104 protein-coding genes and 1 tRNA gene (1 of these 105 running past the window's edge) are annotated in these 115343 nt (G+C 72.0%); 41 read left to right on the plus strand and 64 right to left on the minus strand.

Annotated features, from left to right (window positions below):
- The 5 genes from PKE79_RS03075 to PKE79_RS03095 form a co-directional block, all read right to left on the minus strand.
- Nucleotides 1-248 (minus strand): translation initiation factor IF-2 N-terminal domain-containing protein (locus PKE79_RS03075; RefSeq protein ID WP_271172199.1); only part of this gene is annotated, 248 nt, incomplete at its 3' end.
- A gap of 60 nt (nt 249-308) precedes the next feature.
- Complete coding sequence (locus tag PKE79_RS03080) at nt 309-596, minus strand: YlxR family protein (protein ID WP_309299957.1); 288 nt, start codon at nt 594-596, stop codon at nt 309-311.
- Between the two features lie 49 nt (nt 597-645).
- Nucleotides 646-1635, minus strand: a complete 990-nt coding sequence (nusA, locus tag PKE79_RS03085) for a transcription termination factor NusA (protein WP_271172201.1) — start codon at nt 1633-1635, stop codon at nt 646-648.
- Nucleotides 1636-1741: 106 nt separating this feature from the next.
- Nucleotides 1742-3214 (minus strand): alanine/glycine:cation symporter family protein, encoded by a 1473-nt coding sequence (locus tag PKE79_RS03090; protein ID WP_271172202.1) that lies wholly within the window; start codon nt 3212-3214, stop codon nt 1742-1744.
- A gap of 51 nt (nt 3215-3265) precedes the next feature.
- A complete protein-coding gene (locus PKE79_RS03095; RefSeq protein ID WP_271172203.1) occupies nt 3266-5020 on the minus strand; it encodes a proline--tRNA ligase in 1755 nt (584 codons plus the stop codon).
- A 132-nt stretch (nt 5021-5152) separates the two neighbouring features.
- Here PKE79_RS03095 and PKE79_RS03100 point away from each other — a divergent pair, with 132 nt between their 5' ends.
- From PKE79_RS03100 to PKE79_RS03110, 3 genes are read left to right on the plus strand one after another with little or no spacing between them, the layout of a single operon-like run.
- On the plus strand, nt 5153-5611 hold the full coding sequence (locus PKE79_RS03100) for a carboxymuconolactone decarboxylase family protein (RefSeq protein ID WP_271172204.1): 459 nt from the start codon (nt 5153-5155) through the stop codon (nt 5609-5611).
- 5 nt (nt 5612-5616) lie between these two features.
- Nucleotides 5617-6507, plus strand: a complete 891-nt coding sequence (locus PKE79_RS03105; RefSeq protein ID WP_271172205.1) for a sigma-70 family RNA polymerase sigma factor — start codon at nt 5617-5619, stop codon at nt 6505-6507.
- 35 nt (nt 6508-6542) lie between these two features.
- Nucleotides 6543-7970: an RNB domain-containing ribonuclease gene (locus PKE79_RS03110; protein WP_271172206.1), complete on the plus strand. Its 1428-nt coding sequence runs from the start codon at nt 6543-6545 to the stop codon at nt 7968-7970.
- A gap of 10 nt (nt 7971-7980) precedes the next feature.
- Here the strand turns inward: PKE79_RS03110 and PKE79_RS03115 are convergent, their stop codons facing one another.
- Nucleotides 7981-8568, minus strand: coding sequence for a TetR/AcrR family transcriptional regulator (locus PKE79_RS03115; protein WP_271172207.1), 588 nt, complete (start codon nt 8566-8568; stop codon nt 7981-7983).
- A 66-nt stretch (nt 8569-8634) separates the two neighbouring features.
- Here PKE79_RS03115 and PKE79_RS03120 point away from each other — a divergent pair, with 66 nt between their 5' ends.
- Both PKE79_RS03120 and PKE79_RS03125 read left to right on the plus strand, forming a co-directional pair.
- Nucleotides 8635-9246 carry an NAD(P)H-dependent oxidoreductase gene (locus tag PKE79_RS03120; RefSeq protein ID WP_271172208.1) on the plus strand — a complete coding sequence of 204 codons (612 nt, stop codon included), beginning with the start codon at nt 8635-8637 and terminating at the stop codon, nt 9244-9246.
- 58 nt (nt 9247-9304) lie between these two features.
- A complete protein-coding gene (locus tag PKE79_RS03125) occupies nt 9305-9991 on the plus strand; it encodes an alpha/beta fold hydrolase (protein ID WP_271172209.1) in 687 nt (228 codons plus the stop codon).
- Between the two features lie 6 nt (nt 9992-9997).
- Here PKE79_RS03125 and PKE79_RS03130 read toward each other — a convergent pair whose 3' ends face one another.
- Complete coding sequence (locus PKE79_RS03130; RefSeq protein WP_271172210.1) at nt 9998-10753, minus strand: metallophosphoesterase family protein; 756 nt, start codon at nt 10751-10753, stop codon at nt 9998-10000.
- 22 nt (nt 10754-10775) lie between these two features.
- On the minus strand, nt 10776-11927 hold the full coding sequence (gene ispG / locus PKE79_RS03135; RefSeq protein WP_271172211.1) for a flavodoxin-dependent (E)-4-hydroxy-3-methylbut-2-enyl-diphosphate synthase: 1152 nt from the start codon (nt 11925-11927) through the stop codon (nt 10776-10778).
- A gap of 244 nt (nt 11928-12171) precedes the next feature.
- Here ispG and PKE79_RS03140 point away from each other — a divergent pair, with 244 nt between their 5' ends.
- Complete coding sequence (locus PKE79_RS03140) at nt 12172-14106, plus strand: chorismate-binding protein (protein ID WP_271172212.1); 1935 nt, start codon at nt 12172-12174, stop codon at nt 14104-14106.
- Nucleotides 14107-14123: 17 nt separating this feature from the next.
- Here the strand turns inward: PKE79_RS03140 and PKE79_RS03145 are convergent, their stop codons facing one another.
- The gene (locus PKE79_RS03145) at nt 14124-15458 is read right to left on the minus strand and encodes a M50 family metallopeptidase (protein ID WP_271172213.1); all 1335 of its coding nucleotides are present in this window, start codon (nt 15456-15458) and stop codon (nt 14124-14126) included.
- A gap of 76 nt (nt 15459-15534) precedes the next feature.
- Between PKE79_RS03145 and PKE79_RS03150 the strand changes: the two genes are divergently transcribed.
- From PKE79_RS03150 to PKE79_RS03160, 3 genes are all read left to right on the plus strand, one after another.
- Nucleotides 15535-16137 (plus strand): hypothetical protein, encoded by a 603-nt coding sequence (locus tag PKE79_RS03150; protein WP_271172214.1) that lies wholly within the window; start codon nt 15535-15537, stop codon nt 16135-16137.
- Nucleotides 16138-16291: 154 nt separating this feature from the next.
- Nucleotides 16292-16987 (plus strand): YcnI family protein, encoded by a 696-nt coding sequence (locus PKE79_RS03155; RefSeq protein ID WP_271172215.1) that lies wholly within the window; start codon nt 16292-16294, stop codon nt 16985-16987.
- A 74-nt stretch (nt 16988-17061) separates the two neighbouring features.
- The gene (locus tag PKE79_RS03160; RefSeq protein ID WP_271172216.1) at nt 17062-18672 is read left to right on the plus strand and encodes a Mur ligase family protein; all 1611 of its coding nucleotides are present in this window, start codon (nt 17062-17064) and stop codon (nt 18670-18672) included.
- A gap of 134 nt (nt 18673-18806) precedes the next feature.
- Here the strand turns inward: PKE79_RS03160 and dxr are convergent, their stop codons facing one another.
- Together dxr and PKE79_RS03170 are read right to left on the minus strand one after the other, a co-directional pair.
- Nucleotides 18807-19892 (minus strand): 1-deoxy-D-xylulose-5-phosphate reductoisomerase, encoded by a 1086-nt coding sequence (gene dxr / locus PKE79_RS03165; RefSeq protein WP_271172428.1) that lies wholly within the window; start codon nt 19890-19892, stop codon nt 18807-18809.
- A 5-nt stretch (nt 19893-19897) separates the two neighbouring features.
- Nucleotides 19898-20854 carry an FKBP-type peptidyl-prolyl cis-trans isomerase gene (locus PKE79_RS03170; protein WP_271172217.1) on the minus strand — a complete coding sequence of 319 codons (957 nt, stop codon included), beginning with the start codon at nt 20852-20854 and terminating at the stop codon, nt 19898-19900.
- Nucleotides 20855-21007: 153 nt separating this feature from the next.
- On the opposite strand from PKE79_RS03170, the gene PKE79_RS03175 reads away from it, so the two are divergent.
- On the plus strand, nt 21008-21778 hold the full coding sequence (locus PKE79_RS03175) for a lysophospholipid acyltransferase family protein (protein ID WP_271172218.1): 771 nt from the start codon (nt 21008-21010) through the stop codon (nt 21776-21778).
- 3 nt (nt 21779-21781) lie between these two features.
- Here the strand turns inward: PKE79_RS03175 and PKE79_RS03180 are convergent, their stop codons facing one another.
- Nucleotides 21782-22249: an OsmC family protein gene (locus tag PKE79_RS03180; RefSeq protein ID WP_271172219.1), complete on the minus strand. Its 468-nt coding sequence runs from the start codon at nt 22247-22249 to the stop codon at nt 21782-21784.
- Between the two features lie 62 nt (nt 22250-22311).
- On the opposite strand from PKE79_RS03180, the gene PKE79_RS03185 reads away from it, so the two are divergent.
- Nucleotides 22312-23307, plus strand: coding sequence for an asparaginase (locus PKE79_RS03185; RefSeq protein ID WP_271172220.1), 996 nt, complete (start codon nt 22312-22314; stop codon nt 23305-23307).
- Nucleotides 23308-23334: 27 nt separating this feature from the next.
- Here PKE79_RS03185 and PKE79_RS03190 read toward each other — a convergent pair whose 3' ends face one another.
- The 16 genes from PKE79_RS03190 to prmC all read right to left on the minus strand — a co-directional run bounded on the left by PKE79_RS03190 (nt 23335) and on the right by prmC (nt 39448).
- Nucleotides 23335-26097: an FtsK/SpoIIIE domain-containing protein gene (locus PKE79_RS03190; protein WP_271172221.1), complete on the minus strand. Its 2763-nt coding sequence runs from the start codon at nt 26095-26097 to the stop codon at nt 23335-23337.
- A 311-nt stretch (nt 26098-26408) separates the two neighbouring features.
- A complete protein-coding gene (locus PKE79_RS03195; protein WP_271172222.1) occupies nt 26409-27314 on the minus strand; it encodes a PP2C family protein-serine/threonine phosphatase in 906 nt (301 codons plus the stop codon).
- Nucleotides 27315-27462: 148 nt separating this feature from the next.
- Nucleotides 27463-28218, minus strand: coding sequence for a DUF5684 domain-containing protein (locus tag PKE79_RS03200; protein WP_271172223.1), 756 nt, complete (start codon nt 28216-28218; stop codon nt 27463-27465).
- A 70-nt stretch (nt 28219-28288) separates the two neighbouring features.
- Nucleotides 28289-29047: a YaaA family protein gene (locus tag PKE79_RS03205; protein ID WP_271172224.1), complete on the minus strand. Its 759-nt coding sequence runs from the start codon at nt 29045-29047 to the stop codon at nt 28289-28291.
- 91 nt (nt 29048-29138) lie between these two features.
- Complete coding sequence (locus tag PKE79_RS03210; protein WP_271172225.1) at nt 29139-29399, minus strand: F0F1 ATP synthase subunit epsilon; 261 nt, start codon at nt 29397-29399, stop codon at nt 29139-29141.
- Nucleotides 29400-29401: 2 nt separating this feature from the next.
- The gene (gene atpD / locus PKE79_RS03215) at nt 29402-30850 is read right to left on the minus strand and encodes a F0F1 ATP synthase subunit beta (RefSeq protein WP_271172226.1); all 1449 of its coding nucleotides are present in this window, start codon (nt 30848-30850) and stop codon (nt 29402-29404) included.
- Between the two features lie 31 nt (nt 30851-30881).
- On the minus strand, nt 30882-31772 hold the full coding sequence (locus PKE79_RS03220) for a F0F1 ATP synthase subunit gamma (RefSeq protein ID WP_271172227.1): 891 nt from the start codon (nt 31770-31772) through the stop codon (nt 30882-30884).
- Between the two features lie 22 nt (nt 31773-31794).
- Nucleotides 31795-33438, minus strand: coding sequence for a F0F1 ATP synthase subunit alpha (gene atpA, locus PKE79_RS03225; protein ID WP_271172228.1), 1644 nt, complete (start codon nt 33436-33438; stop codon nt 31795-31797).
- 64 nt (nt 33439-33502) lie between these two features.
- Nucleotides 33503-34285, minus strand: a complete 783-nt coding sequence (locus PKE79_RS03230; protein ID WP_271172229.1) for a F0F1 ATP synthase subunit delta — start codon at nt 34283-34285, stop codon at nt 33503-33505.
- Nucleotides 34285-34836 carry a F0F1 ATP synthase subunit B gene (locus tag PKE79_RS03235; RefSeq protein ID WP_271172230.1) on the minus strand — a complete coding sequence of 184 codons (552 nt, stop codon included), beginning with the start codon at nt 34834-34836 and terminating at the stop codon, nt 34285-34287. Before PKE79_RS03235 ends, PKE79_RS03230 begins: the two co-directional genes overlap by 1 nt.
- Before the next feature lie 28 nt (nt 34837-34864).
- On the minus strand, nt 34865-35104 hold the full coding sequence (gene atpE / locus PKE79_RS03240; RefSeq protein WP_156241867.1) for a F0F1 ATP synthase subunit C: 240 nt from the start codon (nt 35102-35104) through the stop codon (nt 34865-34867).
- A gap of 43 nt (nt 35105-35147) precedes the next feature.
- Nucleotides 35148-35954: a F0F1 ATP synthase subunit A gene (gene atpB, locus PKE79_RS03245; RefSeq protein WP_271172231.1), complete on the minus strand. Its 807-nt coding sequence runs from the start codon at nt 35952-35954 to the stop codon at nt 35148-35150.
- A 176-nt stretch (nt 35955-36130) separates the two neighbouring features.
- Nucleotides 36131-36601 carry a Cg1360 family ATP-synthase-associated protein gene (locus PKE79_RS03250; protein WP_271172232.1) on the minus strand — a complete coding sequence of 157 codons (471 nt, stop codon included), beginning with the start codon at nt 36599-36601 and terminating at the stop codon, nt 36131-36133.
- Nucleotides 36601-37776: an MraY family glycosyltransferase gene (locus PKE79_RS03255; protein WP_271172233.1), complete on the minus strand. Its 1176-nt coding sequence runs from the start codon at nt 37774-37776 to the stop codon at nt 36601-36603. The genes PKE79_RS03250 and PKE79_RS03255 overlap by 1 nt, the downstream gene beginning before the upstream one ends.
- A complete protein-coding gene (locus PKE79_RS03260; protein WP_271172234.1) occupies nt 37773-38480 on the minus strand; it encodes an L-threonylcarbamoyladenylate synthase in 708 nt (235 codons plus the stop codon). The genes PKE79_RS03255 and PKE79_RS03260 overlap by 4 nt, the downstream gene beginning before the upstream one ends.
- A gap of 80 nt (nt 38481-38560) precedes the next feature.
- Nucleotides 38561-39448 (minus strand): peptide chain release factor N(5)-glutamine methyltransferase, encoded by an 888-nt coding sequence (gene prmC, locus PKE79_RS03265; protein WP_271172235.1) that lies wholly within the window; start codon nt 39446-39448, stop codon nt 38561-38563.
- 111 nt (nt 39449-39559) lie between these two features.
- On the opposite strand from prmC, the gene cysK reads away from it, so the two are divergent.
- Nucleotides 39560-40498, plus strand: coding sequence for a cysteine synthase A (cysK, locus tag PKE79_RS03270; protein WP_271172236.1), 939 nt, complete (start codon nt 39560-39562; stop codon nt 40496-40498).
- Nucleotides 40499-40505: 7 nt separating this feature from the next.
- Entirely contained in the window at nt 40506-41075 is a 570-nt protein-coding gene (epsC, locus tag PKE79_RS03275; protein ID WP_271172237.1) for a serine O-acetyltransferase EpsC, read from the plus strand.
- A 76-nt stretch (nt 41076-41151) separates the two neighbouring features.
- Here the strand turns inward: epsC and PKE79_RS03280 are convergent, their stop codons facing one another.
- The 9 genes from PKE79_RS03280 to argS all read right to left on the minus strand — a co-directional run bounded on the left by PKE79_RS03280 (nt 41152) and on the right by argS (nt 53604).
- A complete protein-coding gene (locus PKE79_RS03280) occupies nt 41152-42555 on the minus strand; it encodes an amidase (protein ID WP_271172238.1) in 1404 nt (467 codons plus the stop codon).
- 253 nt (nt 42556-42808) lie between these two features.
- Nucleotides 42809-43882 carry a peptide chain release factor 1 gene (prfA, locus tag PKE79_RS03285; protein WP_271172239.1) on the minus strand — a complete coding sequence of 358 codons (1074 nt, stop codon included), beginning with the start codon at nt 43880-43882 and terminating at the stop codon, nt 42809-42811.
- Between the two features lie 19 nt (nt 43883-43901).
- On the minus strand, nt 43902-46130 hold the full coding sequence (gene rho / locus PKE79_RS03290) for a transcription termination factor Rho (RefSeq protein ID WP_309299962.1): 2229 nt from the start codon (nt 46128-46130) through the stop codon (nt 43902-43904).
- Nucleotides 46131-46292: 162 nt separating this feature from the next.
- A complete protein-coding gene (gene thrB, locus PKE79_RS03295; RefSeq protein ID WP_271172240.1) occupies nt 46293-47225 on the minus strand; it encodes a homoserine kinase in 933 nt (310 codons plus the stop codon).
- Entirely contained in the window at nt 47222-48310 is a 1089-nt protein-coding gene (thrC, locus tag PKE79_RS03300) for a threonine synthase (RefSeq protein ID WP_271172241.1), read from the minus strand. The genes thrB and thrC overlap by 4 nt, the downstream gene beginning before the upstream one ends.
- A gap of 2 nt (nt 48311-48312) precedes the next feature.
- Nucleotides 48313-49617: a homoserine dehydrogenase gene (locus PKE79_RS03305; protein ID WP_271172242.1), complete on the minus strand. Its 1305-nt coding sequence runs from the start codon at nt 49615-49617 to the stop codon at nt 48313-48315.
- Nucleotides 49614-51044, minus strand: coding sequence for a diaminopimelate decarboxylase (gene lysA, locus PKE79_RS03310; RefSeq protein ID WP_271172243.1), 1431 nt, complete (start codon nt 51042-51044; stop codon nt 49614-49616). Before lysA ends, PKE79_RS03305 begins: the two co-directional genes overlap by 4 nt.
- Before the next feature lie 120 nt (nt 51045-51164).
- Complete coding sequence (locus PKE79_RS03315; protein WP_271172244.1) at nt 51165-51935, minus strand: LmeA family phospholipid-binding protein; 771 nt, start codon at nt 51933-51935, stop codon at nt 51165-51167.
- Between the two features lies 1 nt (nt 51936).
- Entirely contained in the window at nt 51937-53604 is a 1668-nt protein-coding gene (gene argS, locus PKE79_RS03320; RefSeq protein WP_271172245.1) for an arginine--tRNA ligase, read from the minus strand.
- A 60-nt stretch (nt 53605-53664) separates the two neighbouring features.
- Here argS and PKE79_RS03325 point away from each other — a divergent pair, with 60 nt between their 5' ends.
- Nucleotides 53665-54513, plus strand: coding sequence for an SGNH/GDSL hydrolase family protein (locus tag PKE79_RS03325; protein WP_271172246.1), 849 nt, complete (start codon nt 53665-53667; stop codon nt 54511-54513).
- 16 nt (nt 54514-54529) lie between these two features.
- A tRNA-Arg gene (locus PKE79_RS03330) sits at nt 54530-54602 on the plus strand.
- Nucleotides 54603-55210: 608 nt separating this feature from the next.
- Here PKE79_RS03330 and PKE79_RS03335 read toward each other — a convergent pair.
- The 6 genes from PKE79_RS03335 to PKE79_RS03360 form a co-directional block, all read right to left on the minus strand.
- Nucleotides 55211-56041, minus strand: coding sequence for an ABC transporter permease (locus tag PKE79_RS03335; RefSeq protein WP_271172247.1), 831 nt, complete (start codon nt 56039-56041; stop codon nt 55211-55213).
- Nucleotides 56038-56985: an ATP-binding cassette domain-containing protein gene (locus PKE79_RS03340; protein WP_271172248.1), complete on the minus strand. Its 948-nt coding sequence runs from the start codon at nt 56983-56985 to the stop codon at nt 56038-56040. The genes PKE79_RS03335 and PKE79_RS03340 overlap by 4 nt, the downstream gene beginning before the upstream one ends.
- Nucleotide 56986: 1 nt before the next feature.
- Nucleotides 56987-57763: a hypothetical protein gene (locus PKE79_RS03345; protein ID WP_271172249.1), complete on the minus strand. Its 777-nt coding sequence runs from the start codon at nt 57761-57763 to the stop codon at nt 56987-56989.
- A 9-nt stretch (nt 57764-57772) separates the two neighbouring features.
- Nucleotides 57773-59095 (minus strand): vWA domain-containing protein, encoded by a 1323-nt coding sequence (locus PKE79_RS03350; protein WP_271172250.1) that lies wholly within the window; start codon nt 59093-59095, stop codon nt 57773-57775.
- A complete protein-coding gene (locus tag PKE79_RS03355) occupies nt 59092-60180 on the minus strand; it encodes an AAA family ATPase (RefSeq protein ID WP_374727725.1) in 1089 nt (362 codons plus the stop codon). Before PKE79_RS03355 ends, PKE79_RS03350 begins: the two co-directional genes overlap by 4 nt.
- A 113-nt stretch (nt 60181-60293) precedes the next feature.
- Nucleotides 60294-60530, minus strand: coding sequence for a hypothetical protein (locus PKE79_RS03360; RefSeq protein WP_024842381.1), 237 nt, complete (start codon nt 60528-60530; stop codon nt 60294-60296).
- Nucleotides 60531-60945: 415 nt separating this feature from the next.
- Here PKE79_RS03360 and PKE79_RS03365 point away from each other — a divergent pair, with 415 nt between their 5' ends.
- On the plus strand, nt 60946-61950 hold the full coding sequence (locus PKE79_RS03365) for an MFS transporter (protein ID WP_271172251.1): 1005 nt from the start codon (nt 60946-60948) through the stop codon (nt 61948-61950).
- A 492-nt stretch (nt 61951-62442) separates the two neighbouring features.
- Nucleotides 62443-63048 carry a dienelactone hydrolase family protein gene (locus PKE79_RS03370; RefSeq protein WP_271172252.1) on the plus strand — a complete coding sequence of 202 codons (606 nt, stop codon included), beginning with the start codon at nt 62443-62445 and terminating at the stop codon, nt 63046-63048.
- 76 nt (nt 63049-63124) lie between these two features.
- Here PKE79_RS03370 and PKE79_RS03375 read toward each other — a convergent pair whose 3' ends face one another.
- Both PKE79_RS03375 and PKE79_RS03380 read right to left on the minus strand, forming a co-directional pair.
- Nucleotides 63125-64027 (minus strand): arginase family protein, encoded by a 903-nt coding sequence (locus tag PKE79_RS03375; RefSeq protein ID WP_271172253.1) that lies wholly within the window; start codon nt 64025-64027, stop codon nt 63125-63127.
- A 226-nt stretch (nt 64028-64253) separates the two neighbouring features.
- Nucleotides 64254-64727 (minus strand): DUF6069 family protein, encoded by a 474-nt coding sequence (locus tag PKE79_RS03380; RefSeq protein WP_271172254.1) that lies wholly within the window; start codon nt 64725-64727, stop codon nt 64254-64256.
- A 146-nt stretch (nt 64728-64873) separates the two neighbouring features.
- Between PKE79_RS03380 and PKE79_RS03385 the strand changes: the two genes are divergently transcribed.
- From PKE79_RS03385 to hrpB, 3 genes are all read left to right on the plus strand, one after another.
- Nucleotides 64874-65860 (plus strand): AraC family transcriptional regulator, encoded by a 987-nt coding sequence (locus tag PKE79_RS03385; protein WP_271172255.1) that lies wholly within the window; start codon nt 64874-64876, stop codon nt 65858-65860.
- A 35-nt stretch (nt 65861-65895) separates the two neighbouring features.
- Entirely contained in the window at nt 65896-66624 is a 729-nt protein-coding gene (locus tag PKE79_RS03390) for an alpha/beta fold hydrolase (RefSeq protein ID WP_271172256.1), read from the plus strand.
- A gap of 982 nt (nt 66625-67606) precedes the next feature.
- Complete coding sequence (gene hrpB, locus PKE79_RS03395) at nt 67607-70195, plus strand: ATP-dependent helicase HrpB (protein ID WP_271172257.1); 2589 nt, start codon at nt 67607-67609, stop codon at nt 70193-70195.
- Between the two features lie 57 nt (nt 70196-70252).
- Here the strand turns inward: hrpB and PKE79_RS03400 are convergent, their stop codons facing one another.
- The 5 genes from PKE79_RS03400 to PKE79_RS03420 form a co-directional block, all read right to left on the minus strand.
- Entirely contained in the window at nt 70253-72346 is a 2094-nt protein-coding gene (locus PKE79_RS03400) for a RecQ family ATP-dependent DNA helicase (protein ID WP_271172258.1), read from the minus strand.
- 197 nt (nt 72347-72543) lie between these two features.
- A complete protein-coding gene (locus PKE79_RS03405) occupies nt 72544-73659 on the minus strand; it encodes an FAD-dependent oxidoreductase (RefSeq protein WP_271172259.1) in 1116 nt (371 codons plus the stop codon).
- A 10-nt stretch (nt 73660-73669) separates the two neighbouring features.
- The gene (locus tag PKE79_RS03410) at nt 73670-74551 is read right to left on the minus strand and encodes a CPBP family intramembrane glutamic endopeptidase (protein WP_271172260.1); all 882 of its coding nucleotides are present in this window, start codon (nt 74549-74551) and stop codon (nt 73670-73672) included.
- A 3-nt stretch (nt 74552-74554) separates the two neighbouring features.
- Nucleotides 74555-75280 carry a tRNA (guanosine(46)-N7)-methyltransferase TrmB gene (trmB, locus tag PKE79_RS03415; RefSeq protein WP_271172261.1) on the minus strand — a complete coding sequence of 242 codons (726 nt, stop codon included), beginning with the start codon at nt 75278-75280 and terminating at the stop codon, nt 74555-74557.
- Nucleotides 75281-75348: 68 nt separating this feature from the next.
- Nucleotides 75349-76182 carry a DUF3097 domain-containing protein gene (locus PKE79_RS03420; protein ID WP_271172262.1) on the minus strand — a complete coding sequence of 278 codons (834 nt, stop codon included), beginning with the start codon at nt 76180-76182 and terminating at the stop codon, nt 75349-75351.
- Between the two features lie 173 nt (nt 76183-76355).
- Between PKE79_RS03420 and PKE79_RS03425 the strand changes: the two genes are divergently transcribed.
- The 3 genes from PKE79_RS03425 (at nt 76356) to PKE79_RS03435 (ending at nt 80100) form a co-directional block, all read left to right on the plus strand.
- Complete coding sequence (locus PKE79_RS03425) at nt 76356-78386, plus strand: TPM domain-containing protein (protein WP_271172263.1); 2031 nt, start codon at nt 76356-76358, stop codon at nt 78384-78386.
- Between the two features lie 62 nt (nt 78387-78448).
- Nucleotides 78449-79186 carry a PspA/IM30 family protein gene (locus PKE79_RS03430; protein ID WP_271172264.1) on the plus strand — a complete coding sequence of 246 codons (738 nt, stop codon included), beginning with the start codon at nt 78449-78451 and terminating at the stop codon, nt 79184-79186.
- A gap of 95 nt (nt 79187-79281) precedes the next feature.
- Nucleotides 79282-80100: an arginase family protein gene (locus PKE79_RS03435; RefSeq protein WP_271172265.1), complete on the plus strand. Its 819-nt coding sequence runs from the start codon at nt 79282-79284 to the stop codon at nt 80098-80100.
- A gap of 7 nt (nt 80101-80107) precedes the next feature.
- Here PKE79_RS03435 and PKE79_RS03440 read toward each other — a convergent pair whose 3' ends face one another.
- Nucleotides 80108-80998, minus strand: coding sequence for an NAD(P)-dependent oxidoreductase (locus tag PKE79_RS03440; RefSeq protein ID WP_271172266.1), 891 nt, complete (start codon nt 80996-80998; stop codon nt 80108-80110).
- Nucleotides 80999-81095: 97 nt separating this feature from the next.
- Between PKE79_RS03440 and PKE79_RS03445 the strand changes: the two genes are divergently transcribed.
- From PKE79_RS03445 to PKE79_RS03465, 5 genes are all read left to right on the plus strand, one after another.
- Nucleotides 81096-82154, plus strand: coding sequence for a D-2-hydroxyacid dehydrogenase (locus PKE79_RS03445; protein WP_271172267.1), 1059 nt, complete (start codon nt 81096-81098; stop codon nt 82152-82154).
- Between the two features lie 37 nt (nt 82155-82191).
- Entirely contained in the window at nt 82192-82980 is a 789-nt protein-coding gene (locus PKE79_RS03450) for an IclR family transcriptional regulator (RefSeq protein WP_271172268.1), read from the plus strand.
- An 86-nt stretch (nt 82981-83066) separates the two neighbouring features.
- On the plus strand, nt 83067-84476 hold the full coding sequence (locus PKE79_RS03455; protein ID WP_271172269.1) for an MFS transporter: 1410 nt from the start codon (nt 83067-83069) through the stop codon (nt 84474-84476).
- Nucleotides 84473-85198 (plus strand): fumarylacetoacetate hydrolase family protein, encoded by a 726-nt coding sequence (locus PKE79_RS03460; RefSeq protein WP_271172270.1) that lies wholly within the window; start codon nt 84473-84475, stop codon nt 85196-85198. The genes PKE79_RS03455 and PKE79_RS03460 overlap by 4 nt, the downstream gene beginning before the upstream one ends.
- A 52-nt stretch (nt 85199-85250) precedes the next feature.
- On the plus strand, nt 85251-85709 hold the full coding sequence (locus PKE79_RS03465) for a Fe-S oxidoreductase (RefSeq protein WP_271172271.1): 459 nt from the start codon (nt 85251-85253) through the stop codon (nt 85707-85709).
- On the opposite strand, the gene PKE79_RS03470 is transcribed toward PKE79_RS03465, so the two are convergent.
- Both PKE79_RS03470 and PKE79_RS03475 read right to left on the minus strand, forming a co-directional pair.
- A complete protein-coding gene (locus PKE79_RS03470) occupies nt 85699-86169 on the minus strand; it encodes an SIP domain-containing protein (RefSeq protein WP_271172272.1) in 471 nt (156 codons plus the stop codon). The two genes, PKE79_RS03465 and PKE79_RS03470, sit on opposite strands and share 11 nt — an antisense overlap.
- Nucleotides 86170-86217: 48 nt before the next feature.
- On the minus strand, nt 86218-86688 hold the full coding sequence (locus PKE79_RS03475; protein WP_271172273.1) for a carboxymuconolactone decarboxylase family protein: 471 nt from the start codon (nt 86686-86688) through the stop codon (nt 86218-86220).
- Between the two features lie 206 nt (nt 86689-86894).
- Between PKE79_RS03475 and PKE79_RS03480 the strand changes: the two genes are divergently transcribed.
- From PKE79_RS03480 to PKE79_RS03510, 7 genes are all read left to right on the plus strand, one after another.
- On the plus strand, nt 86895-87842 hold the full coding sequence (locus PKE79_RS03480; protein WP_271172274.1) for an alpha/beta hydrolase: 948 nt from the start codon (nt 86895-86897) through the stop codon (nt 87840-87842).
- Nucleotides 87839-89356, plus strand: a complete 1518-nt coding sequence (locus PKE79_RS03485; RefSeq protein WP_271172275.1) for an ABC transporter substrate-binding protein — start codon at nt 87839-87841, stop codon at nt 89354-89356. Before PKE79_RS03480 ends, PKE79_RS03485 begins: the two co-directional genes overlap by 4 nt.
- Before the next feature lie 13 nt (nt 89357-89369).
- On the plus strand, nt 89370-90320 hold the full coding sequence (locus PKE79_RS03490) for an ABC transporter permease (protein WP_271172276.1): 951 nt from the start codon (nt 89370-89372) through the stop codon (nt 90318-90320).
- Nucleotides 90317-91195: an ABC transporter permease gene (locus PKE79_RS03495; RefSeq protein ID WP_271172277.1), complete on the plus strand. Its 879-nt coding sequence runs from the start codon at nt 90317-90319 to the stop codon at nt 91193-91195. Before PKE79_RS03490 ends, PKE79_RS03495 begins: the two co-directional genes overlap by 4 nt.
- A complete protein-coding gene (locus PKE79_RS03500; protein WP_271172278.1) occupies nt 91192-92028 on the plus strand; it encodes an ABC transporter ATP-binding protein in 837 nt (278 codons plus the stop codon). Before PKE79_RS03495 ends, PKE79_RS03500 begins: the two co-directional genes overlap by 4 nt.
- The gene (locus PKE79_RS03505; protein WP_271172279.1) at nt 92015-92821 is read left to right on the plus strand and encodes an ATP-binding cassette domain-containing protein; all 807 of its coding nucleotides are present in this window, start codon (nt 92015-92017) and stop codon (nt 92819-92821) included. Before PKE79_RS03500 ends, PKE79_RS03505 begins: the two co-directional genes overlap by 14 nt.
- A gap of 154 nt (nt 92822-92975) precedes the next feature.
- The gene (locus PKE79_RS03510) at nt 92976-94001 is read left to right on the plus strand and encodes an alcohol dehydrogenase catalytic domain-containing protein (protein ID WP_271172280.1); all 1026 of its coding nucleotides are present in this window, start codon (nt 92976-92978) and stop codon (nt 93999-94001) included.
- Nucleotides 94002-94007: 6 nt separating this feature from the next.
- Here the strand turns inward: PKE79_RS03510 and PKE79_RS03515 are convergent, their stop codons facing one another.
- The 4 genes from PKE79_RS03515 to PKE79_RS03530 all read right to left on the minus strand — a co-directional run bounded on the left by PKE79_RS03515 (nt 94008) and on the right by PKE79_RS03530 (nt 96800).
- Nucleotides 94008-94634 carry a GNAT family N-acetyltransferase gene (locus tag PKE79_RS03515; RefSeq protein WP_271172281.1) on the minus strand — a complete coding sequence of 209 codons (627 nt, stop codon included), beginning with the start codon at nt 94632-94634 and terminating at the stop codon, nt 94008-94010.
- A gap of 9 nt (nt 94635-94643) precedes the next feature.
- Nucleotides 94644-95339, minus strand: a complete 696-nt coding sequence (locus PKE79_RS03520; protein WP_271172431.1) for a uracil-DNA glycosylase — start codon at nt 95337-95339, stop codon at nt 94644-94646.
- Between the two features lie 11 nt (nt 95340-95350).
- Nucleotides 95351-95890, minus strand: a complete 540-nt coding sequence (locus PKE79_RS03525; protein ID WP_374727724.1) for a phosphoribosyltransferase — start codon at nt 95888-95890, stop codon at nt 95351-95353.
- A gap of 127 nt (nt 95891-96017) precedes the next feature.
- Nucleotides 96018-96800: an SDR family oxidoreductase gene (locus tag PKE79_RS03530; protein WP_271172283.1), complete on the minus strand. Its 783-nt coding sequence runs from the start codon at nt 96798-96800 to the stop codon at nt 96018-96020.
- Between the two features lie 196 nt (nt 96801-96996).
- Between PKE79_RS03530 and PKE79_RS03535 the strand changes: the two genes are divergently transcribed.
- Nucleotides 96997-98313 (plus strand): bifunctional o-acetylhomoserine/o-acetylserine sulfhydrylase, encoded by a 1317-nt coding sequence (locus tag PKE79_RS03535; RefSeq protein ID WP_374727723.1) that lies wholly within the window; start codon nt 96997-96999, stop codon nt 98311-98313.
- Between the two features lie 106 nt (nt 98314-98419).
- Entirely contained in the window at nt 98420-99625 is a 1206-nt protein-coding gene (gene metX, locus PKE79_RS03540) for a homoserine O-acetyltransferase MetX (protein ID WP_271172284.1), read from the plus strand.
- 6 nt (nt 99626-99631) lie between these two features.
- On the opposite strand, the gene cds1 is transcribed toward metX, so the two are convergent.
- The 5 genes from cds1 to PKE79_RS03565 all read right to left on the minus strand — a co-directional run bounded on the left by cds1 (nt 99632) and on the right by PKE79_RS03565 (nt 105185).
- Nucleotides 99632-100699, minus strand: coding sequence for an L-cysteine desulfhydrase Cds1 (gene cds1, locus PKE79_RS03545; RefSeq protein ID WP_271172285.1), 1068 nt, complete (start codon nt 100697-100699; stop codon nt 99632-99634).
- A 48-nt stretch (nt 100700-100747) separates the two neighbouring features.
- On the minus strand, nt 100748-101980 hold the full coding sequence (locus PKE79_RS03550) for an MFS transporter (protein WP_271172433.1): 1233 nt from the start codon (nt 101978-101980) through the stop codon (nt 100748-100750).
- Between the two features lie 81 nt (nt 101981-102061).
- Nucleotides 102062-102373, minus strand: coding sequence for a thiamine-binding protein (locus PKE79_RS03555; RefSeq protein ID WP_271172286.1), 312 nt, complete (start codon nt 102371-102373; stop codon nt 102062-102064).
- Between the two features lie 23 nt (nt 102374-102396).
- Nucleotides 102397-103614, minus strand: coding sequence for a glycosyltransferase family protein (locus PKE79_RS03560; RefSeq protein WP_271172287.1), 1218 nt, complete (start codon nt 103612-103614; stop codon nt 102397-102399).
- 668 nt (nt 103615-104282) lie between these two features.
- Nucleotides 104283-105185: an ADP-dependent NAD(P)H-hydrate dehydratase gene (locus PKE79_RS03565; protein WP_271172288.1), complete on the minus strand. Its 903-nt coding sequence runs from the start codon at nt 105183-105185 to the stop codon at nt 104283-104285.
- Nucleotides 105186-105243: 58 nt separating this feature from the next.
- Between PKE79_RS03565 and PKE79_RS03570 the strand changes: the two genes are divergently transcribed.
- The 3 genes from PKE79_RS03570 to PKE79_RS03580 all read left to right on the plus strand — a co-directional run bounded on the left by PKE79_RS03570 (nt 105244) and on the right by PKE79_RS03580 (nt 108833).
- Nucleotides 105244-106335: an NADH:flavin oxidoreductase/NADH oxidase gene (locus tag PKE79_RS03570; protein WP_271172289.1), complete on the plus strand. Its 1092-nt coding sequence runs from the start codon at nt 105244-105246 to the stop codon at nt 106333-106335.
- Between the two features lie 114 nt (nt 106336-106449).
- Nucleotides 106450-107775, plus strand: a complete 1326-nt coding sequence (locus PKE79_RS03575) for a hemolysin family protein (RefSeq protein ID WP_271172290.1) — start codon at nt 106450-106452, stop codon at nt 107773-107775.
- On the plus strand, nt 107772-108833 hold the full coding sequence (locus tag PKE79_RS03580; RefSeq protein WP_271172291.1) for a hemolysin family protein: 1062 nt from the start codon (nt 107772-107774) through the stop codon (nt 108831-108833). Before PKE79_RS03575 ends, PKE79_RS03580 begins: the two co-directional genes overlap by 4 nt.
- Before the next feature lie 22 nt (nt 108834-108855).
- On the opposite strand, the gene guaB1 is transcribed toward PKE79_RS03580, so the two are convergent.
- Nucleotides 108856-110322: a GMP reductase gene (gene guaB1 / locus PKE79_RS03585; protein WP_271172292.1), complete on the minus strand. Its 1467-nt coding sequence runs from the start codon at nt 110320-110322 to the stop codon at nt 108856-108858.
- A gap of 229 nt (nt 110323-110551) precedes the next feature.
- Between guaB1 and PKE79_RS03590 the strand changes: the two genes are divergently transcribed.
- Nucleotides 110552-114232 (plus strand): multifunctional oxoglutarate decarboxylase/oxoglutarate dehydrogenase thiamine pyrophosphate-binding subunit/dihydrolipoyllysine-residue succinyltransferase subunit, encoded by a 3681-nt coding sequence (locus PKE79_RS03590; protein WP_271172293.1) that lies wholly within the window; start codon nt 110552-110554, stop codon nt 114230-114232.
- Nucleotides 114233-114305: 73 nt separating this feature from the next.
- Here the strand turns inward: PKE79_RS03590 and PKE79_RS03595 are convergent, their stop codons facing one another.
- Nucleotides 114306-115343: the 3' portion of a GNAT family N-acetyltransferase gene (locus PKE79_RS03595; protein WP_271172294.1), read on the minus strand. The gene runs 264 nt beyond the window's last position; the window shows 1038 of its 1302 coding nt (coding positions 265-1302); its start codon lies beyond the right edge, outside the window; it ends in the stop codon at nt 114306-114308.

Genomic DNA, 115343 nt, shown 5'->3' on the forward strand with positions numbered 1-115343 from the left:
CCGGGGCGCGGCGCGCCGGGGCGCGCGGGTGCGGGCTTGCGGGCCGCGGGCTTCGCGTCGGCGGGGGCGTCCGCGGGCTTCGCGGCGGCCTCCGACTCGAGCGCGGCGCGCAGCTTGCGCGCGACGGGCGGTTCGACCGTCGACGACGGGCTCTTCACGAACTCGCCGAGCTCCTTGAGCTTCGCGAGCGCGACCTTGCTGTCGACGCCCAGCTCCGCGGCGATCTCATGTACGCGTGGTTTTGCCACAATTCTCCTGTCTGGGGCGGCCTGCCCCGGACAGGGCAGACCTCTAAAGGCGGACGGGTCTCATTTCGAGCCGTTCACTTGATTTCCATAGCTGCTCAGCCATTTCTCGAAGGTCTGCGTGTCGAGCGGGCCCGGCACGCGCAGTGCTCGTACGAAGGCGCGGCGTGTGAGTGCGGTTCCGATGCACTCGGGCGTCGGATGGACCCACGCCCCCCGGCCCGGCATGACAGCGCGCTCATCGGGGACGAGCTCGGAATCGATGACGACCACCCTGAGAAGGGCGGCTCGGGGAGCGCGCATGCGACAGGCGACGCACGTCCGTACGGGTTCCATCCTACACCTCGGCATCGCGGATGGCCGTCGCGCGTGTCGCGACGGCCCTTTCGATCGGGCCGGCTCAGCCCTGCTCGAGGATGCTGTCGGGCTGGATGTCGATCTTGGCGCCCGTGAGCTTGGCGGCGAGACGGGCGTTCTGCCCCTCCTTGCCGATCGCGAGCGACAGCTGGTAGTCGGGCACGAGTGCGCGAACGGCCTTCGTCGTCGCGTCGAGCACGAAGCTGCTCGTCACCTTGGCGGGAGACAGCGCGTTCGCGACGAACTTCGGGAGGTCGTCATCGTGGTCGACGATGTCGATCTTCTCCCCGCTGAGCTCCTCGGTGACGGCGCGGACGCGGCGGCCCAGCTCGCCGATGCAGGCGCCCTTCGCGTTGATCGACGGGTCGTTGGCGCGCACGGCGATCTTCGTGCGGTGCCCCGCCTCGCGGGCGAGCGAGGTGATCTCGACGAGTCCGTTCGCGATCTCGGGGACCTCGAGCGCGAAGAGCTTGCGGACGAGACCGGGGTGCGTGCGCGACACGGTGATCTGCGGGCCCTTGAGGCCCTTCGCGACGCTCGTGACGTAGACGCGCAGGCGGGATCCGTGCGAGTACTCCTCGCCGGGCACCTGCTCCTCGGGCGGCAGGATGGCCTCGACCGTGCCGAGGTCGACGTGGATCATGCGCGGGTTGGGCCCCTGCTGCACGACGCCCGCGACGATGTCGCCCTCCTTGCCGCGGAACTCGCCGAGCACGGCGTCGTCGGCCAGGTCGCGCAGGCGCTGGCTGATGACCTGCTTGGCCGCGTAGGCGGCGATGCGGCCGAAGTCCTCGGGAGTCGTCTCCTCCTCGCCGATGACCGCGCCCTCCTCATCCCGCACGGGGACGAGGATCGCGACGTGGCCGGTCTTGCGGTCGAGGTGCGCGCGTGCGCCCTCGGGGATCTCGCCGCTCTGGGAGACGTGCTTGCCGTATGCCGTGAGGACGGCCTGCTCGATGATCCGAACGAGTTCGTCGAACGGGATCTCCTTCTCGCGCTCGACCGTTCGCAGCAATCCGAGATCGATATCCACAGCGTCCTCCGTATTCAGCTCTCATCGGCACACGTCTCGCCGACATCTCCGCAACGATACCGGATCGAGCCGCGCCCACGCTGGGAGCGGCCCGCGGGCGCGGGCCTCAGCGCCTGCGGCCGACCACCCGGATCGGGCCGGTCACGCTCTCCGCGTTCTCCCAGCACTCGATGCCCTGCACGTCGGGCATGAGGTCGCGCGTGAACACCGGATCGGCACCTGCTCGGCGCTGCTGCGAGTAGTCCTTGAGCAGTCGGAAGACGAGACCCGACAGCAGCGCGACCGCGACGAGGTTGATCACGGCCATGACGCCCATGATCGCGTCCGCGAGCGTCCAGACGAAGCTCGCGGCGGCGACCGACCCCGCGAGCACCGCGAGCACGACGAGCGCCCGAAACGTCGTGAGCACCGCGGGCTTCGTCGAGATGAACTCCATGCTCGCCTCGCCGTAGTAGTAGTTCCCGATGATCGAGCTGAACGCGAGCATGAACACGACGACCGCCAGGGCGATCGTGGCCCAGCCCCCGAGCGACGAGGTCAGCGCGTGCTCGGTGAGCTCGATGCCGGACATCCCGCCCTTCTCGATCGGGACCGCGACGAGGACCGTGAACGCGGTGATCGAGCACACGATCATGGTGTCGAAGTAGACGCCGAGCGACTGCACGAAGCCCTGCTTCGCGGGGTGCGTGACGGCGGCGGCGGCGCCCGCGTTGGGCGCCGAGCCGAGGCCGGCCTCGTTCGAGAACATGCCGCGCTTGACGCCCGTGAGGATGATCTGGCCCAGCGTCGCGCCGAGGATCTGGTTGAACCCGAACGCCTGCGTGAAGATCGACGCGAACGCCGCCGGGAGCTGGTCGATGTGCACGATGACGACCGCGAGGCCCAGGAGCAGGTAGGCGAGCGCCATGACGGGGACGAGCCCCTGCGTCACGCTCGCGATCCGGCGCACGCCGCCGAACACGATGACGCCCGTCAGCGCCGCCGTGAGGATCCCGACGACCCAGAGCAGCCAGGTGCCCTCGACCCCGGAGAGCTGCGTGATGGCGGACGACATCGTGAGCGCGATCGTGTTCGCCTGCAGAGCCGAGAAGGCGAACGGGAAGCAGAAGATGAGGATGACCGCGAACGCGACGCCCATCCAGCGGGCGCGCAGTCCCTTTGCCATGTAGTACGCGGGGCCGCCGCGGAAGCCGTCCTTGTCGCGCACCTTGAACAGCTGGGCGAGCGTCGACTCGGCGAAGGCGGAGGCGGCGCCGATCGTCGCCATGAGCCACATCCAGAAGACCGCGCCGGGCCCGCCGACCGCGATCGCGGTCGCGACGCCCGCGATGTTCCCCGTGCCGACGCGCGAGGCCGCCGAGATGGTGAACGCCTGGAACGAGGACACCGACTGCGGGCGGCCGTCGTCGTCGAGCGGGGTCTTGTCCGCAAGGGTCCGGATCATCTCCGGCAGCATGCGGATCTGCACCGCGCCCGAGCGCACCGTGATGTACACGCCGAGGAGCGCCACGATCGGCAGCACGATCCAGGTCCAGAACTGGTCACCGACAGATGCGATGAGCGCTTCGAGGTCTTCCATGCGCGTCAGTATGTCGCCTCGGAGGGCCGCGGCCAAACGCCGCGCGGCGCGTCAGGCCGTCAGGCGCGCCACGGCGTCGGCGAACGGGACCACCTCGCGGTCGCCCGTCCGACGGTCCCACAGCTCGACCATCCCGTCGGCCGCACCGCGCCCGACGACGACGAGCTTCGGCACGCCGATGAGCTCGGCGTCGCCGAACTTGACCCCCGGCGACACCTTCGGGCGGTCATCGTAGAGCACGTCGAGGCGGGCCGACTCCAGGTCGGCGACGAGCCGCTCGGCGAGCGCGAACGCCTCGTCTCCCTTGCCCGTGGCCACGACGTGCACGTCGAACGGCGCGACCGACTCGGGCCAGATGAGGCCCTTCTCGTCGTGCGAGAGCTCGGCGATGATCGCGAGGATGCGCGTGACGCCGATGCCGTACGAGCCCATCGTGACGGTCACGAGCTTGCCGTTCTCGTCGAGCACCTTGAGGCCGAGCGCCTCCGCGTACTTCCGGCCGAGCTGGAAGACGTGGCCGATCTCCATGCCGCGCGCGAGCGTCACGGGGCCCGAGCCATCCGGAGCGGGGTCTCCGTCGCGCACGGTCGCGGCCTCGACGAAGCCGTCGGCCGTGAAGTCGCGCCCGGCGACGAGCCCGTGCACGTGGCGGTCGGCCTGGTTCGCGCCCGTGATCCAGCGCGTGCCGTCGACGACGCGGGGGTCGAGGAGGTAGCGGATGCCCGTGGCCGACTCCTCGCCGAGGATGGGCCCGGTCGCGCTCCAGGGTCCGATGAACCCGCGGACGAGGAGCGGGTTCGCCTCGAAGTCGGCGTCCGTCGCTGGCTCGACCTCGGCGGGCGCGAAGGCGACCTCGACGCGCTTGTCGTCGATGTCGCGGTCGCCGGGGATGCCCACGACGACGAGCTCGCGCGTGCCGTCCAGATGGGTGAGCGCGAGCACGACGTTCTTGAGCGTGTCGGCCGCGGTCCACTCCCCCTCGAGCACGTCGTTCGCGTGCGCGACAAGGGTTTGGATGGTCGTGGTGCCGGGCGAGTCGAAGACGACGGGCTCGGGGAGGCCGTCGAACGGGACGGGCTCGGGCGCCGTCGTCGTGTACGCCTCGACGTTGGCCGCGTAGCCGCCCTCGCTGCGGACGAAGGTGTCCTCGCCGACGGGCGTCGGGTGGAGGAACTCCTCGGAGCGCGACCCGCCCATCGCCCCGGCGTCGGCCTGCACGATCGCGTACTCCAGTCCGAGGCGCTGGAAGATGCGCTCGTACGCGTCGCGCTGCGCCTGGTACGAGCGGTCGAGGCCCTCGTCGGTGTGGTCGAACGAGTACGCGTCCTTCATCGTGAACTCGCGTCCGCGCAGGAGGCCGGCGCGCGGCCGAGCCTCGTCGCGGTACTTGTCCTGGATCTGGTAGATCGTGAGCGGAAGGTCCTTGTACGACGAGTAGAGGTCCTTGACGAGGAGCGTGAACGCCTCCTCGTGCGTCGGCGCGAGGAGGTAGTCGCCGCCCTTGCGGTCCTGCAGACGGAAGAGGAGGTCGCCGTACTCGTCCCAGCGGCCCGTGGCCTGATAGGGCTCACGAGGCATGAGCGCCGGGAAGTGCACCTCCTGCGCACCGGCCGCCGTCATCTCCTCGCGGATGATCTGCTCGATCCGCGCCTTCACCCGCAGGCCGAGCGGGAGCCACGCGAAGATGCCGGCCGCCTGACGGCGGATGTAACCGGCCCTGACGAGCAGGCGGTGGCTCGCGACCTCTGCCTCGGCAGGGTCTTCTCGGAGCGTGCGGACGAAGAGTTGCGACAGACGGGTGACCACGAGCGACAAGTCTAGGCCCGCGCCCTCGCCGCTCCGACACGCCGGCGGCGCCCCCGTCACACTTCGCGCACGCGCTCCGACGGTATGGATGGACGGCCATCCGCCGTCGACACCGACCGGAGGAGGACGCCCATGTCGCGCATCGCGATCGCGAAGACCAACAAGCTCGGCTATGCCGCGGTGATCGGCCTCGAGGGCTATGTGCGCTCGACCGTGGACGCCGAGCTCTACGAGCTCATCAAGCTGCGGGCATCCGTCCTGAACGGATGCGGATTCTGCGTGGACATGCACGCGACCGACGGAGCCCGGCGCGGGATCTCGCAGCGCAGGCTGCACGCGGTCGCCGCGTGGCGTCATGCGCGCTCCCTGTTCGACGAGCGCGAGACGGCGGTGCTCGCCCTCACCGACGCCGTCACCCGCCTCGGGCCCGACGGGGTCGACGACGAGGTCTGGGATGCCGCGGCGCGGCACTTCGACGACGGGCAGCTCGGTGCCATCGTGCTGGCGATCGCGACGATCAACGTGTGGAACCGGATCGCGATCGCGACCGAGATGGAGCCGCCGGTGGACGCCGCCCACCCCGTAGCCTGAGCATCGTGGAGGCCCTGTCGTCGCGCTCGGCGGCCGCTCTCGCCTGGCGCGAGGAGCGCGACCGCCTCGTCGGCATCGCCTATCGGATGCTCGGGGACTTCGGCCACGCGGAGGACGTGGTCTCCGAGGTGGCGCTCGAGGCCGTCCGCGCCGAGCGGGGCGCGTCCGTGCGGTCGTGGCCCGCATGGCTCACCACGACGTGCGTGCGGCGCTCGATCGACCGACTGCGGCAGCTCGCGGCGGAGCGGGAGGAGTACCCCGGCCCGTGGCTCCCCGAGCCGGTCGCGGTCGACCGCCTGCCCGAGGACGTCGTCGCCGATCGCGAGATGCTCTCGCTCACGGTGCTGCACCTCGCCGAGCAGCTCTCGCCCGAGGCGCGCGCGGCCGTCGTGCTCCATCGGGCGTTCGGCATGAGCGCGGTCGAGATCGGACGCGTGCTCGAGCGCTCGCCGGCGGCCGTGCGTCAGCTCATCTCCCGCGGCGAGCGCCGGCTCCAGCTCGACGGAGATCGCGCCGCGTCGCCGCCCCCTCCCTCGCGTGAGGCGCTCGCCCGCGTCGTCGAGGCCATCGAGGGCGGCGACATCGCAGCCGTGGTGGCGTCGCTCGCCGACGACGCCATCCTGTGGGCGGACGGCGGAGGACGCGTCCGCAGCGCTCTCAACCCCGTCTTCGGCCCGCTTCGCATCGCCCGCTTCCTCGCGGGCATCCTCGGCAAGGCGATCGCGGCGGGCGTGCGGCCCCGCGTCGCGCACACGGAGGTCAACGGGGAGCCCGGGCTGTCGCTCGCGATCGGGGCTGAGATCGACGTCATCGCGTTCGAGTTCGACGCGAGCGGCGCCATCCGCGGCATCCGCCGGGTGTCGAACCCCGAGAAGCTCACGCGCGTGCTCGCCTGACTCCCGCGCGGCGGGCGCGCGCCTAGGCTGACGGCATGCCGGCACGTCACACCCGCCTGTCGCCGTCCGCCGTCCAGAGCGCGCTCGGAGAGGCGCTCGCCGAGCTGCGGCGATCCCTCGAGCTGCCCGATTCGTTCCCGCCCGAGGTCGTCGCCGAGGCGGAGGAGGTCGCCGCGAGCGATGCCGCCGTCGACGGCTCGGACGCCGAGCGCGCGGATCTGCGCGACCTCGCGTTCCTGACGATCGATCCCGAGGGATCGCGCGATCTCGATCAGGCGATGCACATCGCCCGCGCGGGTGACGGCTTCGTCGTCCACTACGCGATCGCCGACCTCGCGGCGTTCGTGCGCCCCGGCGGGGCGATCGACGCGGAGGCACGGCGCCGCGGGCAGACCCTCTACGCGCCCGACGGCTCCATCCCACTCCATCCCGAGGCCCTGTCGCACGGGGCCGCGTCGCTCCTGCCCGACGAGGACCGCCGCGCCTATGTGTGGCGCTTCGCGCTCGATGCCGAGGGAGCGCACGGCCCCGAGGACGTGACGCTCGAGCGCGCGTGGGTGCGATCACGGCGCCAGTGGACGTACGAGGAGGCCCAGCGGGCGATCGACGACGGCTCGGCCCCGGAGACGCTCCGGCATCTTGCAGAGGTCGGAGCCCTGCGGATCGCGCAGGAGGCCGCGCGCGGCGGAGCGAGCCTCAACGCCCCCGAGGAGGAGATCGTCGACGGGCCGGACGGCTACACACTGCGGATGCGCAGGCCCCTTCCCGTCGAGGACTGGAACGCGCAGATCTCCCTCATGACGGGGATGGCCGCGGCCGCGATCATGCAGCGGGAGGGCCGCGGCATCCTGCGGACGATGCCCCCGGCCGACGAGGAGTCGCTCGCGGAGTTCCGGCGGCGCGTCGCGCTCCTCGGTCGCCCCTGGGACGACGCCGTGGACTACGGCGAGTACCTGCGCCGGCTCGACCCCGCCGACCCCGCGACGCCCGCGGTCCTGCAGGCCGCGAGCGCGCTCTTCCGCGGTGCGGACTACGCGGCGTTCACGTCTCCCGACGAGATCCCGGCGGATGCCGGCCAGGCCGCGATCGGCGCGCCCTACGCGCATGCGACCGCTCCCCTGCGGCGGCTCGTCGATCGCTTCGTGCTGCTCGCCTGCACGGGGCGTGCCGATGTCGACACCCTGCCGCTGCTGCCCGACATCATGCGCCGGTCGTCGGCCCTCGCGTCTCGTCTCGAGTCCGGCGCCGTCGACCGCGTCGAGGCGGCCGTCCTGCACGCGCGCATCGGCGACATCCTGGACGCGGTCGTCCTCGCCGAGACGAAGGGCGGACGCCGCGTGCAGATCGCCGACCCCTTCGTGACGGCGACGGTGCGGGAGGCGGTCGAGCCGGGCACGCGCATCCGCGTGCACGTCGAGTCGACCGACATCGCGACGGGAGAGGTCGTCCTCTCCGTCGCGTGACGCCTGGCGCTCAGGCGGACGCGCTCGCGAGGGCGATGACGCCGTCGATGCCCGCGTCGACCTGCCCCGCGTCGATGTGCCCCGCGACGACGAGCGTCGCGAGCCCGTGCGCGAGGCCCCAGACACCGGCCACGGCCGCCTCTCGGGTCGGATCGTCGAGCTCGGGCGCGGCCTGTGCGACGACCTCGGCGATCAGCTCCTCGTTCGCGCGGATGAGCGGTGCCATCGCCTCCGACGGATGGCCAGGCACGCACACCTCGGGGTCGAAGACGATGCCGAAGCCGTGCGGATGCTCCCGCGCGTACCCGACGTAGGCCGACGCGATCGCGCGGAGCCGTGCGCGCGCATCGCGCTCCCCCTCCGCCGCGCGGCGCTGCGCGTCCAGGAGGGCGTCCATGTGCCGCTCGGAGAGGCGCTTGAGGAGCGCGAGGCGGTCGGCGAAGTGGTGATACGGCGCGTTGTGGCTCACACCCGCCCGGCGTGCGACCTCACGGAGGCTCAGCGCCGCCGCACCGCGCTCCGCCAGGAGCGCTTCCGCCGCCTCGAGCAGCGCGGGACCGAGGTCGCCATGGTGGTACCTGCTGACGGATGTTGACACGCGCAAGATCCTAGCTATCCTGACAGTGTCCACATTCTGGACAGTGCCCACTTCTCAGGAGGAGGCGTGCCCGCTCTCGTCATCGACGGCCATCCGTCGCCCGATTCCCTCGTGTCCGCCCTCGCCTCCCGCTACGCCGAGGCGTACGGCGACGCCCGGGTCCTCGCCGTGCGCGACCTCGACTTCGATCCCGTCCTGCGCGCGGGCTACCGGGGCGAGCAGCCGCTCGAGCCCGACCTCGAGGACGCGCTCGAGGCGATCTTCGCCGCCGACCACGTCGTCGTCGCGACCCCGGTCTGGTGGGCATCGACGCCGGCCCTCCTCAAGGGCTTCCTGGATCGCGTGCTCCTGCCCCGCGTCGCCTACCGGTATCGGGCGAACGGGTTCCCCGAGGGACTCCTCCGCGGGCGCACGGGCCGGGTCATCATGACGAGCGACTCGCCTCGGTGGTTCCTGCACGGGACCGGGGATCCCGCGATGCGGCAGCTGCGGGGTCAGACCCTGCGCTTCTGCGGCATCCGCCGGGTCCGCGCCTCGCGCTTCACCGACGTGCGCCATGCGGACACGGCGCGGACGAGCGGATGGCTCGAGCGCGTCGCCGAGGACGCGCGGCGCGACGCCGCGCGCGTCTCGCGAGAGGCGCCCAGCGCCCTGATCGCCCGCCCCGTATCCGCCTGAAGCAGAACGCGGCGCCGCCCCTTCCGCCGTGTCGGAGGCTCCCGCTAGCGTCGAGTGCATGGACGTCCTCCTCATTCCCGGTCTCTGGCTCGACGCACGGTCCTGGGGGCCGGTCGTCGACGCGCTCACGGCTGCCGGCCATCGCCCCCGCCCCCTCACCATGCCCGGCGTCGGGGACCCCGATCCCGGCGACATCGGCCTCGCCGACTGGATCGACGCGGTCGTCGCGGAGATCGACACCGCCGCCGAGCCGGTCGTCCTCGTGGGCCACTCGGGCGGCGGCAACGTGGCCTGGGGCGCGGTCGATGCGCGGCCCGATCGCGTGGCACGCGCGGTCTTCGTGGACACGGTGCCGCCTGCGCCCGGCTTCGGCATCTCGGAGTTCCCCGTCGAGGGCGGCGTCGTGCCGTTCCCGGGGTGGGACTTCTTCGACGCGCCCGAGACCGCCGACCTCGACGCGGAGACGCGCGAGCGGACGGCCGCGCTCACCGGAAGCGTGCCGGCCCGGGTCCCGACCGACGAGATCGCGCTCTCGGATCCGCGACGGCACGACGTGCCGGTCACACTCCTGATGGGGTCGATGGACGAGGACGCCCTCCGCGCCGAGCTCGCGCAGTGGGGGCCGTTCGCGGACGAGTTCGGCGCCATCGCCGACGTCGAGATCGTGCGCATCGGCTCGGGGCACTGGCCGCAGTTCACGCAGCCGGAGCGGCTCGCCGAGCTCGTCGTCGCCGCCGTGCGCTGAGGCCGCTCAGGCGGTCTGGCGACCGCGGTAGACGGCGGTGCGCAGCTCGATCTCCCACACGTCCGCCGTGGGCATCGCGCGCTCCCGGGCGACCGCGATCTCGGCTTCGACGTCGTACGGCACGCGCACGAACTGGACGCCGAAGGGGGCGCCGCGCTCCCCATCGAGCTCGCCCTCGAGGATGACGTACGACGGCGTGGGCTCGTCGAGCGGGTTGCCCACGCTGCCGACGTTGAAGAGCGTGCGCCCGTCGGCCGACTCGATGTACGCGTCGTGGATGTCGCCGTAGCCGACGACGTCGGGAGCCGCACCCGGTCCGGTCATCTCGGTGGCGCGGAACATCCCGTCGAACTGCTCGGCCGTGTGGTGGAAGTGCACGCGCACGTGCGGGCTCTCCGCCGACGCGTGGAAGAGGCGGATGCGGCGCCCGCTCAGCGCGAGATCGTGGCAGAGCGGCAGCGTGCGCAGCCAGAGGCGCTGCGCGGCCGCGAGCTCGTCGCGCCACCAGACCATCTCGGCGGGGCCCTCGTCCGGGATGGTGTCGAGGAAGTCGTCCCAGTTGCCCCGCACGTTGACCGCGCAGGCCTCCTGCACGCGCGCCACGGCGGCGCTTCCGCGCGGGCCCTTGCCCGCCGTGTCGCCGAGGTTGACGATGTGCCTGATGCCGCGCGCGGCGATGTCGGCGAGCACGGCCTCGAGCGCCGTGAGATTGCCGTGGACGTCGGAGATCAGGGCGATGCGGTCGAGGGGCACGGACGCCATCCTGGCACGGCGCCGCGCGGCGCTACGCCGTGACGACCTGCGCGGTGCCGAGCGGGGCGTCCGGGCCCATCGCGTCGGCGATGCGGTTCGCCTCCTCGATGAGCGTCTGCACGATCTCGGCCTCCGGCACGGTCTTGATGACCTCGCCCTTGACGAAGATCTGGCCCTTGCCGTTGCCCGATGCGACGCCGAGGTCGGCCTCGCGCGCCTCGCCGGGCCCGTTCACGACGCACCCCATGACCGCCACGCGCAGCGGCACCGTCATGTCCTTGAGCCCCTCGGTGACGCTGTCGGCGAGCGAGTAGACGTCGACCTGGGCGCGTCCGCACGACGGGCAGGACACGATCTCGAGCTTGCGCTCGCGCAGGTTGAGCGACTGCAGGATCTGGTGGCCGACCTTGACCTCCTCGGCGGGCGGCGCCGAGAGCGAGACGCGGATGGTGTCGCCGATGCCCTCCGCGAGGAGGATGCCGAACGCCGTGGCCGACTTGATCGTGCCCTGGAAGGCGGGGCCCGCCTCGGTCACACCGAGGTGCAGCGGCCAGTCGCCGCGCTCGGCGAGCAGACGGTACGCCTTCACCATGACGATCGGGTCGTTGTGCTTGACCGAGATCTTGAAGTCGTGGAAGTCGTGCTCCTCGAACAGGCTCGCCTCCCACACCGCCGACTCGACGAGGGCCTCGGGCGTCGCCTTGCCGTACTTCTCGAGCAGGCGGCGGTCGAGCGAGCCCGCGTTCACGCCGATGCGGAGCGAGACGCCGGCGGCCTGCGCGGCCTTCGCGATCGCGCCGACCTGGTCGTCGAACTTGCGGATGTTGCCGGGGTTGACGCGGACAGCCGCGCAACCGGCGTCGATCGCCTGGAACACGTACTTCGGCTGGAAGTGGATGTCCGCGATGACCGGGATCTGGCTCTTCTTCGCGATGATGTGGAGGACATCCGCATCGTCCTGGCTCGGCACCGCGACGCGGACGATCTCGCAGCCCGACGCCGTGAGCTCGGCGATCTGCTGCAGCGTCGCGTTGATGTCGGTGGTCGGCGTCGTCGTCATGGACTGCACGCTGACGGGGGCGTCGCCGCCGACGAGGACCTTCCCGACCCGGATCTGACGCGACTTGCGGCGCGGGGCGAGGGTCTCGGGCACGCGGGGCATACCGATGTTCACTGCAGGCACGGGTCCAGGTTACGCCGCACGGGTGGAAGCGGGCTGGATGGCGGGCGAGCGGAGCGGCGGGAGCGACGCACCGCGCGGCACGCTCCGCGCGCCTGTGGTAGTTTCAGGCGCATGTTCGCGAACCGCACCTGGTGGCCCGCCCGATAGGCGGTGCTTCGCGAACCTCGAATTCGACCGCCCAGTTCAACCGGATGGGGCGGTCTTTTCTGTCTGAGGGCAGCCTCGCCCAGGAGGAGTTTCACGCATGACCGGGACCGCTGCCCCCGCCACGGCCGACCTCATCGCCCGCCTCGCCGCCGACCCCGCCGCCTCGTTCGCGCTCATCGTCCGAGAGGGCGGCGACGCGGTCGAGGTGCTCGAGGGCGAGGTCGTCGACGTCGAGCTGCTCGCGGACATCCCGCTGACCGGGCCCGACGGCACCCCGCGCGAGGTGCTCGCGCTCGTGCCGTTCCGCCAGGTGCGCGAGCGCGGCTTCGAGGCGCACGACGACGACGCGCCGCTGCGCTGCCTCACCGTCGACGCGCACTCGGCCATCCCGCTCGACGCCGCCGTCGCCGCGCTGCCGGCCGAGCACATCCCGCTCGCGTCCGCGGGCTTCGACCTCGACGACGCGGAGTACGCGGCGATCGTCCGCCGTGTCATCTCCGAGGAGATCGGGCGCGGAGAGGGCGCCAACTTCGTCATCCGCCGCGACTACGTGGCCGGCGTCGACGCCGACCCGCGCGTGGCCGCGCTGACCTGGTTCCGCGCGCTGCTCGAGCACGAGCGCGGCGCGTACTGGACCTTCGCGATCATCACGCCCGGGCACGTGGCCGTCGGGGCGAGCCCCGAGGCGCACGTCAGCGCGCGCGACGGGGTGGTCACGATGAACCCGATCTCGGGCACCTTCCGCCATCCGGCCGGCGGCGCGACGGTCGAGACGCTGACGGAGTTCCTCTCGTCGACGAAGGAGACCGAGGAGCTCTTCATGGTCGTCGACGAGGAGCTCAAGATGATGAGCGCCGTCTGCAGCGACGGCGGCCGGATCACGGGCCCGCATCTCAAGGAGATGTCGCGCCTCACGCACACGGAGTACGTGCTGCGCGGGCGCTCGCGCCTGGACCCGCGCGAGATCCTCCGGGAGACGATGTTCGCCCCGACGGTCACGGGCTCCCCCATGCAGAACGCGTGCGCGGTCATCCGCCGCCACGAGGCGTCGCCGCGCGGGTACTACTCGGGTGTCGCCGCGCTGTTCACGCCGAACGCCGAGGGCGGGCACGATCTCGACGCCCCGATCCTCATCCGCACCGCGTATCTCGAGGACGGGCGCCTCCGCGTGCCGGTCGGCGCGACCCTCGTGCGGCACTCGGATCCGTACGGGGAGGTCAGCGAGACGCACGGCAAGGCGGCCGGCGTGCTCGGCGCGATCGGCGCCATCCCGCGCGCGATCACGATCGTGCCCGACGACGACGAGCCGGCCCCCGCCCGTCGTCTCGCCGACGACCCCGACATCGCGACGCTCCTGGCCTCCCGCAACGCGCGCCTCGCGCCGTTCTGGATGCAGGAGCAGGAGCCGGGTGCCCGGCAGGCCCCGTTCACGGGCCGACGCGCGGTCGTCGTCGACGCCGAGGACCGCTTCACGACGATGCTCGCCCACCAGCTGCGCCACCTGGGCCTCGACGTGGAGATCGTGCACTGGAGCGAGGCCGATCCCGCTCGCCTCGACGCGGCGGAGCTCGTGGTCTCGGGCCCCGGCCCCGGCGATCCGCGCGACGACGAGAGCCCGCGCGTCGCCCGGATGCGCGAGGTCGTCGTGCGCCGACTCGAGCAGCACCGCCCCCTTCTCGCCGTGTGCCTGAGCCACCAGATCCTCGCGGACCGCATCGGCGTCGGCCTCGGGACGCTCGCGAGCCCCCACCAGGGCCTCCAGCTCGACGTCGACCTCTTCGGCGAGCGCGCATCGATCGGCTTCTACAACACCTTCACGGCCCGCGTGACCCCCGGCGTCACGCGGCTCACACCGAGCGAGACGCGGTGCGGCGCGGTCGGCGAGGTCGAGGTCGCGGCCGACCCGTCGTCGGGCGACGTCTACGCCCTCCGCGGTGCGGGCTTCGCGTCGGTGCAGGGGCACCTCGAGTCCATCCTGTCGCGCGACGGCATGCGGACCCTCGAGCGCCTCGTCGCGCACGCGCTCGCCTGAGACCGCCTGGCGCGCGTTCAGCCGCCGAGCAGCTGCACGGGGTTGAAGATGTCGGCCGCGAACAGCAGCGCGCCCATGCCGATGAGGAGCACCACCACGACGAGCGTGAGGGGCACGAGGCGCGTGGCGTCGGTGGGCGCCGGCTCGGGGCGGCCGAGGAGCTTGGCGACCGCCCGGCGCGCGCCGTCCCACAGGGCGACGAGGATGTGACCGCCGTCGAGCGGCAGCAGCGGCACGAGGTTGAAGACGAACAGCGCGACGTTGAGCGACGCCAGGAGGCTCGTCATCACGGCGACGCGGTCGAGGATCGGCGCGTCGGTCGCGGCCACCTCACCCGCGAGACGCCCCACGCCGACGACGCTCATCGGGCCGTCCGCGTCGCGCTCCCCGCCGGTGAGGAGGTCGTAGGCGGTGTCGTACAGCCGAGCGGGAAGGTCGACGACGATCCCCACGACCGCCGCGACGTTGTCTGCTGCCGCCTGCGGACCCGCCCAGATCGGCTCGCACACGCGCTCGACCGACGAGCTGATGCCGGCGTAGCCGACGGTCTCGACCGACGTCGTGCCGTCGTCCGCGGTGACCTCGACCTCGTTCTCGACGGGCGTGAGCGTCAGCGGGACACGGGCGCCGTCGCGCTCCACGACGACGGGGATGGCTGTGCCGGGGTGCGCGCGGATGATCTCGGATGCCTCGGCGAACGTCTCCACGGGGGTTCCGTCGAGCTCGACGAGACGGTCGCCGGGGAGGATGCCGGCCGCGTGCGCCGGCGCCTCGGGATCGTCGGCCGCGCATTCGGTGGCCGTCGAACCGGGAGGAAGGACGCACTCGGACACGGCGGCGACCGTCGTCGTCGCCTGCTGCATGCCGATGCCGCTGAAGAGCACCGCGAACAGGACGACCGCGAGCACGAGGTTCATGATCGGGCCGCCGAGCATGATGACGACGCGCTTCCACACCGGCAGCCGATGGAAGGTGCGCGCGTCGTCGACGCCCTCGAGCGTCTCGGCGTTCGCCGCCTGCGCGTCCTGCACGAGCGTCGCGTAGATGCCGCGGCGACGGGCGGCGCGCGCGGAGGCCGCGGCCGAGTCGACCGCCGCCGTCGGCTCGTCCTTCGCGGGCGGGTACATGCCCGCCATCGAGATGTAGCCGCCGATCGGGAACGCCTTGACGCCGTACTCGGTCTCGCCGCGGCGCGTCGACCACAGCGTCGGGCCCATGCCGATCATGTACTGCCCGACCCGCACGCCGAAGCGCTTGGCGGGCACGAGATGCCCGATCTCGTGCAGCGCGATCGAGACCGCGAGGCCGACCACCATGACCAGCACACCGATCACGAACGCGAGGACATCCACGCCGCCACGCTAGCGGCCACGCCTCGGAGTTCCCCGCACGGCGCGGGCGCAGGCCGCGAGCGCCTATCCTGGGGGCGTGACCGACCGGCAGCTGCGCGCCCTCCGCGGGGCGTCTGCGTCGACGGTCGCGACCGTGCTCGCCGCCGTCTCGCACACGGTCGGCGGCGGAGCCGCTCCCGCTCCGCTCCTCGTCGTCGCGATGGCCGCGGTGCTCGCTCTGCCGGCCATCCTCGTCGTCGGCCCGCGTCCGCGACTGTCCCGCGTGCTCGCCGCCGTCGTCACGACCCAGGCGGCGTTCCACCTCGCGTTCCTCGCGCTCGGGTCGCCGGTCGCGACGCGCATCTCCGAGAGCGCGCACGCGGGGCATCTGCACGCCGAGGCGCACGCTCATCCGGCCCTCGTCGAGACGGCCGTCCTCGCGACGGCGGCCGATGCCCCCATGCTCGCGGCGCACGCGGTCGCCGCGCTCGTCACGACGGCGCTCCTCTGGCGCGGCGAGCAGCTCGTCCGCGCGATCGCCGCGTGGGCGATCGCGCGCCTCGTGCGCGCGGCCGCGCTCCCGCTCGCGCGCATCCGTCGTCGGCTTCCCCTGCGTGCAGACCGCCGCGGCGAGCGGGCGAGCCGGCGCTTCCACGACATCCGCCTGCAGCGCGGACCGCCTTCGGCTTCCTTCGCCTGACATCGCCCATCCCGGGCACCCGTCGCGCCGCGCGATCGCCGCGCGCGACGTCCGGCGCATCCGCGCCATCCGGCACCCCCGCGCGCCCTCCGGCCTGCCCCGCAGCCGGGCCGCGCTGCGCCGGAGCGAATCGAAGACCCCGAAGGAAACAGCCATGACTCCCATCGCCCCTGCCCGTCGTCCCGCCATCCGCCGTCGCGGCATCCGCCTCGCCGCGTCCGGCGCCCTCGCCGCCGCCCTCGTGGCCGCACCGCTCGCGGCGCACGCGCACGTCACCGTGACGCCCGATGCTCCCGTCGCGGGCGGGTACGACGTGCTGACGTTCGCGTTCTCGCACGGATGCGACGACTCCCCCACGACCGCCCTCGTGATCACGCCGCCCGCCGACGGCATCGACTCGGTCGTCCCGACCGTCCAGGCCGGATGGTCGATCGACGTCGAGCGCGACGCGTCGACCGGCCTCGTGCAGTCGATCGCGTACACGGCGGACGAGCCCGTGCCGAACGCGATGCGCGCCGCCGTGGAGCTCTCGGTCGCCTACTCCGCCGACGCTCCCGACACGCTCGCATTCCCCGTCGAGCAGCTGTGCGTCGACGGGTCGACCTCGTGGTCCGAGATCGCCGAGGACGGCGAGGACCCGCACGACCTCGAGGCTCCGGCGCCGGTCGTGACGCTCGCGCCGGCGGCGGAAGACGACGGCCACGCTGCGGACGACGCAACGACGGAGACGGACGCGGCCGAGGCCGACAGCGGCGCGGTGCCGATCGCGCTCGGTGCGGGCGGTCTCGCTGCCGGGATCGCCGCTCTCGTCGTGAGCGTCCTCGCGTATCGCCGCACCGCGCGTCGCTGAGACGATGCGAGGCGCCGACACCCCGTCGGCGCCTCGCATGCTCTCCTCGGATCGCGCGTGAGACGATGGAGAGGATGTCCGCGACACCGTCGAACCTGCCCCCCGTCCTGCGACCGGAGAACCCGCCGCGACGCTCCCTGACCGAGCTCGCCGAGCGCTTCGGCGGCGAGCTGCGCGGGGAGGCGACGGGCGTCGAGCTCACCGGCGTCACGCTCGCGACCGCCGACCTGCGCGCGGGCGAGGCGTTCGTCGCGATCCGCGGCGTCAACCGCCACGGTGCGGAGTTCGCGGCGGCCGCGGCCGAGAAGGGCGCCGTCGCGGTCGTGACGGACACCGAGGGCGCCGAGATCGCGGCGTCGGCCGGCCTGCCGATCGTCGTCGTCTCCGACCCGCGCGCCGTGCTCGGCGATCTGTCGGCGTGGGTCTACGGCACCGACCGCGACCTGCCGCTGCTCCTCGGGACGACCGGCACGAACGGCAAGACCTCGATCACGCACCTTCTCGACGGCATCCTCACCCAGATGGGCGTGGTGACGGGGCTCTCCTCGACCGCCGAGCGCCACATCGCGGGCGAGGTCATCGTGTCGCGTCTGACGACCCCCGAGGCGAGCGAGTTCCACGCGCTGCTCGCCCTCATGCGCGAGCGCGGCGTCGAGGCCGTCGCGGTCGAGGTCAGCGCGCAGGCGCTGACCCGCCATCGCGTCGACGGCCTCGTCTTCGACGTCGCGGCGTTCACGAATCTCACGCACGACCACCTCGACGACTACGCCGACATGCGCGAGTACTTCGAGGCGAAGGCGTCGTTCTTCACGCCCGAGCGCTCGCGCCGCACGGTCATCTCCCTCGACTCGGCTCCCGGTGCCGAGTACGTCGCGCGCGCGACCGTGCCCGTGGTCACCGTCGCCACCCCGTCGATCGCGGCCGACCCCGATGCGGCCGCCCAGGCGGACTGGATCGTCACGATCGACGACGAGCGCCAGGAGGGCACGCGGTTCACGCTGACCGGACCGGATGGCCGCGCGCTCACGTCGGTCGTGCCGGTCATCGGCCCACACATGGCGTCGAACGCCGGCACCGCCATCGTCATGCTGCTCGAGGCCGGCTTCGCGTGGGAGCGCATCGTCGAGGCGCTCGAGCGCGACGGCGGCATCCGCGCGTACCTGCCCGGGCGCACGCAGCTCGTCTCGGGACCGGAGGGCCCGGCGGTCTACGTCGACTTCGGCCACACGCCCGATGCGTTCGAGAAGACGCTGGCGGCCGTCCGCCGCGTGACTCCCGGCAAGGTGCTCATGCTCTTCGGCGCCGACGGAGACCGCGACAAGACGAAGCGCCGCGACATGGGCCGCACGGCCGTCGAGGGAAGCGACATCGTCGTCATCACTGACCACCACCCTCGACACGAGGACCCCGCGGCCATCCGCGCGACCCTCCTCGAGGGCGCACGCGCGACGAACCCGGATCACCCGATCTACGAGTTCTCGCCGCCCGAGACCGCGATCGTCGAGGCGGTCAAGCTCGTCGGACCGGGCGACGCGATCCTCTGGGCGGGCCCGGGTCACCAGGACTACCGCGACATCAAGGGCGTCCGCACGCCGTACTCGGCGCGCGAGCTCGCACGGCGCGCGCTGCGCGACGCCGGCTGGCCCGTGCCGGACCCGGCCTGGCCCGTCCCCTACGAGGACTGAGCCGCCCCCGAGCCCTGGCGCTTGCCCCGAGCCCTGGCGTCTGCCCCCCGAGCCCTGGCGCTTGCCGCCTGCGGCCGGTCAGATCCGCGGATGGCGGCCGCAAGCGGCAAGCACGCCCGCGGGCGGGCGCGCCGTCAGCCGCGTGCGGCGATGAGCTCGTCAGCGCTGCGGCGCGCCCAGGCCTCCGCGTCGGCGAGGGTCTCGAGCGTGAGCTCGGCCGGAGCCTCGTGTCGGTCGAGCACGGCGGCGATCGTGTCGACGATGCCGGGGAACGACAGCCGCCCGTCGTGGAACGCCTCGACCGCCTGCTCGTTGGCGGCGTTGTAGACGGCGGGATGCGTGCCACCGGCCTCACCCGCACGTCGCGCGAGCCGCACCGACGGGAATGCGTCGTCGTCGAGCGGCGAGAACTCCCACGTCTGCGCCGCGGTCCAGTCGATCGGCACGTCGACGTCGACGAGACGCTCGGGCCAGGAGAGGCCGAGCGCGATCGGGACGAGCATGCGCGGCGGTCCGGCCTGCGCGATCGTCGAGCCGTCGTGGAACTCCACCATCGAGTGGATGAGCTGCTGCGGGTGCACGACCACCTCGATCCGGTCGTACGGCACGTCGAACAGCAGGTGCGCCTCGATCACCTCGAGGCCCTTGTTCACGAGCGTCGCCGAGTTCGTCGTGATGACGCGCCCCATCGAGAAGTTCGGGTGCTTGCGCGCCTGGGCGGGCGTGACGTTCTCGAGCGCGGAGCGCGACCATCCGCGGAACGGCCCGCCCGACGCGGTCACGACGAGGCGGCGCACCTCGCCGCGCTCCCCGGCCCGCAGCGCCTGGGCGATCGCGGAGTGCTCCGAGTCGACCGGGACGATCTGCCCCGGGCGGGCGAGCCGCTTGACGAGCTCGCCGCCGACGATGAGCGACTCCTTGTTCGCGAGGGCGAGCGTGCGCCCGGCCTCGAGCGCCGCGAGCGTGGGGCCGAGGCCGACGGAGCCCGTGATGCCGTTGAGCACGATGTCGGCGTCCACGTCCCGCACGAGCTGGGCCGAGCCCTCCGCGCCGAGGGCCATGTGCTCGACGCCGAACTCGGCCGCCTGCGCGCGGAGCAGGTCCGCGTTGGATCCCGTCGAGAGGCCGACCAGCTCGAACCGGTCGCGGTGCGCGCGGATGACCTCGAGCGCCTGCGTGCCGATGGACCCGCTCGACCCCAGGACGATGACGCGGCGCACGCGGGTCACTCCGCCGGAGCCTCTTCTGCGGCGGGCGCCGGGTGCTGGGTCGCGAGGATGTCGACGACGAAGACGAGCGTCTCCTCCTGGAGCTCGTTGCCCTCGCTCGCGCCGTAGCCCTCGGCGGGCGGGATGACCGCGAGCACCTGCGAGCCGACCTTCTGGCCCTCGAGGGCCTTCTTGAAGCCCGTCACCACGCCCGTGGTCTCGAACTGCGCGGGCGTGCCGCGGTCCCAGCTCGAGTCGAACACGGAGCCGTCGGAGAGCTTCACGCCCGTGTACTGGACGAGGACCATGTCGCCCGCCTCGACCGTGGCGCCGTCGCCGGCCTTGAGGGTCGACAGCTCGGTCGTCTCCGGCGCCTCGGCGCCCTCCGGGATCGTGACGGTCGGAGCGCCGTCCTCGGCGAGCTCGACCGTGGGCATGCCCTCGGTCGGCTCCTGCTCCTCGCCCCACGCCGCGGTCGGCGTCACACTGAGGAGGTCGAAGACGTAGATCTGCGCGTTCGTCGCGGTGCCGGCCTGGTCGGTGCCCGACGGAAGCGCGAGCACGAGACGCGAGCCGACGTTCTCGCACCCCGTGAACTGACCGAGCGACTCGGGCGACACGAGCGCGGGGAGCAGCTCGCCCTCGTTGTAGCCGAGCTCCCCGACCTTCTCGCCGCTCACGGCGTCGTAGGCGGTGAGCGCGTAGTTGAGGTAGTCGCCGCTCTGGACCGGCTCGCCGTCGCCCTCCTCGAGGACGAGGCGCTGGGCCTCGGGGACCTCGATCGGCTTCTCGAAGGTGGCCGTCGACGGCTCGCCGAGCTCGCCGTCCACTGTCACCGACTCCACGGCCTCGCCCGTGGGGGCGGCGGCCGCGCAGAGGTCGGCGGGCGTGCCCGTGGGCGACGCCTCCGGCTCCGCCTCTCCCGAGGGCGCGCAGCCCGCGAGGGCGAGAGCCGCGACGACGGCGGTGGACATCAGGCCAAGGGAGCGAGCACGCACGGAAACCTCATTCATCGGGGGATCGCGTCCATCCTCCCCGATTTCCGCTCCGCATGCGCTGAACGCCGCGGTCGCACCGGCGATCCGCAGGATTCCGGCGGCGGCATACGTCGGCAGTACCCTGGAGGGATGACCGACGACGTGCAGAACCGGGCCGAGTCCGACGGCTCACCCGTCCGCCCCAGCTGGGTCTACACGCTGGGGCGCGTCGTCCTCGCTCCTCTCGCCCGCGCCGTCTACCGCCCTCGTGTCGAGGGCAGGGAGAACATCCCCGCCGAGGGGGCGGTCATCCTCGCGAGCAATCACCTGTCGTTCATCGACTCGATCGTCATCCCGATCGCGGCGGCACCGCGCCCTGTCCACTTCCTCGCGAAGTCGGACTACTTCACCGGCACCGGCTTCAAGGGCTGGTTCTCGCGGACGTTCTTCACGGCCGTCGGCGCGATCCCGGTCGACCGCGCCGCCGGGCAGGCCGCGCTCGACGCGCTCGACCGGCAGAAGGACATCCTCGCGACGGGCGCGGCCGTGGCGCTTCACCCGGAGGGCACGCGCTCGCGCGACGGGCGCCTGTACAAGGGCCGGACGGGCGTCGCGTACCTCGCGCTCGAGAGCGGCGCCCCGGTCGTGCCGATCGGGCTCATCGGCACGGACAAGGTGATGCCGGTGGGCGCTCGCATGCCGTCGCTCCGCGACCGGGTGACGGTGCGCTTCGGCGCGCCGATCGATGTGTCCGTGCACGGACCGGCCTCCTCGGGCAAGGCGCGCCGCGCGGCCACGGATCAGATCATGGCGGCCATCCACGAGCTGTCCGGCCAGGAGCTCGCCGGGGTCTACAACGAGCTTCCGGCGAGCAGCACGCTCGAGAAGATCAAGCGCGCCCTGCCCCACGAGCGCCTGTAGCCGTCAGCCGACGGAGACCTCCGCCTCGTGGTGCACGGGGAAGTTCACCGAGTTGGCGATGAAGCACCACTCGTGGGCGTCGTCGTGCGCCGCGCGCGCGTCCTCGACCATCGACGCGTCGGCGACCGTGACCCGCGGGCGCAGCGTCACGCTCTCGTAGCGCCCGCCGTTGCCCTGCTGGCGCATGGTTCCGACCGCGTCATCGACGTACGACGTGACGACGACGCCGCGGACCACGCACGCGTGCAGGTAGGACAGCAGATGGCACTCCGACAGCGCCGCGAGGAGCAGGTCCTCGGGGTTCCAACGCGCGCCGTCTCCGCGGAACGCGACGTCGGCGGATGCGAGCACCTCGGGCTTGCCCTCGATCCTCAGCGACACGGACCTGTCGTAGTCGCGGTATCCGGATGTCCCGGTGCCCCGGTTGCCGGTCCAGGTGGCGGTGAGCGCGTAGTGGTGTTCGCCGAGCATGCCCCCAGTGTCGCACCGCGGACGCCGACGAAGGGCCCGCGGCGCTTCGTTAGGGTTGTGAGGTGACCCCAGAGACCTTCACCGCCCCGGATGCCGTCGAGCTCGCCGTCGTCGATCGAGGAGGGTTCGTGGAGTCCCGCCACGTCGGCGCCGCGCTCGTGCTGTCGCCCGACGGCGAGGTGGTCACGGCGCTCGGCCGCACCGACGCGCTCGTGCTCCCCCGCTCGGCGCTCAAGCCGCTGCAGGCCATCGGATCGGTCACCGCGGGCGCGCCCCTCGAGGGCGAGCGACTCGCGCTCGCCACCGCGAGCCATGCGGGTACCGACCGTCACGCCTCGGTGGTGCGTGACATGCTCGGATCGGTCGGCCTCAGCGAGGACGCCCTCGGATGCCCCGCACAGTGGCCGAGCGACTCGACGACCCGCGACGCGATGGTGCGCGACCACTTCGAGCCGTCCCGCCTCCGGATGAACTGCTCGGGCAAGCACGCCGCGATGCTCATGGCGTGCGTCGCGAGCGGCTGGGACACCGCGACGTATCTCGACCCCGCGCATCCGCTGCAGCTGCGCATCCGCGAGGTCGTCGAGCGACTGTCGGGCGAGCGCGTCGGCGCCACGGTCGTGGACGGCTGCGGCGCGCCCGTGCACGCGATCACGCTCGCCGGGCTCGCGCGCGCCGTGCACCGGGCGGGCAACTCGTCGGAGCGGTCGCCGTTCGCGATGCACCGCGTCGCGGGCGCGCTCGTGCGGGCGGTGCGCGAGCACCCCTGGACGGTCGACGGGCCGGGCCGCCCGGACACGGTCGCGATCGAGACGTTCGGGGTCTACTCGAAGTTCGGCGCGGAGGGCGTGCAGACGATGATCGCTCCCGACGGGACGACCGTGGCGCTCAAGATGCTCGACGGCTCGACGCGCGCGGGGCTCGTCGTGGCGCTCACCCTGCTCGCACGGGCGGGCGCTCTCTCGGCGGAGGCGGTCGACTCCTTCGCGCGCAGCCACCCGCTGCTGTCGATCCGCGGCGGCGGCGTCGAGGTGGGTCGCATCCGCGCGACCGTGTGACGCCGAGCCTGACCGAGGCGCGTCGGATCATGGCAGGACGATCCGTCGCGGCGGGAGACCGTCGGCGCACAGCCACGCCCGCGAGGCGCGCGTGCGCGCGAACGGCGGCAGCTCCCGCTCCCCGGTGAGCGCGCGCAGCTCGGTCGCGCACTCGGCGCCCACGACCAGCGGATGGCCGCCGCGCGCCTCCTGAAGGAGCGCCCACTGGCGCTGCCACGACTCCGGCTCCCCCGCGACGACGACCGGCGCGTCCGCGCCAGCGAGGCTCTCGAGAGATGATCCCGGCGGGAGCTCGTCCAGGGCGAGGATCCGCACGCCGTCGCCCCATCCGTCGGCGAGCGCGGCGCAGCGTCGACGTGCCGCTTTCACGACCAGCGCGGTGACGGGAGCGCCCGGGCGCCAGGCGACGGGCGTGGCCGGCTCAGCCTCGCCGCGAACTGCGCCGGGAGCGAGAGCGAACTGCACCTCTTGCCCGTCGAGGACCCCGCGCCCGGGCGGCCGCCGCGGGTCGAACGTCGTCGCGTCGCCGCCGGCCGCGGCGTGGTCGGCGCGCGACGCGAGCGCCAGGAGCGCCCGCCGCGGAAGGAGATCGATGATCCGCGCGACCGCGCCGGTGACGCGCGCGGTCGTCGCGACGACGGTCATCCGCCTCTCCCCCGCATCGCGCACGACGTTCTCGATGCGCTCGGCGATGGCGTGCGCGTAGTCGTGGGGGAATCGCGCGAGCAGAGCGTCGAGATCGTCGACGAGGAGCAGCCCGTCGACGGCGTGCTCGGCGCACTCGACGGCATCCCAGGCTCCCTCCGCGTCGCGGGGGACGACGATCGCATCGGGGCGCTGCGCACGGACGAGACGCACGACGTTCGAGGTGCCGCTCCCCGATCCGCCGACGACGACGAGCCCGCGCTCGACACCGGGGCGGAGGGTCACCACCGGCTGGCGCTGCCGCTCCGGATCGTCGGCGATGCCGAGCACGACGGCGGAGGCATCCGGCTCGCGGCCGCGCACCGCGGCGAGGGGCAGCTCGGACGGCAGCGGCGGCAGCCACGGGCCCTGTGCGCGCGGCGCCCCCTCGGCGCCGATCGGCGCGAGCTCGCGCGGGGTGGTGAGCGCGATGCGCGTGAGCCGTGGCGCCGCGTCGGCCGCGCGGCGGATGTACGCGAGGCCGCGCCCGTCGGCGCCGCCCGGCAGCGTCGCGGCGAGATCGACGCCGATCACGCCGCGGCTCTCGGACGGCTCGGCGACGCGCAGGGCGATGCGCAGGGGGCAGTTGGCGACCAGGGCATCGCGGAGCACGCCCGTCGAGCGCTGCGTGCCCAGGATGAGATGCATGCCCAGCGCCCGGCCGCGTGCGGCGACGTCGGCGAAGACGGCGTGGAGATCCGGGTGCTCCTGCAGCATGGCCGCGAACTCGTCGACGACGATGACGAGGCGAGGCAGCTCGACGCCGGGCGCGCCGACATCGCGCGCCCCGCACGCAGCGAGCCGTGCCTCGCGCCGGCGCACCTCGGCGCGCAGGCTCTCGACCGCCCGCCGCGATGCCGCCCCATCGAGGTCGGTGATGACCCCGGTCACGTGCGGCAGCTCGGAGAGCGCATCGAACGCGGTTCCGCCTTTGAAGTCCGCGAGGAGGAACACCACGCGGTCGGCGGTGTAGGTCCTCGCAAGCGACGCGACCCACGTGACGAGCAGCTCGCTCTTGCCCGCTCCCGTCGTCCCCACGACGACCGCGTGCGGACCGTCGGCGACGATGTCGATCACGGCCGGCTCGCCGTCCGCCCGCCCCACGACCGCCGGCAGACCCGCGCGATCCCCGGACGCGACGGGCTCGAGCTCGCCGAGGGTCAGCGCGGCATCGGGCCCGCCGCGGCCGCCGCGCTCGGCTCCGCGGCCCGCGAGCCCCTCGGCCACGGCCTGCGCCTGCGCGCGGGAGACGGCCTCGAGGGCGACGTCCTCCTCGTGCGTGCCGCGGATGAGCCGCCCCTGCAGGCCCTCGCCGACGTCGAGGACCGCCCCGCAGGCCTCGGGCGGAGCGGCATCCGGCGCGCGGACCGCGATCACGATGTCCGCGTCCGGTGGCGGTCCCTCGCCGGAGAGCGCCAGACGCCGCGGCGCTGAGGTCTGCCGATGCGGCAGCGCGTCCATCCACTCCTCCCCGGGAGGAGCCGCCGCGACGCCGAGAGCCTCGGGAGCCACCCGCAGGCAGACCTGGAGCGCGAGGGCGCGCGCCACCGCCTGGGCCACGACCGGCGCTCCCCGCACGCACACGCCTTCGCCCGGTGCGATGGAGATCGGGGCATCGGGAAGGACCCCCGCCCGCCGGCGCAGGGCGTCTGCGCGCTCGCCCTCGCCGCCCGACACCCGGACGCGACTCGATGCTTCCCCGCGGCCGACCACGAGTTCGTCGGATGAGGCGCGCCACACCGCGCGCTCGTCGGCGAGCAGCGCGCCGAGATCGACGAGCCGGCGGTTCAGCTCGACCCGCTCGCGATCGTGGCGCTGCTCGATCTCGCGCTCGATGCGCGCACACGCCTCGGCGTAGGCGGCGTCGGCGCGCCGACGCTCCCGTCGGGAGCTGCGTCGCGCGTCGACCGCGGCGGCGACGGCCATGAGCGGGCCGAGGGCGGCGAAGCAGAGAGACAGCAGCGACCCCGTGACGAACCACATGGCGACGCCGCCGACGACGGGCACGAGCGCCGCGAACAGCGGCCAGCGTGCGGGCCGCGGCGGCGGGGCGGGCGACGGCAGAGAGAGCGGCTCGTCGATGCGCGCCGCGAGGGGACTCGTCATGCTCCCATGTCACCGCGGATGACGAGTCGGATGGCCGGCGACTGCTCCCCTGTGGACAGGCGCGCCGGGCGCGCTGGCCTGTGCACGCGGCGCGGGCCGCGCTGTGGTGCCCGGAATCGGATGGCCGGGGCTCCTGTGCGCGTGTCTGTCCCAGGAGTGCTCACCCGCCCCGCCGATCCGAATCCGGTGACGCTCGCGCGCGAGGGCCGATCCGGCCCGGGCCGATCCGGCGACGCTCTCGCGCGTGGGCCGATCCGGCGCGAGGGCCTGTGCCCGCGGCGCGGACCGGCCCGCGCCGACGTCAGGACGTGCTACGCGGCCGGGCCCGCCGTCTCGGACGGGTCCGGGTCCTCATCCGTGCCCGAGGCGCCTGCCGTCTCGGCGGCGTCGACGGTCGGCAGCTGCGCGGTCGCGGCGTCATCGGCGGACGCAGGGGCCGGAGCGCCGGGCTCGGTGACGTCGACGACGATGATCGAGATGTTGTCGCGCCCGCCGTTCTCGAGCGCCGCGGCGAGCATGGCCTCGATGGCCGCGGCAGGGTCGGGGTTCTGCCGGAGGAAATGGAGGATGCCGTAGTCGGTGAGCTCCTTGGTGAGCCCGTCCGAGCAGATCACGAAGCGGTCGCCCGCGCGCACGTCGAGCCGCACGTAGTCGGGGATCACGCTCTCGCTCGGCCCCACGGCGCGCGTGATGACGTTGCCGTACGGGTGGTTCTCGGCCTCCTCGGGGCTGAGCCGACCCGAGGCGACGAGCTCCTGCACGAGCGAGTGGTCGACCGTGATCTGGGCGATCGCGTCATCGCGGTCGAGATAGACGCGCGAGTCGCCGATGTTCAGGACGATCCAGGCGTCCTCCTCGCCGTCCGCGTGGAGGTAGATGCCGGTGACCGTCGTGCCGGTGCCCTCGTCGGTCGTCTCTGGGTGATCGCCGATGTCGCCGACGGCGCGCTGGAGAGCCTCCTCGATCGCCTCGGGCGTGATGTCGCCGTGCTCGACCACGCGCTGCAGCTGCGCGATCGTGCTGGCGCTCGCGATCTCGCCGCCGATGTGGCCGCCCATGCCGTCGGCCACGACGAAGAGCGGGAACTGCGCGAGCACCGCGTCCTGGTTGATCTCGCGCTTGCGACCGCGGTCCGTCACGGCCGCCCACGAGACGGTGACGTCGCCTCCGGATCGTCGCACGATCGTCGACTGCGTCGTCACGGGTGCGTCTGGCACGGATCGGCCTCCGGGTGTCGTGGAGCGCTCGTGCGAGCGAGCGCGGGTCATCACATCTTAGTCGAGCCGTGCGACCCGGCTGCGTCGGCCGCACGGCGGAGGGCCCGCACCGGTGCCGGTGCGGGCCCTCCGCGGGGTCGTCAGCGCGTCACGGCTGCGCGGGAGGCGCGGGCGGGGCCGGCGGACGGTCGTCTCCCGCCGGCGGGGCGGGCGGCGTGGTTCCGCCGGGAGGCGGCGGGCACGCTCCGGGCGCGTCGCCCGCGGGCGGGAAGGCGCCGGTCGCGTCGGCCGGCGGCGGGTATGCACCCGGGGCGGGCGGCGGCGGGTACGCGCCGGGCTGACCGGCCGCGGGCTGGCCGTAGGCCGGGGCGGCCTGGCCGTAGCCGGGCGCGGCAGCGGGCTGGGTCGGCACGCCGTCCCACACGGTGCGGTCGCCGAGGAATCCGTTGCCGGCCCACGTGGCGGGCGCGACGTTGGGGTTCCAACGCGACTTGTCGAAGGCGTTGATGCCGAGCCACACGAGCGACAGGAACACGTAGAGGACGACCCACGCGCCCTCCTTCTGGAGCTTGAGCCCGACGCGGTAGGCCGCCATCGCGGACAGGACCGCGATGGCGAGGCTGAAGACATACCCGATGCCGATCCAGCTCAGCAGCAGCGCGCCGCCGAGGCCGTACAGGACGAGCCAGGGGCTGAGGTCGCCGAGCTTGAAGAACACCATCATGTTGTAGACCGGCACCCAGGCGCGCCAGCGCCCCTGCACGCCCGCCTTGTCGAAGATCTTCATCAGGAACCACGAGCCCAGGACGTAGAAGACAACGCCGATCAGGAGTCCGAAGAAGGCGAAGAGTCCCGCGAGCGCGAGAATCGCGCTGCTGTCGGGACCGTACACGTCGTCATACATGGAAGTTCCCCTCTGTCTGCAGCTGACGTCAGCCGCAGCTCACACGATGCCAGAAGCGCGGTATCCCCCGCTACTCCCGCGCGAAGAGCAGCACCTCGCGCGAGCTCTCCCCCGGCCGCAGGTCCAGACCGGCATCCGCCGCCCACGCGAGGAGCCCATCCGCCGTCCGCCACGTCGGACGCGACTCCGCGAGGGCGCGCACGAACAGGCCCTTCGCCTTCTTGTTGAAGTGGTTGAGGGCGCGCACCGCTCCGTCCGCGCCCTCGGCGACGACGGACACGTAGACCGACGCGACGTCGTCGGGCACCGGGCCGAGGTCGACATACGCCTTCGAGCGCAGGTCGACGACGAGCCCGTCGGCCGCCTCCCGCAGCGCCTCCCCCGTCGGGCCCGCCCAGTGGCGGCGGAGCGCGGGAACGCCCGGCAGCGAGGTGCCCGCGGCCAGCCGATACGCGGGCACGAGGTCGCCCGCGCCGATCGGGCCGAACGGCGCCGTCTGGATGAGCGCGTGCCGTGCGAGCCAGCCGCGCGCGGCAGCCGACAGCGACGCCGCGTCGAGCGCGTCGAACAGCACGCCCGTGTAGCGGTCCATGGCGGGCATCGTGGGCGCCGTCAGCAGCGCGGCGTTGTGCGCGATCTCGCCGCGCTGGCGCTCGCTGAGCTTCAGCACGCGCGCCGCACGGTCGGCGTCGGCCGAGAGCGCGACGAGGGCCTCGGCGACGTCCTCGCGGTGGCGCCGCAGCGAGGGCAGACGCAGGCCCCCGAGGTCGATCGGGGGCCGGTCGCCACCGGGCCGCTTGGTCTCGGACGGGGGAAGGAGGAGGAGCACGGATGGTCCCTTCCGCACGGATGGTGCGCAGACGAAAGCGCCAGGGCGGAGGATCCGAGGATCCTCCGCCCTGGCGGGAAGGTGAGCTGCGTCAGTCGACGAGCTGGGCGTGGCCGGCGACGATGGTGAGCACGTCGCCCTCCATCGACACGAACCCGTCGCGGGCGTCCGCGACGATCTTCGTGCCATCCGCCTGCGTGATGCGGACCTGCCCCTGAGAGAGGATCGACAGCACGGGCTCGTGCCCCTGCATGAAGCCGATCTCACCCTCGGTGGTCTTGGCGACCACGAGGCTCGCCTCGCCCGTCCAGACCTCCGCCTCAGCGGAGACGAGGGTGACGTTGAGCGCCATGATCAGGCGTTCTCCTTCTGGATCTTCGCCCACTGCGCCTCGACGTCGCTGATGCCGCCGACGTTGAAGAACGCCTGCTCAGCGACGTGGTCGAACTCGCCCTTGACGATCGCGTCGAACGACTCGATCGTCTCCTTGAGCGGAACGGTCGAGCCCTCGACACCGGTGAACTTCTTCGCCATGTAGGTGTTCTGCGAGAGGAACTGCTGGATGCGGCGTGCACGCGACACGACGATCTTGTCCTCTTCCGAGAGCTCGTCGACACCGAGGATCGCGATGATCTCCTGCAGCTCCTTGTTCTTCTGGAGGATCTGCTTGACCGACGTCGCGACGCGGTAGTGGTCCGCGCCGAGGTAGCGCGGGTCCATGATGCGGCTCGTCGAGGTCAGCGGGTCGATCGCGGGGTACAGACCCTTCGACGCGATCTCACGCGAGAGCTCGGTCGTCGCGTCGAGGTGCGCGAACGTCGTGGCGGGAGCCGGGTCGGTGTAGTCGTCGGCCGGCACGTAGATCGCCTGCATCGAGGTGATCGAGTGACCGCGCGTCGAGGTGATGCGCTCCTGGAGCACACCCATCTCGTCGGCGAGGTTGGGCTGGTAGCCCACGGCCGAGGGCATGCGGCCCAGAAGGGTCGACACCTCGGAGCCCGCCTGCGTGAAGCGGAAGATGTTGTCGATGAAGAGGAGCACGTCCTGCTTCTGCACGTCGCGGAAGTACTCCGCCATCGTCAGAGCCGACAGGGCGACGCGCAGACGCGTCCCCGGCGGCTCGTCCATCTGGCCGAAGACGAGCGCGGTCTTGTCGAAGACGCCCGCGTCCTCCATCTCGTGGATGAGGTCGTTGCCCTCACGCGTGCGCTCGCCGACGCCCGCGAACACCGACACACCGCCGTGGTCCTGCGCGACGCGCTGGATCATCTCCTGGATGAGGACGGTCTTGCCGACGCCCGCACCGCCGAAGAGGCCGATCTTCCCACCCTGCACGTAGGGGGTGAGGAGGTCGATCGACTTGATGCCGGTCTCGAACATCTGCGTCTTCGACTCGAGCTGGTCGAAGTTCGGCGCCTTGCGGTGGATCGGCCAGCGCTCCGTGACCTCGAACGTCTCGCCCTCGCCGAGGTTGAGGACGTCGCCGGTCACGTTGAAGACCTTGCCCTTGGTGATGTCGCCGACGGGCACCGAGATGGCCTCGCCGGTGTCGCGCACCTCCTGGCCGCGGACCATGCCGTCCGTCGGCTTCAGCGAGATGGCGCGGATCATGTCGTCGCCGAGGTGCTGCGCGACCTCGAGCGTGATCTCGGTCGACTCCTCGCCGATCGTGATCGTCGTCTTCAGCGCGTTGTAGACGTCGGGGATGGCGTCGTGCGGGAACTCGATGTCGACGACGGGGCCCGTGACGCGTGCGACGCGCCCGACCACCGCAGTGGTCTCAGCCGTGGCGTTGGCAGTCATACTTTCGTCTCTTTCCTGGTGGGTCTGCAGCTCAGGACGCCAGCGCGTCGGCGCCGCCGACGATCTCGGCGATCTGCTGAGTGATCTCTGCCTGTCGCGCGTTGTTGCGCAGGCGCGTGTAGTCGGTGATCAGCTTGTCGGCGTTGTCGCTCGCCGACTTCATCGCCTTCTGCGTCGCGGCCTGCTTGGCGGCCGCCGACTGCAGGAGCGCGTTGAAGATGCGGCTCTGGATGTACACCGGCAGCAGGCGGTCGAGCACCTGCGTGGGCTCCGGCTCGAACTCGTAGAGCGGGTAGACGTCGGCCGGGGCCGTGTCATCCGCGTCGACGACCTCGAGCGGGAGCAGGCGCACCGACTCCGGCGTCTGCGTCATCATGCTGACGAAGCGGTTGTACACGACGTGGATCTCGTCCACGCCGCCCTCGCTCGCGTCGAGCTCGTACGCCTCGATGAGTGCCTGGGCGATCTCCTCGGCCGTGTCGAAGTGGGGCGTGTCGGCGTCGCCGACCCACTCCGCCTTCGCCGCGACACGACGGAACTGGAAGTAGCCCACCGCCTTGCGTCCGAAGAGGTAGAAGTCGATCTCCTTGCCCTCGGACTTCAGCAGCTCCGCCAGCTCCAGACCCTCGCGGATCACCTGCGAGTTGAACGCGCCCGCGAGGCCGCGGTCCGCGCTGATGATGACGACCGCCGAACGCCGCACCGTCTCCGGCTCGCGCGTGAGCGGGTGGTCGATCGACGTGTGCGTGGCCACGGCCGAGACCGCTCGCGTCACCGCGCGGGCGAAGGGCGATGACGCGCGCACGCGCGCCATCGCCTTCTGGATGCGCGAAGCCGCGATGAGCTCCATCGCCTTCGTGATCTTCTTGGTCGTCTGAGCAGAAGAGATCTTCTGCTTGTACTCCCTGAGTTGTGCGCCCATGATGCGTCTTCTCCGGAAGGCGTTACGCCTTGCGGCCCTTGACGATCCGCTCCTGGTTCACGTCCTCGGCGGCGGCCGGCGCGAACTCCTCGCGTCCTGCGTCCGTGAGGTGCTTGCCGTCGCCCTGCTTGAACTCGAGCACGAACTTGTCGACCTGCTTCTCGAGCTCGGCCACCGTGTCGTCCTCGAGCTTGCCCGAGTCGCGCAGCGTGTCGAGGATCGACGTGTTGCGGCGGAGGTAGTCGAGCAGCTCGCGCTCGAAGCGGAGGACGTCCTCCACCTCGATCGTGTCGAGCTTGCCGTTCGTTCCGGCCCAGATCGAGACGACCTGCTCCTCGACGGGGTACGGGGTGTACTGCGGCTGCTTGAGCAGCTCGGTCAGACGCGCACCACGCGCGAGCTGACGGCGCGACGCCGCGTCGAGGTCGCTCGCGAACATCGCGAAGGCCTCGAGCGAGCGGTACTGCGCGAGCTCGAGCTTGAGCGTGCCGGAGACCTTCTTGATGTGCTTCAGCTGCGCGTCGCCGCCGACTCGCGAGACCGAGATACCCACGTCGACCGCAGGACGCTGGTTGGCGTTGAAGAGGTCGGACTGGAGGAAGATCTGGCCGTCGGTGATCGAGATCACGTTGGTCGGGATGTACGCCGAGACGTCGTTCGCCTTCGTCTCGATGATCGGCAGACCCGTCATCGAGCCGGCGCCGAGCTCATCGGAGAGCTTCGCGCAGCGCTCGAGCAGACGCGAGTGCAGGTAGAAGACGTCACCGGGGTACGCCTCGCGCCCCGGCGGACGACGCAGCAGGAGCGACACGGCGCGGTAGGCCTCGGCCTGCTTCGACAGGTCGTCGAACACGATGAGGACGTGCTTGCCCTGGTACATCCAGTGCTGGCCGATGGCCGAGCCGGTGTAGGGGGCGAGGTACTTGAAGCCCGCCGGGTCCGAGGCGGGAGCCGCGACGATCGTCGTGTACTCCATGGCGCCGGCGTCCTCGAGGGCGCCCTTCACCGAGGCGATGGTCGAGCCCTTCTGGCCGATCGCGACGTAGATGCAGCGGACCTGCTTGGTCGGGTCGCCCGACTCCCAGTTCGCCTTCTGGTTGATGATCGTGTCGATCGCGATCGCGGTCTTGCCCGTCTGGCGGTCGCCGATGATGAGCTGACGCTGGCCGCGGCCGACGGGGATCATGGCGTCGATGGCCTTGATGCCCGTCTGCATCGGCTCGTGGACGCTCTTGCGCTGCATAACGCCGGCGGCCTGGAGCTCGAGCGCGCGGCGTCCCTCGACGCCGGTGATCTCGCCGAGGCCGTCGATCGGGTTGCCGAGCGGGTCGACGACGCGGCCGAGGTAGCCCTCGCCGACGGGGACCGAGAGGACCTCGCCCGTGCGGGTGACCGTCTGGCCCTCTTCGATGCCGGTGAACTCGCCGAGGACGACGACGCCGATCTCGTGCTCGTCGAGGTTCTGGGCCAGGCCCAGCGTGCCGTCCGCGAAGCGGACGAGCTCGTTCGCCATGACGCCCGGGAGGCCCTCGACGTGGGCGATGCCGTCTGCCGCGTCGGTGACCGTGCCGACCTCGTTCGCCGCGGAACCGGTGGGCTCGTAGGCGGCGACGAAGTCCTTCAGCGCGTCACGGATGACGTCGGGGCTGATGGTGATGTCTGCCATTGTCTTCCTTAGTGTTGTGGGGCCGATGGCGACCCCTGAGCCGTCCGCCGGGGCGGGAGAGCTTTCAGCCTGCGAGCCTCTGCCGGAGATCGGCGAGGCGGGACGAGATGCTGCCGTCGATGACGTCGTCGGCGACCTGGATGCGGATGCCGCCGACGACCGTCGGGTCGATCACCGGGTTCAGCGCGACCGCGCCTCCGTACTGCTTCGACAGCGCGGCGGCAAGGCGCTCGCTCTGCGCGGCCGAGAGCGGCACGGCGGTGTAGACGGTCGCGACCGTGCGGCCGCGCTGCGCGGCGGCGATCTTCATGGCGCGCGAGAGGATCGCGCGCACGCGACGGTTCCGCGGCTGCTGCACGAGCGACGAGACGATGAGCGTCGTGCCCTCGCTGGCGCGTCCCTGGAGGAGGGAGGCGATGAGCTCCCCCTTCTTGGCGTCGTCGCCGAGCCGGCTGCCGAGCGCGAGCTCGAGCTCCGGGTTCGCCGAGACGATGCGGGCGACCTGGAAGAGCTCGGCCTCGACGTCGCTCTGCTCGGCCTTGGCGGCCGCGCGGATGGCGAGCTCCTCGAGACCGAGGACGAGGTCGTCGCCCGACGACCAGCGCTGCGCGACGGTCTGCTGGAGCAGACCCTGGGCGACCGGCGACAGCGACCCGAAGGCCCTGGCGACGAGCGCGCCGCGCGCCTCGGGGGTCGCCGCGCGATCTGCGAGCGCGCCGCTCAGCGCGGACGAGCCGGCGACGGCACGCGACGCGGCGAACAGCTCGCGCGCCGTGTCGAGGTCGACCTGCGTCGCGTCGAGCGCTTCCGCGCCGACCGCGAGCGCCTGAGTGGTCGCGCTGCCCATTACTTCGCCGCCTTCTCGGATGCCTCGAGGTCGGCGAGGAAGCGGTCGACCACGGCCTGGGCCTTCTGGTCCTCCGTGAGGGTCTCGCCGATGACGCCCGAAGCGAGGTCGAGGGCGAGTGTGCCCACCTCGCCGCGGAGCGACACGAGCGCCGCCTGGCGCTCGGCTTCGATCTGCGCGTGCGCGGTTGCCTGGATGCGCTCGGCCTCGGCCACCGCGGTGTCCTTGGCCTCGGCGACGATCTTCTTGCCGTCCTCGCGGGCGGCCTCGCGGATGTCGCCGGCTTCCTTGCGGGCCTCGGCGAGCTGCTTGGTGTACTCCTCGAGGGCGGCCTCGGCCTGCTTCTGGGCCTCGTCCGCCTTCGCGATGTTGCCCTCGATGGCGGCAGAGCGCTCGTCGAGCATCTTCGTCAGGCGCGGGATGGCGACGAAGATCACCACCGCGAGGATGATGATGAAGCACACCGCGGACCAGACGATGTCGTACATCGCCGGGAGGAGCGGGTTGTGCTCGGCTTCCTCGGCGGCGACAGTGACAAGAGCGTTCAGCATCCTGCCTCCTTAAATGTCTGGCGAGGGATCAGTTGTAGCCGAAGATGAAGCCGGTGGCGATGCCGATGAAGGCGAGGGCCTCGGTGAAGGCGATACCGATCCACATCAGCGTCTGGAGGCGGCCGGCGAGCTCGGGCTGGCGGGCAGTCGACTCGATCGTCTTGCCGACGACGATGCCCACGCCGATCGCGGGGCCGATGGCGGCGAGGCCGTAGCCGACCGTCGCGATCGAACCGTTGACCTCGGCCAGAATCGTGGTAGCGTCCACGGGTTTTTCCTTTCGGTAAGGCGGATGACCGTGTGGTCGTCCGTCAGTGCTCTTCCGCAACCGCGAGCTGGATGTAGACCGCGGTGAGGATCGTGAAGACGTAGGCCTGGAGCACGGCGACCAGGACCTCGAACAGGGTGAAGGCGAAGCCGAACGCGAGCGTTCCCACGCTCAGCAGCGACCACCATCCGCCCATCGAGATGAGGAAGAACTGCGTCGCCGAGAAGAACAGCACGAGCATGAGGTGCCCGACGATCATGTTCATCAGAAGTCGCAGCGTCAGCGTGACGGGACGGATGATGAACGTCGAGAGGAACTCGAGCGGCGTGACGATGATGTAGAGGAACGGCGGGACCCCGGGCGGGAAGAGCGCGTTCCGGAAGAACCCGGCCGGGCTCTTCTTGATGCCCGCGTAGATGAAGGCCACGTACGCGACCACCGCGAGCAGCAGCGGGACCGCGATGACGCTCGTGCCGGCGATGTTGATGCCGGGGATGATGCCCGTCAGGTTCATGAACAGGATCATGAAGAACATCGTCATGAGCAGCGGCAGGAAGCGGTCGCCGTCCTTGCGCCCGAGGATGTTGTGCGCGAAGGTGTCGCGCACGAACAGCATGCCCATCTCGACGATGCTCTGGAAGCGGCCGGGGACCACGGTCATCCGGCGCGTGCCGAGCACGAGGATGAGGACGAGGACCGCGGTGGCGAGGAACTGCGCGAGGTTGATGCGCGTGATCTCGAACGGCGTGCCGACGAAGAGCAGCCCCTCGGGGAAGAAGTCCGCGATCGACGGCGGGTGGAATTCCTCGCCGTCAGCGATCTTGGCGATGAGGTTCGCTGCCTGAGTCAACCTGTGGCTCCAGCTTCTCGCGCGGAGCAGTGCCCAGCACGGTGAATTGTCATGAGAGAGCGGGTCTGCGGGGCCTCGTCGCGTTCATCGCGCCGCACACCGGCCGCAGGTGAGTCCAGCCTATCAAAGGTCGAACCCAGGTTTTGACGCTCTGTAGAAATCCGGGCGGGCGCCCGTCAGGGCGCGTCGGCGTCGGGGGCGTCCTCCCCCGGCAGCGCGACGTCGGACACATGCGGGATGCGCATGGTCCGCACGACGATGACGTCGACGACGAGCGACGCGACGACGCTGGCGACGATCGCGACGAAGAACACGACCGGCTCGAGCCACGGCTGCCCGCGCAGGAGGAAGAGCGCGCCGATGAAGACGATGAGCTTGAGGAACCATCCGCCCAGGACGATGCCGAAGAAGATCTGCACGTAGAGGGGGTCGCCGAACCAGCGGTTCGCCACGAGCACGCTCACGCTCGTCAGGATGAGGAACACCGCGGCCACGAGGGCGCCCGCGAGCGCCGACCACAGCCCGTCCGCCCCCGCGACGAGGAAGCCGATCGCTCCTCCGACGATCGCGATGACGAGCGTCGCGATGACGCTCCACCGGATGGCCGCGCGCAGGACGGGCGTGCTCGAGACGGGAGAGGGCGACATCAGGCCTCCTGTGGGGTCGGTGCGCCGGCGGGGGTGTCCGCGCCGTCGCCGCGCGGCGCGCGGCGCGAGGGGGTGAGCGTGACGACGAGGCACGCGATGATGCCGACGCCGCCGAACGCGATGCCGATCCACCAGTCGCCGGGCCATCCGTTCTGCGTCGCGATGTACATGAGCAGCACCGCGAGCGAGCAGATCGACGTCCATGCGTAGAAGATGAGGGTCGAGTCGCGGTCGCTGTGGCCCATGTCGAGCATCCGGTGGTGCAGGTGCTTGCGATCGGGCGAGAACGGCGACTTGCCCGCGCCCATGCGGCGGATGACGGCGAGGCCGAAGTCGGCCAGCGGGAGCGCGACGACGATGATCGGCAGGATGATCGGGATGAACGCTCCGAGCAGCTGCGAGTCGAAGTCCTCGCGCCCGACGATCGACGGAGGCAGCTGACCCGTGATCGCGACCGCGCTCGTGGCCATGAGCAGGCCCAGCACGAGCGCGCCGGAGTCGCCCATGAAGAGCTTCGCGGGGCTCCAGTTCAGCGGCAGGAAGCCGATGCAGGCGCCGATGAGGACCGCCGCGATGAAGGTCGCGAAGTTGAAGTAGCTCGTCGCGCCGATGTCGCGGATGAGCAGATACGAGTACACGAAGAACACGGCGTTCGAGATGAGGCAGACGCCGGCGACGAGCCCGTCGAGGCCGTCGATGAAGTTCACGGCGTTCATGGCGATGACGATCGAGAGGATCGTGACGCCGATGCTGAACCAGCTCCCCCACACCGTGATGCCGCCGAACGGGAGGAAGAAGATCTGCAGCTGGCCGCCCACGGCGATGATGCCCGCCGCGAGGAACTGCGCCGCGAGCTTGATCATCCAGTCGAGGTCCCACAGGTCGTCGGCGACGCCGACGAGCATGATGAGCGTCACGGCGGCGAGGATCGACCACACGCGCTGCGGCTCGTCCCAGAAGATCCCGAAGTACGGGTTCGCCGCCGAGACCGCGAACGCGGTCGCGATGCCGAGGAACATCGCCACGCCGCCCAGCCGGGGCGTGGGCGTCTTGTGCACGTCGCGCTCGCGGATGCCGGGGTACAGCTTGTACCGCATCGCGAGCTTCCACACCGTCCACGAGAGGCCGTAGGTGACCGCGGCCGTCAGGACGATGATGAAGACGTACTGTCTCACGGGCCGCTCGCTGCCTCGGGCTCGGCCTCGGTCTCGGGGTCGGGCTCGAGGAGGTCGCCGAGCACGTCGCGCAGCTCCGCGCGCGTGACGGCGCCGTCGCGCAGCACGCGGACGACCGGGTCGGCGACTCCGCCCACGAGCGAGGTCGCGTCGATGATCGTCGACGCGATGCCCGTCGCGGAGGCGCCCGCGTCGAGGTAGACCGCGACGCTCTCGCCGAGCATGCCGATCGCGGAGTCGATCGTCACGGCGGCGGGGCGCCCCGTGAGGTTCGCGCTCGAGACGGCGAGCGGACCGGTCTCGGTCAGCAGCTCCAGGGTGAGCCGGTGGTCGGGCATGCGCACCGCCACGGTGCCGTGCGTCTCGCCGAGGTCCCAGCTGAGGGAGGGCTGGGCGGGGAGCACGATCGTGAGGCCGCCGGGCCAGAAGCGCGAGACGAGGCGCTGGACGGCCTCGGGCACCTCCTCGACGAGAGCGCGCATCGCGTCCTCGCCCGCCACGAGCACGGGCGGCGGCTGCTGGCGCCCCCTCCCCTTCGCGTCGAGCAGACGCTGCACGGCCTCGGGGCTGAACGCGTCGGCCGCGACGCCGTACACGGTGTCGGTCGGGAGGACGACGAGCTCGCCGCGGGCGATCGCCTGACGGGCCTGGCGCATGCCGGGGAGGAGCTGCGTCTCGTCGCGCAGATCGAAGAGGGGGGACATAGCGGGTCAAGTCTACGGCGACGCCGCTGGGAACGCCGGTCGCGACGCCGCGGCGGCGCCCGAACCGGTGCGGCAGGCGGTCAGGCGCGGATGGCCGTGGTCGCGCGGTCGCGCATCGTGAGATCCGGATGGGTCGCGGCTCCGCGCCATCCGTCGGCCGTGAGGAGATCGCGGATGGGCGCGCCCTGCCACTCGCCGTGCTCGATGACGAGGACGCCGCCGGGGCGCAGGAGGCGCGCGGCCGTCCGGCTCAGGACCCGCACGACGTCGAGGCCGTCCGGCCCGCCGTAGAGCGCCGCGGCAGGGTCGTGCAGGCGCACCTCCGGGTCGCGCGGGATGGCGTCGTCGGGGACGTACGGCGGATTGGAGGCGACGACCGCGACCGTGCCGTCGAGCTCGGAGAGCGCGTCGGCGAGGTCGCCGAGGACGATGCGGAGGTTCTCGGCGCCGATCCGCTCGGCGTTGCGCAGGGTCCACGCGTGCGCGTCGGGCGACTTCTCCACGGCGTGCACGCGCGCGTGCGGCACCTCGGTCGCGAGCGCGAGCGCGATGGCGCCGCTGCCCGTGCCGAGGTCGACGGCGACGGGCTCGGGCGACGGGTCGGCGCGGAGCGCGTCGATCGCCAGCTGGGCCACCATCTCGGTCTCGGGGCGGGGGACGAACACCCCGGGGCCGACCGCGAGGTCGAGGTGCCGGAAGTGCGCGACGCCCGTGATGTGCTGCAGCGGCACGCGCGCGGCGCGGCGCTCGACGAGGGCCTCGAACGCCGCCGCGTGCTCGGGGGCGAGCGCATCGCCGCGGATGACGGCGGCCTGCACTCCCCCGCGGCTCTCGCCGCGCACGTGCGCGAGCAGGAGCTCGGCGTCGACGTCGGGGGCGGGCACCCCCGCGTCGGCGAGGATCCGGGCGGCCTCCGACAGAGCGGAGCGGACGGAGGCGGCGGCGGGCCGAGGGGCAGGGGGCGTCATGGCCCGTCCAGTCTACGGACGGCGTAACTCGGTTACGCCGTCGCGCGTCGCCCCGGGCGTTGTGCCCTAATGTGAAGCCGATCGCAGGATCTCCTCCGCAGAAAGGCCGTCATGACCGGTATCCACGCAGACGTCACCACCGCGTTCGGCAACACCCCGCTCGTCCGCCTCAACCGCGTCGTCGAGGGCGCGGGCGCCGAGGTGTACGCCAAGCTCGAGTACTTCAACCCCGGTTCGAGCGTCAAGGACCGCCTCGGCATCGCGATCATCAACGCGGCGGAGGAGTCGGGCGAGCTCAAGCCCGGAGGCACGATCGTCGAGGCGACGAGCGGCAACACGGGCATCGCCCTCTCGCTCGTCGGCGCCGCCCGCGGCTACAAGGTCATCCTGACGATGCCGGCCTCGATGTCGAAGGAGCGCCGCGTGCTCCTCAAGGCGTTCGGCGCCGAGCTCGTGCTCACCGACCCCGCCGGCGGCATGAAGGCCGCCGTCGCGGAGGCCGAGCGCATCGCGTCCGAGACGCCCGGCGCCATCCTCGCGAAGCAGTTCGCGAACGAGGCGAACCCCGCCATCCACCGCAAGACCACGGCCGAGGAGATCTGGCGCGACACCGACGGCCAGGTCGACATCTTCGTCGCCGGCATCGGCACGGGCGGCACGATCACGGGCGTCGGGCAGGTGCTCAAGGAGCGCAACCCCGACCTGAAGGTCGTCGCGGTCGAGCCGAGCGCCTCGCCGCTGCTGTCGCAGGGCACCCCCGGCCCGGCGAAGATCCAGGGCATCGGCCCGAACTTCGTGCCCCCGATCCTCGACACCGAGGTGTTCGACGAGGTCGTCACGGTCGAGTTCGACGACGCGATCGCCACCTCGCGCGCGCTCGCCGCGAACGAGGGCCTGCTCGTCGGCATCTCGTCGGGCGCGGCCGCCTGGGCCGCGATCGAGGTCGCCAAGCGCCCCGAGAACGCCGGCAAGAAGATCGTCGTGATCATCCCCGACACGGGCGAGCGCTACCTCTCGACGGCCCTGTTCGAGGACCTGCGCGAGGACTGACCGCCCGATGTCGTTCTGGAGTCGCGTCCGCGAGGATCTCGATGCCGCCCGGCGTCGGGATCCCGCGGCGCGTTCCGCGCTCGAGATCGCCCTCCTCTACCCCGGCCTCCACGCCATCTGGGCGCATCGTCTCTGGCATGCCCTGTGGATCCGGGGCCTCCGGTTCGTCGCGCGCGCGGGGTCGCAGCTCACGCGCTGGCTGACCGGCATCGAGATCCATCCCGGCGCCGTGATCGGCCGCCGGTTCTTCATCGACCACGGCATGGGCGTCGTGATCGGCGAGACCGCCGAGATCGGCGACGACGTCATGCTCTACCACGGCGTCACGCTCGGCGGCCGCACCCACGACGGCGGCAAGCGCCACCCCACGCTGGGCGACGGCGTCGCCGTCGGTGCGGGAGCCAAGGTCCTCGGACCCGTCGTGATCGGCGACCGCTCGATGATCGGCGCGAACGCCGTGGTCACCCGCAGCGCTCCGGCCGACACGGTTCTCGTCGGCATCCCCGCGAAGGCGCGGGCCCGCCGGTCCGGCGAGGACGCGCGCCTCATCCTCATGGCGCCCGAGTACAGCATCTGACCGCTGCTCGACGCCGGTCTCCGCGAGGCGCCGCGTTTCGTCGCGAAATGCGGCGAACCACGCGAGCGGATGGCCGTCAGGCCGCGACCGGCGGGCGCGGCAGGGGCCCGCGCGCGGCCTCGAGCTGCGCTGCAACGGCGATGATCGTGCCCTCGCCGCCTGGGCGTCCGACGAGCTGCACACTCACGGGGCGCCCTGACGCGTCGGACAGCAGCGGCACCGTGAGCGCGGGCAGCCCGCTCACGTTCACGAAGCTGGTGTGCGGCGCATAGGAGCACTGCTGCGCGAAGTTCCGCTCGGGATCGTCCTGGTCGTACCACCCCACGGGGCGCGGCGACTGCGCGAGCGCGGGCGTCAGGACGACGTCGAACGGCGCGAACGCCGCGATCGTCTCCCGCTCGAACACGGTCGCGGCGGCATACGCGGCCAGCACGCGCTCAGCCGCGAGCGCCCTCCCCTCGCGCACGAGCCACGCCGTGAGCGGCTCGAGGTCGAGGTCCAGGCGATCGTCGGCCACGGGGATCCGCGCAGCGGAGGCGCGCCAGATCGTCGTGAAGAGCTCGGGGTACCCGCGCGGCTGCCAGTCCGCATCCGAGACATCGTGCCCCGCGGCTTCGAGGAGCGCTATCCCGCGGTCGAACGCCGCGCGCGCGGCGGGATCGAGCGCCGTGTCGGTCCATCCGTCCCACGGCGTGACGGTCGTGATGCCCACGCGGAGTCGGCCGGGGTCGCACCGGGCGGCCGCGGCGAACGGGCCGCGTCCGGGTGCGCGCGTCGCGTAGGTGTAGGGAGCGGATGCCGCGAGCGCGTCGAGCAGGAACGCCGCGTCCTCGACGGTGCGGGCGATCGGGCCGGCGACCGACAGCCCGCCCGGCGCATCGAGCCCCGATCCGATCGGCAGGCGGCCGCGCGACGGCTTGATCCCGACGACCCCCACGGTCGCGGCGGGGATGCGGATGGACCCGCCGCCGTCCGAGGCGGGAGCTGCGGGCAGCAGGCCCGCCGAGACCGCGACGGCCGCCCCGCCGCTCGACCCGCCGGCGCCCGTCGCCGGGTCCCACGGGTTCCGCGTGGGCGGGGCGACGCGCGACTCGGTGTAGCCGGTCATGCCGAACTCGGGGGTGCTGGTCTTCCCGAGGCTCACGGCGCCGAGCTCGTCGAGCGCGAGCGCGAGCGGGTCGGATGCCACGGGCACGTACGCGGCGAACGCTCGCGATCCGTAGCGGGTCGGCACTCCGGCGCGCGCCGTGAGGTCCTTGTCGGCGAGAGGCAGGCCCCACAGGGGGCGCGTCGGGTCGGGCCGTCCGAGCCGTTCCGCGGCCGCGAGGGCCCGCGCGGCCGTCACCTCGGTGAAGGCGCCGAGGCCGTCGTCGAGTCGGGCGATCCGGTCGAGGAAGTGCGTCGCGACCTCGCGCGGCGCGACCTCGCCGCGCTGGAGTGCCGACGCGAGCTCGACGGCGCTCAGCTCGTGGATGTCCATCCGACCATCCTCCCGCACGATCGCCGCACCGCCTTCGTCCACGACGGCGGTCGCCCAGGTCGCACTTCGCGGCCCCCAACCGACGAATACGGCCGGAAACCGCGACCCCGACAGGGCGACACCTGCCCAGGTCGCACTTCGCGGCCCCCAACCGACCAATACGGACGGAAACCGCGACCCGAACGGGGCGACGGCTGGCGCAACGGGGCGACGCCCGCCCAACAGGGCGACGGATGGCGTCAGCCGGCCGAGATCACTCCCCGAGCGACGCGAGGCGCTCGGCCTCGTCGGCCTCGATGCAGGACTGCACGACGGGCTCGAGCGCGCCGTCCATCACCTGGTCGAGGTTGTACGCCTTGTATCCCGTGCGGTGGTCCGCGATGCGGTTCTCGGGGAAGTTGTACGTGCGGATGCGCTCCGAGCGGTCCATGCCGCGGATCTGCGACTTGCGCGCATCGGCCGCGACGGCCGCGAGCTCCTCCTGCTGCTTCGCGAGCAGACGCGCGCGGAGGACGCGCATGCCCGCCTCGCGGTTCTGCAGCTGCGACTTCTCGTTCTGCATCGACACGACGATGCCGGTCGGCACGTGCGTGATGCGCACCGCCGAGTCGGTCGTGTTGACCGACTGGCCGCCGGGTCCGGACGACCGGAAGACATCGATCTTCAGGTCGTTCGGGTCGATGTGGATCTCCTCGGGCTCGTCCACCTCGGGGAAGACGAGCACGCCGGTCGTCGAGGTGTGGATGCGCCCCTGCGACTCGGTCGCGGGAACGCGCTGCACGCGGTGCACGCCGCCCTCGTACTTGAGATGCGCCCACACGCCCTGCGCGGGGTCGTTCGAGGATCCCTTGATGGCGACCTGCACGTTCTTGTAGCCGCCGAGGTCGGACTCGTCGCGCTCGAGGAGCTCGGTCTTCCACCCCTTCGACGCCGCGTACTGCATGTACATGCGCAGGAGATCGGCCGCGAAGAGGGCGCTCTCGGCGCCGCCCTCGCCGGCCTTGATCTCCATGATCACGTCGCGCGCGTCATCCGGATCGCGCGGGATGAGGAGACGCCGCAGCCGCTCCTGCGCCTGCGCGAGGTGCTCCTCGAGTGCCGGCACCTCCTCGGCGAAGGCGTCGTCCTCCTTCGCGAGCTCGCGAGCGGCCTCGAGGTCCTCCCCCGCGGCCACCCACTCCTCGTGCGCGCGCACGATGCGGCTGAGCTCGGCGTAGCGCCGGTTGACCCGCTTGGCGCGCGCCGCGTCGGCGTGCACGGCGGGGTCGGAGAGCTCCTCCTGCACCCGCCGGTGCTCGTCGATCAGCGCCTGGACGGACTCGAACACGCGTGCTCCCCCGCCCGCGTCAGCGGATGTCGTTCTCGTGGCCCGAGCCGCGGCCGCCCGTCGCTGGGATCGACTTCTGCATCTGCACGAGGAACTCGACGTTCGACTGCGTCTCCTTGAGCTTGTCGAGGATGACGCCGAGCGCGTGCTGCTGGTCGAGGCCCGCGAGGGCGCGACGCAGCTTCCACGTGATCTTCACCTCGTCGGGCGACAGGAGCATCTCCTCACGGCGCGTGGACGACGCGTTGACGTCGACCGCCGGGAAGATCCGCTTGTCGGCGAGCTGACGCGAGAGGCGCAGCTCCATGTTGCCGGTGCCCTTGAACTCCTCGAAGATCACCTCGTCCATCTTCGATCCGGTCTCGACGAGCGCCGTGGCGAGGATGGTCAGCGAGCCGCCGTTCTCGATGTTGCGCGCGGCGCCGAAGAAGCGCTTGGGCGGGTAGAGCGCCGACGCGTCGACGCCGCCCGTGAGCACGCGGCCCGAGGTCGGGGCCGAGATGTTGTACGCGCGTCCGAGGCGCGTGATCGAGTCGAGCAGCACGACGACGTCGCGGCCCAGCTCGACGAGACGCTTCGCCCGTTCGATCGCGAGCTCGGCGACCGTCGTGTGGTCCTCCGCGGGACGGTCGAACGTCGAGGCGATGACCTCGCCCTTGACCGACCGCTGCATGTCGGTGACCTCCTCGGGCCGCTCGTCGACGAGCACGACCATGAGGTGGGCCTCGGGGTTGTTCTGCGAGATCGCGTTCGCGATCTGCTGCAGGACGATCGTCTTGCCGGCCTTGGGCGGCGCGACGATGAGGCCGCGCTGGCCCTTCCCGATCGGCGCGACGAGGTCGATGATGCGCTGCGTGAGCTTCTCGGGCGCGGTCTCGAGGCGGAGGCGCTCCTGCGGGTAGAGCGGCGTGAGGTCGCCGAACTCGACGCGGTTCGCGGCGTCCTCGACGGACAGGCCGTTGATCGAGTCGACCTTGACGAGCGCGTTGTACTTCTGCCGGCCCGTCGACTCGCCCTCGCGCGGCTGCTTGATCGCGCCGACGATCGCGTCGCCCTTGCGGAGGTGGTACTTCTTCACCTGGCCGAGCGAGACGTAGACGTCCTGGTGCCCCGGGAGGTAGCCCGTGGTGCGGACGAACGCGTAGTTGTCGAGCACATCCAGAACGCCCGCGATCGGGATGAGGACGTCATCCTCGCCGATCTCGGTGTCGAACTCGTCGTCGGCGCCGCCGCGGCGCTTGTTGCGCGCGCGACCACGGCCCTCGCTCTGCGCCTGGGCCTGTGCCTGGCCGCGCCCCTGGCGCTGACCGCCGCGGTCCCCGCGGTCGCCCTCGTCGTTGGCGTCGTCCTGCGTCGCGCGGGCGTCGTCGCCCTGTGCCTCGCCGTTGCCCTTGTTGCGGCCTCGGCGGTTGCGGTTGCGGCCTCGGCGGCCGGTGCCCTCCTCCGAGCGCTCGCCCTCGCGGCCGCCCTCGGCGCGTGCGGCGTCGGACACCTCGTCGGCGTCGCCCTGCGCGTCGGCGGGTGCCTCCTCGGCGGCCGGCTCGGCCTTGCGGACCGGACGGCGGTTGCGGCCACGGCCGCGGCCGCCCTCGGCCTGCTCGCCCTCGGCCTCCTCCGCCGCGGCGGCGTCGGCCTGCTCGGCGGGCTTCTCGGCGTCCTCGGCGGGCGCCTCGGCGGGGGTCTCCGCGGCGGCCGTCTCGTCAGCGGCCGTCTCGTCGGCGGCAGGGGCCTCCTCAGCGGACGCCGCCTCCTCGGCGGGGGTCTCCTCCGCGGTCGGCGCCTCGTCCATGGCCTCGGGCGAGGGAGCGGTCTCGACCGCCTGCTCGGCGACCTCGACGACCTCCGCCTCGTCGGCGGATGCCGCCGCGTCGGCCTGCGGGGCCTCCTCTGCCGGCGTCTCGACGACGGGGTCGGCCTTCTTCGTGCGGCGCGGCGCGCGCTTGCGCACCGGCTTCGCGGGCGCCTCCTCAGCCGCGGGCGCCTCGGCGGCGGGTGCCTCCTCGGCCGCGGGGGCCTCCTCGGCGGGCGCCTCGACGGCCGCCTCGGCCGTGCCGGCCGACTTCACGCGGCGCGGCGCGCGCTTGCGCACGGGCTTGGCGGGCGCCTCCTCGGCGGGTGCCGCATCTGCGGCGGGCTGGGCGTCGGCCTGCGCGCTCTCGGCGGGCGACGTCTCGGTCGCCTGCGCCTCGGGCTGCGCGTCGAAGAGGGTCTCTTCTCCGCCGACTGCGTCGTTCTGGATCTCGGAGATCGGCTCCACGAGTACTCCTGTCGGTATTGCGTGGCATGACCCGAACCGCACTGGCGGGATTCGCGTGACGCGCGCCACGACGCGCGTGGATCTCGGCCGGTCTCGGAGACGGCGGGGATCGTGCGGGGGCTTCGCAGAATTGCGACGGTGGCTTCGAACGTGCTATTCAGCACCCACCGGGATGTCCCTCACTGTACCACCTTTGAAATCGACGGCGAGCATGAGGGCGTCCCACGGGGTGTCCGCGACCCGGGCGACGAGCTCGGCTGCCTCGACGCGGCGGCCGGGGCCGTCGGCGAGGACGAGGACGCTCGGGCCCGCGCCCGAGACGACGGCCGCGAAGCCCGCCGCGCGCAGCGCCTGCACGAGCCGGTGCGTCTCGGGCATCGCCTCGGCGCGGTAGTTCTGGTGGAGCTTGTCCTCGGTCGCGGCGAGCAGCAGCTCGGGGCTCTGCGTGAGCGCCGCGATGAGGAGCGCCGAGCGCGAGACGTTGAACACGGCGTCCTCGCGCGGCACCTGCAGGGGCTGCAGGCTGCGTGCGAGGGAGGTCGACATGGTCGTCTCCGGGACGAAGACGACGGGCGCGACGCCGCGATGCACGAGGAGCTTCTTGTGCTGCGGGCCCCGCTCGTCGACCCACGCGATCGTGAGCCCGCCGAAGAGGGCGGGTGCGACGTTGTCCGGGTGTCCTTCGAGCTCGGTCGCGAGGCGGAGGAGGTCGTTCTCGGAGAGCTCGACGTCGCCCTCGAGGAGCCCCTTCGCGGCGAGCACGCCGGCCGAGACGGCGGCGCCCGAGGAGCCGAGGCCGCGCCCGTGCGGGACGCCGTTGTGCGCGACGAGCCGCAGGCCCGGCGCGGGGCGCCCCGCATCGGCGAAGACGTGGCGGATGGCGCGCACGATGAGGTGCGACTCGTCGCGGGGGATCTCCTCCGCGCCCGACCCGGTCACCTCGATCTCGAGCTCGCCCTCCGGCAAGGCCGTCACGGTGAGCTCGTCGTACGCCGACAGCGCGAGGCCGAGGGTGTCGAACCCGGGGCCCAGGTTGGCGCTCGTGGCCGGCACGCGGACGTGCACCGAGCGCCGGGCTGGCGTCACGCGGGCGCTCCGACGGGAGCGAGCCCGAGCACGTCGGCGACGTCGGAGGTCGAGGCGTCGACGACCGTCGGGGTCACCTCCGAGCCGTCCTCCTGCTTGAGCGCCCACTGCGGATCCTTGAGCCCGTGCCCCGTGACGGTGATCGCGACGCGCGAGCCCGCGGGGATCGCGCCCGCCTCGGCGCGCTCGAGGAGACCGGCGACGCCGATCGCGGACGCCGGCTCGACGAACACGCCGGCCGTGCTCGCGAGGAGCCGCTGCGCGGCGAGGATGGCCGAGTCGGAGATCGCGCCGAAGTACCCGTCGGTCTTCTCGCGCGCCGCGAGGGCGAGCTCCCACGAGGCGGGGTTGCCGATGCGGATGGCCGTGGCGATCGTCTCCGGGTTCTTCACGACCTCGCCGCGGACGATGGGCGCCGAGCCCTCGGCCTGGAAGCCGAACATGCGCGGCACGCGCGTCGACGTGCCGGCCTCGGCGTCCTCGACGTACCCGCGCGAGTACGCGGTGTAGTTGCCGGCGTTGCCGATCGGGATGAAGTGGAAGTCGGGGGCGTCGCCGAGCTGCGAGACGATCTCGTACGCCGCGGTCTTCTGGCCCTCGATGCGGTCGGGGTTGACCGAGTTCACGAGGTGCACGGGGTAGCTCTCGCTGAGCTCGCGCGCGATCTCGAGGCAGTCGTCGAAGTTGCCGCGGATCTGGATGAGCTGGCCGCCGTGGATGACGGCCTGGCTGAGCTTGCCCATGGCGATCTTGCCCTCGGGCACGAGGACCGCCGCGGTGATCCCCGCGTGCGCGGCGTACGCCGCGGCCGAGGCCGACGTGTTGCCGGTCGACGCGCAGATGACGGCCTTCGCGCCGTGCTCGACGGCGCGCGAGAGCGCGACGGTCATGCCGCGGTCCTTGAACGAGCCGGTCGGGTTCATGCCCTCGAACTTGATCCAGACATCCGCGCCCGTGCGCTGCGACAGGGCGGGTGCGGGGATGAGCGGCGTGCCGCCCTCGCCGAGGGTCACGACGGTCGAGGCGTCGGTGACGCCCAGACGGTCGGCGTACTCGCGCATCACTCCGCGCCAGACGTGGGCCATGGTCATTCTCCTTCCACGCGCAGCACCGAGGCCACGCGCTCGACGACATCGCTCTGAGCGAGGCGGGCGACGGTGTCGCTGAGCGCCTGCTCCCGAGCCCTGTGGGTTCCGATCACGATGCGGGCGGTGCCCTCGTCATCGACGGTCTGCTCGACGGTCGCCGCGGAGACGCCGCCGTCGTTGAGGATGCCCGCGATCGTCGCGAGCACGCCCTGCTCGTCCGACACCTCGAGGGTGATCTGGTAGCGCGTCGTGATGCGCCCGATCTCGGCGGTCGGCAGGCTCTGGCGCGCCGACTCCCCCACGCCCACGCCGCCGGCGATGTGGCGGCGGGCGGCCGACACGACGTCGCCGAGCACGGCCGACGCGGTCTGCACGCCGCCCGCTCCCGCGCCGTAGAACATGAGGGGGCCCGCCGCCTCGGCCTCGACGAACACGGCGTTGTTGCCGCCGTGCACCGTCGCGAGGGGATGGTCGCGGCTGATGAGCGCGGGATACACGCGCACGGAGATCGACTCGTCCTCCCCGTCGGCGCCGGGCAGGCGCTCGCACACGGCGAGCAGCTTGATGACGAAGCCCGCGCGGCGCGCGCCCTCGATCATGTCGGCCGTGATCGACTCGATGCCCTCGCGGTGCACGTGCTCCATCGCGACCTCGGTGTGGAACGCGAGGCTCGCGAGGATGGCCGCCTTCTGGGCCGCGTCGTATCCCTCGAGGTCGAGGGTCGGGTCGGCCTCGAGGTAGCCGAGGTCCGTCGCGATGCGCTGCGCCTCCTCGGCGGAGAGCCCCTCGCGGTCCATCTTGTCGAGGATGAAGTTCGTCGAGCCGTTGACGATGCCGAAGATGCGGACGATCCGGTCGCCTGCGAGCGAGTCCTTCAGGGGGCGGATGATCGGGATCGCGCCTGCGACGGCGGCCTCGTACGAGACGGACGCGCCGACCTGGTCGGCGGCGTCGAAGATCTCGGCGCCGTGAGCGGCGAGGAGGGCCTTGTTGCCCGTCACGACGTCGGCGCCCGAGTTCAGGGCGGTGAGGATGTGGGTGCGGGCGGGCTCGATGCCGCCCATGAGCTCGATGACGATGTCGGCGCCGACGATGAGGTTCTCGGCGTCGGTCGTGAGCAGCTCGCGCGGGAGCTCGACGTCGCGAGGGGCGTCGAGGTCGCGGACGAGGATGCCCGAGAGCTCGAGGCTCGCGCCGCTGCGCTCGGCGAGGTCGTCGCCGTGCTCGAGAAGCAGGCGCGCGACCTGCGAGCCGACGGAACCGGCGCCCAGCAGGGCGACCCTCAGCGTGCGGTGGTCGATCATCCTTCTCCCTCTCCGGCCGCGAGGCCGGTCTCGGTGTCGAGCCCGGCGTCGCGGGCGAGCAGATCGTCGATCGTCTCGCCGCGCACGATCACGCGGGCGCTCCCCCCGCGGACCGCCACGACGGGCGGACGCGGGACGTGGTTGTAGTTGCTCGCGAGCGGCACGGTGTACGCGCCCGTCGCGGGGACCGCGAGCAGGTCGCCGGGCGTGACGTCTCCCGGAAGGTACTCGTGGTCGACGACGATGTCGCCCGACTCGCAGTGCATGCCGACGACGCGCACGAGCGCGGGAGCGTCCATCCCCTCGCGCGATGCGAGCCGCGCCGAGTACTGCGCGCCGTACAGGGCGCCGCGCGCGTTGTCGCTCATGCCGCCGTCGACGCTCACGTAGACGCGGTCGCGCTCTCCGTCGGGCGTCTGCACGCGGACCGGCTTCACGGTGCCGACCTCGTAGAGCGTGACGCCCGCGGTGCCGATGATGCTGCGGCCCGGCTCGAAGGCGAGGGTCGGCAGCGGGATGCCGCGCGCGTCGCACTCGTCCGCGACGGCCCCGACGATGCCCTCCGCGAGCTCCTCGATGGGCGAGGGATCGTCGGCTCGCGTGTAGGCGATCCCGAAGCCCCCGCCGAGGTTGAGCAGCGGGATCTCCCCGCCCGCGAGGAGGCGCTCGTGCAGCTCGACGAGCCGCGAGGCCGACTCGCGGAAGCCGGCGACGCCGAAGATCTGCGAGCCGATGTGGCAGTGCAGGCCGGCGAAGCGCACGTGCGGCAGCTCGCGGATGCGGGCCACCGCCTCCTCGGCCGCGCTGAGCGGGAACCCGAACTTCTGGTCCTCGTGCGCCGTCGCGAGGAAGCTGTGCGTCTCGGCGTGCACACCGCTGTTGACGCGCACGAGCACGCTCTGCGTGACGTCGAGGCGCTCCGTGATCGCCGCGAGGCGCTCGATCTCGATGAGCGAGTCGACGATGATCGTGCCCACGCCGGCGGTGACGGCGCGCTCGAGCTCCCAGACCTGCTTGTTGTTGCCGTGGAAGCCGATGTGCGATGGCGCCACGCCGGCGGCGAGGGCGACCGCGAGCTCGCCGCCCGAGCAGACGTCGATCCGCAGGCCCGCGTCGACCATCCACCGCGCGATCTCGGCGCTCAGGAACGCCTTGCCGGCGTAGTAGACGCGTGCGTCACCGCCGCGGCGAGCCGCAGCGGACGCGAACGCGTCGCGCGTGCGCACGGCGCGCGAGCGCGCCTCGTCCTCGTCGATCACGACGACCGGGGTCCCGTACTCGCGTGCGAGCGCCGTGGCGGGCACCCCGCCGATGACGAGCACCCCGTTCGCGTCGCGCGACGCCGATGCCGGCCAGACACCGGGCGCGAGGTCGTTCGGGTCAGCGGGAGACGTGAGCCATTCGGGCGCGAGGGCGGACGAGGACACGGGGCACCAATCAGTGGATGGGGGTTCGCCGCGGCGCGGGATGGTCACGTCGCCGCGGTGACTGAGAGTCTATGGCACGCCGCGCGCGACCCGTGCCGCGGGACGACGCACGACGACGCATCAGCCGCAGCTCGCCGCGGCGAGGGCGTCGGGGTCAGAGAGGACGCCGTCGGCGAACGCGAGGCGGACGACGAGATGCTCGTCGTCGATGTCGGCCGCGGTCACCTCGAGGCCGTCGGGGAGCGCATCGGCGCGGCACAGCGTGAATGGCCGCGCGAGGGCGCTGAGGTCGACCGGCGCGTGCGCGAGCGTGTCCGCGGTCAGCTCGAGGTCGCCGATCGAGATCGCCTCGGGGGTGAGCACGACGTCGCCGTCCGCCACGCTCGGCACGGCGGTGAACGACAGCGGGATGTCCGCGCCCAGCAGGCTCACGTGCGTCGACAGGCGCGCGGCGGGCCCGGGGAGCTGCACGGCGACATCCCCCCACGTCGCCCAGCTGCCGCCGACCGCGGCGAGCAGCGCGTCGACATCCGCCGCGTCCATCCGGATGGCGGCGGTGCCGCCGAGCGCGCTCAGGTCGTCTCCCCGCACGGGCACCCCGTGCGCGCGCACCGCGACGTCGCCGGACAGCCCGCCGACCGCGACGTCGTCGCTCGCGACGGCGAGGTCGTCGAGCCGGCCCGCGATGAGCTGCGGGATGACGAGCCCGCCGACCCCGACCTCGATGGGCTGGTCGGCCGGCAGCGCGAGCTCCGACACGATCACGTCGCGCACCTGCTGCTTCACGAGCTCGCGCGCGACCGCCTCGCCGACGAGGAACGCCGCGACCGCGACGGCGACGATCACGCCGACGGCGACGAGCGCCCTCAGCGGACGACGGCGGCGCGCCACGTCACATCCGCTCGGGCGCGCTCACACCGAGGAGGTCGAGCCCGTTGCGGAGCACCTGGCCGGTCGCGTCGTTGAGCCACAGGCGCGTGCCGTGCACGGGCTCGACGGGCTCGTCGCCCTTGGGCGTGACGCGGCAGCTGTCGTACCAGCGGTGGTACAGGCCGGCGAGCTCCTCGAGGTAGCGCGCGATGCGGTGCGGCTCGCGCAGCTCGGCGGCGAACGCCACGACGCGGGGGAACTCCTGGAGGGCGCCGAGCAGCGCGCTCTCGGTCTCGTGGTCGAGCAGCTCGGGCGCGAACGTCGAGCGGTCGACTCCCGCGTCCACGGCGTTGCGCGCGACGTTCACCGTGCGCGCGTGCGCGTACTGCACGTAGAAGACCGGGTTGTCGTTCGTGCGCCTGCGCAGCTGCTCGGGGTCGAGCGCGAGCGGCGAGTCGGCGGGGTACCGCGCGAGCGAGTACCGCAGCGCGTCCGTGCCGATCCACGAGATGAGGTCGTCCATCTCGATGATGTTGCCCGCGCGCTTGGACAGGCGCGCCCCGTTCACCGAGACGAGCTGCCCGATGAGCACCTCGATGTCCTTCTGGGGGTCGTCGCCCGCCGCGCCCGCGAGGGCCTTGAGACGGTGGACGTAGCCGTGGTGGTCGGCGCCGAGCAGGTAGATCTTGTGCTGATAGCCGCGGTCGGACTTCGAGAGGTAGTACGCCGCGTCGGCAGCGAAGTACGTGTAGATCTCGCTGTCGGAGCGGCGGACGACGCGGTCCTTGTCGTCGCCGAACGCGGTCGTGCGCACCCAGACGGCACCGCCGTCCTCGAACACGTGTCCCTGCTCGGCCAGGCGGTCGATGGCCTGGTCGATCGCGCTGGCGCCCTCGGCGCCCTTCTCGTGCAGCGTGCGCTCGCTGAAGAAGACGTCGAAGTGCACGTTGAACGTCTCGAGGGACTGCTTGATCTCCTCGAGCTGGCGCGCATAGCCGAGCTCGCGGGCGACGGCGAGCTGCGCGTCGTCGTCGAGCTCGAGCAGATCGGGGCGCTGCTCGAGGACGTGCGCAGCGAGATCGGCGATGTACTGGCCCGGGTAGCCGCCCTCCGGCGTCGGCTCCCCCTTGGCCGCCGCGAGCACGCTCGCGCCGAACTTGTCCATCTGCGCGCCCGCGTCGTTGATGTAGTACTCGCTGACGAGGTCGGCGCCGCTCGCCTTGAGCACGCGCGCGATCGAGTCGCCGAGCGCGGCCCAGCGCGTGTGGCCGATGTGGAGCGGGCCCGTGGGGTTCGCGCTCACGAACTCGAGGTTGATCGTGTTGCCGACCTGCGTCTCGTTGCGCCCGTATGCGGCGCCCGCGTCGACGATCGTCTTCGCGAGGGCCCCAGCCGCGGCGGCGTCGAGGCGGATGTTGATGAAGCCGGGGCCCGCGACCTCGACCGACGCGATGCCGTCGACCGAGCCGAGGGCGTCGGCGATCTCCTGCGCGAGCTCGCGCGGGTTCGCGCCGAGGCGCTTGGCGAGCTTCATGGCGATGTTCGTGGCCCAGTCGCCGTGATCGCGGTTCTTCGGGCGCTCGAAGACGACGTCGGCGGCGGCCAGGTCGAGGGACTCCTCGGGGCGGCGACGCTCGGCGATCGGAGAGAGGACGGCGAGCAGGGCGGCGGCGAGGGAATCCGGGTTCATAGCGTCACAAGTTTATGACGACGCACGGTGTGGCCACGCCGAGTGCTTATCCTCGTTCGCATGACCGCGGCGCACCCGACCCGCCGGCCCGTCGTGCTCGCCGCGGCGATCGGCTTCCTCCTGCTCGCCGCCGCCCTCGTGCTCGGGGTCTGGCGGCCCTGGGCGCCGCTTCCCGTGCCCGACGCGGCGGGCGCGTCCGATCGCGAGGCGGCTTCCGCCGAGAGCACCGCGACGATCGCGCTGCCCGACGACCCGACAGTGCTCGTCTTCGGCGATTCGTGGACCTACGGCTCGGCGGCGACGACCCCGACGGGCGGGTACGCGTACCGCTTCGGGGAGCTCGAGGGCTGGGAGACCGTCGTCGACGGCGTGCGGGGCAGCGGGTACCTCAAGCCGGGGATCGACGGCCCGGCCTTCGGCGAGCGCATTGCCGCGCTCGATCCCGCGCTCGATCCGGATCTCGTCATCGTCCAGGGCTCGATCAACGACCGCCGACAGGACCTGTCCCGCTACGCGGGCGCGGTGAACGCGGCATGGGACGCGCTCGCGGAGCTCTACCCCGACGCCGCGATCGTCATCCTCGGCCCCGCACCGCACATCCTTCCGGTCGAGGACACGACGGCGGAGCTCGACCGCAGGCTCTCGGCGCTCGCGGCGGACCGCGGATGGCCGTACATCTCGCCCGTGCAGGACGAGTGGATCACGGCCGCCGACTACCTGCGGCTCATCGACACGTCGGAGCGCGGCGCGCGGCACCCCTCCGACGCCGGACACGCCCATCTCGCGGAGCGCCTCGTCGCGGCCATCGCGGAGATCACGGCCCCCGTGCAGGTCGAGGCCGCGGAGAACCAGCCCGAGCCGGCGCTCCCGGCGGCGCCCGACGTGTACGAGACACCCTCGCCGCGCTGATAAGCTCGATCAGCACGCCTCCGTAGCTCAGGGGATAGAGCGCCGGTTTCCGGTACCGAAGGTCGGGGGTTCGAATCCCTCCGGGGGCACCCAACGCACAAGGCTCGAACCTTGGCCCGATGAATCAAGGGCTGGGGTTCGGGCCTTGTCGGCGTTCGCGGCCCAGGTGAGCGCGTCGGCGTTGACCTCGGGATCGAGCAGCATCTCGAAGGGGCGGGCGTTCTCGACGCGGAGCTCGTCGTCCTCCTCGACGTAGACCTTGGTGAAGAACGCCCGATTGCAGAGGCGGCGGTTGGCGTCGTCGCAGCGGGCGTAGATGTCGGCGCAGTTGCCGAGCAGGTTCAGGGCGTCGTCCAGGTGCGCGCGGGCGTCAGTGTATTCGCCGTGGTGTGCGTCGAGGCGGCGGGTCACCTGGTCGAGCTCGCCCGTGATGCGGTCTTGCTCTCGTTTGAGGACGGCGAGCGGGATCGCGTCGGCGTAGTGGGCCTGCATGAGCCGGTCCTGCTCGTGCTCCAGCCGGATCAATCGGCGCGTGCACCGTGCTGGTCCGTGCGAGAACGGGAGCGAAACCGCCTACGGCGTCCTCGATCGGGTGCAGCGCGAACCGAGGCACGGTGGTGGACATGATGGGGTCAGCGCACGCGAGCTATCCGCGGGTGGAGGCACACGACGATGGCGCCAGGACGCATCGTTGCTCCTACGCGGCGAGGTACCGGTACCGCCGGGCTGCTAGGGGGAGGAACACGGCGATGAGGATGAGGGGCCAGGCGATGGCGAGGAGTGTCGCGTTCTCGGCGGCCCATGATGTCGATGTCGTGATGCCGGGATTACCGAAGAGTTCGCGCGTGGCAGTGACTGTGGCGGAAAGTGGGTTCCACTCGGCGATGACCCCGAGCCAGGCCGGCATCTGGGCAGGGAGGACGAAGACGTTGGAGATCATCGTCAGCGGGTAGATGGGCGCGAGGGCGACGCTCGCGAGGTCTGGCGACCGCAGCGCGAGGCCGAGGTAGATGCCGACCCACGCGAGCGCGTAGCGGAGAAGCAGCAGGAGCCCGATCGCCGCGAGGGTCTGCCATACGGTTCCGTTGGCGCGCCAGCCGACCAGCAGTCCGCAGGCGAGCAGGGCGATCAGTTCGAGGACGGATGCCGCAAGGTCGGCGAGGCTTCGGCCGGTGACGACGGCGGCGCCCGACATGGGAATCGTGCGAAACCTATCCGTGATGCCCTTGGCGGTGTCTGTGGTGACGGAGATGACGGTCTGGGCCATGCCGAGCGCCATCGTCATCACGAACAGCCCTGGCATCAGGAACTCGCGGTAGTTGCCGCCGTCGGGCAGCGTGATTGCGCTCCCGAACACGTACCCGAACATGATCACCATGACGATCGGGAAGAGGAGGTTGCCAACAAGTCGTGACGGTTGCTGGCGAAAGTGGGTGAGGTATCTGCGGGCGACGATCAGGCTGTCGTGCAGAGCCCACCGCGACGGCGAGCAGGGGGCCGTTGCGGTGAGGGGGGCGAGCGAGGTCATGCTGTCTTCTCCTCCCGATCGGTGAGCTTGATGAACACGTCGTCGAGGGTCGGCTGGCGCAGGGCGACGTCTTCGGGGTCGATGCCTGCCTCGTGGAGTTGCCGCATGGTGGTGCTCAGGCTGTGGAACCGTTCGGGAGCGGGCGCGCTGACGCGGCGACGGTGGAGGTCGATGCCGGGGTCAGTGCCGGTCGCGGCGGCGACGATGCGTGCGGCCGCATTCGTCTGTTCCTCGTCGCGGAGTGCGAGTTCGATCCGGTCACCCCCGACGCTCTCTTTGAGTTCGCGGGGTGTGCCGCGCGCGATGATCGTCCCGCTGTCGATGACGGCGATCTGGTCGGCGAGGTGATCGGCCTCATCGAGATACTGAGTCGTCAGTAGAACGGTTGTTCCAGCGGACACGAGTTCTCGGATGTCGGTCCAGACCTCGGCGCGCGTGCGTGGATCGAGACCGGTGGTCGGCTCGTCGAGGAAGAGCACACGTGGCGCGAGGATGAGGCTGACAGCGAGGTCGAGGCGACGCCGCATCCCGCCGGAGTAGCCGCCTGCGGGTCGGTCGGCGGCGTCGTGGAGTGCGAACCTGTCGAGCAGTTCGTCTGTTCGCTGGCGCGCCTGTCGTCGGTCGAGGTGGTAGAGCCGGGCGAACATGTCGAGGTTCTGCCGTCCGGTCAGGATCTCGTCGACGGCCGAGAACTGTCCGGTGAATCCGATCGCGGCACGTACTCGGCCGGCGTCTGTCGTTAGGTCGTGTCCGGCGATGCTGGCGTTGCCGGAGTCGGCTTTCAGCAGCGTGGCGAGAATGCGCACCGCCGTGGTCTTTCCCGCACCATTGGGGCCGAGCAGCCCGCATACCGTTCCTTCGTCCACGGAGAGCGTGAATCCGTCGAGCGCCCGTTTCTTTCCGTAGGTTTTGCGGAGGTCGGTGGCGCTGATCATCGCGGTCATGTCAGTTCCTTTCTTCGGGTGGTTTCGGGGCGCTCGGGCCGCTGAGCGCTCGGAGCACGGCGGCGTGTTCGGCGGTTGTGCCGGCGTCGCGGGCGTGACGGGCGTCGTCGGGTGTGAATCCGGCGACGACCCAGGCAGGGACTTCCGTTCGGGGGATGTCTGCGTCCCACCACTGCCGGAGGAGTTCGAAGCCGTCGTGGCCGGCTTCAGCGAGGGTTGATGCTTCGGAGGGGGTGAAGCCGATGCTGTGGCACACGGCGGCCTGTGCCGGGTCGAGGCCGGTTCTGGCCCAGGGCACGGCCGTTGCGGCATCGCGCCATCCGGCGTCGAGGTAAGCGCGTCCGGTCGCGACAGGAACTCCGGAGCGGAGCAGCGCCCGCATGGTCGCGGACTGTTCGCCGGTCAGCGTGTCCGACTTGCGAGGGCGGTGTCCGAGCAGGGTCCGCCACCAGCGTCGGGGGCGTGGTCGTTCTCCGGCGAGGTGCCGTTCTGCGGCCTCGGTGTGGCTGTAGCCGAGTTCATGCCATTGCACGGCGTCGCGGGGTGTCATTCCGGCGCGCAGCAGCGGTTGCACGGTGTAGGGGGTGAGGCCGGCGGTGCGCCAGCCGTACGCGTCGCCGGGGGTGTAGACGCCACTGCCGCGCCAGCGTTCGGCTGAGCTCAGCAGGAATCCGTTGTCGATCCAGCCGCGTGCTTCGGCCACGGTGAAGCCGCGCTCGGTCCAACGGTGGAGGTCTTCGGGCTCGGGATCGGGATGGTCGTCGTAGGCGATGGTCATGGGTGCTCCTTATGCAGTGGCAGGGAGGGCGATGACATGTGCCCATCCAGGTGGAGGTGTCTCGGTGTGGTATCCGGGGCCCGGTTCGACCAGGCCGACCACGACCGGCACGGGCGGGCGGTGGTCCGGCCACGGGGTTTGCCCGTCGGTGAGGACAAGGATCAGATCAGGCCGGGGCCGCAGCGCGAGCGCGGCGCTGATGCCCTCGCGCATATCCGTGCCGCCGCCGCCGAGCAGCTCGATGTCCTCTGCGCGGCGGATGGTCTGGACGGAGTGGGCGTTCAGGTCGCAGCAGATCACGTGCAGCCGCCGGCTCGGTCCACTGGCGCGGGCGATGATCGCCGTCACTTCGGCGAGGAAGCCGGTCAGGATCGCGGGGGTGATGCTGCCGGAAGTGTCGATGACCAGCGCGATCTCTGGTGCGGGAGCGACCATCGCAGGCATCACGATGCCGTCGACGGCCGGCCTGCGGGAGGGACGGCTATAGGAGAAGTTCACCCGGCCTGCCGCCTGCTGCGCTCCGCGGCGCAGCATCGCGCCGAGCTCGGCGCGCCAGTCGACGGCGGGATGCAGCCTCTCGCTGGCCCAGCGTCGCCAGCCGCCGGGAATCGTGGCTCGCGCGGCCGAGCGGGTTTCGATCTCGCGGGCGACGGCCAGTTCGAGGATGTCGCGCTCGGTCTCGCTGAGCCCGTCGCCACTGGCCGAGTCCTCGTAGTCGTGCGGGATCCCGTCCGCCGCGCTGCCGCAGTCGATCAGTTCGGCGAGCTGTCGCCCACCCTTGCTGTGGGCAGTGTCGAGAACCTCGATGAGTGACATGTACTCCTCGGCCAGTCGTCCCTCGGGCAGCCCGAGTGCGTGTGGCGAGACAATCCCGGCCGGTGAGTCGAGTCCTGCCGCTTCGAGGTCGTCGTTGACCTCGGCGTCCGCGGCCTGGTTCCACTGCCGTGCGAGGGAGTCCGGCGCGCCCGCCTCGCCGGCGGCATGCGTGCTTGGAGCGCTGGCTGACATCGGGGAGCGGGTCGCGTGATGGCGGACAAGATGCCCGATGTGGTGCAGCAGCCACCAGCCGACCACCGGCGGGGCCGTCGCGAGCGTCGTGCCGGGATCGAGGTGGACGTTCCAGCGGGTGTCGGCCGGGAACGCCCGGAAGTCGTCGTCCGGGACGGGCTCGCCGGTCTCTTCGTCCACGTACGGTTCCAGCACGACCGGTCGGAGTGCGAACAGCGCACTTGCGAGGTATGGCGCCTGTGCTGCGGCCCACAGCCGCGCCTCGGCGAAGCGGGCCAGCACTTCGGGTGTGCGCGCAGGGTCCGTTGGAGCCGGGCCGGTCATGGCATGAGTCCTGCCGTACGGAGGATCGGGGCGAGCACGAGCATGGCCGTGGGCAGGTTCGCCCCGGCTGGCCGCTGGGAGGCGAGGGTTCGGGCGGAGGTTGCGGCCACGTCGGGCGTGGTCTTGGCAACCCGAGCGATCACGTCCCATGCGCGCTCCCATGCCGACTCGCTCGCGTCCGCGTGAACGTGGGCGACGACCGCGCCGAGCAGCGCGTGCAGGTGGTCGGGCCGGTCCGGCAGTGGCGCGTGGGGGTCGTTTAGCACCGACTCAGGGTCGGGCAGGTCGAGCGTGCGCAGCCAGGACAACGCCTCGAACCCTGCCGCCTCGCCGACTGCACCGATCACCAGCGCGGCGATCGTCGCCTCGTCGCTGGCATTCGCAACCCCGGCGGCCAGGCCGCGCGCGGCCATCTCCCAGCTCCGAGGGCTTGGCCAACTCCGCCCCGCCCCCTCCGGCGACTCCGGCACGGCGAGCACCAGCTCCGGCCGGATCCGCAAGAATGCACCGATCTGCGCCTTCGCTCTCGCGATCTGCCCGGACGTCGGCGCGGCGACAGAGGCAGCATCGGCGACCGCGAACCCGTGAGCGAATCCCTCAGCGACCCCGGCGGCCTCGATCTGCCAGTCCAGATGCACGAGCCGGTTCGCCAGCGGCGCGGACAGCTCCCAGCCGTCCGCGGCGAGACCGGGCGGGTTCGCTGCGGCGACGACACGCACGCCCTCCGGGAGCACAAGATCGCCCACGGCGCGTTCCAGGACGACGCGGAGCATCGCGGCCTGCACCGCGGGCGGTGCCGTGGTCAGCTCGTCCAGAAACAGCAACCCGGATCCTGAAACGGACAGCCGTTCGGCCCATCGTGGCGGCGCGAACCAGGTCCCGTCATCGCGGATGACGGGGAGACCGGAGAAGTCGCTCGGTTCGCGGATCGAGCCGATCACAACCTCGATCGGCATTTCCAGCTGCTCAGCAAGCGCCATGACGGCGGAGGTCTTGCCGGTCCCTGGCGCACCCCACAGCAGGACAGGGAGGTTCGCCCTCACCGCCAGTGAAAGCGCCGAACGCACGGTCTCGTTCTTGATCATGAGGTCCTCCTTCATATGCGTGCGGGCAGCACGAAACCTCCCGTTTTCGGGCGTGCTGATCTACGGTGGCTGAGGCTGCTGCTCAGCCACCTGCGGTGGCGCTGGCTAGAGGTCTACTTCTGGCTGCCGAACAAACCTCTGCCGCCGTACTTCTTGTGGATGGCCTGCTTGGACACGCCCAACACGGCCGCGATGTCGACCCAGGTCGCTCCCTGGTTGCGGGCACGGCGCACCAGCACCGCCTCCACACGCTCCATCTCCTTGCGAACCTGCACGGTCGCATCCAACCCGACCAGCGGGTCCTCGCTCGCCGTCGCCCGGGCTAGCGCCGTCAACTGCTCCACGTCCATGCGGTCAACCATAATTGACCGCTTGACCGAAGTCAACCTGGATTGACCGGTGCGTCGGGGGGTGGAGGGCTGCGCTCGGCATGGGACGGTATCGACCGGGGCGCCGACCCTCCGGAAGGTCGACGTCGAGCGCTTCTCCGACGCAAGCCCTCGCCAAGAGGGCGGCGGCCACGACCTCAGAGCATTTCGGGTGAGGATGCCAAGTCACTAAAAAGTCCGAAGCCTGGACGAACAAGCATTACTTAGCCTCGTAAGAGCATTGAAGGCTCAGTAGACCACTCCATACGGTTGCTTTGAACATCACGATCGAACTAAGCACAGAAGGCAGGGTATGGGCATGGTGGCTGACGGCAGAGGCATCGTCGCAGAACAGTCCAGCCGGCGCCGGTGGTTCGCCTTCGCAGTCTTGTGCGGCATGCAGACGATGATTGTCATCGACGTCAGCATCGTCACGGTCGCGCTTCCTACTATCCAACGCGATCTCGATATCGACCAATCGCATCTGAGTTGGGTGATCAACGCCTACACGATCGGATTCGGCGGTCTGCTGCTCCTGGCAGGACGTCTAGGAGACCTGATCGGACGCAAGACCGTCTTCATCGCCGGCGTGGCTGCGTTCACCGGCGCCTCCGCGCTGAGCGGGTTGGCGTGGAGTCAAGAAGTTCTCATCGCGACCAGGTTCTTCCAGGGTGTGGGTGCAGGCTTGGCATACGCGGTGGCCATCGGCGTTGTGATCACGCTTTTCACCGAGCCGCGAGAACGTGGCCGAGCGCTGGGGCTGGTCGGCTTCGCGCAGGCCGCTGGAGCCTCGGCGGGCATCATCCTCGGTGGCGCCATCTCGCATGCTATGAGCTGGCATTGGGTCTTCTACGTCAACGCGGGATATAGTCCCCTCGACGCCGCGTTCTCTCTGATGCCGCTCGCGATCGCCTCAGCCCTCACATCGCTCACGCTCTACCCGCGCCTAGCCACGCGTTTCGCGAGCCGCAGCCTGCTGGTCAACGGTCTGACCGCCGTGACGGGCGGTCTCCTGCTCGCGACCCGCCTGCCGACCGATCCGCTATACGCGGTCGACATCCTGCCCGCTATCACACTGGTCGGCGCGGGCAGCGGGATCGTGATGCCAGCGGTCATCGCGACCAGCATGACGGTCCCCGACCTCCGGGACGCAGGACTGGCTTCCGGTGTAGCCGCCACCTCAGGCATGGTGGGCGATACCGCAGGCATTGTGATCCTCACCACGGCGGCCGCCGCTCACACCGCCACGCTTCTCAGCGGTGGTTCGCAGCCGCTGCCCGCGCTCAACGACGGATTCCACGTCGCGTTCGGCATCGCCGCGGCACTCGCAGCCCTAGCAGCGGCGATTGCCTCACTGCTCCTACGCCGCCACGCTCCTCTGAGCACGCCCGTGCCACGATGAAGACGCACACGCGACCCAGTGGCATGCCCGCTGTCACGCACCTTCGTGCAAACCGCCTCCGTCATCTACCGGCATCGTTGGTCCTGCATCGCGTGCGCGTATCCGCGCCCCTTCCCATCTTGATCCCCACGAGCAACGAGGTGCCGCATGACTGAGGAGCTAAGGACCGAGTGGACCAGTGTCACAACAGAATTCGGTGACCTGCGAGCCCTCCTGCACATGTCGTCCGTCTTGTCGGATGATGAGCCGCGTCCCGGGGTCGTGCTCGTAGACGGTTCTGGTGACGGGGTGTGTGACGACTGGGGCGGCTGGCCAGAGCGGGTCGCATCGTGCGACGCCGTTGTGCTCACCTATGACAAGCCCGGCCGTGGTGGTTCGCCTGGACACTGGACCCAGCAGACGATGGCGGATCGGGCCGTCGAGGCGCTGGCTGCCGTCGAGGTTCTGCGCGCCGACCCACGTTGCCTGGGGTAACCGGTCGGTCTGCTCGGAGTGAGCCAGGGAGGATGGGCGTCGCTGCTGGCGTCCGCGATCGGCGGTACGGACTTCGTCGTCTCGGTTTCAGGCCCGGGCGTCTCACCTGCCGCGCAGGAGCGGGATCGTATCTCTCGCGAGCTGGCCGGTCTTCCGTCTCAGGAGCACGCGGATGCGATGGCGTGGGTCGATGAGCGCTGCGCGCGACTGGTCGCCGGCGAGCCGGTCGACGCGGTGCTCGCCGACCAGCAGCGGTTCACTGGCCGCTCGTGGTACTCGGCGGTGTCTGTCGCCTACAACACCCAAGAGGACCTCGCCTTCGTCGCAGGCATGCTGGACTTTGACCCGGTGCCGGTACTGCGGTCGGTCACCTCGCCGGTGCTTGCGCTGTTCGGCGGCTCCGACCCGCTCATCCCGGTCACGGAGAGCGTCGCGGCGTACGCGGAGAACCTCGCCGCGTTTGATGGCGTGAGTCACGGGCTCGCCGTGTTCCCGCGCGCGAACCACGGCCTGTTCGTCCCCGACACTGCGCCAGGCGGCAACGCTGGACAGCTGGCCGCAGGAGTTCTTCCGATGATCGCGAGTTTCCTTACCGACGCCCGCGTGCGGCAACCTTCCTCGTGACCTTGAACCCGAGCCTGGTCGGCGAGGCGGGACGTCAATCTGCGGAGGCTCGGACGGCCGCCTCATCGTGAGTGGGCTACGTGCGTCTGGTGAGCGACCGCGCGAGTAGATCGGTGATTCGGTGGCCGTGGATGAGGTCGGGATCGAGGTCGGGATCGTAGATCGTCAGGTCCAGACCGATGAAGCGCTCAGACGCGGTGAGTGGTCCCAGGATGAGTGCAAGTTGGTCAAAGCTGAGTCCTCCCGGCTCGGGACTATCGACGGCCGGCATCAGGTCTGGGTCGATGACGTCGACGTCCAGATGAACCCAGAATCCGCTGAGGTCGGGACGCTCGACGACGCTCAGGGCTTCTCGTACGGCGTTCTCGGTATCAGCCGCCGTGGTGACGGCATCGATGACCATCACCCCGTCTGCTGCCGCGTCGCCAGCGAACTCGTCGCCCGGGCGCGAGCCGATCGACACGACATCGGACGAACGCAAATACGGACCCCGGCCGTCTAGGTTCGCCAGTGCCCCGCCAAGGCCCGTCACCAGCGCGAGGCTCTCGCCGCCCGCGGATCCCACCGAGTCGCTGTTTCCCGGGTGCCGGTAGTCGAGGCCGTCTATGCTGATCAGACCGTACGGTCCGCTGCGATTTAGAGCGAGCCCAATGCCGATGAGGATGCTGCAGTCGCCGCCCAGCACGACAGGGAGGCCCCGGTTGGCAATGATCGACTCGAGCCGTTCCGCCAAACGTCGTGAATGATCGGCGATCGTCGCCTCGTTGCGTACCGCACCCTCGACGCGGCCAGGGCGATACCGTCCTGGCGTCACGACTCCGCCGTCTTGCGCGCCGAGCACGTTCAGGAGCCCCGTGTCTCGAAGCGCCCTGGGCGCCTTGTAACAGCCTGGCACAGCCCCTTCCTCGGGAGGGCGCAGTCCAAGATTCGACGGCGCGTCCACGACGACAAACCGCCGCGTGACTTCGGGCATCGGCATCCGTTCTCCTGACCTACGCATACGAGGGCTTCTCACGAGCCAGACTCGAGGACTTGTCTATGGTGCGATCCGGCATGGCTTCCACCTGATGCTATGAAAGCGACCTTTGCGGGCTTGCGAACCTGTGCGGTCGCCACCCCTGGACAGAATCACCCACGGCGCCAACTCTGCGAGCACCAGCCGCACCGCGCGTGCGCGGCACGGAGCAGGCGTCTGTGTCGGGCGTTCACGGCTGCTGGTGAGTCTTTCCCGCTGCGGAACTACCCCGACGGCGGAACAGGGGGATGATCACCGCTGCGGCCGCGACATGCATGAAAGTCAACGACAGCTTGGTGTCGGTATCCGCTTCATAGCCGAATGCTGGGAGCGTCGAAACCGCCGCCGCCGTAAGCGCGAGCACCGTCCATACGGTTCGCGCTCGCGTCGTGAAGAGTTCGAGCACGACAAGCAGAACCCATCCCGCGACGGCGGCCGAAAGCACGGAACCGATGACGGCCCAGATGGTGACGTCCATGGACGCGTGCTCGTCGCCGAACGAGACGACGAACGTCGCGCCCGCCGCATCTCCCGCTAGCCAGATGAGCGTGCAGGACAGTGTCGCGACAACGGCGCCGAGCAGGCGCGGTCGCCAGTTGGCCGTCAATGTTTGGGGCAACTTGGGTCGGCTGCTGGCCCGAGTGGTTTGAATCTCAGAGGGCATGAGGTCTCCTGACTTTGAAAGGCCATGGCGGTAATCGGCACGGCGATGATCACGCTATGTCCCGTCCGTAGCACGATCAATACGCTGCTGCACCGTATTCATGTGTGATCGTCCTTCGGGTGCGAGTTGCCGTATAGACTCAGTTCATGGACATGATGAGCGAGGTGGTCGCGGTCCTCCGGCGAGGACGACCGCGATCTCAGCGCGTCACCTGGACGGCACCATGGGGTCAGCGTTTCGCTGCGGTCGAGGGCTCGGCCGGATTCCAGGTGATCCTCCGCGGGACGTGCTGGCTGCTCCGTGATGCTGAGGAACCGATACGCCTACAGACAGGAGACGTCCTGTTCCTCCCCAGCGGGGTCGAGCATGCGCTCGCCGATCGGGTCGATGCCGAGCTTGCTGAGGCGTGCGAACCGGGCCGAGTGACCGGCAACGGCGCCGTTGATATACCGGCGAACCCGGACCATGGGATACCGGGGGAACAAACGGTCACGCTGTGCGGCGCCTACGAACTCGACCTGCGTTTCATTCACCCGTTGCTTGCCCAGCTCCCACCCGTAGTGATCTTGCGCGCGCCATTCGATCGGGGCGAGCCTCTCAGGGACGCCGTGGAACTACTCGCGATGGAACTCGACCGACCTGGACCGGGCACCGATCACCTGGTCGCCGCACTCCTCGACGTACTGTTCATTCACATCCTCCGGGCGTGCCACGACGAGCGCATCCTACCGGACAGCGCACATTCCTGGGTCACCGCAATCCGAGACACAGGAATCAGCTCCGCACTCGACGCCTTCCACGACAATCCCGGGCACCCCTGGACAGTCGCCGAACTCGCTCAGCGTGCGGTCATGTCCCGCACCGCCTTCGCGCGCCGATTCCATGAGCTGATCGGCGATCCACCCATGACCTACATCACCTGGTGGCGGATGAATCTCGCCGCCGCCCTGCTCACCGACACGGATCAATCGATGCGCGCGATCGCTCAGCGTGTTGGCTACAGCTCGGAGTACGCCTTCGCACACGCCTTCCGCCGGGAACGTGGAGTATCGCCAGGGGCAGCACGCCGAGCCGGCAGACGCGGCGGCCTCCCGGACACCGGCAAACCACCAGAAGAAGGAGACACGGCGTGACAGACCGAAGCTCAAGCCCACCCCGCGGAATCATCGTGGACGAGTTCGGCGACCGCAATGCGACACCCGTCCTACTGCTCCATGGAGGTGGAGTCGCCGGGTGGATGTGGCGACCACTGATCGAGCAGATGGGCGCCGGATACCGATTCCTTGTCCCGGACCTGCCAGGGCACGACCGCAGCGCGCACGCAGACTATGAGTCGCACGAACGGACCATCGAAGCGCTCGTGGAAGCGCTCCAGCACCGCGAGGACCGCCCGGTCGCGGTCGTCGGCTTCTCGCTCGGCGCGCAACTCGCTGTGCTCCTCGCCGTGCGCCGCCCTGACCTGGTCTCGCACGTCGGGATCATCAGCGCCCAGGCAGAACCGTCGAGATGGCCGAGCGCGACCCTCGCACTGCTGCGAACGGCGGCGCCGCTTGCGAAGCGGGAGTGGTTCGCGCGAGCACAGGCGAGGGAACTGTTCATCCCCCCGACACTGTTCCCCGACTACCTCAGAACCACTCAGAACCTTTCGACACGGACGCTCGTGGCGTCGGTGGGCGAGAATATACGGTTCACCATCCCGCCGACGTGGGCTTCATACGAAGGCAAGGCCCTCGTCGTGGTGGGCGAGCGAGAACGAGCGATCATGGCCCGCTCGGCGCACCACCTCACCCGTTATCGAGCCGATGGCGAGCCTGAAGCCATCGCCGAGTGTGGTCACGGAGTTCCGCTCCAGAAGCCACACTGGCTGGCAGACCGACTACAGGCTTGGCTTGCCTGATTGGGCTCACGCCCGACGACGGTGCCTGACGCAACATCGAGTCCCTGTATTCAGCGTGATTGCGTCCGTAGCATGACGCGGAGAGCTGTCACCGCCTGAATCGGCAGGACGCCGTTTCCAAGCACAGCGAGTTGCTGGTTGTCGGTCAGATCGTGGGACGACTCGGTGACCCAGCCAGGTTCGAGACCCATGAGCCATTCCACCAACTCTGGCGCGGGCCGCGGCCCCTTCGTCGTGCTTAGGCTGGCTTAGGGGCAGATCGCCCGGTGATGTGTTCCCATCGCGCGACGGCTGTGGCGTAGCGTCCCCAGCGGCGAAGATGTCCTCGATCAAGGACCACAGCGTCGTCGGCAGGGCCGTGTGAGCCTTCCCGCGAGCACCGAGCTCGGCATCATGCTGGCGATAGCCGAGTACGAGGCCGAGCACTGGGAGGAGGACTTCACGCTGTAACCAGAGGCCGGCGTCCCCGAGGGCGGATAGTCGCACCTGCTGCGGCCACCGCCCTCTTCACTGCCCCCTGGCTCACCCCGAAGTGCAGACCAACCTCCATCAAGGTCATCCCACCCTCGTAGAGCCGCACAGCCTCGGACGAGTGCTCCTCAGCAAGCCCTCGCACGCGCATCGGGACGGAACGACGGACGAGGTGAGCAGCCACAGTGCGGTGGTAGACGCCGAACCGCTCACCGAGCTGCGCGAGCGTCATGCCCTGCTCATACAGAGCCACCAGCTCATCGACCTCGGCGGCGCTCAGAAAGGTTTGAGTCTTCCCAACTGCGCGCACCACACGACCCCGAGAGTCGGCCACCGAGGGCTCGGAGGGCCGTTCGCAACGCTTGTAGGCACCCCGAGACAGGCGAGAAGCCACGGTTTTCAAGGCCGGGCCTGGGTTCTCAAACTCTCTACGGAGGTGCACCCGGTGCGAAGGCCCCGCTCGTCTGCGAGCGGGGCCTTCGCCGTTCCCGCCCCCTGAGAGAATCGGACGATGGCCGACCCGCACCGCTTCGACCTCGCCGCGCTCGGCGCGGGGCTCACGGTGTCGACGGCGCGCGACGCGCTGCTTTCGGCAGCCCGGCACGGCGCGTTCGTCGTGACGGCGCCGCCCGGAACGGGCAAGACCACGTTCGTGCCACCGCTGCTCGCGAACGCGGTCGAGGGCCGCGTGCTCGTGACGCAGCCGCGGCGGGTCGCCGTGCGCGCGGCCGCCCGCCGCATCGCGCAGCTGGACGGGTCGGAGCTCGGCGGCCCGGTCGGCTTCAGCGTCCGCGGCGAGCGCGAGGTCGGCCCGCGCACGCGCATCGAGCTCCTCACCCCCGGCGTGCTGCTGCGCCGACTGCTCGCCGATCCCGGTCTCGACGGCGTCGACGCGGTCATCCTCGACGAGGTGCACGAGCGCTCGCTCGACGGCGACCTCCTCCTCGGGATGCTCGCCGAGGCACGCGCGCTCCGCGACGACCTCGTCGTGACGGCCATGTCGGCGACCCTCGATGCGGACGCCGTCGCCCGCCTGCTCGGCGGCGCCGATCATCCCGCGCCCGTCGTCGATGTGCCGTCGCCCCTCCATCCGCTCGCGATCGAGTACGCGCCGGGAGATGCACCGCGCCTCGACGAGCGCGGCGTCACGCGCGCGCACCTCGCGCACCTCGCCCGCGTCGCGACGGCCGCACAGCGCGAGGACGGCTGCGATGCCCTCGTCTTCGTGCCCTCGGCGCGCAATGTCGACGAGCTCGTGCGGCTCATCCGCGACCGCGCAGCGGACATCGAGGTCCTCCCCCTGCACGGCCGGCTGCCCGCCCGCGAGCAGGATCGCGCCACGCAGGGGCGCCGCGCCGGGGAGCCGCCCCGCATCGTCGTGAGCACGGCGCTCGCCGAGAGCTCGCTCACGGTGCCCGGTGTGCGGCTCGTCGTCGACGCGGGCCTCTCGCGCGAGGTGCGCCGAGACCGCGGCCGCGACATGACCGGCCTCGTGACGGTCAGCGCGTCGCGAGCGAGCGCGGACCAGCGAGCCGGGCGCGCGGCACGGCAGGGCCCCGGCCGAGCGGTGCGCGCCTACGCGGAGGTCGACTTCGCGCGGATGCCGGCCGCCGCCGCACCCGAGATCGCCTCGGCCGACCTCGTCGACGCCATGCTCCTCGCGGGAGCGTGGGGCACGCCGGGCGGCGAGGGCCTCGCCCTCCTCACCCCTCCCCCGCGCGCCGCGGTCGCTCAGGCGCTCTCCGTGCTGCACGCGCTCGAGCTGACCGACGCGAGCGGACGGCCGACGGATCTCGGGCGCCGCATCGCACCGCTTCCCGTCGGCGCTCGCGAGGCGCGGGCCCTCCTCGAGGGCGCCGCGATGCTCGGCGATGCGCGCGCGGCCGCCGAGGTCGTCGCGGCGATCTCCGACGACCACCGCGATGCCGACGCCGACCTCGGGCGGATGCTCCGCGAGCTCAGGGATGGCCGCGGCCCGGGCGCCGCGCGCTGGCGGGGCGAGACGACCCGGCTCGCCCGGATCGCGGCATCCGACGCGGCGCCCCGCGGGTCCGGTTCCGGGCCATCCGCGCCGGGCGGGTCCGATCCCGGGCCATCCGCGCCGGGAGCATCCGCGCCGGGAGCCGTCGTCGCCCTCGCGCGGCCCGACTGGATCGCTCGGCGCACGGGCCCGCACGACCGGACGTACCTCCTCGCGAGCGGCACGCGCGCCGCGCTTCCCCCGGGCAGTGCGCTGAGCGCGTCGGAGTGGCTCGCGGTCTGGGAGGTCCAGCGCGCAGAGGGCCGCGCTGCCGAGGGCACAGGCGCCGTCATCCGGATGGCCGCCGCGCTCGCCGAGGAGGACGCGCTCGCGATCGGGGCGGGGCTCACGAGCGACGAGCGCGCCGCACGCATCGAGGGCGGTCGCGTGCGCGTCCGCCGCACCCGCCGTCTCGGCGCCATCCTGCTCGCCGAGACGCCCGTCGCGGCGACCCCCGAGGACGTCGGCCCCGCCTTCGCCGCGCACGTCCGCGAGAGAGGCATCGACGCGCTCGCGTGGCGTCCCGAGGCGCTCGCCCTGCGCGCGCGCCTCGCGCTCGTGCACCGGGAGATCGGCCGTCCGTGGCCCGATGTCGACGACGCCTCCCTGCTCGCGCGCATCGACGACTGGCTGGGGCCCGATCTCTCCCGCCTGCGCGCCGACGCGTCCCTGCACGGGATCGACGTCGAGGCGGCGCTGCGGCGCCTGCTCCCTTGGCCGGAGGCCGCGCGCCTCGACGAGCTCGTGCCCGAGCGGCTCGCCGTGCCATCCGGGTCGCGCGTGCGCATCGACTACGCGGGCGATGTGGGTGCACGGCCCGTCGTCGCCGTGAAGCTGCAGGAGGTCTTCGGCCTCGCGCAGACGCCGCGTCTAGTCGAGGGGCGCGTGCCCGTGCTCTTCCATCTGCTCTCCCCCGCGCGGCGTCCTCTCGCCGTGACCGACGACCTCGCGTCCTTCTGGAACGGCCCGTACCAGCAGGTGCGCAGGGAGATGCGCGGGCGCTACCCGCGCCATCCGTGGCCGGAGGATCCGTGGACGGCGCCCGCGACCGCCAAGACGAACCGCGCGGCCGGGCGCTGAGCCCGCTGTCGGCGCCGGGCGCACTCGGCGCGGCGCGCTGAGCCTGCTCGGCGCCGCTCAGCTCCGGAGAGCGAGGGCGAACGGCAGGACGGCCGTGGCGCCGGCCCCGCGGAGCTCGCGCGCGGCGAGCGTGAGCGTCCACCGGCTCTCGGCGAGGTCGTCGACGAGCAGGATCGGCCCCGCCGGCACCGCGAGCGGGGACGCGTCGAGGCGACCGTGCAGGTCGGCGACGCGGAACGCGCTGTTGCCGCCGGGGCGGCCGACCGGCGCAGCTGGATCGAGGGCCAGCTCGCCGAGGTAGGGCAGGCGCCCGACCCGCGCGAGCCCCTGGGCGGTCGAGGCGACGAGCTGCGGGTGGGAGCGCGAGGGCACGGAGACGACGGCGACGGGGCGCTCGTCCCAGCCCCAGTCGGCGAGCACGCGCACGCAGGCATCGAGCAGGCGCGGGGGCACGGGCTGGTCGGGCGCGCCCGCGGCGAAGATCTCGCGCAGGGCACCGCCCCAGCCGAGATCGGTCAGGCGGGCGAGCGCGCGACCCTCGGCCGCCTGCTCCTCGGCCGGGATGCGGCCCTTGAGGGGCACGCCGAGCCGATCGAGACCGGACGGCCACTGGCGCCGCGGCTCGATGGGCACGCCGACGCGGTCGAGGGCGGAGGCGGCGGACGCCGAGACGCCCTGGCCGATCTCGGCGGAGAGCCACGGTCCCGCGCAGTTGTCGCAGCGCCCGCACGGCGCCGCGGTGTCGTCGTCGAGACGGCGCTGCAGGAACTCCATGCGGCACCCGGTGGTCGTCTCGTACTCGAGCATGTGCTCCTGCTCGATGCGACGCTCGGCGGCGATGCGGCTGTACCGCTCGGCGTCGTACGTCCACGGGATGCCGGTCGCGGCCCATCCGCCCTTCTCGCGCCGCACCGCGCCGTCGACGTCGAGCACCTTGAGGAGCAGCTCGAGGGGCGTGCGCCGGATGTCGACGACCGCCTCGAGCGCAGCCGTCGACAGCGGACGATCGGCCGCTCCGAGGGCCGACAGCACGCGCTCGGCGCGATCCTGGTCGGGCATCGACGCGGTCGCGAAGTAGTGCCAGATGTCGCGGTCCTCAGGGCCCGGAAGCAGAACGACATCGGCGGACGCCGTCGCGCGGCCCGCACGGCCGACCTGCTGGTAGTACGCCACGGGCGACGACGGGGCACCCAGATGGAGCACGAAGCCGAGGTCGGGCTTGTCGAAGCCCATGCCGAGCGCACTTGTCGCGACGAGCGCCTTGACCTCGTTGCGCTTGAGCATCGCCTCCGACTCCGCGCGCTCGTCGGCGTCGCTCTGCCCGGTGTACGCGCGCACGGCGTGCCCGTGATCGCGCAGGAGCCGGGCGGTGTCGTTCGCGGCGGCGACCGTGAGCGTGTAGATGATGCCCGACCCCGGCAGCTCATCGAGGTGGCTGAGCAGCCACGCGAGGCGCGCCGTCGCGTCGGGGAGCCGCAGCACGCCGAGGCGCAGAGACGCGCGTGCGAGCGGGCCGCGGATCGTCGTCACGCCCTCCGCACCCAGCTGCTCGACGACGTCGGCGACCACGCGGCTGTTCGCGGTGGCCGTCGTCGCGAGCACAGGGACGGACGGCGGCATCTGCGCGATGAGGTCGCGCAGGCGCCGGTAGTCGGGGCGGAAGTCGTGACCCCAGTCGCTGATGCAGTGGGCCTCGTCGACGACGAGCATGCCGATCCGCCGCACGAGGGCGGGCAGCTGCTCGTCGCGGAACGTCGGGTTGTTGAGCCGCTCAGGAGACACGAGCAGCACGTCGACCTCGTCGGCGTCGAGCTGCGCGAGGACGTCGGTCCACTCGTGCGCGTTCGTCGAGTTGATCGCCACGGCGCGCACGCCGGCCCGCTGCGCGGCCGCGATCTGGTCGCGCATGAGGGCGATGAGGGGCGACACGAGCACCGTCGGCCCGGCTCCCGCGTCTCGGAGCAGCCTCGTCGCCACGAAGTACACGGCCGACTTGCCCCACCCGGTCCGCTGCACGACGAGCGCGCGGCGGCGTCCGCCCACGAGCGCCTCGATCGCCTCGAACTGCCCCTCGTGGAAGTCGGCGTCATCCCGCCCCACGAGCTTCCGGAGGGCCGCGAGCGCGGAGGTCCGCAGGGTGTCGTCGCTCATGCTCCCAGCCTCGCATGGGCATCCGACAGCCGGCCGGGTCCTCCCGCGCCGACCCGGCAGGTCGGACGCACCTCTCGCCCCACCGGGCCCGCATGTCTCACCACGCGGCCAACCGGCGCCCATACCCACCCGCACCGAGACACGCACACGAGGACACCCCCACCAACCCCGCTCCCGTCGCGGGATCGGCGCACGGATCACCGTCGCAGGGCGAAGAACGGATCCGGATGGCCCGCGCCGGTCGCGAGGGAGGCCAGGTGCTCGCCGAGCGCGGGGGCGAACTTGAACCCGTGCCCCGCGAAGCCCGCGGCGACGATGATCGGCCCCGCCGCGTCGAGGATGAAGTCCTCGCCCTCGCGCGACGTGTACGTGCAGCTGATCGGCTTCAGCCGGTCGGGGTCGGCGCCGGGCATCCACTCGCGCACGTACGCGCGCAGGGCGGAGACGACGTGCTCCTCGGGCGCGAACGTGCGCGTCGCGGGTGTGACCTCGGGGCCCGCGCCGTGCCATCCGACCTTGAGGCCCTCGCCGGGCGAGACGAGCCCGTAGATCGGCCCGAGCCATCCGAACCCGGACGGCTCGGCGAAGTGGTTGAAGCTCGGCCAGCCCGCGCCGTCGTCGCCCGCGGCGAGCGCGAAGTGGGCGGGATGCTCCTCCGTGACCCGCAGGCGCGGCAGGTCGACGACGCCTGCGAGCAGCTCCGACGACCACGCGCCCGCTGCGACGACCGCACGGCGCGCGCGGACGACGAGATCGCTGGCGCGCACCTCGGCCGTCGCGTCGCCGAGGACGCGCACGCCGTCGACGCGCACGCCGTGCCGGATGTCGCCGCCCGCGCGAGCGGCGAGCGCGTGGAGCGCGCGGACGGCGCGCTCGGCCCAGATCCGCCCGCCGTCCGGCAGGAAGAGCGCGTCGCTCGCGAACCGCATCCCCGGCCAGCGGCGCGCGGCCTCGCCCGCAGGAACCGTCTCCACGGCGAACCCGGCGCGCGGCGCGTTCTCCCGCAGGCGCTCGGCATCGGGAACGGGCCCGCGGTTCACGATGCCGGTCTGCTCGAGGATGGTCTCGCCCGACTCCGCCTCGAGCTCGCGCCACAGGGGCAGCGCACGCGTGAGCAGCCGCAGGTACGCGGGCTCCGCGTACGACGGGTTGAAGTTGCGGGTCGACGCGTGCGAGGCGCCGAGCGCATGCGCGGGTTCGTGCGCCTCGAGCAGCACGACCTCGCGCCCTTCGCGGGCGAGCGCCCACGCGGTCGCGGCGCCGACGACGCCGCCTCCGACGACGACGGTCTCGACGTCCATCCGATCGGTCATGCGGGTCTCCTCACACCAGGAAGAACGGGACGGGGCCGGGGTTGTGCGCGTGCACGAGCACGAGGAACACGACGGCGTCGAAGAGCAGGTGCACCGTCACGACGTAGGCCAGCGAGTGCGTGCGCAGGAAGATCCACCCCTGCAGCAGCGCGAACGGGATCGTCAGCACGGGACCCCAGGCACGGTAGCCGAGCTCCCACAGGAACGACACGAACACGATCGCCTGGAGCGCGTTGGCGGCCGTCGTCGGGAAGTGCCGCAGCAGCAGCGCGAACACCGTGCACACGAAGAAGAGCTCGTCCCAGATGCCCACGGCGCCCACGCCCACGAAGAGCCGCGCGATGAGGTCGGCGGTGTCGACGACCGGCCAGTTGCGGTACACGCCCGACGTGATGAAGTAGAACGGCAGGATCAGCCAGCCGAGCGCGAGCACCGCGACGAGCCACCCCCACTGCAGGCGCGTCCAGCGCCGGCCCGTCCGCCACGGGAACGCGATCGCACGGTCGCGGTAGACGAACCGCGAGACCGCGTACGGCACGGCGACCGCGCCGCCGAGCGCGACCGTGAAGCGGATCATCGCGGCGTCGTCGAGCTCGGCCGCGAGCGGGATGGCGCTCACGATGAGCAGCCCGATCGCGATGAGCGACAGATCCCGCGCAAGGGAGGGCTCGGGCGCGGATGGCCCGGGCGCGGATGGCGCGGATGGCGCGGGCGCCCAGGGCGCGACACCGCGCGACCGGTCCGCCGCGATCGCGAGGGCGATGCCGGCCGCGAGCAGCAGCCATCCGAGCCACGGCACGAGCAGCACGAAGAACGCCGGAGCCGCGAGGCACGTGAGAAGCGCGGCGGCGAGCGGGAGCGGGGCGACGGCGCGCGCAGCGGGCACGGCCACCCGTCAGCTCCGCGCGACGCGGCGGTAGACGAGATCGCGGATCTCGCGCCCCTTCTCGATGCCCTTGCGCTCGAAGGCCGTCATCACCCGTCCGTCGAAGCGATCGGCCCAGTCCCCGTCGAACGCGCGCTCGAACTCGGGCGCGTCGTCGAGCACCTCGCGCATCTGCAGGGCGTAGTCCTCCCAGTCGGTCGCGAGGCGCAGGAGGCCGCCGTCGCGCAGGGCGCGGCCCGCCGTGGCGCCGAACCCGTGGCGGATCATCCGGCGCTTCGTGTGCCGCTTCTTGTGCCACGGGTCGGAGAAGAAGATCCAGACCTCGTCGGCGCCGCCCTCCGGCAGGAGCGTCTCGAGCACCTCGGGCGCGTTCGCCTCGATGAGACGGAGGTTGCGCACGCCGGCGGCGTCGGCGTCGAGCATCGTCCGCGCGAGCCCCGCGCGGAACACCTCGACGGCGAGGAAGTCGACGTCGGGCCGGGTCGACGCGGCGTGCACGATCGCGTGCCCCTGCCCCGACCCGATCTCGACGATGAGCGGCGCCACGCGGCCGTACTCCTCCGCGGGGACGAACCGCGCGTCGGGGTGGACCGATGTCGACGCGATCGCCCGCGGCACGTCGAAGAAGTACGTCGGCGCGAGCTCGGCCCACGCGCGCTCCTGCGCCTCCGACATGCGCCCGCTGCGGCGGACGAACGAGACGGGATGGTCGCGGAAGGTGCGGGGCTCGGGCATGCCTCCAGGGTACTTTCCGCCGCCGTGCCCTCCCCGTGGGTCAGGCCCCGTGGATCAGGCGCCGTGGGTCACGGGGCCGTGACGAAGTCGATGAGCTCCTCGACCCTGCCGAGCAGCTCGGGCTCGAGGTCGCGGTACGTCGTCACGCGCGAGAGGATGCGCTGCCACGCGAGGCCGAGGTCCTCCTTGGTCTCGGCGGGCCAGCCGAGGCCGCGGCAGATGCCGGTCTTCCAGTCGGTGCCGCGCGGCACGACGGGCCAGCGCGCGATGCCGACCGCCTGCGGCTTGACGCACTGCCACACGTCGACGAACGGATGGCCGACGATGCGGACGTGCGCACCGTGGCGCCCGCGCGCGATCTGCTCGGCGATGCGCGACTCCTTGGACCCCGGGACGAGGTGGTCGACGAGCACGCCGTAGCGGCGCTTCGCCGACGGCGGCTCCTCCTCGAGGAGCTCGTGCAGGAGGTCGATGCCCTGGAGGAACTCGACCGCCACGCCCTCGACGCGCAGATCGGCGCCCCAGACCTTCTCCACGAGCTCGGCGTCGTGCTTCCCCTCCACGAGGATGCGACTCGGCAGCGCGACCCGCGCCCGCTGATCCTCGACCGCGAACGATCCGGATGCCGTGCGGCGGCGGCCCTGCGGTGCCGCCTTCGGCGGGACGAGGGCGACCGGCTCGCCGTCGATGAGGAAGCCCGCGCCGAGCGGGAAGACGCGCGTGCGCCCCTTCCAGTCCTCGAGCTCGACGCTGCCGTTCTCGACGCGCGTGATCGCGCCGCAGTACCCGTCTCCCGCGACCTCGACGACGAGGTCGAGCTCCGCGGGGACCGGCTTCGACGTCTTCCTGCCCTTCTCGCGCCATCCCGCCGCGAGCACGTCGGTGCCGTATCTGTCGTCCATGAGGGTCCTCCCGCCCCCCATCCCACCACGGGCCGCCGACCCGTCGCGGAGCGGCGCGCGCTCGACGCGGTCGATGAATCTCCTGTGCGCGGCGGCCTCGTCTTCCGCCGCATGCCGCCGCGTGCATAGGATCGGTCTCGCGGGCCCATGGCGCCCGCGGAGGGGAAGTCGCCATGCGGGCAAGGTGGACCGTGGCGCTGTGCGCCGGCCTGACGCTGTTCCTCGGGGGCGCCCCGATGGCGGCCTCGGCGGAGAGCCCGGTCGAGCTCGGCGACGCGTACGTCTACGACGGCTCGGATGTGCTGACCCCGAGCGAGGAGCGCGCCGCCGACGAGCGCCTCGCTCAGCTCGTCGCCGACACCGACGTCTCGCTCTGGGTCGTCTACGTCGACGACTTCGAGAACCCCTCCGACGCCATCGAGTGGGCCGACGCGACGGCGGACCGGAACCACCTCGGCAGCACGCAGTACCTCCTCGCGATCGCGACCGAGGGCCGTCAGCTCTACATCTCCTCCGCCGCGGACGGCCCCGTGAGCGAGGACCGTCTCGCGGCGATCGAGCAGGACCTCTTCGACGCCCTCGCGGACGACGACTGGGCGAGCGCGGTCGACGTCGCCGCCGACGGGTTCGAGGGCGGCGGACAGGGCGGCGCCAACGCATGGCCGTGGATCATCGGCCTCGTCGTGATCGCGGGCATCGTGATCGTCGTCGTGCTGCTCTCGCGCAAGCGCAGCCCCGCGGAGAGGGCAGGAGCCGGTGACGCGCCCGCCGAGCCCGAGGTCCCGACCGCCGAGCTGCAGCGCCGGGCGGCCTCCGCCCTCATCGCGACCGACGACGCCATCCGCTCGAGCGAGCAGGAGCTCGGGTTCGCGGTCGCGCAGTTCGGCGAGGAGGCGACCGGCGAGTTCCGCACCGCGCTGTCGGATGCGCGCGCGTCGCTCGCGCGCGCGTTCGAGCTCAAGCAGCGGCTCGACGACGCCACGGAGGACACCGAGGCCGACGTGCGCGCGTGGAACACCGAGATCGTCGCCCTCTGCGAGCAGGCGGCGGCGTCGCTCGAGGAGAAGGCGCAGGGATTCGCGCAGCTGCGCCAGCTCGAGCAGAACGCGCCGGAGGCGCTCACGCAGGTGCAGGAGAAGCGCGCGCAGGCGGCATCCGTGTCCGACGAGGCCCGCCGCGCGCTCGAGGCGCTGGGCGCCCGGTACGCGCCCGAGGCGCTCACGACCGTGGCCGACAACCCCGAGCAGGCTCAGGCACGGCTGGCGTTCGCCGACGAGCAGCTCGCCGTCGCGCAGCGCGCGATCGGCTCGGGCGAGGGCGGCGAGGCCGCCGTCGCCATCCGCGATGCCGAGCAGGCGATCGCCCAGGCGCGGCGCCTCGGCACCGCGATCGACGAGCTCGGCGCGGCGCTCGCTGAGGGCGAGAAGCAGGCGGCCGATCTCATCCTCGAGCTCGAGGGCGACGTCGCCGCGGCCCGGCAGCTGCCCGACGAGGACGGGGCCGTCGCGGCCGCCGTCGCGCGCACCGAGCAGCAGGTGCAGACCGCGAAGCAGAACCTCGCCGGCTCCGGGCGCCGCCCGCTCGCGATGCTCGAGGCCCTCCAGAAGGCCGACGAGGAGATCGACCGCGCCCTCGCCGGCGGTCGCGACGCGGTCGAGCGGCGACGGCGGTCCGAGCAGATGCTCGAGCAGACCATCCTCCAGGCGCGCAGCCAGGTCTCGGCGGCCGAAGAGTACGTGTCGGCGCGGCGCGGCGGAGTGGGCTCGGACGCCCGCACGCGGCTCGCGCAGGCCGGCGCCGAGCTCGCGCGCGCGGAGGGCCTGCGCCAGAGCGACCCCGCGGCCGCGCTCGGCCACGCGCAGTCCGCGCTCCGTCTCGCGAACGACGCGATCTCCCTCACGCAGAGCGACCTCAGCATGTTCGAGTCGTCGTACCGCTCGCAGGGCCGCTCCTCGGGCGGGGACGACTTCCTCGGCGGGCTCCTCGGCGGCCTCATCGGCAGCTCCCTCGGCGGCGGGCGCTCCTCGAACTCCGGATGGGGCGGCGGCCTCCTCGGCGGAGGCGGGGGCGGGCTCTTCGGCGGCGGAAGCGGCTCGTCGCGCTCCGGGCGCCGCGGAGGCGGGTCGTTCGGCGGAGGACGATCCGGCCGCCGGAGCTTCGGCGGAGGCGGCCGCTCGGGCCGCCGCGGAGGTGGTCGCTTCTGATCCGTCCCTCCCTGCCCTGAGACAGCCATCCGCTCCTGACCCCAACCGAAAGGGAAACACCGATGACCAAGCAGTCGATCTTCGGACGCATCTCGACCCTCATCCGGGCGAACATCAACGCCCTCATCGACGAGGCCGAGGACCCCCAGAAGATGCTCGACCAGCTCGTCCGCGACTACACGAACAACATCGCCGACGCCGAGGCCGCCATCGCCGAGACGATCGGGAACCTGCGCCTGCTCGAGCGCGACACCGCAGAGGACCGCCAGACCGCGGCCGAGTGGGGCAACAAGGCGCTCGCCGCGAGCCGCAAGGCCGACGAGCTGCGCGCATCGGGCAACACCGCCGACGCCGACAAGTTCGACAACCTCGCGAAGGTCGCCCTGCAGCGTCAGATCTCGACCGAGAACGAGATCAAGGCCGTCGAGCCGCAGCTGCAGCAGCAGACCGAGGTCGTGAACAAGCTCAAGGACGGGCTCAACGGCATGAAGGTCAAGCTCGAGCAGCTCAAGGGCAAGCGCGCCGAGCTCCTCGCGCGCGCCAAGACGGCCGAGGCGCAGAACAAGGTGCACGACGCCGTCAAGTCGATCGACGTGCTCGACCCGACGAGCGAGCTCGGCCGCTTCGAGGACAAGGTCCGCCGCCAGGAGGCCCTCGCCGCGGGCAAGGCGGAGATCGCCGCGTCGAGCCTCGACGCGCAGTTCGAGTCGCTCGAGGACGTGGGCGAGCTGACCGAGGTCGAAGCGCGCCTCGCGGCGCTCAAGACCGGTGGCCAGCCGCAGGGCCAGCTCGGCGCCTGACCGCCTTCCGACGCCGCCCTCTCCCCGGGGAGGGCGGCGTCGTCGTGTCCGCGGGCGCACTCGCGCGCGCCCTCCGGCGGGGGCAGGATGGGAGGATGGCACGATTCCTCGTGGTCCCGCAGTGGCAGGGCTCCCCCTCGTCGAGGGCGATGGCGCTCATCGACGGCGCCGAGGCCATCGCCGGCGATCTGCCCCGCTCCGCGTGCACCGGCATCGACGTCCCGCTCGAGGCGGGCGACACCCTGGGCACCGGGGTCCTCAGAGCGAGCGCCCTCCAGCGCGTGCGCGACGGCATCGGCGCCGCGCTCGACGAGCACGACGATGAGCCGGTCATCGTCGTCGGCGGCGACTGCGGCGTCGCGGTGCCCGCGATCGGCCGCGTCGCGGCCGACGACCTCGCGGTCGTGTGGCTCGACGCGCACGCCGACCTGCACGAGCCGTCCTCGTCTCCGTCCGGCGCGTTCTCGGGGATGTCGCTGCGCGGCGTCCTCGGCGGCGGCGAGCCCACGCTCGCGCTCCCCCGCGGCGCCGTGACGCCCGACCGCGTCGTCCTCGCGGGGGCCCGGATCCTCGAGGACGAGGAGGCCGACTTCCTGGAGACGAGCGCGATCCGGCGCGTGCCCGCCGCGGATTTCACCCCCGACGCCCTCGCCGAGGCCGCGACCGCCACAGGCGCAGCGCGCGTCTACGTGCACATCGATCTCGACGTCCTCGACCCCGCGCACATGTCAGGGGTCACGGCCCCCACGCCGTTCGGCCTCGAGCCCTCGCAGGTGGTCGCGGCGATCACGGCTCTGCGCTCGGCGCTGCCGCTCGCGGGTGCATCGGTCGCGGGCTTCGCGCCGTCGTCGCCCGCTGCCGCCGTCGACGACATGGGCACGATCCTGCGCCTCATCGGCGCCCTCGCGCGCTGAGCCCGGGTCAGCGCTCCTCGACGAGGCGCCGCGTCACGACGAGATCGTCGTCCCCGAGGCCGCGTTCGACGAGCTCGTCGAACGCGGCGCGCAGCGCCGGAAGCAGCACGGGGTGCGTGCGCGTCTCCGCTGCCACGTCGTCCGCGAACGCGAGGTCCTTCACCATGTACTTCGCGACTCCGGAGGGGCTGTAGTCGCGGGCCACGAGCTTGTCGCGCCGGCTGCGGAGCAGGTTCGATCCCGCGTAGCCGCCGCCGAGCAGCTCCCACAGCTGCCCGGGGTCGATCCCGCTGCGCTCGGCGAGCACGGTGGCCTCGGCGAGCGCGAGCATCGTCGCCGACACGACGAGCTGATTGCACGACTTGGCGACCTCCCCCGCTCCGAGCGGACCGAGGCGCACGGGCGTCCCGCAGGGACCGAGCACGCGCGCCGCGAGCGCGGCGTCGGCCTCGTCGCCGCCCATCATGATCGAGAGCGTCCCCGCCCTCGCACCGTCCTCCCCGCCCGACACGGGGCAGTCGACCACCCGCACCCGGCCATCCGTCCTCTCCGCGAGGTCCGCAGCCAGAGCGCGCACGCGCGTGGCCGACGACGTCGAGCCGATGAGCAGGAGGAGGGGATGCGCGACGCCCGCGAGCAGGCCGTCGTCGCCCTCGAGCAGGCCCTCGAGCTCGGGAAGGTCGGGCACCATCGCGAGCACGGCGTCGCTGCGCTCGGCGAGGGCGCGCGGCGTCTCGCACCAGGTCGCGCCGGCGCTCTCGAGAGACGGATGGCGGCGCGTGCGGCCCGTGATCGCGAGCGCGCCGTGCGCCTCCAGGAGGTGCTCGGCCATCGGCAGGCCCATCGCGCCGAGGCCCACGACGCCGACGCGGAGAGGAGGATGAGCGTCATCGGTCATGCTCCGACTCTACGGGTTTTGGCCAGAATATGGAACGTCGTACAGAACTTTGGCCGAGCCGGTATGCTGGCACCACCCCACATCGAAGAGGATGGTCATGACCGAAAGCACCGGACGGCTGCGCGCCGTCATCGCCACCGACCTGTCGGAGCAGCTCTGCCGCGAGCTCGAGCGGCGCGAGCCGCGACTCGAGATCGTCCGCGATCCGAGCCTGTGCCGCCCCATGCGGTGGCCCGCGGACTGGGGCGGGGACCCCGCCCACGTCCGCTCGCCCGCCGAGCAGGAGGCGTTCGACGCGCTCGTCGACTCGGCCGACATCCTCTTCTCGATCCCCGACACCGACCCGGCGGCCCTCGCCCGCACGGTGCGCGCGAATCCGCGGCTCCGCTGGGTGCACGTCATGGCAGCCGGCGGCGGCGCCCAGGTCAAGGCCGCGGGCCTCACCGAGGAGGAGCTCGACCGGGTCGTCTTCACGACGAGCGCGGGCGTGCACGGCTCGACCCTCGCGGAGTTCGCCGTCTTCGGCGTGCTCGCGGGCGCCAAGGAGCTTCCCCGCCTGCAGCAGGCGCAGCGCGAGCACGCGTGGGACGACCGCTGGACGATGCGCCACCTCGACGAGATGACCGTGCTCGTCGTGGGCCTGGGCGGCATCGGCAAGGCCGTCGTCTCGCGGTTCGCCGCCTTCGGCGCGCGGGTGTGGGGAACGAGCCGATCGGGCCGCCCTGTCGACGGCGTCGAGCGCATCGTCCCCGTGGACGAGCTCGCATCCGCGGTCGGCGAGGTCGACGCGATCGTCGTCACCCTGCCCGGCACCGCGCAGACCGAGCACCTCATCGGCGAGGACGTGCTCCGCGCGGTCAAGCCGGGCGTGATCGTGACCAACGTCGGGCGCGGCAGCGTCATCGACGAGGCGGCGCTTCTCGCCGCCCTCGACGACGGCCGGGTGTCGTACGCGGCGCTCGACGTGTTCGAGGTGGAGCCGCTTCCCGACCGGAGCCCGCTGTGGGACCATCCGCGCGTTCTCGTGAGCCCGCACACCGCGGCGCTGTCGACGCAGGAGGACGCGCGCATCATGCGCCTCTTCGCGGACAACGCGCGTCGCCTGCTCGACGGCGAGCCCCTGCGTAACGTGGTGGACACCGTCGAGTTCTACTAGGCCGGTCGCGCGAGCGCCGGCATCGCGAAGGAGCGCCATGTCCACTGCCCCCGATCGAGACCCGGCGCCGGCCGTCACGCGCGCCCTGCGCATCCTCACGGCGCTGGCCGACTCCGGCGGAGCGCCGATGACGCTCAGCGAGCTGGCCAGAGCGGTCGGCATCGCGAAGTCCTCCGCCGCGAACCTCTGCGCGGCGCTCGAGGAGGGCGGCATGATCGAGCGCGACGCGCGCGGCTTCCGGCTCGGTCGGCGCACCGCCGAGCTCGGCGGGGCGTTCGCACTGCAGTTCAACCAGGTGCGCGAGTTCTTCGCGATCTGCGCGGCCTCCGAGGTGCTGCACCGGGAGGTCGTGCAGATCGCCATGCTCGACGGAGCCGACGTGCTCTACCTCGCTCGCCACGAGGGGCGCGCTCCGCACCGCCTCGGCACGCCCCTCGGCTCGCGCCTGCCGGCCGCGCAGAGCGCGACCGGCAGGGCCATCCTCATGACCCTCGACGACGAGGACGTCGCCCGCCAGCTGCCGCCCTCGGCGTTCGCGGCCGTGACCGAGCGCAGCGTCACGAGCCTCGACGCCCTCCTCGCGCTCCTCGCGGAGGCGCGGGAGCGCGGCTATGCGCTCGACGAGAGCGGGTCGTTCGCGGGCATCACGGGCGTCGCCGTGCCCCTGTCGCCGTGGAATCCGAGCGACCCGCCGCTCGCCATGGGCGCGGCGCTGCCCGCCGACGCGACGACTCCCGAGCGGGTCGCCGAGGTCGGCGAGGCGCTGCTCGCGGCGGCGTCGCTCCTGACGAACCCGCTCGCCGTCCGAGGCTCCAGCTCGGACTGAGCGTTCAACCTGTTGCACACCGTTCCATCTGTGGTACGGTGGTCACGTCTCGCGCTCCCGCGAGCGCCCTCATCGAAGGAGATGACGTGAGCACAGCAGCCCCGACTGCCCCCAAGACCCCGTACGACGATCCCGAGTACGCCGCGAACCTCCGGCGCGCCACCCTCGCCTCGAGCGTCGGCAGCGCGCTGGAGTACTTCGACTTCGCGCTGTACGGCCTGATGACGGCCCTCGTCTTCAACCGCCTGTTCTTCGACCCCGCCGATCCCGCGATGGGCGTGATCGGCGCGTTCGCGGTCTACGGCGTGGGCTTCGTCGCGCGCCCGTTCGGCGGGTTCTTCTTCGGGACGATCGGCGACCGGCTCGGCCGCAAGTGGGTCCTCGTCGTGACGATCCTCCTCATGGGCGGCGCATCGACGGCCATCGGCCTCCTGCCGACCTACGAGGTCGTGGGCGTGTGGGCAGCCGCGCTGCTCGTGGTCATGCGCCTCCTGCAGGGCTTCGGCGCGGGAGCCGAGCAGGCCGGCGCCACGGTGCTCATGGCGGAGTACGCGCCGGTGCGCCAGCGCGGGTTCTTCGCGGCGCTGCCGTTCATCGGCATCCAGGCGGGAACGCTCCTCGCGGCCCTCGTCTTCTCCGGGCTGTCGCTCATGCCCGAGGACGCGTTCCTCGCCTGGGGATGGCGCGTGCCGTTCCTCGCCTCGTTCCTCCTCATCCTCATCGCGCTGTTCATCCGCATGCGGCTGCGCGAGACGCCGACCTTCGTCGAGCTCGAGAAGCACGAGCAGGTCGCCGCGCACCCCTTCCGCGACATCTTCACGACCGGGATGCCGGGCGTCATCACGGGCATCGGCCTGCGGATGGCCGAGAACGGCGGCTCGTACATCTTCCAGAACGTCGCGCTCGCGTTCGTCGCCGGCACGTTCATCGCGAACCCCGTCGACCGCGGCATCGCGACGTGGGGCGTGACGATCGGCTCGCTCATCGGCATCTTCTCGGTCCCGCTCACCGGCTGGCTGTCCGACCGGTTCGGCCGTCGCCCGGTGTACCGCTTCGGCGCCGTCTTCATGCTGCTCTTCGCGTTCCCCGCGTGGTGGATGCTCTCGCTCGGCGACCCGGTTCTCACGGTGGCCGTCATCGCGATCGGCATCGGCGTCGCCGTCGCCTCGATGCTCGGCCCGCAGTGCGCGCTCCTGCCCGAGATGTTCGGCAACCGCCACCGGTACCTCGGCGTCGCGATGGCGCGCGAGATCTCCGCGGTGCTCGCAGGCGGCCTCGCGGGAGTGCTCGGCACGTGGCTGCTCACGCTGACCGGCGGCAACTGGGTCGTCATGGGCCTCTACCTCGCCACGCTCGCGGCGATCACGACGGCATCGACCTTCCTCATCCCGGAGACCCGCAGCCGCGACCTCCTGCGCATCCAGGACGCGGTCCGCGTCTCGACCGACGAGAAGGACACCGGCCTCGTGTCGGTGGTCATCGCCGACGCGCGATGAGGATCGCCCGCATCGCCTCCTCGTCCGGCGCCGTGCACGCGGTGCCGGACGGGGAGCGCTGGCAGCCCGTGTCCGACCCGTTCGCGGCCTTCGCCTCGGGCGCGGCGCCGGTTCCGCTCGGCGCTCCCGTCGACTCCCCCGTGTTCCTGGCGCCCGTCGACCCCCGCGTCGTCGTGGGGATCGCGCAGCCCGCGGACCCGGGCGGACCGGTCGGCGCGTGGCTCAAGAGCCCGCGCACGGTCGTCGCGAGCGGCGCCGAGGTCGCCCTGCGGCGCGACGCCGGGCGCCCCGTGATCGAGGGCGAGGTCGCCGTCGTGATCGGGCGGAGCACGGCCGGTCTCACACCCGAGAACGCGGCGTCGTACGTGCTCGGCGTGACCGCCGTCAACGACGTCTCGAGCCCCGACCGCTTCGATCCGCGCAACTTCGAGGTCAAGGGCGGAGCAGGCTACACCCCGCTCGGGCCGTGGATCGAGACCGCGATCGACCTCGAGAAGGTCGACCTCGCCGTCCGCATCGACGGGGTGGAGCGCGTCCGGACCGGCACCCACGAGCTCCCGGCGCCCGTGGCGGACTGCCTTGCGTACGTCGCGCACTGGATCGAGCTCGGGCCGGGCGACGTCGTGATGACGGGAGCGCCGCGCTCGGCGTTCCCTGTCGAGCAGGGAGCGCTCGTCGAGATCGAGGTCGCCGGCGCCCTGCTGCGCACGCGCTTCCGCTGACCCGCGTGCGGCATCCGCCCCTCGCCCGCCCGGACTGCGGCAGGATGGCGTCATGCGCATCAGCTTCCCGGCCGATCCCGCTCCCGCCCACTGGCGCGAGATCGCCGCACTGCGGGTCGAGCACGGGCGGCGCATCGACGCCCGCATCCCGCGATGGCTGCTCGACTCCCCCGTGAGCGCGATCGGCTGCGCGGCTGCGACGGCGCTCGGATGGCTGTGGGGCACGCTGTGGAGCCGCGGGCGCGTCGAGCGCCGCGAGGGCCTTCTCGTCTTCCGCGGGATGCCCGCATGGACCTTCGCCCGCGGCGGCGTGTGCGTGGGCGGGTGCTTCCTGACCGGCGACCGCAGCGTGTCGACCCGGCTCCTGCGGCACGAGGCCGTGCACCTGCGGCAGTGGCGCCGCTACGGCGTGCTCATGCCCGCGCTGTACCTGCTCGCGGGACGGAACCCGCTGCGCAATCGCTTCGAGATCGAGGCCGGGCTGGAAGCGGGCGGCTACGTCAGCGGATGAGGCTCGCGAAGGCGTCGGGCACGTGGATGGCCTCCGCCGGGGTCCCGAGGGATCCCGTCAGGTGGTCGACGATGTCGGCCGTGCCGAGGAAGCCGCCGAGCAGCACGACGCGCGTCGAGTCGTCGCCGGCGCACATCATCTCGTCGGCCCACGCGGTGACCGCACGGGACAGCGCCTGGCCGGGTGCGCACGCGCGTCCGGTGCCGGGTGCGCCCGAACGCCGGGAGCGGTCGAGCCAGGTCACGACCATCCGGGCGGGTGCGGCGATCTCGCCGATCCACGACGCGTCGGGGACCTCGATGAAGATGCGGCCCGTCGAGCAGATCGGCAGCGTCGCGACGAGCGTCTCGAGGTCGACGAGCGAGCGCTCGTCGGCCGTGATGAGGTGCTGCACGCGCGCGTGACGCGACGCACGGCAGACCTTGTCGCCGTGCTCCTGGGTCGTCTCGATGCTCTCCATGACGACGCCAGTCTACACCGCGCGAAGGGTTGCCTTACCTCAGCACGGTCAGCCCTCCGCGGGGCGGGGCGGCACGGGGTAGCGTCCGGCGACGGTGATGCGGTTGAACGCGTTGATCGAGACGCTGAGCCAGCTGACGGCGACGTACTCCTGCTCGCTGAGCACCGCGCCGACCCGGTCGTACAGGTCATCGGGGATGCCGGCACGGTGGATGAACGTGTGCGCCTCGGCGAGCTCGAGGGCCGCGCGCTCGCGCTCGGAGAAGACGCCCGACTCGCGCCACACCGCGATCTGCGCGATCTCGTCGACCGTGAGCCCCGCGGCGACGGCCCGATCCACGTGCACGCGGACGCAGTAGGCGCAGCCGTTGAGCTGCGAGCAGTGCAGGAGCACGAGCTCCTTGAGCCGGTCGTCGACGCCGTACTCGCGCGCGATGCGGCCGACGGTCTGCGAGAACGCGTCGAGCGCCTTGTAGGCCTCGATCGCCGACTTGGACAGATGCACGCGCTGCTCAGTCATGCTTCGACCCTAGTGCGCGGAGGCGGACCCGACTCGGCGGCAGATCGCGCAGCGCCACCCGCCCGCTCCGTACCTTATGCTCAGATCTGCCGCTGCGCGACGAGCAGTTCGATCCGCGATTTCCCGGGCGGGCCTCGACCTCGCCAGAATGGAGGCGTCGGGAGCCCTCCCGTGCGTCCCGCTCGGCGTCCCCATCGAGGAGTCCTGTGAGCATCGCCCCCGCGAACGCGGCATCCCCCGCCGACGACGCGTTCGACGAGTTCTCGTTCCTGCCGGAGCAGGCCGCCGCTCAGGGGCGCCCCGCCCCGATCGGCCGACGCGAGCGTCTCCTCCTTCCCGACGGACGCGCTCTCAGCGCTCTCGCGTACGGCGAGGGACGCCCGAGGATCGTGCTCCTCCACGGGGCCGGCCTCAACGCCCACACGTGGGACCAGACCGTGATCGCGCTCGGCCTCCCCGCGCTCGCGATCGACCTTCCCGGCCACGGGCACTCGTCGTGGCGCGCCGACGCGGACTACCGCGCCCGCACGATCGCCGATGACGTCGTGCGCGGCATCGAGGCGTGGGCGGACGCTCCCGTCGTCCTCGTCGGGCAGTCCCTCGGCGGGCTCACTGCGGCCGCCGTGGCGTCGCGACGGCCCGACCTCATCGCGCGCCTCGCCATCGTCGACATCACGCCGGGCGTCGACACCTCGGCCGGACCGGCGATGCTCCGCCGCTTCTACGAGGAGACGGTCTTCGCGTCTCGCGACGAGCTCGTCGAGCGCGCGCTCGCGTTCGGCCTCGGCGGCTCGCGCGCGCAGGCCGAGCGGGGCGTCCTCCTCAACTCCCGCGTGCGCGAGGACGGCCGGGTGGAGTGGCGCCACCACTTCGCCCAGCTCATGTCCTCGGGGACGCCCTCCCCCGCCGCTGCGCCCGAGAGCGGGTGGGAGGATCTCGCCGGCGTGACCGCCCCGATCGCCCTCGTGCGCGGCACCACCGGGTTCGTCACGTCAGGTGACGCCGACGAGTTCGCCCGGCGCACGGGCGCCGACGTCGTCGCGCTCGACGCCCCTCACAACGTGCAGGAGGTCGCCTTCGCCGACCTCGCATCCCTCATCGCGCGTCTCGCCGCCTCGGCGGGCGCCGCACCGGAAGGACGGCAGACAGCATGATCCGCATCCCCGCGCGCCCGGCGTCCGCCGCAGCGCTCCTCGTGCCCGCCGTGCTCCTCGCCGGCTGCGCCGGCGGCGGGCAGACGTCGCCCTCCGACGCTCCCGCGGGCGAGCCCAACCCCGACGCGAGTCTGCGCGTGGGCCTCGTCCTCGAGCCGACGAACCTCGACATCCGCCGCACCTCGGGCGCCGCGCTCGAGCAGATCCTCGTCGACAACGTGTACGAGGGCCTCGTGACCCGCACGCAGGAGAACGAGATCGTGCCCGCGCTCGCGAGCTCCTGGGAGATGTCGGAGGACGGCCTCGTCTACACCTTCACGCTCGAGGAGGGGGTCGTCTTCCACGACGGCGGCGAGCTCACCGCGCAGGATGCCGTCGCGTCGCTCGAGGAGGTCGTCTCCGACGAGTCCGTCGTCGGCCACGACGACCTCGCGAACGTCATGTCCGTGACCGCTCCCGACGACCGCACCGTCGTCGTCGAGCTGACGGAGCCGAACCAGAACCTCCTCTTCACGCTCACGGGCCCCGCCGGCCTCGTGTTCGACGAGGGCGACGAGACCGACCTCCAGAGCGACGCGAACGGCACCGGCCCGTTCACCCTCGCGGAGTGGAACCAGGGCGAGAGCATCGTGCTGGAGCGCTTCGACGAGTACTGGGGCGAGGCCGCGGGCGTGGCCGAGGTCGTCGCGAGCTACATCCCGGACTTCACCGCGGGCGTGAACGCGGCACTCGACGGCTCGCTCGACGTGCTCACGGCCGTCGACCCCCAGCTCGCGCCGCAGCTCGACGGCGCGAACGGCTTCACGCTCACGACCGGTCGGACCACGGACAAGTACGTGCTCGCGTTCAACAGCGCCGAGGCGCCGCTCGACGACGCGCGCGTGCGGGAGGCCCTGCGCCTCGCGATCGACCACGACGCCCTCGTCGAGGCCGTGGGCGCCGGCGTGACCCAGTACGGCCCGATCCCCGAGCTCGACCCGGGCTACGAGGACCTGTCCGACGTGGCGCCCTTCGACCCCGACCGCGCACGGCAGCTCCTCGCGGAGGCCGGCCAGGAGGATCTCGAGCTCGAGCTCACGATCCCCGCGTTCTACGGCACGACGGCGTCGACGTTCCTCGTCTCGGCGTTCCACGACGTCGGGGTCGAGCTGACCGTGAACCCCGTCGAGTTCTCGACGTGGCTGCAGGACGTCTACACGAACGGCGACTACCAGCTGAGCTTCGTGAACCACGTCGAGCCGCGCGACTTCGGAGCGTGGGCGAACCCCGACTACTACTTCCACTACGACAGCGCCGAGGTCCAGGAGCTCTACGCGCAGGCGATCGCCGCGATCGATCCGGACGAGTCCGCCGATCTGCTCGCGCAGGCCGCGCGTATCGTCGCCGAAGACCACGCCGCCGACTGGCTCTACACGGGCGAGACGATCGTCGCGGTGGGGCCGGGCGTCGCGGGCTTCCCCGTCGACTCGATCAACTCCCGCCTCGACCTCGCGTCCGTGACGCTGGCCGACTGAGGTCCCTCCGCCGGTGCTCCGGTACACGCTGACGAGGCTCGCGCTGCTGGCGCTCGGGCTGCTCGTCGCGAGCGCGCTCGTCTTCGCGACGCTGCGCGTGCTGCCGGGCGACGTGGCACAGCTCGTCGCGGGCACCGAGGGCAGCCCCGGCCAGGTGGCGGCGATCCGCGAGCGCCTCGGCCTCGACCGGCCCGTCCTCGTGCAGTACGCCGACTGGATCGGCGGGATCCTGCGCGGCGACCTGGGCCGGTCGCTCCTGACCGGCACCCCGGTCGCCGACGAGCTCGCGTCGAAGGCGCAGGTGACGGTGCCGCTCGGCGTGCTCTCGCTCGCCATCGCCCTCGCGATCGCCGTCCCGTTCGGCGTCCTGTCGGCCATCCGCCGCGGGCGCCCCGTCGGCACCTCGATCAGCGTCGTCGCGCAGCTGCTCGCCGCGGTTCCCGTCGTCTGGGCCGGGATGATGCTCGTCGTCGTCTTCGCGATCACGCTGGGCTGGCTGCCCGCGCAGGGATTCCCGCGCGCGGGCTGGTCCGACCCGGCCGCCGCGCTGAGAGCGCTCACGCTGCCCGCCCTCACGGTGGGCGTCGTCGAGGGCGCGCTCCTCCTCCGCTTCGTGCGCAGCGCGACGCTGCAGGCGCTCGGCGAGGACCACGTGCGCACGGCGGCGGCGAAGGGGCTCACGCGCACCCAGGCGCTCGTCCGACACGGCCTGCCGTCGGTCGGCCTGTCGATCATCACGGTGCTCGGCCTGCAGATCGCCGGCATCGTCGTCGGCGCTGTCGTCATCGAGCAGGTGTTCAATCTCCCCGGCATCGGGCGGATGCTCGTGGCGGATGTCGGCGCGCGCGACCTCGTGAAGGTGCAGGGCGAGCTGCTCGTCCTCACGGGCTTCGTGCTCGCGATCGGGTTCGCGGTCGACATCGTGCACCGTGTGATCGACCCCCGGCAGAGGGAGGCCGCATGACACCCGCGCGCGTGCTCTCGCGCCTGTGGCGCACGGGGACGGGGCGATTCGGCCTCGTCGCGGTCGCCGTGATCGGCGTCGTCGCCCTCGTGTCGCTGCTCTGGACCCCGTTCGATCCGCGCACGGTCGACCTCGCGGCGCGCTGGACGGGCCCCGGATGGCCGCACCTCCTCGGCGGCGACGCGAACGGGCGCGACATCCTCAGCCTGCTCATGGTCGGCGCGCGCACGACCGTGCTCGTCGCGGCGGGCGCGGGCGCGGTGGCGACGGCCGTCGGCGTGCTGCTCGCCGCGCTCGGCGCCCTCACCGCGCGGCCCGTGCGCGAGGCCGTGGCGGTGCTCGTCGACATCCTCATCGCCTTCCCCGTGCTCCTCATCGCCATGATGCTGTCGGCCGTGTGGGGTGCGTCGCTGTGGATCGTCGTGTGGTCGGTCGGCATCGGGTTCGGCGTGAACATCGCGCGGGTCGCCCGCGCCGAGCTGCGCCGCGTGCAGCGCAGCGACTTCGTGCTCGCGGCGCGCGCGTCGGGGCTCACGACCGTGCAGACGCTCACGCGCCACCTCCTCCCGAACGTGCTGCCGGTGTTCATCGTGCAGCTGTCGTGGTCGATGGCGGCTGCCGTGCTGGCGGAGGCGGGGCTGTCGTACCTCGGCTTCGGCGCCCCGGTCACCGAGCCGAGCTGGGGTCTGCTCCTCGGCGACATGCAGCGCTACATCTCGCTGCACCCGCTCTCGGTGCTGTGGCCGGGACTCGCGATCACGGTCACCGTGCTCGCGCTGAACCTCCTCGGCGACGCCCTGCGCGAGGCGACCGACCCGACCCTGCGCCGCGGCGAGGCCAAGCCGCAGGCGCATCAGCCGGTGGTGGTCTCATGAGCCTCGAGGTCTCGGGCCTCACGATCGAGATCGGCGGTCGCCGCGTCGTCGACGACGTCTCGTTCGCCGTGCCCGACGGCGCGCGGCTCGGGCTCATCGGCGAGTCCGGATCGGGCAAGTCGCTCACGGCGCTCGCGATCCTGGGCCTCCTGCCCGCGGCCGCCACCGCGAGCGGCAGCGTCCGCTGGCAGGGCGCCGAGATCCTCGGCATCCCCGACCGCGAGATGGCGCGGCTGCGGGGCGACGAGATCGGCATGGTCTTCCAGGAGCCGCAGACCGCGCTCAACCCGATCCGCACCGTGGGGCGCCAGATCTCGGAGGCCGTGCGCATCCACCGCGACGTCTCCCGGCGCGAGGCCGCGGAGATCGCCGTCGCCGAGGCCCGTCGCGTCGCGCTGCCCGACCCCGAGCGCATCGTCGCCCGCTACCCGCATCAGCTCTCGGGCGGGCAGCGCCAGCGGGTCGCGCTCGCCATGGCGCTCGCATGCCGCCCGCGGCTGCTCATCGCCGACGAGCCCACGACGGCCCTCGACGTCACGATCCAGGCCGAGGTGCTGCGCCTGCTCCTGTCGCTCGTCGCGGACGACGGGATGTCGCTCGTGTTCATCACGCACGATCTCGCGGTGCTGTCGCAGGTCGCGACCCACGGCGTCGTGCTCGAGGACGGCCGCGTCGTCGAGGATGCGCCCGTGTCGCGGCTGCTCACGGCGCCGCAGCACCCCGTCACGCAGGGCCTCCTGCGCGACGCGACCGCGACGCTCTGGCGACCCGCGGGCGCGGAGCACGCCCCGCGAGATGACGGCTCGGCGAAGGGGGCGGATGGCCGTGGCTGACATCCTCCTGCGAGCGCGCGCGCTCGAGCGGCGGCACCTCCATCCGCGCACGACGCTCTTCGAGCGGCGGCGCGAGACCGTCGCGCTGCACCCGACCGACCTCGACATCCGCCGCGGCGAGGCCGTCGGGATCATCGGAGAGTCCGGGTCGGGCAAATCCACGCTCGTGCGCCTGCTGCTCGGGCTCGACGTCCCGACGGCGGGCACCGTGGAGTACGACGGCCGGCCGGTCGACGCCCGCGCCCCGGCGCGGGCGCTGCACGGGCTGCGGCGCGCGACGGGCATCGTCTTCCAGGACCCGTACGCCTCGCTCGACCCCCGCATGACGGTCGCGCGCATCGTCGAGGAGCCGCTGTGGGCGCTCGGCATCCCGGGAGACCGCGCGGCGCGCGTCCGCGAGGTGCTCGCGCAGGTCGGCCTCGAGCCCGACATGGCCGACCGCTACCCGCACGAGTTCTCCGGGGGCCAGCGTCAGCGCATCGCCCTCGCCAGGGCCATCGTCCACCGCCCGGAGACGCTCGTGGGCGACGAGCCGCTGTCGGCGCTCGACGTCACGGTGCGGGCGCAGATCCTCGCGCTCCTCGCCGACCTGCGCGCGCGCGAGCGGATGACCCTCGTGCTCGTCTCGCACGACATCGGCGTCGTGCAGAACCTCTGCGACACGGTCGTCGTCATGAAGGACGGCCGCGTCGTCGAGCACGGGCCGACCCCGCAGGTGCTCCTCTTCCCGCGCGAGGACTACACGCGGCGGCTGCTCGCGGCCATCCCGACGATCGACCAGCCGCGCGCCTGACGCGGCACGGGGCATCCGCACGCGCCCGCGGCACGGGGCGGTCGCCATCCGTTTGCCGTCCGTTCACGCGCGCGCGTCAGGCTCGCCCCATGTCGATCGAGCGCGCCGCAGCCGGACCGCACCGCAGCCCCGCGACGACCGCCGCGGCCACGCTGTGAGCGCCGCGCCCACGACCCTCGCCGCCGTGTGGCGGGGCGCCGACGGCATCCGGATCGAGGAGCTGCCGGTGCCCGCGCCGCGGCCCGGCGAGCTCGTCGTCGAGATCGACCTCGCGACCGTCAGCGGCGACGACCGCCGCACCGCATCGGACGCGCACCGCGCACCCGCTGCCGTGCTCGGCCACGAGGCGGTCGGACGCGTCGTCGCCGCCGGAGTCGGCGCACCGGCGACCGAGGGCGATCGGGTCGTCTGGGCGCCGTCCGTCGGATGCGGGATGTGCGACCGCTGCCGACACGGACGGGTCGCGCGCTGCCGCAAGCTGCGCGAGATCGGGCGCGAGCCCATCGACGGCCCGTGGCCGCTCTCGGGCGCCTACGCCCGGCACATCCTCCTCCCGTCCGGAGCGACCGTGGAGCGGGTGCCGGACGAGCTGTGCGATGCCGTCGCGGCGCCCGCGGGCGGCGCCACGGCGACCGCGATGGCCGTGCGCGAGGCGTCGGGCGACCTCACGGGCCTGCGCGTCCTCGTCTGCGGCGCGGGGATGCTCGGCCTCACGGCGACGGCGGTCGCCCGGGAGAGCGGGGCGTCCGAGGTGGTCGTCCTCGATACCGACGCGTCGCGCCGCTCGCTCGCGCTCGCCTTCGGCGCGACGGCGGTCGCGGGGCCGCGGGATCGCCCGGGCGAGGCGGATCTCGCGTGGCAGCTCTCGGGAGCGGCCGAGGCGGCCTCGGGCGCGCTCGCGGCGCTCGCGATCGGCGGCCGGCTCGTCCTCGCGCGCGCAGGCGCGACATCCGCCGCGGTCCCTTTCGACCTGGACCGCGTCGTCCGCCGCGGGCTCGCGATCACCGGCGTGCTCGGCTCCGAGCCCCGCCACCTGCGCGAGGCGGTCGCGTTCCTCGCGTCCACGCGGACGCGGTACCCGTGGGAGCGGCTCGTCGCGCCCGCGATGGGCCTCGAGCACCTCGCGCTCCTCCTCGCGCAGCCCGCGAGCGTCGCGCCGCGGACCGCGATCGCGCCCTGACGACGGTCAGTCGTCCGAGCCGAAGACCCGCGAGAGCACGCCGCGCTTCCGCTTCGGCGTGAGCGACTTCTGGAGGTACACCGTGCCGAGCCAGCGGTCGAACTTGAAGCCGACCTTGCCCATCCGCCCGACCTCCTCGAAGCCGAAGCGCTCGTGCAGCGCGAGCGACCCCTCGGCGCCCTTGTCGCTGATCACCGCGACGATCTGACGGAGCCCCTTCTCCTCGCACGCCTCGATGAGGGCGGCCAGGAGCGCGGTGCCGAGGCCCTTGCCCGTCGCGGCGTGCCCGAGGTAGATGGAGTTCTCGACCGTGTACCGGTACGACGACTTGCCCGACCACGGCGACACGAGCGCATAGCCCAGCACCTGCCCGGTCGGCGCGACGGCGACGAGGAAGGGGAGGTCGAGCTTCTGCAGGTGGAGGAACTTCTCCTTCCACTGCCGATGCGTCCATTTCTTCTCGTCGAACGTCACGACCGAGTTCGTCACGTAGTAGTTGTAGATCTCGCGGATGTCCTCGATGTCGCGCATCTCGGCGGGGCGGATCTCGTACGAGAACGGGCGCTCGGGGGCGGGCCGACGCTGCAGGTGCAGCGGCAGGCGTCGGCGCTTCTGGTATTCCTCCTCGAGCATGCGTCCAGACTACGCGGGGATCGTCCAGTCGACAGGGCCGGCGCCCTGCTGCGCGAGCAGCGCGTTCGCTCGTGAGAACGGCCGCGATCCGAAGAAGCCGCGGCTCGCCGAGAGCGGCGAGGGGTGGGGCGACTCGATCGACGGCCCGCCGCCCAGCAGCGGCTTGAGGTTCGCGGCGTCACGCCCCCACAGGATCGCCACGAGCGGCCCGCCGCGCTCTGCGAGGGCGCGGATCGCGGTCTCGGTCACCCGCTCCCACCCCCATCCGCGGTGCGACGCGGGCGCACCGGGGCTCACCGTGAGCACGCGGTTGAGGAGCATCACGCCCTGGTCGCTCCACGCCGAGAGGTCGCCGTGCGGCGCGGGCGCGACGCCGAGGTCGCTCTGCAGCTCGCGGTAGATGTTCTGCAGGCTGCGCGGGATGGGCCGGACGTGTCGCTCGACCGCGAACGACAGGCCGATCGGATGGCCCGGGGTCGGGTACGGGTCCTGCCCGACGATGAGCACGCGGACGTCGGCGAGCGGGCGCTGGAACGCCCGCAGCACGCGGTCCCCCGCGGGCAGATACGGCCGCCCGGCCGCGACCTCGGCGCGGAGCCGGTCGCCGAGCGCGGCGATGTCGGCGGCCACGGGTGCGAGCGCGTGCGCCCAGCCGGCGTCGATGAGGCCCGCCTCGGCGAGCTCGGGAAGGGAGCGCCCTGCCATGTCGAGCGCGCTCACGCGGTCGGGGCGAGGCCGAGGTCCTCCTCGCGCACGGTGCCCCTGGCCGACCAGGGGAAGTCGATCCAGAGGTCGGTGTCCTTCCACGCGTAGTCGGGCTGGATGATCGTCGACGGCTTCGTGAAGATCGTGACCGACCGCACGTCGGCGCCCTTGTCGGAGAGCAGCTGGACGGCGAGCGCGAGCGTGCGCCCCGAGTCGGCGACGTCGTCGACGAGGAGCACGCGTCGTCCGTCGAGGTACTCCATGTCGAGGGCCGGCGGGAGCACCTCCGGCGCGTCGAGGACGGTCCCGATGCCCGTGTAGAACTCGACGTTGATGGCGCCGCAGTTCTTCGCGCCGAGGCCGTAGGCGATGGCGCCGGCGGGGAGGAGTCCGCCGCGCGCGATCGCGACGACGACCTCGGGCTCGAAGCCGCTGTCGAGGATCGTGCGGGCGAGATCGCGCGTCGCGGCGCCGAAGCCGTCCCAGGTGAGGACTTCGCGCTCGGTCGGAGTGTCGGTCACGGGCGTTCCTTTCGATCGTGTCTCAGTCATCGCGTCTTCCCGGGCCGGAAAACCAGGGAAAACGAGACATGCAAGTCAGACCCATCCTGCATGTCTCGAAAACCGCCGCCATCCGGGCCGGAAAACCAAGGAAAACGAGACATGCGGATGGTGCGGATCAGCTCTCGCGGACGGCGAGAGGGCCGCGGTGCAGGAGATGCGCGGCCGCCTGGGCCACGGGCCGCACGGTCACGAGGTCGAGGTTCACATGCCCGGGCGCCTCGAGGGCGTACGCGATCACGTCGGCCACGTCCTCGGCGGAGAGCGGGCTGTCGACGCCCGCGTACACGGCGTCCGCCGCCTCCCGGTCGCCGCCGAGGCGCGTGAGCGAGAACTCCTCGGTGCGCACCATCCCCGGCGCGATCTCGATCACGCGCAGCGGCTCGCCGTTGAGCTCGAGCCGGAGGGCGTCGACGATCATCGACTCCCCGGCCTTCGCGGCGTTGTAGCCGGCGCCACCGGGATACGCGCGCTGAGCAGCCGTCGACGTGACGAAGAGCAGGTCGGCGTGGCCCGCTCCCCCGCGCACCGCGTCGCGCAGCTGCGGCAGCAGAGCCCGCACGAGCCGCTGCGCGGACAGGACGTTCGCCTCGAACATCCACGTCCACTCGTCGGCGTCGCCGTCCTCGACACGGTCGGTGCCGCGCGCGCCGCCCGCGACGTGCGCGAGCGCGTGCACGCCGCCGCTCGCGGCGAGATGCGCGGCCAGGGCGTCGACGTCGGCCTGCCGGGTGAGGTCGGCGGCGAACACGTCGGCGCCCGTCTCCGCGGCGAGCGCCTCGAGGCGCTCGGCCCGCCGGGCCACGCCCGTGACGTCCCATCCGCGCGAGCGCAGCAGGCGCACCGTCGCCGCGCCAATCCCCGAGCTCGCTCCCGTCACGACCGCACGCCTGTTCGCCATCCGTCCAGTATGCCGTCCCCGACCGAGGGCGCACCGTGACGGCCTGTGACGAGCCGCGACGGCATGCGACGCGCGATATGACGCCGCGTGTCCCGTGCGTTGCCCGGGCACCGCGGGTTCCGTACTGTCGCAGTCATGCCCGAAGGCGGGCATCCCCGAGCAGATCCCACGACCATCCTTCGAGCAGGAGACACGCATGAGCGAGAACTGGCGCTTCGAGACCACGCAGATCCACGCGGGCGCGCAGCCCGACCCCGTGACCGGGGCCCGTGCGACGCCGATCTACAACACGACCTCGTACGTGTTCCGCGACGCGGACCACGCGAAGAACCTCTTCGCGCTCGCCGAGTTCGGCAACATCTACACGCGCCTGCAGAACCCGACGCAGGATGTCGTCGAGCAGCGCATCGCGGCGCTCGAGGGCGGCACGGGCGCGCTCCTCGTGGCGAGCGGCCAGGCCGCCGAGACCTTCGCCGTGCTCAACATCGCGCAGGCCGGCGACCACATCGTGTCCTCGAGCTCGATCTACGGCGGCACCTACAACCTCTTCAAGTACACGCTCGGCAAGCTGGGCATCGAGGTCACCTTCGTCGAGAACCAGGACGACCCCGAGCAGTGGCGTTCAGCGGTCCGCCCGAACACGAAGCTGTTCTTCGCGGAGACGATCGGCAACCCTGCCATCAACGTCCTCGACATCCGCACGGTCGCCGACATCGCCCACGAGAACGGCGTGCCGCTCATCGTGGACAACACGATCGCGACGCCGTACCTCATCCGCCCGTTCGAGCACGGCGCCGACATCGTCGTGCACTCCGCGACGAAGTTCCTCGGCGGGCACGGCACGGTCCTCGGCGGTGCGATCGTCGACGGCGGCCGCTTCGCGTGGTCGCAGAACGTCGAGAGGTTCCCGGGTCTCACCGAGCCCGACCCGTCGTACCACGGCGCGAGCTACACGACCGCCGTGGGCGACGAGCTCGCGTACATCATCAAGGCGCGCGTGCAGCTGCTGCGCGACCTCGGCTCGGCCATCGCCCCGCAGAGCGCGTGGCAGCTCATCCAGGGCATCGAGACGCTGTCGCTGCGGATCGAGCGCCACGTGCAGAACGCCCAGGAGATCGCGGAGTGGCTCGAGAACCACCCCGACGTCGCGACGGTCAACTACGCGGGTCTCCCGTCGTCGCCGTGGTACGCGAACGCGAACCGCTACGCGCCGAAGGGCGTCGGCGCCGTGCTGTCGTTCGAGCTCAAGGGCGGCGTCGACGCGGGCCGCGCGTTCGTCAACTCGCTCGGCCTGTTCAGCCACCTCGCCAACATCGGCGACGTGCGCTCGCTCGTCATCCACCCCGCATCGACGACGCACTCGCAGCTCACCCCCGAGCAGCAGCTCACGAGCGGCGTGACGCCGGGACTCGTGCGCCTGTCGATCGGCCTCGAGAACGTCGACGACCTCAAGGCCGACCTCGAGCAGGCGCTCGTCGCGGCCCGCGAGACGGCGGCGGCCGCTCGGGCCTGACCCGCGAACACGATGGATGCCCCGGGCGCGCGCCCGGGGCATCCGCCGTATCCGGCGACGCGTAACAGTGGCGGGGGCGTCCCGCAGAGCACGGGAGAATGGACGGATGGACTGGCAGATCTCCGAGGACACGGTGCCGTCTGCTCCCGTCACGGAGGCCGACGCCCGCTCGATGGCCGGCCGTCCGCCCGCGACGGGAGCGTGGCTCGACGGCGATCCCGTGGGGGATCGCCGGTTCGCCGCGTTCGGACCGCTCACGACCGAGAGCGGCGCGGAGCTGCCAGGGTTCCGCCTCGCGTACGAGACGTGGGGCGAGCTGAGCCCCGCCCGCGACAACGCGGTGCTCATCCTGCACGCTCTGACCGGCGACAGCCATGTCCGCGGCCCCGCCGGCCCCGGGCATCCGACCGCGGGATGGTGGGACGCGCTCGTCGGGCCGGGTCTCGCGATCGATACCGATCGGTGGTTCGTCATCGCCCCGAACGTCCTCGGCGGATGCCAGGGCTCGACCGGGCCGGCGAGCATCCACCCCGACGGCGAGGCCTGGGGCTCGCGCTTCCCGTATCTCACCATCCGCGACCAGGTCGCCGCGCAGGTCCGCCTCGCCGACGCCCTGGGCATCGACCGCTGGGCCGCCGTGATCGGCGGCTCGATGGGCGGCATGCACGCGCTCGAATGGGCCGTCGGGCTGCCCGACCGCGTCGAGCGGCTGGCCATCCTCTCCTCGCCCCCGATCAACACGGCCGACCAGATCGCCCTGAACTCCGTCCAGCTCGAGGCGATCGAGATCGATCCCCGATTCGCGGGCGGCGACTACTACGACGCGGCACCCGGTGAGGGGCCGCACCGCGGTCTCGCGCTCGCCCGTCGGATGGCCCTGCTGAACTACCGCAGCCCCACCGAGCTCAATCAGCGGTTCCAGCGGTCGTGGCAGTCCGACGTCAGCCCCCTCGGCTTCGGCGGCCGCTTCGCGGTGGAGTCGTACCTCGACTTCCACGGCAACAAGTTCACGCGCCGCTTCGACGCGAACACGTACATCCGGCTCGTGGAGGCGATGGACTCGCACGACGTCGGCCGCGGCCGCGGCGGTGTCGAGGAGGCCCTGTCGGAGGTCACCGCGACGACGCTCGTGCTGGGGATCGACAGCGACCGGCTCTTCCCCGTCGACGGGCAGCACCGCATCGCGCGCAGCATCCCGAACACGCTCGACGGGCAGGAGTCGGTGGTGCTGCACAGCGACTTCGGCCACGACGGGTTCCTCATCGAGACCGAGGCCGTCGCCCACCACCTCGGCCGCCTGTTCGCGGCGTAGCGCGGGTCAGTCCCAGACGCCGGTCGCGAGGAAGCGGTCCATCCGCTCGCGGTGCGGCGCGAGGTCGTGCCCCTGCGCGGCGACCCACGCGTCGTCGTGGTAGGTGTGAGCGTAGCGCGCGCCGCCGTCGCAGATGAGGGTGACGACGCTGCCCCGCTCCCCCGCCGCGATCATCCGCGCGATGATCTGGAACGCGCCGACGAGGTTGGTGCCGGTCGAGCCGCCCGCCCAGTGCAGCGTGCGCTCCCTGAGGAGGCGGATGGCCGCGAGCGACGCCGCGTCGGGGATCGGGAGCACCTCGTCGATCACTCCGGGGACGAACGACGGCTCGACGCGCGGGCGCCCGATGCCCTCGATGCGGCTCGGCATGCCCGTCGTGTGGTCGGAGCGCCCGGTGCGCCATCCGCCGTAGTACGCGGAGTTCTCCGGGTCGACGACCGCGATCCGGGTCGGATGGCGGCGGTAGCGCACATAGCGGCCGAACGTCGCGCTCGTGCCGCCGGTTCCCGCGCCCACGACGATCCACGCGGGGACGGGATAGCGCTCGGCGGCGAGCTGCTCGAACACGCTCTCGGCGATGTTGTTGTTGCCGCGCCAGTCGGTCGCGCGCTCGGCGTACGTGAACTGGTCGAGGTAGTACCCGCCGCTCTCCGCCGCCAGGCGCTCCGCCTCGGCGTACATGTCGCCGGGGACGTCGACGAAGTGGCAGCGCCCTCCGTAGAACTCGATGAGCTCGATCTTCTCGGGGCTCGTCGCCCGCGGCACGACCGTCACGAAGTCGAGCCCGAGCATGCGCGCGAAGTACGCCTCCGACACGGCGGTCGATCCGCTCGACGCCTCGACGAGCGTCGTCCTCTCGTCGATGCGCCCGTTCACGAGCCCGTAGAGGATGAGCGATCGCGCGAGGCGGTGCTTGAGCGAGCCGGTCGGGTGCACGGACTCGTCCTTGAGGTACAGGTCGATGCCCCACTCGGGCGGAAGCGGGAAGACGTGCAGGTGCGTGTCGGCGCTGCGGTTCGCGTCGGCCTCGAGCAGGCGGATGGCGTCGCGCACCCAGGTGCATCGGTCGGTCACGCCTTCGACCCTACGCGGCGTCCTGCGCCGCGAGCGGATGGCCCGGGCTCAGACCGTGGGGATGGGCGAGGTGCCGGTGTCCTCCGAGGAGAAGGATGCGAGCATCCGCGCGTCGGAGCGCCGTTCGGCCGCGAAGGCGACGAGCGCGATGGCCATCCCGACGAGTGACAGGACGACGCCGACCCACACCGGGGCGACGTATCCCCATCCGGCGGCGATCACGGCGCCGCCGAGCGCCGCCCCGAGGCTGTTGCCGACATTGAGCGCCGAGTGGTTGAGGGCGGCGCCGATCGCCTGGTGATCGCGCGCGACATCGAGCAGGCGCAGCTGCACGGTCGGCGTGGCGGTCGCCGAGACGGTCGCGAAGACGAACAGGCCGATGACGAGCGCGATGGTGAGGTGGGCGACGACGCCGACGAGGGCCGACGCGCCGGCGAGCGCGAGCAGACCGTAGACGAGGGTGCGGCGCACGCTGATGTCGGCGAGCAGGCCGCCGAGCAGGTTGCCGATCGTCATGCCGAGCCCGATGGCGACGAGCGCGATCGACACGACCCACTCCTCCGCCCCGGCGACCTCGGTCACGAGGGTCGCGACGTAGCTGTACACCGCGAAGAACGCGCCGAAGCCGATCGACCCGATCGCGACCGTGAGCCAGACCTGGGGGATGCGGAAGATGCCGAGCTCGTGGCGGACCGTGCGACCCGCGTCGCCGGGCTGCGCGGGCACGAAGAAGGCGATCATGAGCAGGGCGAGCAGGAAGACCGCCCCGACGACGACGTAGGCGGCGCGCCATCCGAGCTGCTGACCGAGGAGCGTGCCGCCGGGCACGCCGACCACGTTGGCGATCATGAGGCCGCTCATGACGATCGAGATCGCGCGGCCGCGCTTCTCGGGGCCGAACAGGTCGGCCGCGACGACGGCGGCCATGCCGAAGTACGCGCCGTGCGGCAGCCCCGACAGGAAGCGCGAGAGGCCGACGAGTTCGAACGTCGGCATGACGACGGTGAGCGCGTTGAAGACGAGGAGCGCGAGGGCGAGGGCGATGAGCACGCGGTGACGCGGGAACCGCGACACGAACGCCGCGATCGTCGGCGCTCCGATGACGACGCCGAGCGCGTAGAGGCTGATCAGCACGCCCGCCTGCGCGACGGCGTCCTCGGGGCTCGCGGCGTGGACGGCCGGCAGGAGGTCGCCCGCGATGCGCGGGAGGAGGCCCATCGAGACGAACTCGGTCATGCCGATGCCGAAGGCGCCGATGGCGAGCGAGAGGAGCGCCCACATCGCCGCACCCCTCGACGTGGTGGTCGAGGTGGTCACCAGGAGAGTCTACGGGCCGTGCGCGGCGCCGCTCTCACGGAAGCCTCAGTCCAGGTCGCCGATCGCACGCTCGAGGCGCTCGATCTTGCCGTCGATCTCGCCGTGGTAGCCCGGGCGGATGTCGGCCTTCAGCACGAGGGAGACGCGGGAGCCGAACGGCATGACGGCCTCGGTCGCGCGGCGCACGACATCCATCACCTCGTCCCAGGTCTCGCCCTCGATCTCGGTGAACATCGACGTCGTGCGGTGCGCGAGGCCCGATTCGCGGACGACCTTGACGGCCGCGGCGACCGCGTCGTGCACGGAGCCGTCGGCGCTGCCGTCTCCCGAGGGAGCGACGGAGAAGGCGACGAGCATGGGATTCCCCTTTCGAAGGACGGTCAGGACTCCGCGAGCGCGACGGCGCGCGAGCGGACGCGGACGGGCACGCGCGCCACGCGCGCGACCGCCCAGACGAGGAGGACGACGAGCAGTGCGTTGCGTGCCGTCAGGACCGACACGGCGAACGGCTCGGCGAGCATGACCCCCATGTAGAGGAGGGGGTACACGAGCTGGGTGAGGAGCGCGCAGGCCAGCGCGAGGAGAGCCGGCCCCCGAGCACGTCGCCGGTCGACGACGAGCCACAGCGCGATCGGCGCGATGAGCCAGTCGTGGAACTGAGGGGAGCCGACCTTGTTGAACACCATGAACGCGAGAACGAGGGCCAGCGCGAGCGGCGGCACGAGCGAGCGGTACGCGGCGCCCCGGCGCGCCTGGACGACGCCGAGCACCGCGATCGCGGCGACCGCGGCACCGAGCAGCGGGGTCATCGCGGCGATGACGGCATCGACCTGCGGTCCCGTCACCTGGAAAGTGAGGATGTCGCGGTCGTAGAAGATCCACCAGTCCGGGATGTGCAGCGCGGCACCCCAGACGTAGAACGTGCTCACGGGCGCCTCGAGCTGCAGGCCGCGCCCCGTCTGCATCGTGACGAATCCGAGCAGGTGGGCCGCTCCCCCGCTCACCACGACGACCGCGACGACGAGGGCGGAGGCGACGGCAGCGCCGACGAGCACGGCCCCTCGGCGGCGCATCGCGACCACGGCCGTCGCCACGAGCGCAGCCGGCCACACCTTGATCCAGGCGGCGGCCGTGAGGAGGGCGGAGGCGACGGTCGGCCGCGTCGCGAGGAGGAGCAGCCCGACGATCGCGATCGGCACCGTGATCGCGTCGAGCCGGAACATCCCGACCGGCCCGAGGAGGAGCGCGAAGCCGAGCCAGAACCACGCGGCCGTGCGGCGACCGCGTGATCGTCCGTCTCCGACGAGGAGCCAGAAGGCGACCGCGTCGCACAGCGTGACGAGGATCGCCCACGCGAGGTCGTATCCGCCGATCCCGGCGAGCGCGTGTGCGAGCAGCATCGGCGCGAGGGCCAGCTGCGGGTATACCCACGCCTCGGTGACGCCGACGATGCCGTCGCCCGCGAGGGCGCGCGCCGACCACGGCTCGTACACGAGGTGGACGTCGCCCATCGGCTGGTTGGGCATCCACCAGCCGGCCGCCGCGACCCAGACGTGCACGAGCGTGAACGCGATCCACAGCAGCATCCGCCTCGGCACGCCCCCATCCTACGGACCGCCCCTCCGGCCATCCGCCCCCGTGCATGTCTCGAAAGGGCACGGTTTCGGGGTGTCTATCCCTACCCGGGTGAGACATGCCGGGTCGGGCCTTGGCGCGTGGCCCTGGCGCATGTCTCGAAAGGGCACCGTTTCGGCGTGCCAATCCCTACCCGGGTGAGACATGCCGGCCCGGGCCTTGGCGCGTGGCCCTGGCGCATGTCTCGAAAGGGCACCGTTTCGGCGTGCCAATCCCTACCCGGGTGAGACATGCCGGCCCGGGCCCGGTCGCATGTCTCGAAAAGGCACGGTTTCGGCGTGCCAATCACTACCCGGGTGAGACATGCGCCGTCGGGCCCCGCCGCGTGTCTCGAAAAAGCACGGTTTCGGCGCGCCAATCCCCACCCAGGTGAGACATGCCGGCCCGGGCCCGGTCGCATGTCTCGAAAAGGCACGGTTTCGGCGCGCCAATCCCTGCACCGGTGAGACACGCCACGTCGGGCCCTGGCCGCACCCGGCCGCATGTCTCGAAAAGGCACCCTTTCGGCATCCCTATCCCCACACTGGTGAGACATGCCGGCTCCGCCCGGCCGCCACCCCGATCCGGCCGCCACCCCGGCGCAGCCCCCGCCCCAACCCCAGCACCAGCCCCCGAACACGCCCGCGCCGGCTCAGGCGGCGAGCGCGGCGGCGAAGGCGGCCGGAAGCGCCTCGGCCACGTCGATCGCGGCGATCGGATGGCCGCGGCCGGAGGCGATGCGTCCGGCGGTCCCGTGCAGCCAGGCCGCGGTCGCGGCGATCGGGCCGAGCTCCTCGACGTCGAGCTCGCGCCCCGCGACGCGGGCGGCCGCCGCTGCTCCCGCGAGAAGAGCGCCCGCCGCTCCGGCCAGGACGTCGCCCGTGCCCGCCGACGCGAGCCAGGGCGTGCCGGAGCGGACGACCGTCCACCAGCCTCCCGGCGTCGCCACGATCGTCGCGGCGCCCTTGAGGAGCACGACGCCGCCGAGCGCGACCGCGGTCTCGCGGACCACGAGCACGCGCTCTCGGAACGGGCCGCTCAGGCGCGGGGCGAGCGGATCCTCCTCGACGTCGTCGATGCCGAAGCCGAGCGGAATGCGCACCTCGCGCAGCTCCCCCTCGTGCGGCGTCACGATGAGCGGGCCCGTGGCCTCCACGGCGAGGTCCAGAGCCCCCGCGTCGACGACGACGGGCAGCGGCCGGTCGCGCAGGATGCCGCGCAGCAGCCGCGTCTCATCCTCGCCGCGTCCGCGCGCGTCCACACCGGAGCCGATGACCCAGGCGTCGGCGCGCCCCGCGCCGAGCACGGTCTCGGGTCGGCGCTGCAGCACGAGGCCCGCGACGTCCTCGGGGCCGTCCCACCGGACCATCCCGACGCCCGCGCGCCACGCACCCTCCGTCGAGAGCACCGCCGCGCCCGGGTACGCGAGCGACCCCGTGCGCAGGGCGACGACGCCTCGGGAATACTTGTGGTCGTCTGCGGTTGGCACTCGCAGGACGCGGACCGCGTCCTGGGCGGTCCACTCATCCGAGTGCCATGCGTGTCCTCCCGGCATGCCGCCACCCTACTCGCGCTGTGCGCGGCGCCGACGAGCGCCGCCGGATCGGAGCACTGTGAGCCAGCTGTTCAGCCCCCTGACCGTCCGCGAGACGACGTTCCGCAACCGCCTGTGGGTGTCGCCGATGTGCATGTACAGCGCCGAGGACGGCGTCGTGAACGACTGGCACCACGTGCACCTCGCGCAGTTCGCATCGGGCGGCGCGGGCCTGGTCATGAGCGAGGCCGCGGCCGTCTCGCCCGAGGGCCGGATCTCGCCGCGCGACGCGGGCATCTGGAACGACGCCCAGCGCGACGCGTGGGCCGAGGTCGTCGCCGCGATCCACGCGCGCGGCGCGCTCGCGGCCGTGCAGCTCGCGCACGCGGGTCGCAAGGGCTCGACCTGGTGGCCGTTCGCCGACGCGGAGGGCAGCGTTCCGATCGAGGAGGGCGGATCGCCCACGGTCGCCCCGTCTCCGGTCGCGTTCGACGGCTACGCGGTCCCGCAGGAGCTCGACGAGGCGGGCATCGCGCAGGTGATCTCGGACTTCCGCGCCGCCGCCCGGCGCGCCCTCGATGCCGGCTTCGACGTCGTCGAGGTGCACGCGGCGCACGGCTACCTCCTGCACGAGTTCCTCTCGCCGCTGTCGAATCAGCGCACGGACGGATGGGGCGGCTCGCCGGAGGGCCGGGCACGGCTCCTGCTCGAGGTCGTCCGCGCCGTGCGCGCCGAGGTGGGCGACCGAGTGCCCGTCTTCGTGCGCTTCTCCGCGACGGACTGGGCCCCGGGCGGGCTCGAGGTCGAGGACGTCGCGACCGCGGCGACCTGGGCGCACGAGGCCGGCGCCGACCTCTTCGACATCTCCACCGGGGGTCTCGTGCGCCACCAGCGCATCGAGCCGGGACCGGGCTACCAGGTTCCGCACGCCGCGCGCATCCGCGAGCTCACGGGCCTCCCCACGGCGGCCGTGGGGATCATCACGTCGGGAGAGCAGGCCGAGGAGGTGCTCGCCGAAGGCGCAGCCGACGCCGTCTTCGCGGGTCGCGAGTTCCTGCGGGATCCGCACTTCGCGCTCCGTGCGGCGGCCGAGCTCGGCGAGCCGGCCGACGCGCTGTGGCCGCCGCAGTACCTGCGCGCGCACCGCGAGCGCGTGGCGGCACGACGCTGAGCGAGACGCGCGTCCAGAGGCGTGCCGTATCATGAGCGGCACGATGGACGACCCTCCGAGTTACAGACGATCGCCCCACTGCCCGCCCTCCGAGCCCCTCGGAGGTGACGAATGATGGATTACGTCTTCCTGGGCGTGGGGCTCATCCTGACGATCGGAACCGGTCTGTTCGTCGCGAGCGAGTTCGCGCTCGTGAACCTCGACCGCGCCGAGCTCGAGGCGCGCCAGTCGCGCGGCGAGAGCCGCCTGTCGCTCACGATCCGCGCGCTGCGGCACACCTCGACGCACCTGTCGAGCGCCCAGCTCGGCATCACGCTGACGACCCTGCTCACGGGCTACACGCTCGAGCCCGCGTTCTCGAACCTGCTGCGGCCGGTCCTCATCGGCTGGGGCGTCGCCGAGCCGGCCGTCGCGCCCATCGCGACCGTCGTGGCGATGGCCGTCGCGACCATCCTCTCGATGATCCTGGGCGAGCTCGTGCCGAAGAACTTCGCGCTCGCGCTGCCGCTGGCCACGGCCAAGGTGGTCGCGCCGTTCCAGATCGCGTTCACCGCCGTGTTCCGGCCGGTGATCGCCCTGCTGAACGGCAGCGCCAACGCCGTGCTGCGGGCGATGGGCATCGAGCCCAAGGAGGAGCTCTCGGGCGCCCGCTCGGCCGAGGAGCTCTCGAGCCTCGTGCGGCGCTCCGCTCTCGCGGGCGTCCTCGAGGAGGACACCGCGACCCTGCTCGACCGGAGCCTCACGTTCGCGCGACTCAGCGCGGGCGACGTCATGACGCCGCGGCCGCGCGTCCACGCGGTCGCGGCCGGCGACTCCGCCGACGAGGTGATCCAGCTCGCGCGGCAGACCGGGCACAGCCGGTTCCCCGTGTACGACGAGTCGATGGACGACATCGTCGGCATCGTGCACCTCAAGGCCGCGGTCAGCGTTCCGCGCGAGCGGCGAGGCGACGTGCCGGCGGCCGCCCTCGCGAACGAGCCGCTGCGCGTTCCCGAGACCGTGCACCTCGACGCCCTCATCGCCGAGCTCCGGGTCGGCGGCTACCAGATGGCCGTCGTCGTCGACGAGTACGGCGGCACGGCGGGCGTCGTGACCCTCGAGGACCTCGTCGAGGAGATCGTCGGCGAGGTGTCCGACGAGCACGACCGCCGCCCCGCGGGGGTCGTGCGCCACCGCGACTCGGTGACCTTCCCCGGTCAGCTCCGCCCCGACGAGCTGCGCGACCGCGCAGCCGTCGAGGTGCCGGAGGACGACGCGTACGACACGGTCGGCGGATTCATCATGAGCGTGCTCGAGCGCGTGCCCGTCGTCGGAGACGCCGTCCGCGTCGACGACGGCACACTCACCGTGGAGCGGATGGACGGGCGCCGCGTCGACCGCGTGCGCTTCACCCCCGACCCGCTCCCCGAGGGCGCTGAGGACGAGGAGGGCCGGCGATGAGCGACTGGGCCGGACTGGCATGGCTCGTGGTGCTCCTGCTCGCGAACGCCTTCTTCGTCGGCGCCGAGTTCGCCGTCATCTCGGCGCGGCGCTCGCAGATCGAGCCGCTCGCCGAGAAGGGCTCGCGCGCGGCGCGCACCGCGCTGTTCGCGATGGAGCACGCGACGCTCATGCTCGCGACCTCGCAGCTGGGCATCACGATCTGCTCGCTGCTCATCCTGAACGTCTCGGAGCCGGCGCTGCACCACCTCCTCGCGGTGCCGCTCGGGCTCACCGGGATGGCCGAGGCGGCCGTCGACACGATCGCGTTCGTGATCGCGCTCGTGTTCGTCTCCTACCTGCACGTCGTGTTCGGCGAGATGGTCGCCAAGAACATCGCGTTCTCGGTTCCCGACCGCGCCGTGCTCCTGCTCGCTCCGCCGCTCGTGTGGGTGTCGAAGGTCTTCCATCCCGTGATCTGGGCCCTGAACTGGCTCGCGAACGCGGTGCTGCGCCTCTTCGGCGTCGAGCCGAAGAACGAGGCCGCATCGACCTTCACCCTCGACGAGGTCGCCACGATCGTCGCGCAGTCGCGCCGCGAGGGCGTCCTCGACGACACCGCCGGCACGGTCGCGGCCGCGGTGGAGTTCACCGACAAGAAGGCGAAGGATGTCGCGGTGCCGCTCGCGCGGATCGTGACGCTTCCCGAGCAGGTCACGCCCGACGAGGTCGAGCGCGCGGTGGCGAAGCACGGCTACTCGCGGTACGTGATCGTCGACGATGCGGGCGACCCGGTCGGATACGTCCATCTCAAGGACATCCTCCGCGCCGCGAACGGCGACGACCCGGATGAGAAGGCCGCGCGCCCCATCCCGCCCAAGCGGATCCACGCGATGGTGCCGGTTCAGGAGACGACCGACCTCGAGGACGCGCTGGCGATCATGCGCCGCGCCGGGCGCCACCTGGCCCGGGTGCGCGACGCCGAGGGCACGACGACAGCCGTGCTCTTCCTCGAGGACATCATCGAGGAGCTCGTGGGCGAGGTCCACGACGCGACAGAGCGCTCCCGCCGGCGCTGACGCGACGCCCCGGCGCTCCCCGTCACCAGCTGACGGGGAGCGCCTTCCCCTCCTCGTAGCCCGCCGCGGACTGCAGGCCGACGCGGGCGCGGTCGTGGAACTCCGCCACGGTCGCGGCGCCCGCATACGTGAACGACGAGCGCACGCCCGAGGTGATCATGTCGACGAGGTCCTCGACGCTCGGGCGGAGCGGGTCGAGGTAGATGCGCGACGACGAGATCCCCTCGGCGAACAGCTCCTTGCGTGCACGCTCGTAGGCGTCGAGTCGGCCGAAGCGCTCCTGCACGGCCTTCGTCGAGGCCATCCCCCACGACTCCTTGAAGATGCGGCCGTCGGCGTCCGTCTGCAGCGAGCCCGGCGCCTCGATGGTGCCGGCGAACCACGAGCCGATCATGACGCTCGCGGCGCCCGCCGCGAGCGCGAGCGCGACGTCGCGCGGGTAGCGGACGCCGCCATCCGCCCACACGTGCGCGCCGAGGTCGCGCGCGGCCTCGGCGGTCTCGAGCACGGCCGAGAACTGGGGCCGCCCGACGGCGGTCATCATGCGGGTCGTGCACATCGCGCCGGGGCCCACGCCGACCTTGAGGATCGACGCGCCGGCCGCCACGAGGTCGCGGACGCCGTCGGCCGTGACGATGTTGCCGGCCACGACCGGGATGCCGAGGCCGAGGCCCGCGACGACGCCGAGCGCGCGCAGCATCCCCTCCTGATGCCCGTGCGCGGTGTCGACCACGAGCACGTCGACGCCCGCCGCCGCGAGCGCCCGGGCCTTCGCCTCGACGTCGCCGTTGATGCCGATCGCCGCGGCGACGACGAGGCGGCCGCCGGCGTCGACCGCGGGGCGGTAGAGCGTCGACCGGAGGGCGCTGCGGCGCGTCGCGGTGCCCACGAGCCGGCCCTTGCGCACGACGGTCATCATCTCGACATCGGCGTCCACGAGCAGGTCGAACGCGTGCCGTGCGTCGGTGACGTCGTCGGCGTCGATCGACGGCACGGGGCCGCGCACGAGGTCGCCGAGCGCGGCGTCGGGAAGCGCGGTCGCGAGCCGAGACGCCGGCAGCATGCCGCGGATGTCGGACACGTGCGGGAGCTCGCCATCCGCTCCCTCGGCGCGACCGACGACGATGCCGTGCCCCTCGAGCGGCGGCAGCACGCGACGCGCCTCCTCGACCGTCGTCTCTGGCGCGAGGATGAGCGGCGTGTCCCAGTGCACCGGCTGCCGCTTCACCCAGCGGATGGCCGCATCGAGGGCCTGAAGGGGCATGTCCTGCGGGAGCACGCCGAGCCCGCCGCGGCGCGCGAGGGCCGCCGCGAGCCGCGGGCCCGTCACGGAGTTCATGTTGCTCGACACGAGCGGGATGGTCGCGGTCGTGCCGTCACCCGGCGCGAGGTCGACCTGGAGGCGGCTCGTGATCGCCGATCTGCGCGGCGCGAGGAAGACGTCCGAGTAGGTGAGATCGACCGTCGGGGGCTCGCCGATGAATTCCATGTCGCCCACGGTAGCGCCGCCCTGTCGGAACGCGGCGGCGCGCGACTGTGCGTGCCATCAGAGCGCGTCGCCTCAGGGCGTTCCGCGCGGCGAGTGGGCTAGGCTGGATGCCTGAACGCACGCGCATCGTCCCGGTGCGAAGAGACCGCCTCGGGAGGTCCGGTTCGGGGGTTTTCCGCATCGGAGCATGCGTGCCATCGATTCAGGGACGAAAGTGGGCGATCCTGCCGTGTCAAGCCGTGTGACGGGCGTCGGTACCTCGAGCGAAGACGAGTTCGGTGCCAACGAGTGGCTCGTCGAAGAGCTCTATGAGCAGTTCAAGGTCGACCGCAACGCGGTCGACAGGGAATGGTGGCCGATCCTCGAGGCGTACGGCGCAGGCGCCGGCGCGCCCGCGGCTCCGGCCGCTCCGACCGCGACGCCCTCGGGCGGCCCCGCGCATCCGCCGACGGCGCCGATCCCCGTCGTCGGGCAGCAGCCGGTCGCGCGCACGACGGCGCGCCCCGCGGCGCCCGCGCCCATCCCGGCCGACCAGCCCGTCTCGAAGCCCGCGAACGGCGACGACCAGCGCGAGGCCGAGGAGGACAGGGTCACCGTCCTCAAGGGAATGACCAAGACGCTCGCGAAGAACATGGACGAGTCGCTGACCGTCCCGACCGCGACGAGCGTGCGGACCATCCCCGCGAAGCTGATGATCGACAACCGGATCGTCATCAACAACCACATGGCGCGTGCACGCGGCGGCAAGGTGAGCTTCACGCACCTCATCGGGTGGGCGCTCATCCGCGCGCTCAAGGAGTTCCCGAGCCAGAACGTCTTCTACGCCGAGATCGACGGCAAGCCGTCGGTCGTCGCCCCCGCGCACATCAACCTGGGCATCGCGATCGACCTGCCCAAGCCCGACGGCTCCCGCGCCCTCATGGTGCCGAGCATCAAGAAGGCCGACACGCTGACCTTCAACGAGTACCTCGCCGCCTACGAGGACCTCGTCAAGCGCGCTCGCGCGAACAAGCTCACCGCGGCCGACTTCGCGGGCACGACGATCTCGCTCACGAACCCCGGCGGCATCGGCACCGTCCACTCGGTGCCCCGCCTCATGAAGGGCCAGGGCTGCATCATCGGCGCGGGCGCCCTGGAGTATCCGGCCGAGTTCCAGGGCGCGAGCCCGAAGACGCTCAACGAGCTCGCGATCGGCAAGACGATCACCCTCACGAGCACCTACGACCACCGGGTCATCCAGGGCGCCGGGTCGGGCGAGTTCCTCAAGAAGGTGCACGAGCTGCTGCTCGGCGAGCGCGACTTCTACGAGGAGATCTTCGCGGCCCTGCGCATCCCCTACGCGCCGATCCACTGGAACCCCGACGTCGCCGTCGACCTCTCCGAGCGCATCGACAAGACCGCGCGCGTGCAGGAGATCATCAACTCCTACCGCGTGCGCGGCCACCTCATGGCCGACGTCGACCCGCTCGAGTACGTCCAGCGCGAGCACCACGACCTCGACATCGAGTCGCACGGGCTGTCGTTCTGGGATCTCGACCGCGAGTTCGTCACGAACGGCTTCGGCGGCAAGCGCCAGATGAAGCTGCGCGACGTGCTCGGCGTGCTGCGCGACACGTACTGCCGCACCGTCGGCATCGAGTACATGCACATCGCCGACCACGAGCAGCGCGAGTGGTTCCAGCGGAAGCTCGAGGTCAAGTACGTCAAGCCGGACCACGACGAGCAGCTGCGCATCCTCCGCAAGCTCAACGAGGCCGAGGCGTTCGAGACCTTCCTCCAGACGAAGTACGTCGGCCAGAAGCGCTTCTCGCTCGAGGGCGGCGAGTCGCTCATCCCGCTCCTCGACCGCATCCTGCAGGGCGCGGCCGACGGCGGGCTCGAGGGCGCCGCGATCGGCATGCCGCACCGCGGCCGCCTCAACGTGCTGACGAACATCGCCGGCAAGGCGTACGGCGAGGTCTTCCAGGAGTTCGAGGGCGCCCTGCCCGGCAACAAGCGCGGCTCGGGCGACGTCAAGTACCACCTCGGCACCCAGGGCACCTTCACGTCGGACGGCGGCTCCTCGCTCGAGGTGCTCCTCGCCGCGAACCCGTCGCACCTCGAGACCGTCGACGGCGTGCTCGAGGGCATCGCGCGCGCCAAGCAGGACCGCGGCCCGATCGCGTCGTTCTCGTGGCTGCCCGTCCTCATCCACGGCGACGCGGCCTTCGCGGGCCAGGGCGTCGTCGTCGAGACCCTGCAGATGTCGCAGCTGCGCGGCTACCGGACCGGCGGCACGGTGCACATCATCGTGAACAACCAGGTCGGCTTCACCACGCTGCCGCAGGACTCGCGGACCTCGTACTACGCGAGCGACGCGGCCAAGACCATCCAGGCGCCGATCCTCCACGTGAACGGCGACGACCCGGAGGCCGTCGTGCGCGCCGCGGAGCTCGCCTTCGAGTACCGCGAGCGCTTCCACCGCGACATCGTCATCGACCTCGTCTGCTACCGCCGCCGCGGTCACAACGAGGGCGACGACCCGTCGATGACGCAGCCGCTCATGACCGACCTCATCGAGGCGAAGCGCTCCGTGCGCCGCCTGTACACCGAGGCCCTCGTCGGCCGCGGCGACATCACCGAGGAGGAGTACGAGCAGGCGAAGGCCGACTTCCAGAACCGCCTCGAGGTCGCGTTCGCCGAGACGCACGCGGTCGAGACGGGGGCGAACCCCGTCGTCACGCCCGAGGTCGAGCAGGACCCGGTCGTCGGGGAGCCCGACGTCACCGGCGTCCCGGTCGAGGTGATCCACCAGATCGGCGATGCGCACGCGAACAAGCCCGAGGGCTTCACGGTGCATCAGAAGCTGCAGCAGCTGCTCGACAAGCGCGTGCAGATGAGCCGCGAGGGCAAGATCGACTGGGCGTTCGGCGAGCTCCTCGCGTTCGGATCGCTCCTGCTCGAGGGCACGAACGTCCGGCTCGCGGGCCAGGACTCGCGTCGCGGCACGTTCGTGCAGCGCCACGCGGCGTTCCACGACCGCGTGAACGGCCAGGAGTGGCTGCCGCTCGTCAACCTCTCGGAGAGCCAGGGCCGCTTCTGGGTGTACGACTCGCTCCTCAGCGAGTACGCGGCGCTCGCGTACGAGTACGGCTACTCGGTCGAGGCCGAGGAGGCGCTCGTTCTCTGGGAGGCGCAGTTCGGCGACTTCGTCAACGGCGCGCAGTCGGTGATCGACGAGTACGTCTCGTCGGCCGAGCAGAAGTGGGGCCAGGAGTCGGGTGTCGTGCTCCTCCTCCCCCACGGGTACGAGGGCCAGGGCCCCGACCACTCGTCGGCGCGCATCGAGCGCTTCCTTCAGCTGTGCGCGCAGGACAACATGACGGTCGCGCGTCCGTCGACGCCCGCGTCGTACTTCCACCTCCTCCGCCGCCAGGCGTACGCGCGGCCGCGCAAGCCGCTCATCGTCTTCACGCCGAAGGCCATGCTGCGTCTGCGCGGGGCGACGAGCGAGATCCAGGACTTCACGCAGGGCCGCTTCCAGCCGGTTCTCGCCGACGACCGCCCGATCGACAAGGCGGGCGTCACGAAGGTGCTCCTGCACTCGGGCAAGATCCACTGGGATCTCCGCGGCGAGCTCGAGAAGAACCCCAACCCGTCGATCGCGCTCGTGCGCCTCGAGCAGTTCTACCCGGCGCCCGTCGAGGCGCTGCAGGCCGTGCTCGCGGAGTACCCGAACGCGGAGATCGTCTGGGTCCAGGACGAGCCCGAGAACCAGGGCGCGTGGCCGTTCATCTCGCTCGAGGTCGCCGGCCGTCTCGGCCGCACGATCTCGGTCGTCTCGCGCCCGGCTGCCGCCGCGCCGTCGACCGGGTCCTCGAAGATCCACGCGGTCGAGCAGGCCGAGCTGATGGGCCGCGCGCTGGCCTGATCCGCACGATGAAGCGGCCGGTCATCCCTCGGGATGGCCGGCCGCTTCGTCGTGCGGTGCGGATGCCGCGAGCTCAGTACCAGATGCTGAGCGACGGCGGCTGGGCGGGCCGGAACGCGACGTCGAGCGCCGCCGCGACCGCGCGGTCGCCCGCCATGCGACGTGCCGCGAGGAGACCGAGGGCGGGCACGCCCCCGAGGAAGATCGAGGACAGCTGCGCGATCCCGAGCCGGATGTCGGGCGCCGCGTCCGTCGGCGCGACGTGCGCACGGCCATCCGCGCCGATCTCGAGGTGCCACGTGCCCGTCGTGAGGTCGAGCGGGTCGGTCACCTCGAGCGTCGCCGTCGCCGGTGCGGAGTACGTGCGCGCCTCGAGCGCGCGCGGAACGTCGAGGATGCGCAGCCAGCCGTGGTCGCGGATGGTCTGCACGGCGCCGCGCTCGTCGCTCACGAGCCAGCGGAGCGGGTCGTCGACGGGTCGCAGGTCGGTGCGGACCTCGGCCACGAGATCGTGCTGGAGGGCGAAGCGCAGGAGGGCGGCGGTCGCGTCGTCGGTCTCGGCCGCGAGATGGCGGATGTCCAGGCGCGCGAGCGCGAAGTCGCTCTCGCCCTCGGCGATCCGGTAGGCCATCGCGCCCCGCACGGCGCCGTCGGCGTCGACGTACCGCACGCCGCGGACGCTGTCGCCGTCCTTCACCGAGGAGGACAGGCCGGCGTGCTGCCGCCAGCGGCGCGGCCATCCGGCGATCTCGCCCGCGCGCAGCGTGCGCTGACGGTCGTGCACCTCCCCGAGGTCGCGCGCGAGCTGCTCGCGGCTCACGAACTCGACGCGGCCGTCGGGCTCGCCGCCGGACCATCCCGCCCGCCGCACATCGATCGTCCACCGGCTCATGGGGATCGCCGATCCGAAGCCGTACCGGCCGTAGATGGTGGTCTCGGTCACGGTCAGCCCCGCCATCGCGAGGCCGGCCTCGGCCGCAGCGCGCACCTCGCCCTCGAGCATGGCCCGCGCGATGCCGCGCCGCCGGTGGGTCGGCGACACGGTCACACCGCTGATCGCCCACATGTCGAGCTCGCCGCCGGGGATCGTCAGCGGCGTGACCCAGGAATC

This window comes from Microbacterium barkeri, from assembly GCF_027921765.1.
GTDB lineage: Bacteria > Actinomycetota > Actinomycetes > Actinomycetales > Microbacteriaceae > Microbacterium > Microbacterium barkeri.

Coding starts and splice junctions, on each gene's coding strand:
- PKE79_RS03080 (WP_309299957.1), bottom strand. CDS start 596: ATGCCGAGGTGTAGGATGGAACCCGTACGGACGTGCGTCGCCTGTCGC.
- PKE79_RS03090 (WP_271172202.1), bottom strand. CDS start 3,214: ATGGAAGACCTCGAAGCGCTCATCGCATCTGTCGGTGACCAGTTCTGG.
- PKE79_RS03100 (WP_271172204.1), top strand. CDS start 5,153: ATGTCGCGCATCGCGATCGCGAAGACCAACAAGCTCGGCTATGCCGCG.
- PKE79_RS03110 (WP_271172206.1), top strand. CDS start 6,543: ATGCCGGCACGTCACACCCGCCTGTCGCCGTCCGCCGTCCAGAGCGCG.
- PKE79_RS03125 (WP_271172209.1), top strand. CDS start 9,305: ATGGACGTCCTCCTCATTCCCGGTCTCTGGCTCGACGCACGGTCCTGG.
- PKE79_RS03130 (WP_271172210.1), bottom strand. CDS start 10,753: ATGGCGTCCGTGCCCCTCGACCGCATCGCCCTGATCTCCGACGTCCAC.
- PKE79_RS03140 (WP_271172212.1), top strand. CDS start 12,172: ATGACCGGGACCGCTGCCCCCGCCACGGCCGACCTCATCGCCCGCCTC.
- PKE79_RS03155 (WP_271172215.1), top strand. CDS start 16,292: ATGACTCCCATCGCCCCTGCCCGTCGTCCCGCCATCCGCCGTCGCGGC.
- PKE79_RS03160 (WP_271172216.1), top strand. CDS start 17,062: ATGTCCGCGACACCGTCGAACCTGCCCCCCGTCCTGCGACCGGAGAAC.
- PKE79_RS03170 (WP_271172217.1), bottom strand. CDS start 20,854: ATGTCCACCGCCGTCGTCGCGGCTCTCGCCCTCGCGGGCTGCGCGCCC.
- PKE79_RS03175 (WP_271172218.1), top strand. CDS start 21,008: ATGACCGACGACGTGCAGAACCGGGCCGAGTCCGACGGCTCACCCGTC.
- PKE79_RS03180 (WP_271172219.1), bottom strand. CDS start 22,249: ATGCTCGGCGAACACCACTACGCGCTCACCGCCACCTGGACCGGCAAC.
- PKE79_RS03190 (WP_271172221.1), bottom strand. CDS start 26,097: ATGACGAGTCCCCTCGCGGCGCGCATCGACGAGCCGCTCTCTCTGCCG.
- PKE79_RS03200 (WP_271172223.1), bottom strand. CDS start 28,218: ATGTATGACGACGTGTACGGTCCCGACAGCAGCGCGATTCTCGCGCTC.
- PKE79_RS03210 (WP_271172225.1), bottom strand. CDS start 29,399: ATGGCGCTCAACGTCACCCTCGTCTCCGCTGAGGCGGAGGTCTGGACG.
- atpD (WP_271172226.1), bottom strand. CDS start 30,850: ATGACTGCCAACGCCACGGCTGAGACCACTGCGGTGGTCGGGCGCGTC.
- PKE79_RS03220 (WP_271172227.1), bottom strand. CDS start 31,772: ATGGGCGCACAACTCAGGGAGTACAAGCAGAAGATCTCTTCTGCTCAG.
- atpA (WP_271172228.1), bottom strand. CDS start 33,438: ATGGCAGACATCACCATCAGCCCCGACGTCATCCGTGACGCGCTGAAG.
- PKE79_RS03230 (WP_271172229.1), bottom strand. CDS start 34,285: ATGGGCAGCGCGACCACTCAGGCGCTCGCGGTCGGCGCGGAAGCGCTC.
- PKE79_RS03235 (WP_271172230.1), bottom strand. CDS start 34,836: ATGCTGAACGCTCTTGTCACTGTCGCCGCCGAGGAAGCCGAGCACAAC.
- PKE79_RS03250 (WP_271172232.1), bottom strand. CDS start 36,601: ATGTCGCCCTCTCCCGTCTCGAGCACGCCCGTCCTGCGCGCGGCCATC.
- PKE79_RS03260 (WP_271172234.1), bottom strand. CDS start 38,480: ATGTCCCCCCTCTTCGATCTGCGCGACGAGACGCAGCTCCTCCCCGGC.
- prmC (WP_271172235.1), bottom strand. CDS start 39,448: ATGACGCCCCCTGCCCCTCGGCCCGCCGCCGCCTCCGTCCGCTCCGCT.
- cysK (WP_271172236.1), top strand. CDS start 39,560: ATGACCGGTATCCACGCAGACGTCACCACCGCGTTCGGCAACACCCCG.
- epsC (WP_271172237.1), top strand. CDS start 40,506: ATGTCGTTCTGGAGTCGCGTCCGCGAGGATCTCGATGCCGCCCGGCGT.
- PKE79_RS03280 (WP_271172238.1), bottom strand. CDS start 42,555: ATGGACATCCACGAGCTGAGCGCCGTCGAGCTCGCGTCGGCACTCCAG.
- thrC (WP_271172241.1), bottom strand. CDS start 48,310: ATGGCCCACGTCTGGCGCGGAGTGATGCGCGAGTACGCCGACCGTCTG.
- PKE79_RS03305 (WP_271172242.1), bottom strand. CDS start 49,617: ATGATCGACCACCGCACGCTGAGGGTCGCCCTGCTGGGCGCCGGTTCC.
- argS (WP_271172245.1), bottom strand. CDS start 53,604: ATGAACCCGGATTCCCTCGCCGCCGCCCTGCTCGCCGTCCTCTCTCCG.
- PKE79_RS03325 (WP_271172246.1), top strand. CDS start 53,665: ATGACCGCGGCGCACCCGACCCGCCGGCCCGTCGTGCTCGCCGCGGCG.
- PKE79_RS03335 (WP_271172247.1), bottom strand. CDS start 56,041: ATGACCTCGCTCGCCCCCCTCACCGCAACGGCCCCCTGCTCGCCGTCG.
- PKE79_RS03340 (WP_271172248.1), bottom strand. CDS start 56,985: ATGACCGCGATGATCAGCGCCACCGACCTCCGCAAAACCTACGGAAAG.
- PKE79_RS03345 (WP_271172249.1), bottom strand. CDS start 57,763: ATGACCATCGCCTACGACGACCATCCCGATCCCGAGCCCGAAGACCTC.
- PKE79_RS03350 (WP_271172250.1), bottom strand. CDS start 59,095: ATGACCGGCCCGGCTCCAACGGACCCTGCGCGCACACCCGAAGTGCTG.
- PKE79_RS03355 (WP_374727725.1), bottom strand. CDS start 60,180: ATGATCAAGAACGAGACCGTGCGTTCGGCGCTTTCACTGGCGGTGAGG.
- PKE79_RS03360 (WP_024842381.1), bottom strand. CDS start 60,530: ATGGACGTGGAGCAGTTGACGGCGCTAGCCCGGGCGACGGCGAGCGAG.
- PKE79_RS03365 (WP_271172251.1), top strand. CDS start 60,946: ATGCAGACGATGATTGTCATCGACGTCAGCATCGTCACGGTCGCGCTT.
- PKE79_RS03375 (WP_271172253.1), bottom strand. CDS start 64,027: ATGCCGATGCCCGAAGTCACGCGGCGGTTTGTCGTCGTGGACGCGCCG.
- PKE79_RS03380 (WP_271172254.1), bottom strand. CDS start 64,727: ATGCCCTCTGAGATTCAAACCACTCGGGCCAGCAGCCGACCCAAGTTG.
- PKE79_RS03385 (WP_271172255.1), top strand. CDS start 64,874: ATGGACATGATGAGCGAGGTGGTCGCGGTCCTCCGGCGAGGACGACCG.
- hrpB (WP_271172257.1), top strand. CDS start 67,607: ATGGCCGACCCGCACCGCTTCGACCTCGCCGCGCTCGGCGCGGGGCTC.
- PKE79_RS03400 (WP_271172258.1), bottom strand. CDS start 72,346: ATGAGCGACGACACCCTGCGGACCTCCGCGCTCGCGGCCCTCCGGAAG.
- PKE79_RS03405 (WP_271172259.1), bottom strand. CDS start 73,659: ATGACCGATCGGATGGACGTCGAGACCGTCGTCGTCGGAGGCGGCGTC.
- trmB (WP_271172261.1), bottom strand. CDS start 75,280: ATGCCCGAGCCCCGCACCTTCCGCGACCATCCCGTCTCGTTCGTCCGC.
- PKE79_RS03420 (WP_271172262.1), bottom strand. CDS start 76,182: ATGGACGACAGATACGGCACCGACGTGCTCGCGGCGGGATGGCGCGAG.
- PKE79_RS03425 (WP_271172263.1), top strand. CDS start 76,356: ATGCGGGCAAGGTGGACCGTGGCGCTGTGCGCCGGCCTGACGCTGTTC.
- PKE79_RS03430 (WP_271172264.1), top strand. CDS start 78,449: ATGACCAAGCAGTCGATCTTCGGACGCATCTCGACCCTCATCCGGGCG.
- PKE79_RS03435 (WP_271172265.1), top strand. CDS start 79,282: ATGGCACGATTCCTCGTGGTCCCGCAGTGGCAGGGCTCCCCCTCGTCG.
- PKE79_RS03440 (WP_271172266.1), bottom strand. CDS start 80,998: ATGACCGATGACGCTCATCCTCCTCTCCGCGTCGGCGTCGTGGGCCTC.
- PKE79_RS03445 (WP_271172267.1), top strand. CDS start 81,096: ATGACCGAAAGCACCGGACGGCTGCGCGCCGTCATCGCCACCGACCTG.
- PKE79_RS03450 (WP_271172268.1), top strand. CDS start 82,192: ATGTCCACTGCCCCCGATCGAGACCCGGCGCCGGCCGTCACGCGCGCC.
- PKE79_RS03460 (WP_271172270.1), top strand. CDS start 84,473: ATGAGGATCGCCCGCATCGCCTCCTCGTCCGGCGCCGTGCACGCGGTG.
- PKE79_RS03465 (WP_271172271.1), top strand. CDS start 85,251: ATGCGCATCAGCTTCCCGGCCGATCCCGCTCCCGCCCACTGGCGCGAG.
- PKE79_RS03470 (WP_271172272.1), bottom strand. CDS start 86,169: ATGGAGAGCATCGAGACGACCCAGGAGCACGGCGACAAGGTCTGCCGT.
- PKE79_RS03475 (WP_271172273.1), bottom strand. CDS start 86,688: ATGACTGAGCAGCGCGTGCATCTGTCCAAGTCGGCGATCGAGGCCTAC.
- PKE79_RS03485 (WP_271172275.1), top strand. CDS start 87,839: ATGATCCGCATCCCCGCGCGCCCGGCGTCCGCCGCAGCGCTCCTCGTG.
- PKE79_RS03495 (WP_271172277.1), top strand. CDS start 90,317: ATGACACCCGCGCGCGTGCTCTCGCGCCTGTGGCGCACGGGGACGGGG.
- PKE79_RS03500 (WP_271172278.1), top strand. CDS start 91,192: ATGAGCCTCGAGGTCTCGGGCCTCACGATCGAGATCGGCGGTCGCCGC.
- PKE79_RS03505 (WP_271172279.1), top strand. CDS start 92,015: ATGGCCGTGGCTGACATCCTCCTGCGAGCGCGCGCGCTCGAGCGGCGG.
- PKE79_RS03515 (WP_271172281.1), bottom strand. CDS start 94,634: ATGCTCGAGGAGGAATACCAGAAGCGCCGACGCCTGCCGCTGCACCTG.
- PKE79_RS03520 (WP_271172431.1), bottom strand. CDS start 95,339: ATGGCAGGGCGCTCCCTTCCCGAGCTCGCCGAGGCGGGCCTCATCGAC.
- PKE79_RS03525 (WP_374727724.1), bottom strand. CDS start 95,890: ATGACTGAGACACGATCGAAAGGAACGCCCGTGACCGACACTCCGACC.
- PKE79_RS03530 (WP_271172283.1), bottom strand. CDS start 96,800: ATGGCGAACAGGCGTGCGGTCGTGACGGGAGCGAGCTCGGGGATTGGC.
- PKE79_RS03535 (WP_374727723.1), top strand. CDS start 96,997: ATGAGCGAGAACTGGCGCTTCGAGACCACGCAGATCCACGCGGGCGCG.
- metX (WP_271172284.1), top strand. CDS start 98,420: ATGGACTGGCAGATCTCCGAGGACACGGTGCCGTCTGCTCCCGTCACG.
- PKE79_RS03550 (WP_271172433.1), bottom strand. CDS start 101,980: ATGTGGGCGCTCCTCTCGCTCGCCATCGGCGCCTTCGGCATCGGCATG.
- PKE79_RS03555 (WP_271172286.1), bottom strand. CDS start 102,373: ATGCTCGTCGCCTTCTCCGTCGCTCCCTCGGGAGACGGCAGCGCCGAC.
- PKE79_RS03565 (WP_271172288.1), bottom strand. CDS start 105,185: ATGCCGGGAGGACACGCATGGCACTCGGATGAGTGGACCGCCCAGGAC.
- PKE79_RS03575 (WP_271172290.1), top strand. CDS start 106,450: ATGGATTACGTCTTCCTGGGCGTGGGGCTCATCCTGACGATCGGAACC.
- PKE79_RS03580 (WP_271172291.1), top strand. CDS start 107,772: ATGAGCGACTGGGCCGGACTGGCATGGCTCGTGGTGCTCCTGCTCGCG.
- guaB1 (WP_271172292.1), bottom strand. CDS start 110,322: ATGGAATTCATCGGCGAGCCCCCGACGGTCGATCTCACCTACTCGGAC.